Annotated in this window: 101 protein-coding genes, 1 rRNA gene and 1 riboswitch (1 of these 103 running past the window's edge); of the genes, 73 read left to right on the forward strand and 29 right to left on the reverse strand. The window is 48.0% G+C overall.

Going from position 1 to position 115,343, the window contains the following annotated elements; genetic code table 11:
• A 5S ribosomal RNA gene (gene rrf / locus BW952_RS15915) occupies positions 1-99 on the forward strand; the annotation flags it as partial.
• 65 nt (positions 100-164) lie between these two features.
• Here the strand turns inward: rrf and BW952_RS15920 are convergent.
• Positions 165-1,499 (reverse strand): 5'-deoxyadenosine deaminase, encoded by a 1,335-nt coding sequence (locus BW952_RS15920; RefSeq protein ID WP_045852099.1) that lies wholly within the window; start codon positions 1,497-1,499, stop codon positions 165-167.
• Between the two features lie 43 nt (positions 1,500-1,542).
• Positions 1,543-1,641: riboswitch (purine riboswitch) on the reverse strand.
• Positions 1,642-1,753: 112 nt separating this feature from the next.
• Between BW952_RS15920 and BW952_RS15925 the strand changes: the two genes are divergently transcribed.
• Entirely contained in the window at positions 1,754-2,164 is a 411-nt protein-coding gene (locus tag BW952_RS15925) for a hypothetical protein (protein WP_045852098.1), read from the forward strand.
• A gap of 31 nt (positions 2,165-2,195) precedes the next feature.
• On the opposite strand, the gene BW952_RS15930 is transcribed toward BW952_RS15925, so the two are convergent.
• Positions 2,196-3,812: a PucR family transcriptional regulator gene (locus BW952_RS15930; RefSeq protein WP_045852097.1), complete on the reverse strand. Its 1,617-nt coding sequence runs from the start codon at positions 3,810-3,812 to the stop codon at positions 2,196-2,198.
• A 184-nt stretch (positions 3,813-3,996) separates the two neighbouring features.
• Here BW952_RS15930 and uraD point away from each other — a divergent pair, with 184 nt between their 5' ends.
• From uraD to BW952_RS16000, 14 genes are all read left to right on the forward strand, one after another.
• On the forward strand, positions 3,997-4,533 hold the full coding sequence (gene uraD / locus BW952_RS15935) for a 2-oxo-4-hydroxy-4-carboxy-5-ureidoimidazoline decarboxylase (RefSeq protein WP_045852096.1): 537 nt from the start codon (positions 3,997-3,999) through the stop codon (positions 4,531-4,533).
• Positions 4,506-4,862 (forward strand): hydroxyisourate hydrolase, encoded by a 357-nt coding sequence (gene uraH, locus BW952_RS15940; RefSeq protein ID WP_045852095.1) that lies wholly within the window; start codon positions 4,506-4,508, stop codon positions 4,860-4,862. The genes uraD and uraH overlap by 28 nt, the downstream gene beginning before the upstream one ends.
• A gap of 72 nt (positions 4,863-4,934) precedes the next feature.
• Positions 4,935-5,939: an XdhC family protein gene (locus BW952_RS15945; RefSeq protein ID WP_045852094.1), complete on the forward strand. Its 1,005-nt coding sequence runs from the start codon at positions 4,935-4,937 to the stop codon at positions 5,937-5,939.
• The gene (locus tag BW952_RS15950; protein WP_045852093.1) at positions 5,936-6,601 is read left to right on the forward strand and encodes a nucleotidyltransferase family protein; all 666 of its coding nucleotides are present in this window, start codon (positions 5,936-5,938) and stop codon (positions 6,599-6,601) included. The genes BW952_RS15945 and BW952_RS15950 overlap by 4 nt, the downstream gene beginning before the upstream one ends.
• Positions 6,549-7,403: an FAD binding domain-containing protein gene (locus BW952_RS15955; RefSeq protein ID WP_045852092.1), complete on the forward strand. Its 855-nt coding sequence runs from the start codon at positions 6,549-6,551 to the stop codon at positions 7,401-7,403. The genes BW952_RS15950 and BW952_RS15955 overlap by 53 nt, the downstream gene beginning before the upstream one ends.
• Before the next feature lie 18 nt (positions 7,404-7,421).
• Positions 7,422-9,671 carry a xanthine dehydrogenase subunit D gene (gene pucD / locus BW952_RS15960; protein ID WP_045852091.1) on the forward strand — a complete coding sequence of 750 codons (2,250 nt, stop codon included), beginning with the start codon at positions 7,422-7,424 and terminating at the stop codon, positions 9,669-9,671.
• Positions 9,637-10,146, forward strand: a complete 510-nt coding sequence (locus BW952_RS15965) for a (2Fe-2S)-binding protein (protein ID WP_045852090.1) — start codon at positions 9,637-9,639, stop codon at positions 10,144-10,146. Before pucD ends, BW952_RS15965 begins: the two co-directional genes overlap by 35 nt.
• Before the next feature lie 182 nt (positions 10,147-10,328).
• A complete protein-coding gene (locus BW952_RS15970; protein WP_052698527.1) occupies positions 10,329-11,120 on the forward strand; it encodes an ABC transporter ATP-binding protein in 792 nt (263 codons plus the stop codon).
• Complete coding sequence (locus BW952_RS15975) at positions 11,121-11,981, forward strand: ABC transporter permease (protein ID WP_076496344.1); 861 nt, start codon at positions 11,121-11,123, stop codon at positions 11,979-11,981.
• 24 nt (positions 11,982-12,005) lie between these two features.
• A complete protein-coding gene (locus BW952_RS15980) occupies positions 12,006-13,025 on the forward strand; it encodes an ABC transporter substrate-binding protein (RefSeq protein WP_045852089.1) in 1,020 nt (339 codons plus the stop codon).
• Positions 13,026-13,121: 96 nt separating this feature from the next.
• Positions 13,122-14,366: a Zn-dependent hydrolase gene (locus BW952_RS15985; RefSeq protein ID WP_076496345.1), complete on the forward strand. Its 1,245-nt coding sequence runs from the start codon at positions 13,122-13,124 to the stop codon at positions 14,364-14,366.
• A 13-nt stretch (positions 14,367-14,379) separates the two neighbouring features.
• On the forward strand, positions 14,380-15,630 hold the full coding sequence (locus tag BW952_RS15990; protein WP_045852088.1) for a pyridoxal-phosphate-dependent aminotransferase family protein: 1,251 nt from the start codon (positions 14,380-14,382) through the stop codon (positions 15,628-15,630).
• Positions 15,631-15,799: 169 nt separating this feature from the next.
• Complete coding sequence (locus BW952_RS15995; RefSeq protein WP_231581485.1) at positions 15,800-17,386, forward strand: ATP-binding protein; 1,587 nt, start codon at positions 15,800-15,802, stop codon at positions 17,384-17,386.
• An 18-nt stretch (positions 17,387-17,404) separates the two neighbouring features.
• A complete protein-coding gene (locus BW952_RS16000; RefSeq protein WP_045852087.1) occupies positions 17,405-18,097 on the forward strand; it encodes a response regulator in 693 nt (230 codons plus the stop codon).
• A gap of 321 nt (positions 18,098-18,418) precedes the next feature.
• Here the strand turns inward: BW952_RS16000 and BW952_RS16005 are convergent, their stop codons facing one another.
• Together BW952_RS16005 and BW952_RS16010 are read right to left on the reverse strand one after the other, a co-directional pair.
• Entirely contained in the window at positions 18,419-19,198 is a 780-nt protein-coding gene (locus tag BW952_RS16005) for a class I SAM-dependent methyltransferase (protein ID WP_045852086.1), read from the reverse strand.
• Between the two features lie 10 nt (positions 19,199-19,208).
• The gene (locus BW952_RS16010) at positions 19,209-20,249 is read right to left on the reverse strand and encodes a tripartite tricarboxylate transporter substrate binding protein (protein WP_045852085.1); all 1,041 of its coding nucleotides are present in this window, start codon (positions 20,247-20,249) and stop codon (positions 19,209-19,211) included.
• Between the two features lie 259 nt (positions 20,250-20,508).
• Between BW952_RS16010 and BW952_RS16015 the strand changes: the two genes are divergently transcribed.
• From BW952_RS16015 to BW952_RS16025, 3 genes are read left to right on the forward strand one after another with little or no spacing between them, the layout of a single operon-like run.
• A complete protein-coding gene (locus BW952_RS16015) occupies positions 20,509-20,955 on the forward strand; it encodes a tripartite tricarboxylate transporter TctB family protein (RefSeq protein WP_045852084.1) in 447 nt (148 codons plus the stop codon).
• Positions 20,956-20,974: 19 nt separating this feature from the next.
• Positions 20,975-22,501: a tripartite tricarboxylate transporter permease gene (locus BW952_RS16020; protein WP_045852083.1), complete on the forward strand. Its 1,527-nt coding sequence runs from the start codon at positions 20,975-20,977 to the stop codon at positions 22,499-22,501.
• Between the two features lie 12 nt (positions 22,502-22,513).
• Entirely contained in the window at positions 22,514-22,762 is a 249-nt protein-coding gene (locus tag BW952_RS16025) for an HPr family phosphocarrier protein (RefSeq protein ID WP_045852082.1), read from the forward strand.
• 42 nt (positions 22,763-22,804) lie between these two features.
• Here BW952_RS16025 and BW952_RS16030 read toward each other — a convergent pair whose 3' ends face one another.
• Positions 22,805-23,947, reverse strand: a complete 1,143-nt coding sequence (locus BW952_RS16030) for a zinc-dependent alcohol dehydrogenase (protein ID WP_045852081.1) — start codon at positions 23,945-23,947, stop codon at positions 22,805-22,807.
• A 432-nt stretch (positions 23,948-24,379) separates the two neighbouring features.
• Here BW952_RS16030 and BW952_RS16035 point away from each other — a divergent pair, with 432 nt between their 5' ends.
• Positions 24,380-25,066 (forward strand): YqcI/YcgG family protein, encoded by a 687-nt coding sequence (locus BW952_RS16035; RefSeq protein ID WP_414735830.1) that lies wholly within the window; start codon positions 24,380-24,382, stop codon positions 25,064-25,066.
• Between the two features lie 38 nt (positions 25,067-25,104).
• Here BW952_RS16035 and hxlB read toward each other — a convergent pair whose 3' ends face one another.
• The 3 genes from hxlB to BW952_RS16050 form a co-directional block, all read right to left on the reverse strand.
• Entirely contained in the window at positions 25,105-25,653 is a 549-nt protein-coding gene (gene hxlB / locus BW952_RS16040; RefSeq protein ID WP_175607595.1) for a 6-phospho-3-hexuloisomerase, read from the reverse strand.
• Positions 25,650-26,291, reverse strand: coding sequence for a 3-hexulose-6-phosphate synthase (gene hxlA / locus BW952_RS16045; RefSeq protein WP_045852078.1), 642 nt, complete (start codon positions 26,289-26,291; stop codon positions 25,650-25,652). The genes hxlB and hxlA overlap by 4 nt, the downstream gene beginning before the upstream one ends.
• A 126-nt stretch (positions 26,292-26,417) precedes the next feature.
• A complete protein-coding gene (locus BW952_RS16050) occupies positions 26,418-26,792 on the reverse strand; it encodes a winged helix-turn-helix transcriptional regulator (protein ID WP_045852077.1) in 375 nt (124 codons plus the stop codon).
• 152 nt (positions 26,793-26,944) lie between these two features.
• On the opposite strand from BW952_RS16050, the gene BW952_RS16055 reads away from it, so the two are divergent.
• Positions 26,945-27,919 (forward strand): Gfo/Idh/MocA family protein, encoded by a 975-nt coding sequence (locus BW952_RS16055; protein ID WP_045852076.1) that lies wholly within the window; start codon positions 26,945-26,947, stop codon positions 27,917-27,919.
• Positions 27,920-27,970: 51 nt separating this feature from the next.
• Here BW952_RS16055 and BW952_RS16060 read toward each other — a convergent pair whose 3' ends face one another.
• Positions 27,971-28,426 carry a hypothetical protein gene (locus BW952_RS16060; protein WP_052698526.1) on the reverse strand — a complete coding sequence of 152 codons (456 nt, stop codon included), beginning with the start codon at positions 28,424-28,426 and terminating at the stop codon, positions 27,971-27,973.
• 118 nt (positions 28,427-28,544) lie between these two features.
• Between BW952_RS16060 and BW952_RS16065 the strand changes: the two genes are divergently transcribed.
• Positions 28,545-28,991: a DUF4385 domain-containing protein gene (locus tag BW952_RS16065; RefSeq protein ID WP_045852075.1), complete on the forward strand. Its 447-nt coding sequence runs from the start codon at positions 28,545-28,547 to the stop codon at positions 28,989-28,991.
• Here the strand turns inward: BW952_RS16065 and corA are convergent.
• Positions 28,988-29,938 (reverse strand): magnesium/cobalt transporter CorA, encoded by a 951-nt coding sequence (gene corA, locus BW952_RS16070; RefSeq protein WP_082084664.1) that lies wholly within the window; start codon positions 29,936-29,938, stop codon positions 28,988-28,990. The two genes, BW952_RS16065 and corA, sit on opposite strands and share 4 nt — an antisense overlap.
• A gap of 121 nt (positions 29,939-30,059) precedes the next feature.
• Between corA and BW952_RS16075 the strand changes: the two genes are divergently transcribed.
• From BW952_RS16075 to BW952_RS16140, 13 genes are all read left to right on the forward strand, one after another.
• Positions 30,060-30,860 (forward strand): alpha/beta fold hydrolase, encoded by an 801-nt coding sequence (locus BW952_RS16075; RefSeq protein WP_045852073.1) that lies wholly within the window; start codon positions 30,060-30,062, stop codon positions 30,858-30,860.
• Positions 30,861-31,580: 720 nt separating this feature from the next.
• A complete protein-coding gene (gene nikA, locus BW952_RS16085; RefSeq protein ID WP_331428871.1) occupies positions 31,581-33,110 on the forward strand; it encodes a nickel ABC transporter substrate-binding protein in 1,530 nt (509 codons plus the stop codon).
• Positions 33,110-34,057: a nickel ABC transporter permease gene (gene nikB / locus BW952_RS16090; RefSeq protein WP_045852071.1), complete on the forward strand. Its 948-nt coding sequence runs from the start codon at positions 33,110-33,112 to the stop codon at positions 34,055-34,057. The genes nikA and nikB overlap by 1 nt, the downstream gene beginning before the upstream one ends.
• The gene (nikC, locus tag BW952_RS16095; protein ID WP_052698525.1) at positions 34,054-34,896 is read left to right on the forward strand and encodes a nickel transporter permease; all 843 of its coding nucleotides are present in this window, start codon (positions 34,054-34,056) and stop codon (positions 34,894-34,896) included. Before nikB ends, nikC begins: the two co-directional genes overlap by 4 nt.
• Positions 34,893-35,708 (forward strand): ABC transporter ATP-binding protein, encoded by an 816-nt coding sequence (locus BW952_RS16100; RefSeq protein WP_045852070.1) that lies wholly within the window; start codon positions 34,893-34,895, stop codon positions 35,706-35,708. Before nikC ends, BW952_RS16100 begins: the two co-directional genes overlap by 4 nt.
• Positions 35,705-36,487, forward strand: a complete 783-nt coding sequence (locus tag BW952_RS16105) for an ABC transporter ATP-binding protein (RefSeq protein WP_045852069.1) — start codon at positions 35,705-35,707, stop codon at positions 36,485-36,487. Before BW952_RS16100 ends, BW952_RS16105 begins: the two co-directional genes overlap by 4 nt.
• A gap of 10 nt (positions 36,488-36,497) precedes the next feature.
• Positions 36,498-37,823 carry an MATE family efflux transporter gene (locus BW952_RS16110; protein WP_045852068.1) on the forward strand — a complete coding sequence of 442 codons (1,326 nt, stop codon included), beginning with the start codon at positions 36,498-36,500 and terminating at the stop codon, positions 37,821-37,823.
• Between the two features lie 391 nt (positions 37,824-38,214).
• Positions 38,215-39,117 carry a catalase family peroxidase gene (locus tag BW952_RS16115; RefSeq protein WP_045850181.1) on the forward strand — a complete coding sequence of 301 codons (903 nt, stop codon included), beginning with the start codon at positions 38,215-38,217 and terminating at the stop codon, positions 39,115-39,117.
• 101 nt (positions 39,118-39,218) lie between these two features.
• Positions 39,219-40,601: an N-acetylmuramoyl-L-alanine amidase gene (locus tag BW952_RS16120; RefSeq protein WP_045850182.1), complete on the forward strand. Its 1,383-nt coding sequence runs from the start codon at positions 39,219-39,221 to the stop codon at positions 40,599-40,601.
• Between the two features lie 145 nt (positions 40,602-40,746).
• Positions 40,747-41,373, forward strand: coding sequence for an IS607 family transposase (locus tag BW952_RS16125; protein WP_045850183.1), 627 nt, complete (start codon positions 40,747-40,749; stop codon positions 41,371-41,373).
• The gene (locus BW952_RS16130) at positions 41,351-42,472 is read left to right on the forward strand and encodes an RNA-guided endonuclease InsQ/TnpB family protein (RefSeq protein ID WP_045850184.1); all 1,122 of its coding nucleotides are present in this window, start codon (positions 41,351-41,353) and stop codon (positions 42,470-42,472) included. The genes BW952_RS16125 and BW952_RS16130 overlap by 23 nt, the downstream gene beginning before the upstream one ends.
• A 161-nt stretch (positions 42,473-42,633) precedes the next feature.
• Positions 42,634-43,359, forward strand: a complete 726-nt coding sequence (locus BW952_RS16135) for an MBL fold metallo-hydrolase (RefSeq protein WP_045850185.1) — start codon at positions 42,634-42,636, stop codon at positions 43,357-43,359.
• A gap of 86 nt (positions 43,360-43,445) precedes the next feature.
• Complete coding sequence (locus BW952_RS16140; RefSeq protein ID WP_045850186.1) at positions 43,446-45,578, forward strand: type IA DNA topoisomerase; 2,133 nt, start codon at positions 43,446-43,448, stop codon at positions 45,576-45,578.
• Between the two features lie 684 nt (positions 45,579-46,262).
• Here BW952_RS16140 and BW952_RS16145 read toward each other — a convergent pair.
• On the reverse strand, positions 46,263-47,555 hold the full coding sequence (locus BW952_RS16145; protein WP_082084569.1) for a purine/pyrimidine permease: 1,293 nt from the start codon (positions 47,553-47,555) through the stop codon (positions 46,263-46,265).
• Between the two features lie 111 nt (positions 47,556-47,666).
• Here BW952_RS16145 and BW952_RS16150 point away from each other — a divergent pair, with 111 nt between their 5' ends.
• From BW952_RS16150 to BW952_RS16195, 10 genes are all read left to right on the forward strand, one after another.
• Positions 47,667-48,863, forward strand: coding sequence for a class I SAM-dependent rRNA methyltransferase (locus BW952_RS16150; protein ID WP_045850187.1), 1,197 nt, complete (start codon positions 47,667-47,669; stop codon positions 48,861-48,863).
• A 169-nt stretch (positions 48,864-49,032) separates the two neighbouring features.
• A complete protein-coding gene (locus BW952_RS16155; protein ID WP_052698392.1) occupies positions 49,033-50,175 on the forward strand; it encodes an AraC family transcriptional regulator in 1,143 nt (380 codons plus the stop codon).
• Positions 50,176-50,577: an ABC transporter substrate-binding protein gene (locus BW952_RS16160; RefSeq protein WP_052698393.1), complete on the forward strand. Its 402-nt coding sequence runs from the start codon at positions 50,176-50,178 to the stop codon at positions 50,575-50,577.
• 160 nt (positions 50,578-50,737) lie between these two features.
• Positions 50,738-52,504 (forward strand): IucA/IucC family protein, encoded by a 1,767-nt coding sequence (locus tag BW952_RS16165; RefSeq protein ID WP_045850188.1) that lies wholly within the window; start codon positions 50,738-50,740, stop codon positions 52,502-52,504.
• On the forward strand, positions 52,485-54,152 hold the full coding sequence (locus tag BW952_RS16170) for an IucA/IucC family protein (RefSeq protein ID WP_045850189.1): 1,668 nt from the start codon (positions 52,485-52,487) through the stop codon (positions 54,150-54,152). The genes BW952_RS16165 and BW952_RS16170 overlap by 20 nt, the downstream gene beginning before the upstream one ends.
• The gene (locus tag BW952_RS16175) at positions 54,139-55,362 is read left to right on the forward strand and encodes an AMP-binding protein (protein ID WP_045850190.1); all 1,224 of its coding nucleotides are present in this window, start codon (positions 54,139-54,141) and stop codon (positions 55,360-55,362) included. The genes BW952_RS16170 and BW952_RS16175 overlap by 14 nt, the downstream gene beginning before the upstream one ends.
• On the forward strand, positions 55,359-55,616 hold the full coding sequence (gene asbD / locus BW952_RS16180; protein WP_045850191.1) for a petrobactin biosynthesis protein AsbD: 258 nt from the start codon (positions 55,359-55,361) through the stop codon (positions 55,614-55,616). The genes BW952_RS16175 and asbD overlap by 4 nt, the downstream gene beginning before the upstream one ends.
• Positions 55,613-56,581 carry a DUF6005 family protein gene (locus BW952_RS16185; RefSeq protein ID WP_045850192.1) on the forward strand — a complete coding sequence of 323 codons (969 nt, stop codon included), beginning with the start codon at positions 55,613-55,615 and terminating at the stop codon, positions 56,579-56,581. Before asbD ends, BW952_RS16185 begins: the two co-directional genes overlap by 4 nt.
• Positions 56,581-57,393 (forward strand): sugar phosphate isomerase/epimerase family protein, encoded by an 813-nt coding sequence (locus tag BW952_RS16190; protein WP_045850193.1) that lies wholly within the window; start codon positions 56,581-56,583, stop codon positions 57,391-57,393. Before BW952_RS16185 ends, BW952_RS16190 begins: the two co-directional genes overlap by 1 nt.
• Positions 57,394-57,459: 66 nt before the next feature.
• Entirely contained in the window at positions 57,460-58,197 is a 738-nt protein-coding gene (locus tag BW952_RS16195; protein ID WP_045850194.1) for a glycerophosphodiester phosphodiesterase, read from the forward strand.
• 193 nt (positions 58,198-58,390) lie between these two features.
• Here the strand turns inward: BW952_RS16195 and katA are convergent, their stop codons facing one another.
• The 4 genes from katA to rocF all read right to left on the reverse strand — a co-directional run bounded on the left by katA (position 58,391) and on the right by rocF (position 62,711).
• Positions 58,391-59,848 carry a catalase KatA gene (gene katA, locus BW952_RS16200; RefSeq protein WP_045850195.1) on the reverse strand — a complete coding sequence of 486 codons (1,458 nt, stop codon included), beginning with the start codon at positions 59,846-59,848 and terminating at the stop codon, positions 58,391-58,393.
• A 232-nt stretch (positions 59,849-60,080) separates the two neighbouring features.
• Positions 60,081-61,265, reverse strand: a complete 1,185-nt coding sequence (locus tag BW952_RS16205; RefSeq protein WP_082084570.1) for a chromate transporter — start codon at positions 61,263-61,265, stop codon at positions 60,081-60,083.
• A 10-nt stretch (positions 61,266-61,275) separates the two neighbouring features.
• Positions 61,276-61,584 (reverse strand): PadR family transcriptional regulator, encoded by a 309-nt coding sequence (locus BW952_RS16210; protein ID WP_045850197.1) that lies wholly within the window; start codon positions 61,582-61,584, stop codon positions 61,276-61,278.
• Between the two features lie 221 nt (positions 61,585-61,805).
• A complete protein-coding gene (gene rocF / locus BW952_RS16215) occupies positions 61,806-62,711 on the reverse strand; it encodes an arginase (RefSeq protein ID WP_045850198.1) in 906 nt (301 codons plus the stop codon).
• Positions 62,712-62,866: 155 nt separating this feature from the next.
• Here rocF and BW952_RS16220 point away from each other — a divergent pair, with 155 nt between their 5' ends.
• The 5 genes from BW952_RS16220 to BW952_RS16240 all read left to right on the forward strand — a co-directional run bounded on the left by BW952_RS16220 (position 62,867) and on the right by BW952_RS16240 (position 68,829).
• The gene (locus BW952_RS16220) at positions 62,867-64,063 is read left to right on the forward strand and encodes an ornithine--oxo-acid transaminase (protein ID WP_045850199.1); all 1,197 of its coding nucleotides are present in this window, start codon (positions 62,867-62,869) and stop codon (positions 64,061-64,063) included.
• Between the two features lie 105 nt (positions 64,064-64,168).
• The gene (locus tag BW952_RS16225; protein ID WP_045850200.1) at positions 64,169-64,846 is read left to right on the forward strand and encodes a hypothetical protein; all 678 of its coding nucleotides are present in this window, start codon (positions 64,169-64,171) and stop codon (positions 64,844-64,846) included.
• Between the two features lie 71 nt (positions 64,847-64,917).
• Positions 64,918-66,522, forward strand: a complete 1,605-nt coding sequence (locus tag BW952_RS16230) for a M20/M25/M40 family metallo-hydrolase (RefSeq protein WP_045850206.1) — start codon at positions 64,918-64,920, stop codon at positions 66,520-66,522.
• A gap of 106 nt (positions 66,523-66,628) precedes the next feature.
• A complete protein-coding gene (locus BW952_RS16235) occupies positions 66,629-68,347 on the forward strand; it encodes an ABC transporter ATP-binding protein (protein WP_045850207.1) in 1,719 nt (572 codons plus the stop codon).
• 125 nt (positions 68,348-68,472) lie between these two features.
• Entirely contained in the window at positions 68,473-68,829 is a 357-nt protein-coding gene (locus tag BW952_RS16240) for a hypothetical protein (protein ID WP_045850201.1), read from the forward strand.
• A gap of 77 nt (positions 68,830-68,906) precedes the next feature.
• On the opposite strand, the gene BW952_RS16245 is transcribed toward BW952_RS16240, so the two are convergent.
• Positions 68,907-69,779, reverse strand: coding sequence for a LysR family transcriptional regulator (locus BW952_RS16245; protein WP_045850202.1), 873 nt, complete (start codon positions 69,777-69,779; stop codon positions 68,907-68,909).
• 130 nt (positions 69,780-69,909) lie between these two features.
• On the opposite strand from BW952_RS16245, the gene BW952_RS16250 reads away from it, so the two are divergent.
• From BW952_RS16250 to BW952_RS16275, 6 genes are all read left to right on the forward strand, one after another.
• Entirely contained in the window at positions 69,910-70,596 is a 687-nt protein-coding gene (locus BW952_RS16250; RefSeq protein ID WP_045850208.1) for a CoA transferase subunit A, read from the forward strand.
• A 16-nt stretch (positions 70,597-70,612) separates the two neighbouring features.
• Positions 70,613-71,266 (forward strand): 3-oxoacid CoA-transferase subunit B, encoded by a 654-nt coding sequence (locus BW952_RS16255; protein WP_045850203.1) that lies wholly within the window; start codon positions 70,613-70,615, stop codon positions 71,264-71,266.
• Positions 71,267-72,451 carry an acetyl-CoA C-acetyltransferase gene (locus tag BW952_RS16260; RefSeq protein WP_045850204.1) on the forward strand — a complete coding sequence of 395 codons (1,185 nt, stop codon included), beginning with the start codon at positions 71,267-71,269 and terminating at the stop codon, positions 72,449-72,451. It begins immediately after the preceding gene.
• 468 nt (positions 72,452-72,919) lie between these two features.
• On the forward strand, positions 72,920-73,342 hold the full coding sequence (locus BW952_RS16265; RefSeq protein ID WP_045850311.1) for an Rrf2 family transcriptional regulator: 423 nt from the start codon (positions 72,920-72,922) through the stop codon (positions 73,340-73,342).
• 101 nt (positions 73,343-73,443) lie between these two features.
• Complete coding sequence (locus BW952_RS16270) at positions 73,444-74,895, forward strand: aldehyde dehydrogenase family protein (protein WP_045850288.1); 1,452 nt, start codon at positions 73,444-73,446, stop codon at positions 74,893-74,895.
• 123 nt (positions 74,896-75,018) lie between these two features.
• Positions 75,019-75,522 carry a flavin reductase family protein gene (locus BW952_RS16275; protein WP_045850289.1) on the forward strand — a complete coding sequence of 168 codons (504 nt, stop codon included), beginning with the start codon at positions 75,019-75,021 and terminating at the stop codon, positions 75,520-75,522.
• Positions 75,523-75,592: 70 nt separating this feature from the next.
• Here BW952_RS16275 and BW952_RS16280 read toward each other — a convergent pair whose 3' ends face one another.
• Genes BW952_RS16280 through BW952_RS16290 form a run of 3 tightly spaced genes read right to left on the reverse strand, consistent with a single transcriptional unit; the run spans position 75,593 to position 79,948 of the window.
• Positions 75,593-77,803, reverse strand: a complete 2,211-nt coding sequence (locus BW952_RS16280) for a DUF4129 domain-containing transglutaminase family protein (protein WP_045850290.1) — start codon at positions 77,801-77,803, stop codon at positions 75,593-75,595.
• A complete protein-coding gene (locus BW952_RS16285) occupies positions 77,800-78,996 on the reverse strand; it encodes a DUF58 domain-containing protein (protein ID WP_045850291.1) in 1,197 nt (398 codons plus the stop codon). Before BW952_RS16285 ends, BW952_RS16280 begins: the two co-directional genes overlap by 4 nt.
• Positions 78,989-79,948 (reverse strand): AAA family ATPase, encoded by a 960-nt coding sequence (locus tag BW952_RS16290; protein WP_045850292.1) that lies wholly within the window; start codon positions 79,946-79,948, stop codon positions 78,989-78,991. Before BW952_RS16290 ends, BW952_RS16285 begins: the two co-directional genes overlap by 8 nt.
• Positions 79,949-80,187: 239 nt before the next feature.
• On the opposite strand from BW952_RS16290, the gene BW952_RS16295 reads away from it, so the two are divergent.
• The 4 genes from BW952_RS16295 (at position 80,188) to BW952_RS16310 (ending at position 84,844) form a co-directional block, all read left to right on the forward strand.
• Entirely contained in the window at positions 80,188-81,597 is a 1,410-nt protein-coding gene (locus BW952_RS16295) for a glycoside hydrolase family 1 protein (RefSeq protein WP_045850293.1), read from the forward strand.
• A gap of 78 nt (positions 81,598-81,675) precedes the next feature.
• On the forward strand, positions 81,676-82,383 hold the full coding sequence (locus tag BW952_RS16300; protein WP_045850294.1) for a GntR family transcriptional regulator: 708 nt from the start codon (positions 81,676-81,678) through the stop codon (positions 82,381-82,383).
• Between the two features lie 145 nt (positions 82,384-82,528).
• The gene (locus tag BW952_RS16305) at positions 82,529-82,906 is read left to right on the forward strand and encodes a hypothetical protein (RefSeq protein WP_139325455.1); all 378 of its coding nucleotides are present in this window, start codon (positions 82,529-82,531) and stop codon (positions 82,904-82,906) included.
• Positions 82,907-83,116: 210 nt separating this feature from the next.
• Positions 83,117-84,844, forward strand: coding sequence for a methyl-accepting chemotaxis protein (locus BW952_RS16310; RefSeq protein WP_045850296.1), 1,728 nt, complete (start codon positions 83,117-83,119; stop codon positions 84,842-84,844).
• Between the two features lie 84 nt (positions 84,845-84,928).
• On the opposite strand, the gene BW952_RS16315 is transcribed toward BW952_RS16310, so the two are convergent.
• The 5 genes from BW952_RS16315 to murB form a co-directional block, all read right to left on the reverse strand.
• On the reverse strand, positions 84,929-86,383 hold the full coding sequence (locus BW952_RS16315; protein WP_045850297.1) for a glycoside hydrolase family 1 protein: 1,455 nt from the start codon (positions 86,381-86,383) through the stop codon (positions 84,929-84,931).
• 14 nt (positions 86,384-86,397) lie between these two features.
• Positions 86,398-87,837, reverse strand: coding sequence for a 6-phospho-beta-glucosidase (locus tag BW952_RS16320; protein ID WP_045850298.1), 1,440 nt, complete (start codon positions 87,835-87,837; stop codon positions 86,398-86,400).
• A gap of 56 nt (positions 87,838-87,893) precedes the next feature.
• Entirely contained in the window at positions 87,894-89,801 is a 1,908-nt protein-coding gene (locus BW952_RS16325; protein ID WP_045850299.1) for a beta-glucoside-specific PTS transporter subunit IIABC, read from the reverse strand.
• Positions 89,802-90,278: 477 nt separating this feature from the next.
• Positions 90,279-91,010: a MurR/RpiR family transcriptional regulator gene (locus tag BW952_RS16330; protein ID WP_045850300.1), complete on the reverse strand. Its 732-nt coding sequence runs from the start codon at positions 91,008-91,010 to the stop codon at positions 90,279-90,281.
• Positions 91,011-91,336: 326 nt separating this feature from the next.
• Positions 91,337-92,215: a UDP-N-acetylmuramate dehydrogenase gene (gene murB / locus BW952_RS16335; RefSeq protein WP_045850301.1), complete on the reverse strand. Its 879-nt coding sequence runs from the start codon at positions 92,213-92,215 to the stop codon at positions 91,337-91,339.
• A gap of 201 nt (positions 92,216-92,416) precedes the next feature.
• Between murB and BW952_RS16340 the strand changes: the two genes are divergently transcribed.
• The 4 genes from BW952_RS16340 to BW952_RS16355 all read left to right on the forward strand — a co-directional run bounded on the left by BW952_RS16340 (position 92,417) and on the right by BW952_RS16355 (position 96,944).
• Positions 92,417-92,779: a YidH family protein gene (locus BW952_RS16340; RefSeq protein WP_045850302.1), complete on the forward strand. Its 363-nt coding sequence runs from the start codon at positions 92,417-92,419 to the stop codon at positions 92,777-92,779.
• 101 nt (positions 92,780-92,880) lie between these two features.
• Positions 92,881-94,284 (forward strand): MBL fold metallo-hydrolase, encoded by a 1,404-nt coding sequence (locus BW952_RS16345; RefSeq protein ID WP_045850303.1) that lies wholly within the window; start codon positions 92,881-92,883, stop codon positions 94,282-94,284.
• Positions 94,285-94,467: 183 nt separating this feature from the next.
• Positions 94,468-95,496, forward strand: a complete 1,029-nt coding sequence (locus BW952_RS16350; RefSeq protein WP_052698398.1) for a C40 family peptidase — start codon at positions 94,468-94,470, stop codon at positions 95,494-95,496.
• Positions 95,497-95,600: 104 nt separating this feature from the next.
• Complete coding sequence (locus tag BW952_RS16355) at positions 95,601-96,944, forward strand: DUF2254 domain-containing protein (RefSeq protein WP_045850304.1); 1,344 nt, start codon at positions 95,601-95,603, stop codon at positions 96,942-96,944.
• A 317-nt stretch (positions 96,945-97,261) separates the two neighbouring features.
• On the opposite strand, the gene BW952_RS16360 is transcribed toward BW952_RS16355, so the two are convergent.
• The 4 genes from BW952_RS16360 to BW952_RS16375 all read right to left on the reverse strand — a co-directional run bounded on the left by BW952_RS16360 (position 97,262) and on the right by BW952_RS16375 (position 102,437).
• Positions 97,262-98,230 (reverse strand): carbohydrate kinase family protein, encoded by a 969-nt coding sequence (locus tag BW952_RS16360; protein ID WP_045850305.1) that lies wholly within the window; start codon positions 98,228-98,230, stop codon positions 97,262-97,264.
• A gap of 2 nt (positions 98,231-98,232) precedes the next feature.
• On the reverse strand, positions 98,233-99,705 hold the full coding sequence (locus BW952_RS16365; protein WP_045850306.1) for a glycoside hydrolase family 32 protein: 1,473 nt from the start codon (positions 99,703-99,705) through the stop codon (positions 98,233-98,235).
• 154 nt (positions 99,706-99,859) lie between these two features.
• Complete coding sequence (locus tag BW952_RS16370) at positions 99,860-101,299, reverse strand: sucrose-specific PTS transporter subunit IIBC (protein ID WP_045850307.1); 1,440 nt, start codon at positions 101,297-101,299, stop codon at positions 99,860-99,862.
• A gap of 139 nt (positions 101,300-101,438) precedes the next feature.
• Positions 101,439-102,437, reverse strand: a complete 999-nt coding sequence (locus BW952_RS16375) for a LacI family DNA-binding transcriptional regulator (protein WP_045850308.1) — start codon at positions 102,435-102,437, stop codon at positions 101,439-101,441.
• Between the two features lie 174 nt (positions 102,438-102,611).
• Between BW952_RS16375 and BW952_RS16380 the strand changes: the two genes are divergently transcribed.
• The 9 genes from BW952_RS16380 (at position 102,612) to BW952_RS16425 (ending at position 115,049) form a co-directional block, all read left to right on the forward strand.
• Positions 102,612-104,804 (forward strand): alpha-galactosidase, encoded by a 2,193-nt coding sequence (locus BW952_RS16380; protein ID WP_045850309.1) that lies wholly within the window; start codon positions 102,612-102,614, stop codon positions 104,802-104,804.
• A gap of 3 nt (positions 104,805-104,807) precedes the next feature.
• Positions 104,808-106,265: a glycoside hydrolase family 32 protein gene (locus BW952_RS16385; protein ID WP_045850310.1), complete on the forward strand. Its 1,458-nt coding sequence runs from the start codon at positions 104,808-104,810 to the stop codon at positions 106,263-106,265.
• A gap of 717 nt (positions 106,266-106,982) precedes the next feature.
• Complete coding sequence (locus tag BW952_RS16395) at positions 106,983-108,170, forward strand: GTP-binding protein (RefSeq protein ID WP_045852048.1); 1,188 nt, start codon at positions 106,983-106,985, stop codon at positions 108,168-108,170.
• 150 nt (positions 108,171-108,320) lie between these two features.
• Positions 108,321-109,127: an ABC transporter permease gene (locus BW952_RS16400; protein ID WP_045852049.1), complete on the forward strand. Its 807-nt coding sequence runs from the start codon at positions 108,321-108,323 to the stop codon at positions 109,125-109,127.
• Between the two features lie 4 nt (positions 109,128-109,131).
• Positions 109,132-109,911 carry an ABC transporter ATP-binding protein gene (locus tag BW952_RS16405; protein ID WP_045852050.1) on the forward strand — a complete coding sequence of 260 codons (780 nt, stop codon included), beginning with the start codon at positions 109,132-109,134 and terminating at the stop codon, positions 109,909-109,911.
• A gap of 15 nt (positions 109,912-109,926) precedes the next feature.
• A complete protein-coding gene (locus tag BW952_RS16410) occupies positions 109,927-110,994 on the forward strand; it encodes an ABC transporter substrate-binding protein (protein ID WP_045852051.1) in 1,068 nt (355 codons plus the stop codon).
• Positions 110,995-111,180: 186 nt separating this feature from the next.
• A complete protein-coding gene (locus tag BW952_RS16415) occupies positions 111,181-113,367 on the forward strand; it encodes a methyl-accepting chemotaxis protein (protein ID WP_231581480.1) in 2,187 nt (728 codons plus the stop codon).
• 151 nt (positions 113,368-113,518) lie between these two features.
• Complete coding sequence (locus tag BW952_RS16420; protein ID WP_045852052.1) at positions 113,519-114,538, forward strand: ThiF family adenylyltransferase; 1,020 nt, start codon at positions 113,519-113,521, stop codon at positions 114,536-114,538.
• A 13-nt stretch (positions 114,539-114,551) separates the two neighbouring features.
• Positions 114,552-115,049 carry a MogA/MoaB family molybdenum cofactor biosynthesis protein gene (locus BW952_RS16425; RefSeq protein WP_045852053.1) on the forward strand — a complete coding sequence of 166 codons (498 nt, stop codon included), beginning with the start codon at positions 114,552-114,554 and terminating at the stop codon, positions 115,047-115,049.
• 3 nt (positions 115,050-115,052) lie between these two features.
• Here BW952_RS16425 and moaC read toward each other — a convergent pair whose 3' ends face one another.
• On the reverse strand, positions 115,053-115,343 hold the 3' portion of the coding sequence (gene moaC / locus BW952_RS16430) for a cyclic pyranopterin monophosphate synthase MoaC (protein WP_045852054.1). 198 nt of this gene lie beyond the right edge of the window; the window shows 291 of its 489 coding nt (coding positions 199-489); its start codon lies off the right edge, out of view — the gene reads right to left on this strand; it ends in the stop codon at positions 115,053-115,055.

A 115,343-nucleotide genomic window follows, 5' to 3' on the forward strand; every position in this document is an offset into this window, starting at 1 on the left:
AGAGGTCACACCCGTTCCCATCCCGAACACGGCAGTTAAGCTCTTCAGCGCCGATGGTAGTTGGGGGTCTCCCCCTGTGAGAGCAGGACGCCGCCAGGCAAATTTAAAAGAACAGCGGATGCTGTTCTTTTTTTTGTGTTTAACATAATATTGAATCATTATGATCAGCTTAAAATAGCTGTCCGGCTGAGAAGGCGTCTAATGGATGCATCCGCCTCTTTTAATACGTTTTCTTTGTCCACCGTCTTCATTAGACCGTTTTCCATGACCACTTTCCCGTTCACGATAGTCGTCTCTACATCGGCACGTGTAGCAGAATAAACAATGCGGGAAATTGGATCAACGTCATAAGATGGGAATGTATGAAAATGATTTAAGTTTAAAATGGCGATGTCGGCTTTTTTGCCGTCTTCAATGCTTCCGATTTCCTGATCCATTCCCACTGCCCGGGCGCCGCCAATTGTGGCCATTCTGAAGACAGTCCTGGCATTCATGCTGGTCGGACCATGCAGCGGCTTTTGGATTAAAGCGGCCAGTCGCATCTCATTGAACATATCCAAATTGTTATTGCATGGAGCGCCGTCTGCACCGAGGCTGACGGATGAGCCGTTTTCAAGCAAATCTGGAATATCGGCAATGCCTGAGGCAAGCTTTAAATTAGAGCCCGGGCAGTGACTGACGTGGACGCCTCGTTCCTTAATAATTTGTTTTTCCTGCTCATCCAGCCAGATGCAATGAGCAAGAATCAATCGTTCGTTTGCGAGCCCGAGATGATCAAGGTAGACGACATTCCGCATCCCCGTTTCTTTTTCGACAATCGCAATTTCCCCCAGATTTTCAGAAGCATGCGTGTGAACCATTACATTATAATGTGTAGACAGCTTCTGCACTTCTCTCAATAGTTCCTCTGTGCACGAAACGACAAATCTCGGTGAAAATGCATATTGAATGCGCCCGCTGTCATACATATGCCATTTTTCCAGCAAATCAACACTTTCTTGAATGGATTGTGCGGTTTTTTCCTGCAGCCCGACCGGTACTTCGTTTCCTTTGTCCATCATCACCTTACCGGACAGGGCGCGAATTCCACTTTCTGCAATCGCGCGAAAGGCGAAATCCGTGTGGCTGACCGTCTCCATGTCGACAATTGTCGTTGTACCGCTTTGCAGCAATTCCCCGATGCCGAGCAGCGCAGAATAATAAATGGATTCTTCGTCATGGGACGCTTCAAGCGGCCAGATCCGCTTTTTCAGCCAGTCCATTAATTCGAGGTCGTCTCCCTTGCCTCGAAACAGTGTTTGGCACAGGTGGATGTGTGTCTGGACAAAGCCCGGAATAATCGTTTTTCCTGTTGCATCAATGACGCGATCGGCCAGGGCTTCGTTAAGAGACGGTCCAACAGATACAATTCGGTCATCATGAATAAGAAGGTCCCCTTTGATGATTTCTTCCTTTTTGTTCATCGTGACGATTTGGGCATTTTTAATAAGCAATTTCATTTCCATTCCTCCTGTCAATTGAAAAAAGCCACGAAAAAATTAGCGCGAGCGCCAATTTTTTCGTAGCCTGGAATTTACGGTTCCGGTAGAAACCCTTAACCCGTATCGTTAAGGATATACGAAAAGTATAGGTTTATCATATGGGGATTTGGAGTAGGAATCAACTTATCTGTTAGGAAACCTGCCATGATTTCAGCCAAATAAACACATTCATGATTAAATGGAGCCAACGACGATCAAAAGGAGGCTGCAATATGAATGTACAGTTTTTAAATGAACAGCATAAGAGCCGTTTTGAACTGGCGCGGTCTTCGATGCCTGCGATGCAGCGCGCGGATCGGTCAAAGCTTGCGTTTATTTTCTTGATAACGGGAGACAGAAGCCTTCGGAAAAAAGTAAGTCCGTATATTCACTTGAAGGACGGCCGGTTTTTATGGCCGGATACGATCGTGGACCGGGCTTTCTCGGATCACCGTGACGCGCTGCTCACATTGGCTATGCAATTTTTAAGCAATGTAAAAGCGACAGCGCCGATTCATTTGATGGATGACCTCAGTGACGATCAGCTTAAGCTGGCGTTAAATGCGATTATTGTCCGCCGAACGGGAATTGCAGAGGAGCAGCTTTACGATAAAACAGACGAACGATACTTTTATTATATGTAAAAAAGCCCGGAGGTTTAGTCTCCGGGTTTTTTCACGTATTCATTAAATGCTTGATGCGCAGTGCAAGACGAATTTGAAGAGAAAATTCCGGGTCTTTTAATGAGGTGCCAAGAAGCTCTTCGCATTTTTCCAGACGGTAAACGACGGTATTCCGGTGAACAAAAAGACGCTTGGCTGTTTCGGAAATATGGCAGTGGCTTTCCATATACACAAATAACGTATCGAGAAGTGATTTTTCTTCTTCTAAGTTGCTGAGCTTGAGCTGTTGCACGGTATGCTTGTAAAACTGTGTTAAGTCCTTGACAGGAAGAAGCCGCAGCAGCTCGCTGACATCTTTCGTGCGATGGAAGTGAACGGATGAAGGGCCACTGGAGAGCCGGTTTGTTTTCCAGGCATCTCTTGCTTCTTTGTAGCCTTGCCGGACAAACAGGAGAGACGAGCAAAGGTGGCTGATACCAAACGACATCGTTGCACCGTGCTCCCTGCTTAACCGACTTTGCAATGTTTGTAAAAAAGAAGCGGTGAACGAATGTGTATCCTTTATATGCTCGGGTACTTTCAAGAGAAGAATAAGCGTTTCCCCTTTTGTGAATAAGTGACAGGGCACCTCCATTGTGTGCAGCTCTTTTTCAAAAAAGTAATAAATGGCATCCAGTTCTTTTTGGTTCGTGTAATACGACCATTCTTCTTCAGGTGCATCGATGCGTCCGGCAGCACAAATGTACTTTTGTTTAAGCGGCAGGTCGAATTCCTTCGCCCGGCTGACAGCTTCTTCTTCACTGGAGAACGCATCATCTAAAAAATTAGAGAAAAATTCATTTCGAATCCGGCGGGTGAATTGTTTTACAGCGTCTTCTTTAAGCAGCTCAAAGGATATGACGTTCACAGCTTGCTCGATCGTCAAAAGCTTCACATGCTCAGTCGGATAAATGGGTCCTTCCAAAAGAAGAAGAGCGGCTTTTTTCTCGTGCGTATAAACCGGGAACAGTGTGTAATCTTCTTTTTGGGCCATCGTACTAAAAGCGGTGAAAGCAGAGCCGGGTGATAAAAAGGAGCCATGCTCTGATGACCATTTTTTAAAGGGGGACAGCACGTCAGCGAGCGCCCGGTCTCCGGCGATTGGAGAAAAATACGCTGTGCATAAAAAGGCCCGGTGGCCGGTCAAGTCCGTTAAGTTGGCAAGCAGTGCGTTTAAGCCCTTTCCACTCATAATGTGGCTTGAAAATAATTTGTGTGTATCAATGGCACCCCGTAATTCGCTTGTTCGTTTATCGAGTATGACACTCAGCATTTGGTTGACTGTTTCACCTAATGACCAGTTTTCGGGAATTTCGACGATGGGAAAGTGAAGGCTATTGGCGAGCTGCAGAGAATCGGCAGGGATCTCCCCGAAAAAACGCTTTGTTTTAATGAATAAGGCGGCGCAGCTTTTCCTGGCCATTTGTTCAATCAGTTGAATGAGTGCTGTGGGGTCATCTTTTACGTGATAGCCAGTTGTCACTAGCAGGTCGTTTGGTTTTAAATACGGAAGAATATCGGGTGCATCCATCATTGTCACGTTCGTGATATCGTTGGCTAAGCCTTTTTCGCCAGCAATCAGCTTCATCTGGTGAAAAGGCTCCTGTGCGAGCAGTGTTTTTAATTTCACAAAAATCCCTCCGGAAAATTATCTTATGTTATATTATATAACATAATATGAGTCGTTTTTGTGAAAAAAGCAGAAAATAATTCATTTATTAGTGATTTTGACTAATGACAGAGTATGTCAACCCCTGTAAAATATCATTATGTTATATATTATAACGTAAAAAAGGAATAAAAGAGGTGTGGGAATGCTGACGATACAATCTGTTAATGAAATGAAAAAAGTTGCGTTCATTCAGCACTTTGGCGGAGTGTTCGAGCATTCGCTCTGGGTGGCAGAGCAAGCTGTGCATAACCGGCCGTTTTCTTCGAGAGCATCGTTGCATGAGCAAATGGTGCTGATCGTGCGGGAGTCATCAAATTCTGATCAGCTGGCACTGCTGCGCAACCACCCGAACCTTGGCGCCAAAATTAAAATGACCGATGCATCAGTGAAGGAACAAACTGGCGCTGGCTTGACATCGCTGACGAAAACAGAATTCAACGCGTTTTCTTCATTGAACGAAGCGTATATCAAAAAGTTCGATTTTCCTTTTATTATGGCCGTGCGAGGCAAAACGAAGGAAGAAATTTATGGTCAGCTGAAAGCGCGTTTGGAAAATGACCGGGCAACAGAATTTGAAAGGGCGTTGAATGAAGTGTTTGCCATTGCTTATTTGCGCCTTTCCGATCTTGTCCGAGAAACGGAGGCGGATGAATGCCTTCAGTCACAACGCATATTTTAGATTTAGTTCATGGACGTCCGGCGGCGGAGGTTTCTGTCTGTGTTTATTTTATCCAGTCGGAAACAAAAAAGGAAAAGCTCAATGAATTGAAAACAAACCAGGACGGACGGGTTGATGAACCGCTCGTCCGTGGAGCGGACTTTAAACAAGGAGAATACGAGCTTTTATACAATGTGGGCGAATATTTTGGACAGAAGGGAGTTCAGGCTGGAGAGCCGCCTTTTTTAACAAAAGTATCGGTTCGTGTAGCTCTGTCAGCAGCTGAGGCGCACTACCACATTCCGCTGCTCATTTCGCCATGGGGGTATCAAGTATACAGAGGAAGCTGATCTGGGAGGGCAATGATTTCGTTAAATCAATGCCCTTTTTTCGCACAATCAATTCGAATGGAGGGATCGTCAATGGAGGATATTCATGATGTGCTGGATGCCATCGATTCGACTTCCTCGGGAGGCGTGCTGGCAACGGTTGTGCAAGTCACCGGCTCTGCTTACAAAAAAGAAGGGGCGTCTATGCTGTTTCAGCCAGATGGAACGCAAATTGGTCTGCTGAGTGCGGGCTGTCTGGAGGAGGATTTAGCTGAACGGTTAAAAGGGAGCGAGGCTCGTTATGAAGAGGTAGTGTACGATATGCGTGGCGAGGATGAATTGTCGTGGGGGGAAGGATCTGGATGCAATGGAGTCATCTCTGTTTGGACGGAAAAGCTGGATGATGCTTATATACAGCATTTGCTGAAGCTGAAGGGCGTGCTGCAAACAGGGCAATCGGTTGTGATGATGAAAAAAAGAGGAGAGGCGCCGGGTTATTTGTTTATCCCCGAGGAAGGTGAACCGTTTGGCTCCTGGGCAGGCGGTGTTCCAGACGATTGTAAGGTCATCGAGCGGGGAATGTTTTACAGCCGGGCCCTTGGTGGGGAAGTGTATGTTCAGCGGATTCGTCCGAAGCGCCGTTTGATCGTATTTGGAGCAGGACCGGATGCCCGTCCGCTCGTTTCCTTTGCTGCGGGCGCTGGTTTTTCTGTCACGGTATGCGACTGGCGTCCGGCTCTTTGCCATAACACCTGCTTCCCGGCTGCCGAAAGACGGATCATCGGGTTCCCGAACGAACTGCTCACACAAATAGAGGTGAAGCCGGATGATTGTGTTGTGATTATGACGCATAATTTCAAGCGTGATCAAGAATTGCTTCAAGTTCTTAAAGGAAAAGAGATGCGGTACCTCGGCGTACTCGGTTCTAAAAAAAGAACCGCTCGTCTCCTCGGTTCCGATTCCATTCCAGCACACATTACGTCACCAGCCGGACTGGCCATTCAAGCGGAAGGCGCCGAAGAAATTGCAGTCAGCATCGTGGCCCAGCTGATTCAAGTGAGTCATGCTGTCAAGCTGAAGGAAGCGGTTTGTTTATGAGTGAGTATATTGTTGGCATCATACTTGCGGCCGGACAAAGCCGGCGGATGGGCAGGAACAAGCTGGCCCTCCCGTTCGGCGATACAACGATCGGGGGTGCGTCACTTGCAGCAATGCTTTCGTCAAGCGTTGATCATGTGATTGTCGTCAAGAACCCGGCAGATCAAGAGGAATGGCTTCAGCCGGCTGCTGAATGTGACGCGAAATGGTCATGTGTAGTCTGTGAACAGGCACACCTTGGACAGTCGTTCTCTTTAAAGGCCGGATTGAAGGCGGCGGAGGGAAAAGGGGCCACAGCGGCTGTGATTCTGTTGGCAGACACACCCTTTATTCAAACTGAATTCATTCAATGTCTGCTTCATACGTATAAAGAATCAAAAGCTGGGTTTGTGGCATCTTGTGTTGGAGGTTCACCTCAGCCGCCGGTTTTGTTCGCGGAAAAGATGTTCGGAAAACTGAAAAAGCTCGGTGGAGACCGCGGAGCAGGAGCACTGATCAGAGACCCTTCTTTTGCAAAAGAAGGTGTTTTCCTTTCTATTAAAGATGAAACAATGCTGTTGGATATTGATACAAAGAAGCAGTATGAGAAAGCGGTAAGGAGGCGTGAAAATGGATGTGTCGATGCCGGTACAGACGGTAGTGTGGCGGCCTGGAACGCTTGAAGAGGCCAGGTCGTTAAAACGAGAATATAACGAAGAAGCCCGTTTTATTGCGGGTGGCACATTGATGCAAATGCAGCGAGAGCAGGGCATACCCTTTCCGCCGTACTTGATCAGTCTGGAGAAAATGCGGGAGCTATCGGACATTGAAGAAACAGTGGACGGTGCTGTCAGGATCGGTGCGTTAACGGACCTTGAAACGTGCAGAACTCATCCGCTTCTAAAGAAGAGGTGCCCTGCCCTGCAGGAAGCTATCGGAACCATTTCATCGCCGGCGGTAAGGAACAGAGGAACCATAGGCGGAAATATTTTGTATGGAGTCGGCGATGTGATTCCGATACTTCTGGCGATGAATGCCCGTCTTTCCTGGTTTTCTGAAGATGGCATCCGTTCAGAGTCGCTGTCAGATTATGTAACGGACTCGGTTATGCCCCTCAGCGGTGCTATATTGACGGATGTAACGATTCCTTCACAATCGGAGGCTCATTGCTTTTTTCGGAAAATCGGACGAAGAGAAACGTTTATTGCGTCTGTGGTGACTGTGGCCATGCAGGCAATGGTGAGTGATCAAGGCTTCATACAGTCAATCCGTCTCGTTGCGGGAGGCGGTGTGAATACGCCAAGGCGTCTGGTGAAATGCGAAGAATGGCTGTCAGGAAAGCGGCTGTCAGATGTACAGCTGACTGAGCTTTCGGTCATGATCAAGGAAGAGTCCGCTTTGATCGGTGATGCTTTTGCATCGGCGGAATACCGAAGAACAGTAGCGGCTCATCTTCTAGTCGCGGAGCTGCAGTCGTTGCAATAAAAGAAAGGAGACGGACCGATGAAGAGAAACAGACGGCCGGATGGCAAAGAAAAAGTAACAGGCGCATTAAAGTACTTAACGGATCTATCATTTCCTAACATGCTGTATGGCAAAATTGCCAGAAGCCCGTTTCCTCACGCGCGCATCCTCTCCATTTCCACGGAAAAGGCCCGGCAGCTTCCGGGTGTGCAGGCGATTGTCACGCATGAAGATATTCCAGGGTTAAACGGATTCGGCATTGTCACGCCGGATCAGCCCGTTTTATGCAAGGACATCGTCCGGTATGTCGGAGATGCGGTTGCAGCCGTAGCAGCCGATTCGATCGACATTGCGAAGCGTGCCATTGAGCTGATTGATGTTCAGTACGAGCCCCTCCCAGTCCTCGACAGCACGGAAAAAGCGCTGGATCCATCGGCTCCCTTTCTTCATCCGGACGGCAATGTTCTGCACCGGGCCGGCTTTCAAAAAGGTGATATCGAAGAAGCATTTTCGAAATGCAGGGCGGTTATTGAAGAAACCTATCACGTTCCTCGCCAGCTTCATGCTTACATGGAAACGGAGGGAGGAGTGATTGTACCTGAAAAGAACGGGACATTAACCGTTTATGTCGGCACGCAGCATGGCTTTAAAGACCGCTTTCAGCTTGCCCGGATATTAGGAATGCCTGAGTCCGACATCCGGATCGTATCGAGTCCAATGGGCGGATCATTTGGCGGGAAGGATGAATTGAACATACAGCCGTATGGCGCACTGCTAGCCCTGGCAACAGGGCGGCCGGTGAAAATTCACCAGACGAGACAAGAATCGATGCGCTCAAGCATTAAGCGTCATCCGATGGCGATTACCATGAAAACAGGCGTAGATGAAGCGGGGAAGCTGATCGCACACCAAACGGTGATTGTGGCGGACACAGGTGCGTATTCAACGCTAGGCCCGGCGATTTTAGATTTTGCGGTGGAGCATGCAGCAGGACCGTATATCATTCCTGCAGTCCATACACAGGGAATATCTGTTTTCACGAATAACGGCGTCTCCGGCGAGTTCCGGGGCTTTGGCGGAAATCAAATTACGTTTGCGCTTGAAGGGCAGATCGACCGGTTAGCCGCCGCAATCGGGATGGATGGTCTGGAAATAAGGCGGCTGAATCTTCGCCGTGAGCAGGATGCCGGCCCGCTCGGCCAGCGCATTGCGGAGACGAATGGAGCACTTGACGTTTTTGAATCGGCAGCGGCGTTATACAGAGAGAAAAAAAGTGCCAGTCTTCAGGAGCGTCCGTGGAAAAAGATTGGAACGGGCATGGCTGTTACGATGCACGGCGGCGGTCTCGGCTTTGGCCGGATGGACCCTGCTGGCGGAAGGCTCACACTCAAGGGGAATGGGAAAATTGAAATTTCATTTGGGTTTGAAGAAGCGGGCCAGGGGATTTTGGCTGTCATTGAAACGATTACAACGGAACAGCTTGGCTGTGCAAAGGAAGATCTATCAATTGTCATTGGCGACACGGCAGTGGTGCCGTCCTCCGGCTCAACGACCGCCTCGCGTGGAACGAGCATGGTGTGGCATTCGCTTCAGCGGTTAAAGAAACCATTTATCGCTCAATTGCTAAAGCGGGCTTCGCTCTTAACAGGAAAAGAGCGCCTATCTTTAGGTGAAGGCGGCATTTGGTCTGATGGAGAATTTCTTTTAAGCTATAAGGATCTTGCATGCGGGCAGGCGGAGATCGTAGCAGAAACGGAGTTTGATTTTCCTGTGTCACCTGATCCGATCGATTCGGCTCATTTTCTTTATACGTACAGCGGTGTTGTTGTGCAAGTGGAGGCAGACTTGCTGACAGGAAAAATCAAAGTTACAGACCTGCACCAGACGGTTTCTGCGGGACCGATGGTGAACGAAATGGGGTTTGTCGGGCAAATTGAAGGGGGTGGTGTCATGGCGCTTGGCTACACGCTCCTTGAAGACGTTGTCATGAAAGACAGCCAGTATGTGACGGAAAACCTGGATACGTATTTGATTCCGGGAATCATGGACGTACCGTTTCAATTGAGTGTCGAGCCGATCGAAGCATTGCCTGAGCAGGATCATTTTGGCCCCCGTGGTGTGGGGGAAATCGGCACGGTCGCCGTAGCCCCTGCCATCGCAAGCGCTATTTACGATGCGTTAGGGCTGCAGGTCAATCAGCTTCCGGTCCACCCGGAAACGGTTTTGAAGTCAATAGAAGAAAGGGGCGTTTTTCATGGAGGTCAATCATCAAACAGCGGGGCGAGCTGAGGTTCTCTCCGTTTCATTTCACTTGAATGGAGAGCTGGTTCAAGTGAATACGTCTCCTGTTGCAAGAGTAGTGGACGTACTCCGGGATGAGCTGGACCAGACGGGAACGAAACTATCATGCGGGATTGGCCGCTGTGGCGCTTGCTCGATCTTAGTCAATGGCAAGCTGACGGTGTCCTGCCTTCTTTTGGCGTACCAGCTGGATGGCGCTTCGGTGACGACGATTGAAGGGCTTTCGGGTCAAGGAGAAATGGACCCTGTTCAAGAGGCGTTTCTTGAAGAAGGGGGATTTCAATGCGGCTACTGCACACCCGGCATGGTGATGGCCGTAAAGAGCCTGCTTGATTCAAATCATGAACCGGATCAACATGCGATACAAGGAGCTCTCGCGGGGAATCTGTGCCGCTGCACCGGATACGGGGGAATCATCCGCTCTGTACAATGTGCAGCGGCAAAACGAAATGCTGTTAGATAATATGACAAACTCAGCCTTGATTCTAAACGAATCAAGCTTTTTTTCTTTTATTTCTCTAAGAAGAGAAGTCAATTTTAGTTAAAATGCACATTGAGGTTCAACCTTCGCACACTTATGATGTTAGTAGATATAACATACTAAAAACATCACTCTTGAAAACACTATTGGAAGGAGCGAACGATGTGATTATAAAAAAAAATCATGCAGTTTATTTTCGGAATGTTAGCAAAATTTACAACACAGGGACAGTCGCTCTTAATCATTTTGACTTTCCGGTTGAAGAAGGAGAATTTATCAGCTTTCTTGGCCCTTCAGGCTGCGGGAAATCAACAGCGCTTCGAATGGTGGCGGGTCTTGGCACTCCGACATCCGGAGAAGTAACGGTGTATGGGGAGCCGCCGGAGGAGCTGATTAAGAACACAAATGACATTGCCTTCGTTTTTCAGGATGCGAACCTGCTCCCGTGGCGCAGTGTACTGGATAATGTTCTGCTTCCGCTGGAACTGCGGGGCGGCAACAAAAAGGAGAATAAACAAGCGGCGATTAGTGTTCTGGAAATGGTCGGCTTGAAGGATCACTTAACATCCTACCCGAGACAGCTGTCCGGGGGAATGAAAATGCGCGTATCCATCGCCCGGGCTCTTGCTGCCCGGCCGAAGCTGCTGCTGATGGATGAACCATTTGCAGCGCTGGATGAAATTACACGCCAGACCCTTCAGATGGAATTGCTCGACATATGGAAAAAAGAAAAAATGACGGTTTTGTTTGTCACCCATAATGTGTATGAAGCGGTTTTCTTGTCATCGAAAATTGCGGTGATGTCCGCACGTCCAGGGAGGCTGTCTTCTGTTATTGATGTCAATCTTCCGTACCCGCGGGAGCTTGGCATGAGAACACACCCGGCCTTTTCAGACTATGTGGATCGGGCATCAGCGAGTCTTGAGAATGATGAAAAGCGGAAGGAGACGGTGTAAATGGCGATGTCAGAAGTGGAAATGACCAAAAAGCAGCAAGCGCTTGTGGCCGCTGGAAAAAAACAAAAACCGTTTGCTTCGACTTTTAAAGAACTGTATTTAGGACCCATTATCGCGTTTATCTTATTTCTTTCTTTATGGCAGATGATTCCATCTGTACTCGGGCTGCCGCACTACATTTTGCCGAAGCCGACCGATGTGTGGGAAGCAACGGTATCCGATTGGAGCCTTCTGCAAGAAGCCATCCGCATCACCATTTTTGAATCGGTCATTGGCTTTTTCCTTAGCGCAGTAATCGGCATCGGCGTTTCAGTTCTGCTGGCCAGCTCGAAAATATTAGAGCGCAGCATTTACCCGTATGCGATTATTCTGCAGACCATACCGGTTGTAGCGGTTGCGCCAATTGTTGTTATCTGGTTTGGAGCCGGCTTTAATTCCATTGTCGTCATTTCTTTTTTAATCGGCTTTTTTCCGGTTATTTCAAATACACTGATGGGCTTAAACTCGGTCGATAAAAGCATGGATGAGCTTTTCACACTGTATAACGCATCTAAATGGCAGCGCATGTGGAAGCTGCGCATTCCAGCAGCGATGCCTTACATGATGGCGGGACTGAAAATTTCCTGTACATTATCGATTGTCGGTGCGATTGTCGGTGAATATGTAGCCGGTATTGGCGGCGGGAACGGCGGTCTGGGCTATGCGATTACCGTAGCAGCGATTCAAGTGAAAACCTCCTTTTTATTTTCGTGCGGCATTGCGGCGGCGATACTCGGCATCAGCTTTTACCTGCTTGTCAGCTTGTTTTCAAAAATGATGCTTGGCAGCTGGCATGAATCCGCGATGAAATCAGATAAGTAAGAGATACATAGAGGGGGAATTGAAATGGAGATCTTGAAATGGAAACGAAATGGATTGCTGGCATCTGCAATGGCGGCAAGCTTGCTGCTGGCAGCGTGCAGCGGAGAAAGCGCAACAGAAACCGAGAGTGAAGCCGCGGATTCGCCAGGCGGAACAGAAGAGGTCAAGCTTGTGTTAAATTGGTTTCCTAAATCGCAGCACGGCGGCGTATACAGCGCAATAGAAGAAGGAATCTTTGAAGAAAACGGCTTAAGTGTAGAAGCAGAACCGGGTGGTCCTCAAGTATCGCCAGTGCAGATTGTTGCAGCAGGCGATGCCCAGTTTGGTCTTGCACATGCGGACCAGATTTTGATTGCCCGCAACCAGGGGATTGAGCTTGTGGCACTTGCCGCAACGATGCAGGGAAGCCCTCAGGCGTTTATGTTTCACGAGGGAGAAGAGATACAGGATTTTGACGATTTAAATGGCCGGGAAGTGTTTGTTCAGCCAGGCATTACCTACTGGGATTTCTTGAAAAATCAATATGACCTGAGCGGTGTGACAGAACTCGGCTATAACGGTCAGCATGTGAATTTCATCGACAACAAAACATCTGTCACACAATCCTTCGTCACGTCAGAGCCTTATTTCATGGAGCTCGAGGACGTGCCGGTTGAAACGATGCTTGTGTCAGAATCCGGCTACGATCCGTACAATGTCGTTCTGTTCGCCACAAAAGACTATGTGGAAAGCAACGGGGAAACGGTCCAGAAGTTTGTTTCGTCTTATGTGGACGGCTGGGCGTCTTATGAAGAAAATGGACCGGCCATTAATGAAGTAATTGTAGGAGAAAATCCGAATATTGCACTTGAAGCGCTAAACTTTGAAACCGAAACGCAGCATGACTACATTTACGGGATGGATGCAGCGGAAAACGGCATCGGTTATATGACGGAAGAACGCTGGACTACATTAAAGGACCAGCTGCTTGAGATCGGCTTGCTTGAAGAAGACTTTGCTGTAACGGACATGTTTACAACTGAATTTTTGCCGGACGCTAATTAACGGCTATCACATACTAGAAAGGCTATCTCAAGCGTTTGAGACAGCCTTTTCTTTTCTAAAAAAAGACAGGCAGCACGTCAGTCAGGAGGGGAAAAGGTGAGTATTCCTGTACAAGAAGCAAATTATGACTTTAAAACAGCAGACGAAATGCTGGAATGGCTGGCGCTATTCGGAGGTACAGCTGCTGGCGGCGTGACGAGGCTTTTATATACTGATGCATGGAGTGAAGCGCAGCACGCCTTGAAACACGTGATGCAGCAAAAAGGGCTGGATGTCCGTTTTGATGCAGTCGGAAACTTATTCGGCCGGCGCACGGGGGTGGAAGAACCGGAATCGATTATTTTAACCGGTTCTCATATTGATACGGTTCAAGAAGGAGGGAAATTCGATGGTGCATATGGCATTGTCGCCAGCTTCATAGCGGTTCAGCGATTATATGATCAATATGGGGCACCGAAGCGCACCATTGACGTGGTTTCTTTGGCGGAAGAAGAGGGAAGCCGTTTTCCGCTGACATTCTGGGGATCGGGCTTTATGACAGGGCGGTACAGTTTGGATCAGGCAGCGTCTATTTACGATCAGGACGGCGTGTCACTCAAAGATGCAATGGAAAAAGCCGGATTTGGCGCTAAGCCGATGCCGGTGGGGCAGAACAAACCGAAAGCGTTCGTTGAAGTGCACGTGGAACAGGGCATTGTGCTGGAGCGGAAAAAGAAATCAATTGGCATCGTCAGCCATATTGTTGGACAAAGGCGTTACACAGTATGCTTTAAAGGAGAAAGCAATCATGCCGGTACGACCCCAATGTCGATGCGGAAAGATGCGGTGCGGCTGATGGCAGAATGGGTATTGTTTGTATCTGTGGAAGCAGAGCGGATGGATGAGGCACTCGTCGCGACAGTGGGAAAAGTATGTGCCTCACCGAATATGCCGAATGTTATTGCCGGTGAAGTGGAATGCAGCCTGGATGTGAGACATTACCATGAAGGCATGTTAAACCGATTCGAGGAAAAAATAAACGAATTTAAAGAGCGGGCTGCAAGCTCTGGCATGGGGATGACCATTCAGCGGTGGATGAAGATCCAGCCGGTAGCAATGGATGAAGGCATGATGGAAATGGCCGCCCGGCAAGCTGAACGGCTCGATTTTTCCTTTGAAACAGTCGTAAGTGGAGCAGGTCACGATGCGCAGGTGTTCGGTGAATACTGCCCGACCATGCTGCTGTTCGTACCGAGCCGAAACGGCATCAGCCACTCACCTGATGAGTGGACGGAGCCTGAGGAGCTTGAAAAAGGGATTCAATTGCTCATGTGCAAGCTTTACGCGCTTGCGTACGTTTAAGGAGGACAACTGAATGAACTACAAGGACTTAAATACACCGATCCGAACGATTATGACGCCTGGACCCGTTGAAGTAGATCCGCGTGTGCTCCGTGCTATGGCAACACCGGTTGTCGGCCAGTTTGATCCGGCCTTTACTCAGATCATGAACGAAGTAATGGACATGCTTCGTATTCTGTTTAAAACAAAAAACAAGTGGTGCTTTCCAGTGGACGGCACCTCGCGTTCTGGTATCGAAGCGATGCTGGCCAGCGTCATCCGTCCGGGGGACCGGGTGCTAGTGCCGGTATACGGACGATTCGGCCACTTGCTGATGGAGATTTGTGAGAGGTACGGAGCTGAGGTGGAAACGATTTACACAGAATGGGGAACGGTTTTTGACCCGGCTGAGATCGTGCAGAAAATGAGTGAAATGAAACCGGATATTGTCGCCCTCGTCCATGCGGAAACCTCAACCGGTTGCATGCAGCCACTGGAGGAAATTGGCCGTGCCTGCCGCAGTCAGGATGTGCTGTTTATCGTGGACGCAGTCGCATCGGTAGGCGGAGCGGATGTGCGTGTGGATGAATGGTGCATTGATGGATTAATTGCCGGGACGCAGAAGTGCTTGTCTGTTCCATCCGGAATGGCACCGTTAACATATAATGACCGGATCGAGGAGAGAATTGACAGCCGGAAAAAGGTGGAGCGCGGCATTGCCACAGAAGCAGAGCTTCAAAGCCAAAATCCGCTTTTTATCCGGAGCAACTATTTTGATCTCGGCATGCTCCAGGAGTACTGGGGACCGCGCCGGCTGAACCATCATACAGAGGCAACATCGATGCTGTATGCATTGCGGGAGGGCTTAAGGCTTGTGCTGGAAGAAGGGCTTGAAAATCGGTTTGCCCGCCACGTATTCCACGAAAAAGCGCTTGTCAGTGGGATTAAAGCAATGGGCCTGGATTTGTTTGGTGATCCGGACCGGAAGCTGCCAACCGTTACATGTATTCACGTTCCGGGCGGAATCGATGCGGATTCGGTTCGCGGTATGCTGCTGAGAGAATTCGGCATTGAAATTGCCAGCTCATTCGGTCCTCTTCACGGGAAAATCTGGCGCATTGGCACGATGGGATTTAGCTGCCGGCGGGAAAATATACTAGCTGTTCTCGGCGCGTTTGAAGCGGTGCTGATCCGCCACGGCGTTCATGTTAATCGAGGCGAAGCGCTTCAGGCAGCCTTGGATTACTATACTCAGCCGGTTTTGAAAGATCCGGTTGAAGCATAAAGCAGCAAGCTTTGTTCAGGTGGCCGTAAGCCCCGGGACAAAGCTTTTTTTATGAAGTGAAAATTAATTTTTATGAATAAAATGAACGTAATATTGACATTATCCCATCCGTGGCGAATTAATGGAAGAAAGATTAAAGGCGGTTAAAGCTAGAAAGAGGGGGAATGGAGTGCCAGCTTTTTTAAAACAGCCCAAGCTTCTCACTCAAATGATCGGCCTTATTTCCATCGTCATTTGCTTGATGGTCATTTTTGTAAGCGCTATCTTCCTGACGATGATTGATGACTTAACGGAGGAGTCTCTCGGAAGCCAGGCGATGACAGTGGCCAAAATGGCTGCTCAGAAGGAAGCGATCATCGATGCTTTTAGGGAGCAAGACCCGTCGATTCGCATACAGCCGATCGCAGAAGAAATAAGAAAGTCAACGGGCGCCGGATATGTTGTCATTGGGAACAAGGAAAATGTCCGGTTTTCACACCAAATCGAAGAAAACATCGGGAAAACGATGGGAACCAGCAGTCGTGCCTCCCTTGAAGAAGGCAAATCTGTTATTTACAAGGGCACAGGGATCTCAGGCGACGCTATTAAAGCAAAAACACCTATTTATAACGAAGAGGGGAGCATTATTGGGGTGGCTTCTGTTGGGTTTTTAACGACAGAGGCAGAAAGACGGATGGATGAATATCAAATGAAGCTGTTTATTTTCGCTCTGTTTATTAACCTGTTGGGCATTTCTGGGTCAGTAATGATTGCAAAGCGTGTGAAGAAACTCATCTTTAATCTTGAGCCGGAAGAGATTTCCTTTTTGTTTAAGGAAAAAGAAGCAACACTTGAATCGATTCGAGACGCGACAGTTGCTTTGAACACCGATTACCAGGTGACATCGATCAATAAAAGGGCGCGAAAACTGCTGCAGGATCAGGTTGCAGCAGATGGAAAAGTGACCAACAGCCGGCTTGTTGACATTGCATCGTCTATCATTCATCGAAGAGAAAGCCTTGTCCATCAGCGAATGGTATTTGGCCACCAGCTTTATGTGGCGGATGGCTCTCCGATCTGGCAAAACGGTCAAACAAAAGGGGTGGTGCTGACCATCCGCCCTGTCTCCGAAATTGAAAAAATCGAGGAAGAAATTTCAGCAGTGAAAAGCATTACCGATAACATCCGAGCGCAAAACCACGAGTATTTAAACAAGCTGAATACCATTTATGGCTTGATGGTGCTTGAGGAATATGACGAAGCACGGGCGTTTATTTCCGATGAAGTAAAGGAACGTCAGGATGTCGTTGTGTTCTTAACCTCATCGGTGAAGGATCCGTACATCGCGGCGTGTCTGCTTGGCAAAGTCCATCGGTCCAAGGAAATGAAGGTGCGGCTTCAAATAGATGAAGAAAGCAACATCTCGTCTGTGCCAGCTTCGTTAAATACAAAGCTGTTTGTCACTGTCCTTGGCAATATTATTGATAATGCGATGGAAGCGGCGAGCCAGTTGAGGGGTGAGGATGCATCCGTATATGTTTCATTCACAGACATCGGGAACGAAGTTGTTTTTGATATTGAGGATAACGGCCCGGGAATTTGCTTGGAATGGCAGGAGCAGATTTTTATAGAAGGTTTTACAACAAAGGATGGAGAAAATCATGGCATTGGGCTGGCGATTGTGAAAAACACGCTTGAGAAGTTAAATGGGCAGCTGTACATTTCAAATAAAGAAACCGGCGGTGCGCAATTTACGATCGTCATTCCAAAGGGATAAACGAAAGGGGTATAAAGAATGTCACATATACAGGTTATGATTATTGAAGACGATGAAACAACCATTAATATTTATAAAAAATTCATACAGAAAGTGGAAGGCTTTCAGATTGTCGCTTCAGCCTGCACAGGCAAACAGGCAATGGATTTGCTTCACGTATTTACGCCCGATTTGATTTTGCTTGATGTGCATTTGCCCGATATAAAGGGGACGGATCTGCTGTGGGACATTCGTCAAGAAGCCAGAGGGGTAGATGTGATCATGATTACAGCAGCGAACGATGTGTCTACGGTCAGCGAGTCAATTAGAGGGGGCGCCTTCAGCTATATGATGAAGCCGATCATGATTAATCAATTTTTATCGACACTGGAGCAATACAAAAAAACGAAGGAAAAGCTGTCTCATTCAGCGGTAATGGAACAGGACGATATTAACCGGTTTTTTGGGGTGAAAGGAGACAGCAGCAGGACAATTCGCGAGGAAGAAGAAGAGCTGCCCAAAGGCATTGATAAACATACGCTGAAAAAAGTACGTGCCCAAATAAGTGCAGCGGCAGGAAGCGTTAATGCAGAAGAGACGGCCCAGGCGATCGGCGCCAGCAACTCCACGGTAAGGCGGTATTTAGAATATCTCGTTTCACGGGAAGAAGCAGAGGTGGACATCATGTACGGGACGATCGGGCGGCCGGAAAGGCGGTATCGAAAAACATAACAAAAGATATTGGCCCTTGAATCCGAACGATCTAGTAGCTGAAAGCCTTGATTCTTCTTTTTTCTTAGAAAAGCACAATCAGGGGCTCCGGGCTGCCGGCTCCGCTTTTCTATGTGGCGAACGCTGAACCAGCCCAAAGTGCGCGGCTGTTTCAGCCTGAGCGCCCCTCCGAACGCGCAGTCCTGCAGAAGCCGCCCAAACTATATTCGTGCAAGCGCAGTCACTAACTGATCTACCATCATGAAGAGCCCGAAAGAAAGCCAAACGATCGCATCGTTCGGCTTTTTCTTCTATCCAGAACCTTTTGTCTTAAGCTACCCTTTATTTTTGGACCAGTACCATCCATTCATCGATTTCAAACGATTGGACTTCTCCGTTCTCCTTTTGAATGGAAAAGTAATCTGTGATGAAGGTGTCCGCACTTAAAAGGTGATCATCCACCTGCTGGATTTGCTCAGCAGAGGTGGTGGTCCGGCGTACCCATTCGCGGTAGCCAAGTGTTTTTTTTCGGCACTGCTCTTTTTCGATGCGAAGGCCGGCTTGGGCGAACCATTCCTGCCACTCTGAAATGGCGTAGCTTCGAACATGGCTGTGATCCCGGAGCGATTCAAGCTCGTTGACGAAAGCGTCCAGACTCGGGTCAGCCGGGGCAATATTGTCAATAAGCACAAAACGTCCACCTGGCTTCAGCACGCGGCAGACTTCTTTGACGAACGCCTGTGGATTGGGAAAATGGTGAGCCGCAATCCGGCAAGAACCGGCATCAAATGTATGGTCGAGAAACGGAAGAGCTTCTGCGTCCGCAGCTGCGTAAAAAATATTATTCGCGTGAGCATCCAAGTGCTGCTTTGCGGCCTCGAGCATTTCCACTGTTAAATCTGTAGCAAAAACAAACGCAGCTTGGCCGGCCATGGCTTTCGCGGCATGGCCGCCCCCTGTGGCAATATCCAATGCGACTGCTTCAGGGGTAAGCTGCAGCCATTCGGGAAGCAGTGCAAGGTCTGTTCCCGTTGAATGGGTGCTGCTTGTAACGTACTGACGGGCGGATCGGCCAAACTGCTTTTTCACTTTTTGCTTTGCTTCATTTACTGGTTCCTTCATAGTGGCCCCCTTATTTTTGCATATTCAAAGATTCCAGTATTTCTTGTACGAGCACTTCCTGTTCAGCGAGGAAGGCTGTAAACTCTTCTGAATTTTTGTAGCCGTCTTCCCAGCCATTTGTTTTCAGTACTTCCTGCCACTCTGGTGTAGCCGCCATTTCAGTCAATGTTTCGTTCCAATAGTTTACTGCGTAATCCGGCATGTCTTTCGGACCGAACAAGCCGCGCCAGATCGTAAAGTCAGCTTCAATTCCGGCTTCCTGGTAGGTTGGAATATCTGCATACGTTCCTTCCAGTCTCTCAGTAGAAGATACGCCAAGAACGCGAATTTTTCCTGCTTTTAAGTATTCGCCCGTGCCGGAAATGTCTGTAGCCAGCACATCCGCATTGCCGCCGATCAGAGCTGTCATGGCCTCACCGCCGCCATCATAGGAAACGTATTTAATTTTCTCTGCATCCACCCCGGCTTTTACAGCAGGAAGCATGGCGACAAGGTGATCCTGCGACCCTGGGGCGGATCCGCCTGCTAATGTCAAGCTGTCAGGCTTTGCTTTTAAGTCGGCAAACAACGATCCCAGGTCTTTATATTTTGAATCGGCCGGCACAACGATTGCGCCATAATCCTTTGTTAATTGAGCGATCGGCGTCAAGTCCTTATAAGAATGCGGGCTGTTCCCTTCTTTTTTCAGGTTGTTAATGATAAGAGGAACAGAGGGCAGGAACAGGCGATACGGATCTTCCGGGTCCTGGCTGATAAAGTCCGCTAAGCCGACGGCCTGGCCTCCGCCCGGTTTGTTTTCAACGGTCATAGACTGCTCGTTTAACCCGGTATCGCTTAACACTTTCGTTAATGCACGGGCCGTTGTATCAAGCCCGCCGCCGGCCCCGGAAGGCGCGTTAATGATGATTGGCTTTTCAGGATAAGACGCGCCTTCTTCATTCCCTGCGCCTGTTCCGGATGCGGCCTCATTGCCGCATGCTGCCAAACTAAGTGCCAGTGCACCGGCTGTTAAAACGCTTCCCCACTTTTTTACGTTAAATGGTGTTTTCATTTTGTTGCCCCCTTTGTTATTGGTAACGCTTTCATAACTGGATCGTATCATGGTCCTGCTGAGGAATATAGTTTACGTTCATTCCTCACATAAGAACGAATAAGAAACATTAACGTCATATTTTTCACGAGAAATGAATGCTCTGTGAAAAATATGATCGTTATTTAAAATATGGATGAAAGCTTTTATCCGCTCCGGTTTATGGTACGTTTTAGAAAGCGATTACATAAAAGAATATTAACTAAGGTGGGGTGGAGAAATGAACAAAACCTTCGATCGTTATGCAAGTATTGTTTTCTTATTAATTGGTGTTCTGTTTATTGTAGAAAGCCGAAAGATATCCGCCAGCTCATACGGAAGCAATGTCGGACCTGATATTTTTCCGATCGGACTTGGCATTTTACTGGTTTTATTGAGTATCAAGCTATTTATCGAAACAGCCAAAATGAAAAAGGAAGATACAAAAGGAGAAAAGCCGGATTACAAACGGTTTTTGATTATTTTTGGAGCGGCTGTTTTATATGTAGTCCTGCTGGAGCCCCTTGGGTATGTCATCACCACTTTTTTATTTTTAGCTGTCGGGTTCCAGGTGTTGGAAAAGGGCGGCTGGCTGAAAACGATCGCGATCGCGGCCGCTTTTTCATTCGGTGTTTATTACCTTTTTGTGATGGTGCTGCAAGGATCGCTGCCAGGGTTTCCGATTTAATGAAGGGATGTGCTGAAGGATGGACGCAATACAGTTTTTAATAAATGGATTCGGCATTGCGATGCAATGGCAAAATTTAGCGTTTGCTTTTTTTGGTGTCCTGATCGGCACAGCCGTAGGGGTTTTGCCGGGGATTGGCCCGATGAGCGGTGTCGCCCTTTTGATTCCAATTACCGCGACGCTGACATCAGGACTCGATCCGCAAAGTGCAGCCGCCAGCTCTATTATTCTGCTTGCCGGTGTGTATTACGGCGCGATGTACGGGGGATCAACAACTTCAATTTTATTAAATACGCCAGGAGAATCTTCGTCTGTTGTGACTGCGCTGGATGGCTATCAGATGGCCAGGCAGGGAAGAGCCGGGGCGGCGCTGTCCATCTCTGCCATCGGGTCGTTTGTGGCAGGAATCGTGTCTCTTATCGGTTTAACGCTGCTGGCAAAGCCGTTGTCAGAGCTTGCTCTTTCGTTTGGGCCGGCAGAATATTTTTCGTTAATGCTTCTCGGGCTTTGTGCAGTGAGCGGACTGGCTGGAAGCTCCATTACGAAAGCATTGATTATGACAGTGGCCGGTCTTTTGCTGGCAACCATTGGAATGGATAACGTCTCGGGTGTTTCCCGGTTCACGTATGAAAATGCGTATTTATATTCCGGTCTCGAGTTTTTAACCGTAGCGGTTGGGTTGTTTGCGCTCGGTGAAGTGTTCCGCACCATATTGGACCGGGATAAAGGAGATGGAAATATCGCAAAGGTCGGACGCATTTTGCCGACAAAACAGGATATGAAGGAAAGCTCGGCGCCGATTTTACGCGGCTCATTGCTTGGCTTCTTCATTGGTGTCCTTCCGGGTGCCGGTGCGACGTTAGCGTCTTTTTTCTCTTACATTGCAGAAAAGAAAATCAGCAAGCATCCTGAAAAGTTCGGCCACGGCGCCATTGCAGGCGTGGCGGCTCCGGAATCCGCGAACAACGGTGCATCAGGCGGAGCGATGATTCCACTTTTGACGATGGGCATTCCCGGTTCAGGGACAACCGCCATTCTAATGGGCGCACTGATCATGTACAACGTGCAGCCAGGCCCGCTTTTATTTGAAGACAATCCCGAAGTTGCATGGGGGCTGATTGCCAGTATGTTTATTGGGAATCTGATGCTGCTCGTACTGAACATGCCGCTCGTTAAGGTATTTGCCAAGGTCATTGAAACACCGGCCAAGTATCTGCTGCCGATTATTATTGCCATTTCCATCTTCGGTGTGTACGCTGTTCAGTTTAATACGTTTGATTTGGCTCTGCTGCTCATTTGCGGATTGCTCGGCTATTTTCTGACGAAAAATGATTACCCGGTGGCGCCGCTTGTGCTGGCACTTGTACTCGGGCCGATGATCGAAAACAATATGCGCCGTGCACTCACTTCTTCAAATGGCGATTTTGCAGTTTTTGTAACGAGCCCGGTTTCCCTGCTGTTTCTTGTCATTGGCGCGCTTTGGATCAGCATTCCGCTCATCATGAAAATGCGCGGTCGGTCGGTCATTATTAATGAGGAAGACTAGGAGGAATGAAAAATGGAAATCAGTCCAACATTTGCCCGGCTTGTTGTTGAGTTAAATAAAGCGGCACAGCCTTTTCAATCAAGCATCGTCTTGAAAACGGATCATCGGAGTATTGATGTGAAAAGCATCCTCGGCCTCACTCATTCTATTTTAACGTCCAAGAGCTTTCAGCTTGAAATACATGGACCGGATGAGGAAGAAGCTAAGAAAAAGATGGTTCAAGTATTTCACGACTTTCACGTTCCAGTACAAGTGAATTGATAATGGAAAGAGCCGCTCAATCAAATGAGCGGCTCTTTGCTTTTATGGCTTTAGGACAACTTTAATGCACTCGTCTGCGTGGTCGTTGAATGTTTGATACGCTTCAGCGGCTTGCTCGAGCGGCACTTTGTGGGTCACAATTTCGGTCGGGTCAAATTCGCCGGCGGTAATTTTCTTGAACAGCTCCGGCATGTAGTGAATAACCGGGGCCTGGCCCATCTTTACGGTGATGTTCCGTTCGAATAAATTGCCGAGCGGGAACATGTTATACATAGATCCATAAACGCCTGTCAGCTGAATGGTACCGAATTTGCGCACGGATTTAATCGCGATCTGAATGGCGCTTAACGTGCCGCCCTGCAGCTTCAGTTTTTGCTCAATCGCTTCAACGGGCGACTTTTTCCCGTCCATGCCGACACAGTCAATTACCACATCTGCTCCGCCATTTGTGATTTCTTTTAAATGGTCGCCCATGTTTTTATAGTCCGAGAAATTAAAGGTTTCGACGTTGTTCATTTGTTTTGCTTTGGCCAGCCGGTACGGGACGTGGTCAACGGCGATCACCCGCTTGGCGCCTTTCATCCAAGCGAATTTTTGTGTCATTAAACCGATGGGGCCGCAGCCAAGCACGATGACAGTATCCCCTGCTTTTACACCTGAATTTTCGACGCTCCAGTACGATGTAGGCAGTACGTCCGACATAAACAGAAGGGCTTCATCTTCAAGCTCACATGATTCAGGGATCACAAACGGCATAAAATTGCCGAATGGCACACGTAAAAACTCTGCCTGGCCGCCAGGGAAATTCCCGTATCGTTCAGTAAAGCCAAAGTAGCCGCCTGTATCAAGATGAGGGTTGGCGTTAGAATTATCACACTGGCTTTCCATCTCATTATCACAGTAAAAGCAGTGGCCGCATGAAACGTTAAATGGCAGCACAACCCGGTCGCCTTTTTTCACCTTGGTCACATCGGGCCCCACTTCTTCTACAATCCCCATTGGCTCATGGCCAATAACATAATCTTCTTCTGCCGGCGGAAGCGCACCCTGGTAAATATGTAAATCTGATCCGCAAATGGCTGTAGACGTAATTCGGACAATGATATCTTCCCGTTTTTGAATCGTAGGATCGGCTACATTTTTAACTTGCATGTTTTTAGCACCTTGATACGTAACTGCGCGCATGAAAGAAAACCTCCTGTTTTTTGGAATAGTCTACTTTTACCCCTATAAAAAATTATTATTCTGAAAAAGAGTCAGCCTTTTCGCTCATTTTTCAAAGGAAGTTTAATCAGGTTACTGAGTCGAGAATTAAAGAAAGCAGAGCCGAAGTTAATCAGGCTCTGCTTTCTTAGCGGCGATTTTTGAAGTTTTTCAATAGGGTATACGCAGCAAATACAATAATGACGCCAATAATAATAAACAGGAGCCCTCTCATTGGGACACATCCTTTCAAATAAAACAGATACACTTTCTTTATCCTTTATTAATTAAATTCAAACCTGGGAGCGTTTTAAAAAATTTGGAAGGGGTAAGGAAAGAGGGGAGATCTATTTTATTTTGACTGGAGGCGGCACATTGCTGAAAACCCAATCGGCTTTATTGACGAAAGAAGAGATGGAAACGCGCGAAGACCTGCCTAACTGGCTGAAGGAAGAATATGCAACGTTTCACCGAACCGTCATGGACCCGACATTTCCCTGCTATTTTGGCATGAACGGAGAACGAAAGGGAGAGCTTCGCTACGGGTATATTACGCAGGAAGACTGGTCGGCGCTGCCTGAAATAGTAGGCTCCTTTCTTCAGCTCTTTAATGAACCGCCATTTGTTCGGCACGGCTTATTTTTGTTTGTCGAGCCTTTTGAGCAGGAGGGGGATCTGGAGCAGTACCGGAAACAGTTTTGGTCCATCCTTCAATTTCTGCACGAGCAGGATCAACAGGAGTGGCCGTCAGAAGCGCCAAAAGACCCGGATCACTATTTGTGGGATTTTCATTTTCACGGGGAGCCGATTTTTGTGTTTGGCAATGCACCTGCCTATAAGCAGCGCAAAACGAGAGATTTGGGCAATGCGATGGTGCTCGGTTTTCAGCCGCGTAAAATTTTCAAAGGGCTGACGGGGACAGAGCCAGGCGGCATCATGTCGCGTGAAAAAGTGCGCGAGCGGGTGGAGAAGTGGGATGAGCTTCCGAAACATCCGGATATTAGCCACTTTGGCGACCCCAGCCACAACGAATGGAAGCAATTTTTTATCGGGGACGACGTAGAACCGATTACAGGAAAATGCCCGTTTCAACATAAATAAACAAGAGGACAGCCGAATGCCGGCCGTCCTCTTGTTGTTTATTCTAAATTGGCATGGCGGCCGTACATATTGTCGGCATCCATACCCCGCTTCTCCATGATGAGCAAAATAAGCGAATCATAAAAAAGGAGAAGACTTTGTTCAAACAGTGAACCCATTGGCTGAATGGATGAATGGGTTGTGTCGGCTTTCGTTTGCGCCGGAATCTCGATGATGATATCTGCCAGCCGGCCGATGGACGAATCGGGCACAATCGTTACTGCGGCAACGGCTGCACCAATGGACTTCGCTTTTTCTGCCATGGCGACAAGGCTTTTCGTTTCACCTGAACCGGAACCGACGATAAACAAATCGCCCTTTTCCAAATTCGGTGTGACAGTTTCACCAACGACATACGGCTCCAGGCCAACGTGCATCATGCGCATCGCAAACGATTTGGCCATAAAGCCGGAACGTCCTGCGCCGGCGACAAATACTTTTTTTGCGTCAAGAATGCCGTTCACAAGCTTTTCTGCATCTTCTGCACGAATAGAGGATACAGTCGTTTGAATCTCTTGTAAAATGCGTTCAAGCTGCGTGGTCATTATGCGTGAACCGCTTCTTTGATCAATTTCTGCATCTCTGCCGCTGCGGCTTTTTTATCGTCCTTGCTTGTGATGCCGCCGCCTACGATGACAAGATCCGGCTGTTCCTTGATCACTTCAGGAAGTGTTTCAAGCTTAATGCCGCCTGCGATCGCTGTTTTGGCGTTTTTCACAACACTTTTAATCGTATGCAGATCTTCAAATGAGTTTTGTCCTTCTGCCTGCAAGTCATAGCCAGTATGAACGCAAATGTAATCAACGCCAAGGGCATCAAGCTCTTGTGCGCGTGTTTTTATGTCTTTTACAGCAATCATATCCACAAGAATTTGCTTGCCTTGTTTTTTCGCTTCTTCCACAGCCCCTTTGATGGATGCATCTTCTGCTTGTCCAAGAATGGTGACGATGTCAGCGCCTGCCGCTGCTGCTTGTGATACTTCATAACCGGCTGCATCCATAATTTTAAGATCGGCCAGAACGGCTAAGTTCGGGAATGCGTCTTTCATCGCTTTTACGGCATGAAGACCTTCATTAATGACAACCGGTGTGCCGATTTCAACGACATCAATGTGCTCCTGTACTTCTTTTACAAGCTCAATGCCTTCTGGAATGTTGACTAAATCGAGTGCTAATTGTAATTTCATAATGTATTCTCCCCTTTTGATTAGTGTCTGCTCATTGTACAGCCATACTGAATAAAAAAGAAGTACGCACTTTGAAAACATATAGTGCTAAAAAGTATACCGTGAAGACAGATGACCAGCTGTTTCTTATTTTTCCTGCCCGATTGTGACGGCCGGATCATCTACATGCTCTTCGATAAATTTCTTGTAATTTTTGCCCCAGCTGTACATGGACTCTAAAATGGGCATCAGCGTCCGCCCCTGGTCTGTCAGTGAGTATTCCACCTTTGGCGGCACAACTGGATACACTTCGCGGTGAACGATAAAGTCTGATTCGAGCTCCCGAAGCTGATTGACAAGCATCCGCTGTGTAATGCCGGGCATGAGTGATTTCAGCTCATTAAACCTTTTTGTGCCTTCTTTGCCTAAATGCCAAAGAATGAGCATCTTCCATTTCCCGCCGATCACCGCGAGCGTTAGTTCTTTTTCGCAATTATATTCCTTTGCACAAACGTGTCCCATCTCATTTCCTCCTGCTTCATGATGGTTATCAGTATACAATCAATAGGTATAAACAAAAAGGGAACCGCTTCATCCCTGGTTGATCTTCAGAAGCTTTGTTGAGAAAATGAAAGAGACAGAAGCTGCTTATTTTTTAGAAAAGAGGGATACATATGAACATTGCAACGATTGGCACGAGCTCGATTACCGAGCGTTTTATTGACGCACTTGGCAAAACAGACGCACTTACATTTGCCGGCGCCTTTTCACGGTCAGCTGACAAAGCAAAGAAGCTGGGCGCACCGCGCATTTTTACGGATCTTGAGGAGTTAGCCCGCGATAAATCAATTGAGGTTGTTTACGTCGCATCGCCGAACTCCCTTCACTTTGAGCAGGCCATGTTCTTAATGGAGCATCAAAAGCACATTATTTGCGAAAAGCCGATGTTCTCAACGTCTGCCGAACTGACGGAAGCGTTCCAAAGGGCGGATGAATACGGCGTGTTTTTATTCGAAGCATTCCGCAATTTGTATACACCGAACCACCACAGGCTCAAGGCGGCTATCGAAAAAGTAGGACCTATCCGCCATTCGTTTTTACAGTACATGAAGTATTCCTCCCGTTACGATAACGTGCTGGCAGGGGAAGAGCCGAATATTTTCTCGCCGTCCTTTTCCGGTGGAGCCCTTGTGGATTTAGGGGTGTATCCGATCAGTCTGGCGGTTTCATTGTTCGGGAAGCCGGATGCTGTCTCCGCTCAGGTGGTCAAACTTTCAACGGGCGTCGATGGCAGCGGTTCTGTTCTTTTGGATTACGGTACGCACACATGCACGGCCATGTTTTCAAAAATCACCAATTCTTCCTTGCCGGGTGAAATCAGCGGGGAAAACGGCACGATTGTCCTCGATCACGTTGCGCCGATCTCAAGCATCGAATTCACTGACCGTCTTTCCGGAGAAAAAGAACAGCTGGCCGTTTCGGAAGAGGAAAATGACATGATGTACGAAGCCGAAGTCATTGCGGCAGCGATTCAGTCGAATGATCGCGCTGTATACGAGCAATACCGCAGCATTAGTGAAATCGTCATTCATATTACAGAAGAGGCGCGGAAACAAAATCAGATTGTTTACGCGGCCGAGAAAAAATAATGACATCCCGCCTGAGTTCTTTATGAATTCATGCGGGATTTTTTAGGTTTCTCAGCTATTTCCTTGATCAAGGTCTAACTCGACTTCATTTTCCTTTTTTTTCGGCTCGGATGCCTTTTCGAGCAGCACATTTAGTTTTTCGTTTGATTTTTGAATGAGCGGCGCCAGCTTTGCGGCGTCAGGGCTGTCTTTTTTTGCTTCGGCAATCAATGGGTATAGACTTTCCTCAATAGCAGCATAATCTTCCGGATACTGCTCCTCGATCTCGGCTTCGGCCAAATCCCAATGCTCCTCCAGGCTTTTTCCGGTTTGTTGAAGGTCTTCTTTGCCTTCAGCTGCCTTCAGGGCAACAAGCGTGTTTTGCACATTTTCGATTTTGGCGGGCAGGTCACGGGCATGTTCCTCGATCGTATCGGTTTCGGTATCCAGCACCGGCTGCTCGCTTTCGTCCGTTCCGCAGCCTGAAGCCAGCATCACGGCGAATACCATTGCGTAACGTTTTTTCATTTTTTTCTCCTCGCTTTCAGTCCTTAATATGAACCAATGGGCAGGATTTCATGAATAATCGTTCATCGTTTTGACTTTGCGTAAAGGGGTAAAAAAGAAGAAAAAGGAGTGGAATGCAATGCCGTTTGACTACACACTTGATTTCGACAAGATTGATTTTCGGAAGGAGCCGGAGAAATACAGAGTAGGACGGGGAGAGCAGGGTGTCTTAATGGTGGAGCCGTATAAAAGCGAAATTTTGCCGCACTGGCGGTTTAAAACACCGGAGATCGCTGCTGAATCGTCTGAAAAAATTTATGACATGTTCTTAACATATAAACAAAACGATGATTTTGTCGGCATGGATATGGCCCGGAAGTTTTTACAGATGGGGTATACGAGAGCTCGCCGCTACACAAATTACAAGGGAGGAAGGAAATACGATAAGGACGGAAATGTGAACGAGCGGGAAATCGATGAGGAAAAAGCAAAATCCGCGTCCATTTTCGAGAAGAAGTGGAAAATGGCACGCGAAGATGAGGAGTACTTGAAGCTGAAAAAAACCCATCAAAAAAAGTACGGCTAATCGTCCTGGCGGAACCAGCCTTTCTTCCAAAAGAATGCAAACATCGCAATGGAGATGCCCGCCATCAAGCCAAGAACCGCAAAATAGCCATATTGCCAGCGCAGCTCCGGCATATGGTCGAAGTTCATTCCGTAAATACCGGCAATAAAGGTGAGCGGCATAAAAATCGTCGTAATGACGGTCAGTGTCATCATAATGCTGTTCATCCGGTTGGAGTTGACGGATAAATAGCTGTCCCGCATATCCTTCGTCAGCTCACGGTTGGATTCAACGATTTCGGTCAGCATCAATAAGTGATCGTAAATATCCTTGAAATACACTTTGCTTTTTTTCGTCACTTGAATACGGTCGGAATTCAACACACGATACAGCAGCTCCCTCATTGGAAAAATAATCCGCCGCAGCTTTAAAAGCTCTTTTCGGATATCAAACAAGTCATCCGTTTTATATTGATCCGCATCCTCCGCCTCCAGTTGAATTAAGCTGTCTTCAATCTGGTAAACACTCGGGAAAAAATGATCGACCACTTTATCGACGAGGTGATACAAAATCTGGACGGGATTTAAATTTTTTATTTTTTTGGCGTCTAAAAGCCGTTCCCAGACGGTGTCCACTTCAACGGATTTCCGGTAATGGAAGGTGACGATAAATTTGCTTCCCCAGAAAATATCAATTTCCTCGGGATCAAGCGTCTTGCGGTTAACGGACTGAATGATCATAAAATTATGATTGTCATAGTAATCAAGCTTCGGGCGCTGAATAAATTGCAGGCAGTCCTCAATAGCCAGCGGGTGAAACGCGAAAAAATCATGCAAAATCGCTGTTTCTTCTTCTGTTGGCTGGTCAAGATCTACCCAGTACCAGAGAATATGCTCACCGCGCAACTCTTCAAGCGGCAAATCGCGCAAAACGGTTTGTTCTGTTGTAATAGCAGCTGTACGAATCAATGACATCACCTTCTTTTTGGATTAAGCCCTTAACAGTATACAGGAAAACAAAAGGTTTGTGAGCGAGGGCATGCGGGAACAGCTGTAAAAGAAAAGCAGTCAAAAAGGAGAGGTTTACGATATGTTGATTGAAACAGAAAAGCACGTTCAGCTTTTTGTACACGATATTGGCGAAGGAACACCGGTTGTTTTTTTACACGGCTGGCCTGCCAATAATGACATGTTTGAATATCAGCGCAACCTGCTTCCGGCTGAAGGCGTCCGCTATATCGGCGTTGATATGCGAGGCTACGGCAAATCAGATAAGCCGTGGGATGGCTATGACTACGATACGATGGCTGATGATGTAAAAGCCGTGATTGACAAGCTCGGTGTGTCCGATGCCGTCCTGCTTGGCTTTTCAATGGGTGGCGCGATCGCGATCCGCTACATGGCCCGTCATAATGGACACGGTATTTCCAAGCTTGTTCTTGCCGGCGCAGCGGCACCTATTTTCACGCAGCGCGATGACTATCCATACGGTTTGACGAAGGAAGAAGTAAACGACATTATCGCTAATACGTACAAGGACCGTCCGGCAATGATCGACGAGTTCGGCGGCATGTTTTTTAATAAAAAACATAGCGAGCCGTTCCAGCAATGGTTTGCCTCACTTGCCCTGCAGGCAGGCGGCCACTCCACGATTAAATCCGCTGTGGCGCTTCGAGACGAAGACCTGCGCGGCGACCTGGACAAGATTTCTGTGCCGACGGTCATTTTTCATGGCAAAAAAGATCAGATCTGCCCGTTTGAATTTGCCGGGGAGATGAACAAAGGGATTTCAAACTCCCGTATTGTGCCATTTGAAGAAAGCGGCCATGGCTCGTTTTACGATGAGCGCGAGAAATTTACCGAAGAGCTTCTGCAATTTGTGAAAAGCTAAGAGTATAGTGCTTAAAGAGAAAAGCCGAACGACCGCTTTATTTTGCGGTCGTTCGGCTTTTGTGCATTACTTTTTATTTGCTGATCGTTGTTCTATTTTGTCAAAGAGGGCAAAGATGCCAAATGCGGAAAGCAGCAGCGCTGGGAATCCAATAAAAAGATAAGCAGCACCTTTAGGAACGTACGCATTTAAAAAATAAAGAAAGAAAGCCGTCCACCCAAACAAAATAATCCACCCTAATGCTTTCATAGTCAGGCCCTTTCCCAATAGCTGAAGTTGTTGTCCAGTTATAGAAACAATTGTACACCTTTTCTGCTGGTCTGATTAAAGAAGTGATTCGCCTGGGGGAAATAAAAGCAAAATAGTGAGGCAGGGCAGGGTATATCCAGTTAGTTGTAAACTAGCAAGAGCTAACGCCGATAAGTTGAAAATACCGCTGATATCTAGCTGGCTAACGCCGGTATTTCCAGATACCGGCGTTAGCCTGCCTGATATCGGCGATAAATCAAAGATACCGGCGATAGCCTGCACATTATCAGCGATAAACAGGAACGGTGTTCACATATATCGAACCAAACAGCTAGCTGTACAGGATTGTCGGGCAATTATCTAGATAATTTTGCCACTTACTCTTTAAATCGTAATAATACCGATTTACACAAATACAAAGCTATGATACTATTTATTTCATCAATGAAGAGACAATGGAGGAAAATACTCGTGAAAAAAAGATATGTAAAGGCTGCGATTCTGGCGGCAGCTGTTTTTTTGCTGGCTGCCTGTTCAAACAGCGGCGGAGAAAGCGGGGCATCCGCTGCAAAAGAAGTGGCGCTTTTGTTTAATTTTTCAGCGGATTCGCTTGATCCGAATGTAGAATCAACGTATGTGCCCATTCGCGCTGGCATTACGGAAACGCTCGTTCACTTAAATGATGAAACGCTTGAAATTGAGCCGTGGCTGGCGGAGAGATGGGAAAGCACTGACGGCCAAAACTGGACAATCCAGCTTCGGGAGGACGTGACCTTCCAAAACGGCAATAAGCTGGATGGCGCGGCAGTAAAGGCATCGCTTGAACGGGCGATGGAGGCGAACCCGGCTGTTCAGACGGCGCTGAAAATTGAATCGATCGAAGCGGATGGGTATACACTTCAATTGAAAACGAGCATGCCGTTTGCTGAATTCCCATCTGAGCTCGTTCATCCGAACACATCAATTGTTGATGTAACGGAAACGGATTATGTTAATCATCCAGTCGGCACCGGACCCTTTCAAGTGTCTGCCTTTACACCGGGAGCAGAAGTGAAGCTGGAGCGCTACGACGGGTATTGGGACGGGGCGGCCAAACTGGATGGAGCTGTTTTCCGATTTAATGAAGATGCGAATGCCCGTGCGTTAGCTTTGCAGTCTGGAGAAGCAGATATTGTCTTTAAGCCGGAAGCGGAAAGCCTTGAGATGATCAAGTCTCTGCCGGGCGTGACAGTTGATTCAGAGGAAACGTTTCGTGTGCACCAGCTGACGATGAATATGGCATCCGGTCCGCTTTCTGATGTAAACGTGCGTAAAGCACTCGATGCGCTTTTGGAGCGGGAATCTATTGTAGAAAACGTGCTGATGGGCCTTGGCCAGCCAGCGTACGGACCTTTTCCTTCTACTTTCTCATTTGCACCGGACTACCCGGACAAAGAGCAGGGAATCGAAGCCGCAAAGGCGCATTTGCAAAAAGCAGGCTACACGGAAGAGGGTGGCGTCATGCAAAAGGATGGAGCCCCGCTTACGCTTAAGCTGATTACGTACAACGGCCGTCCGGAGCTGCCGCTCATTTCCCAGGTGTTCCAGTCAGAAGCGAAAAAAATCGGCATTGAGGTTGAGATTCAGCTTGTGGAAGCACCGGAAGATTACATGGCAGCAAACCGCGACTGGGACGTGTCCATGTACAGCAATTTAACCGCTCCGCGCGGCGATGCCGGCTATTATTTAAATGCAACGTATCATCCCGACGGTGCGCTGAACTTTAGCGGCATAGAGGATGCATCGCTTACTGGCATGATTGAAGCGTTAAATGGAACGGTTGGCCAGAAGGAGCGATCGGCCCTTTCAAAAGAGATTGCGGCTTACATCGACGAAAACATGTACCATTCATTTGTTGTGCATCCAAACTCGCTCGTTGCCTACAACTCTGATAAAGTCACGGATTGGGAAACGACAAAAAGTGAGTATTATATGCTGACAAATAAACTGGATGTGAAGTAATGCTTCAGATTATTGGAAAAAGGCTGACGGAAGTCGTTCTGTTTATGCTGGTGATTTCTTTTATCAGCTTTTTGTTTATCAGGCTGGCACCGGGCGATCCGGTTTTATCCATATTGCGCGTAGATGATGTGGCGGTCACACAGGCACAGGTCGAAGCGGCGCGTGAGGAACTTGGCTTTAATGATCCGCTGCTCGTCCAGTACGGGAGCTGGCTGCTGGATTTTGTCCGGATGGATTTCGGCACCTCTCATATGACAGGACAGCCGGTCATGGCGATGATCGGCTCCGCACTGCCGGCCACGCTTGAACTGACATTCGGCTCATTGCTTGTCATGCTGATAATTTCCCTTCCGCTCGGTTCATTGGCGGCTTTGTATAAAGACAGCTGGATTGATCATGTGAGCCGGGCAGCCGCTATGATTGGCGCGGCTGTTCCGAGCTTTTGGCTCGGGCTGATGCTGATCGATGTATTGGCAGTACGGATGGGCTGGTTTCCAACGATGGGGAGAAATGGATTACTTTCCGCCGTTCTTCCTTCTGTTACGTTAGGGCTGGCGATTTCCGGTGTATACGTGAGACTGCTCCGTTCAAGCCTGCTCGAAGCGATGAATCATGAATTTATTCGGGCGGGGCGGGCGAGAGGGCTGTCTGAATTTCATCTGTTTTTCCATTATGCACTCCGTCACAGCCTGCCGCCGGTTATAACCGTATTCGGTGTCAGCCTTGGCAGCTTAATTGGCGGTGTTGTCGTGATTGAAGTGATCTTTGCTTATCCGGGTATCGGCAAGATGGTGGTGGATTCGATTCGACAGCGTGATTATCCAGTCATTCAAGGATACATGCTTGTCATGGCGGCTGTTGTTTTTGTCGTCAACAGCTTAGTCGATATGTCCTACCGGCTGATTAACCCGGAACTGAGGATAAAAGAAAGGAACGAAGCGCAATGAATGCACTGGCTTTTGGTGAATATAAAAAGAAACGCTGGGCATGGATCGCGCTGGCTTTTTTTCTTTTTACAGCCCTATCGGTTCTTATATATGTTTTTTTCGTCCTGCAGCATGATCCGCTCCTTGTGAATTTAGAGGAGCGGCTGCTTCCGTCAAGTGCGCTTCATCCTCTTGGCACGGATCATTTAGGGCGTGATGTTTTGACACGCTTGCTGCTCGGTTCAGGCTACACGGTCGGCTATGGGCTGCTTGCGCTGCTTGCGGCAGTGGCCATCGGCTTGCCGTTCGGGCTTTTGTCCGGTTTAAAGGGCGGTGTGATTGATCGGCTGTTCATGAGAATTGCCGATGCATTCCTGGCGTTTCCTGATACGATTGTCGCCATTGTGTTAAGCGGGCTGCTCGGTGCGGGAATGGAAAACCTTCTGCTGGCGATTGTACTGGTGAAGTGGGTCAGCTATGCCCGGCTTGCCCGCAGCACCGTTTTAACGGAAAAGCGCAAGGACTATATGCTGGCCGCTTCAATAAACGGGCTTTCTACGTGGAAGGTCATGAGAAAACATCTTTTTCCCCACGTGGCCGGACATGTTCTTGTCTTAGCCAGTCTCGATCTAGGGAAAATCATCTTGCTGATTTCTGCGCTGTCGTATATTGGATTAGGCGCTCAGCCGCCCGTGCCGGAATGGGGCGCCATGCTGAACGATGCACGTCCGCACTTTCAGTCGACGCCATCGCTCATGCTGTATCCGGGGCTGGCAATTGTCTGTGTGGTGCTGATATCAAATGTGGCAGGCGATTTTTTTCGAGACCGATTTGATGTGAAAAAGGACGTGAGGAAATGAGTATTTTATCAATTGAAAACTTGTCCATTCATTCAGCTTCAAAGCGAATTGTCGAGGATTTGACATTCCGTGTGGAGAAAGGGGAATGGCTGGCAGTGGTCGGACAAAGCGGCAGCGGCAAAAGCATGACTGCGTCTGCCATCGGCCGCCTTCTTCCGCCGAATGTAAAAGCAGAAGGCGAAGTCGTGTACAACGGTCAAAACTTTCTTTCCCTGTCCGGCTCTGCCATGAGAAAGCTGCGCGGCACAAGCATTTCCTTCGTGTTTCAGGATTATGGCAGCTCCTTTAATCCATTTTTAACGATTGGCCGCCACTTTGACGAGTACCAGAAAACACACGAACGCAAATCGAAAAAGGAGCGGGTGCAGGAAGCAAAAAAAGCGCTGGCGTCTGTCGGGCTTCCCGAAGCTTTTTACAAGAGATACCCATCTCAATTAAGCGGGGGGCAGCTGCAGCGGGTGGCCATTGCGCTTGCTCTCCTGTTTAAACCGGACCTGGTCATTGCAGATGAACCGACAACGGCGCTTGACAGCGTGACAGCCGCTTCTGTCCTCGAGCTGCTGGCGGAACTAAAGGAAAAAACAGGCTGTACGGTCCTGTTTATTACACACGATTTGCGGCACGTTCGAAAGTATGCAGACCGGGTCATGGTCATGTACGAAGGGACGATTGTCGAAGAGGGAGAAAAAGAAGAGATTATGCAGAACCCCTCTCACCCGTACACAAAACGGCTTATTGCGGCAATTCCTTCTTTGCAAAAGCCGCGTCTGACGCTTGTGCAGGAGCGTCAAAAGGATGTGGCGGCGACATGAGTTTAGTGCCTGACATCCTTCAAATCAACCAATTAACAAAGCAGTATTCCTGTGGACATCGAGCGCTTGATGGTGTCTCCTTATCAATCAAGCGGGGCGAATGTGCGGGTCTTGTTGGAGAAAGCGGCAGCGGCAAAAGCACGCTTGCCAAATGCACACTCCTGCTTGAAGGGGTGGATGGAGGCGAGGTATGGCTGAACGGACAGCCACTTCATTCGCTGAACAAGAAAGAGCAGCGGGAAGCAAGAAAACAAATGCAGACGGTTTTTCAAAACCCGGCCGCTTCTTTTAACCCGAAGCTTAAAATGATTGATTCTCTGCTGGAGCCTTTAGAGGAGAAAAAGGGGCAGGTGCCGGTTTTTTTAGCGCACGCTTGCGAAAGCCGTGAACGGATGGCTTCGGCCTTGCTGGACATGGTCGGGCTTGATGCTGCACACCTATACGCATATCCCCATGAGTTGAGTGGCGGGCAAAAGCAGCGAGCCGCTATTGCGAGAGCGATCAGCACAGAGCCTTCACTCATTATTCTGGATGAACCGACAGCGAGCCTTGATGTGCTCGTACAGGCGGATATTTTGCAGCTTTTAAGAAGGCTTCAGCAGGAACTGGGGCTGTCGTATTTATTCATCTCGCATGATCTTGCGGCGGTGTATTCGATCAGTGACCGGATTTTCGTGATGAAAAACGGACAGATTGAAGACGTGTTTGAAAGCAAGGATTTATATGCCGAAGAACGGCATACGTATACGAAAACATTAGTGCATTTATTTGAACAGTAGGAAGTGAATAATGGTGGTTACTCACCGCATGTATTTAGCTCTTGCCCTGCCGCTTCTTTTATCGACAATCACAACACCGCTTTTGGGCGCGGTGGACACGGCCGTGGTGGGGTGGCTGCCTGACCCGGCGTATATCGGCGGCGTCGCGATCGGCACAATTATCTTTAATACGATGTACTGGCTGTTCGGGTTTCTGCGGGTCAGTACATCCGGTTTTACCGCTCAGGCAAACGGAGCCGGGAATGAGCTTGAAGAGACGATGGCTTTTTTGCGTCCATTCGGGCTGGCTGCATTCGTCGGGCTTTTTTTGTTTCTTCTTCAATGGCCGATTGAAGGGGTCTTTTTTGATATGATGAGTCCGGAACAGGATGTCCGTGCTCTTGCTTCTGATTATTTCGGCATTCGCATCTGGGGAACGCCGTTTGCTTTAATGAATTACGTTATCATCGGCTGGCTGATGGGCATGTCGAAAATTAAAGTGGTGTTTATGCTTCAAGTCTGGATGAATGCAACGAATATTGTGCTGGATCTTTTATTCGTTAAAGTGTTTTCGTTCGGCGTGTCCGGCGTAGCGGCCGCTACTGTAACAGCAGAGATCTCAGCCTGCCTGGCCGGGCTTTTGATTATCCGCAAGGTTTCCTCCATTCGTTTTGAACGGGAGCTGCTGAAGAAAATGATGGCCCTTGCTCCGATGGTGAAAATGATGGCAGTCAACCGGGATTTAATGATCCGGACCATCTGTCTTTTGGCGGTATTCAACCTCTTCACCGCAAAAGGAGCCGCGTTTGGAACCGACACGCTTGCGGCAAATGCAATTTTAATTCAGATTCACTATATTCTCGCTTATTTTTTCGATGGATTTGCGAACGCCTCGAGTATTTACACCGGACGAGCGGTTGGGTCCAAAAACGAAGCACTTTACAAAAAAACCGTTTCTTTATCCTTTCAATGGGCCGGCCTCATGTCGCTGCTGCTGACGGTGACGTATCTTTTGTTCAGCGGTCCTGTGATCGGCTTGTTTACGAACCTTCCTGAAGTGGCGTCTTTGGCCGATCAGTACAATAAGTGGATGCTTGTTTATCCGTTTTTCGCCGGAGCCGGGCTTGTCATTTACGGCGTTTTCACAGGCGCAGGGGAAGTAGCGCCGATCCGCAATTCGATGATTTTGGCTCTTCTCGTGTTTTTGGCCCTTCAATTTTTGGCACTGCCGGGACTGCACAATCACGGGCTCTGGCTCGCATTTATGGGCTTTACACTCGCCCGTACGGTCTTTTTAGTCATATATGTACCGAGACTTGGCAGAAAGCTTTTTAACACGGGGAAAAATAGCGGGTAATGCGTAAGAAAGAGCTTGGGACAGAAGGTTTTGAATAGAAGAGCAAGCCGAATGATGGCGTTCGGCTTGCTTTTTTGATCTTCATGATGGTGAACCGCGCTTGCGCCAACATAGAGAGGGCGGCTTCTGCAGGACTTCGCGTTCGGAGGGGCGGGCGGAGACTTCCATGTGACGAGCGGACAGGCTGAAACAGCCGCGTACTTTGGGCTGGTTCAGCGTTCGCCACATAGAAAAGCGGAGCCGGCAGCCCGGAGCCCCTGTGTGTGCTTTTTCAAGAAAAAAGGTGAAGCGAGGCTTTCAGCTAATAAATTGTTTGTATTTAATGGCTGCCCTCATTGTTATGTCTTAGCCTGTTTTTGGGTATGGATGAATACGAGAAGGAGGCGTGAAGATGAGAAAAATAAGTGATGAATTAGCCGAAACAGCAATGGATTCGATTGAAAGGATCGCTGGCAAGCACCCGGGCTGCCGGCGGGCACACGCAAAGGGCAGCTATTATGAAGCTGTTTTCACACCGAATGGACAGGCAGCGCTTTATACAACAGCGGCGCACTTGCAGCAGGAACCGGTCAAAGCCGTCGTACGGTTTTCAGACAGCTCGCCGAACCCGAATATGATTGACGGGCTATCGCCGGTAAAAGGCATGTCGGTTCAATTTCATTTGCCGGACGGCAGCACAACGTATTTGACCAGTGTGACGGTTCCTGTCTTTTTAACAAAAACACCGGAAGCCTTTATTGAAATGATCCGTCTGGCGGCTGACAAGCCCGGTCCGCGAGATCTCGTGAAAATGTTTTTGAAATACCCGGAAAGCAAAGCTGCATTTCGCATAATCAAGCATACAAAGCCGTTTATCAGCTACTCCACAAGCCGGTATTATCCGATTCACGCTTTTTATTTTGTAAACGAAAAAGGAGAGAAGCAGCCTGTTAAATATGAATGGACACCTGATGACACATTTCAATTAAAAGCAAAACAAGAAGCGGCCATGCACGCGGCAGATTATTTGGAAGCCGAGCTGGATGAACAGCTGCCGATTGGGTTTGACCTGACGATTACGCTCGGGGAGGAGGGGGATGCTGTTGATGATTCAACGGCCTCCTGGCCACCAGAACGAAAAACCATATCGATCGGACATCTTGACATTGGAGCGAAAATTCAGCAGCCAAATGATCATATTGTATTTGATCCGACCATTGTCCCAGAGGGGATCGAGTGCCCGAATGATCCTGTCCTTCATGCCCGCCATGATTTATATGCCGCCTCATTTAAACGCAGATCTCAAGATATGTAACACAAATGAAACACAAATGTCTTGAAAAAAACGTTAAAATGATACCAATGAAACCGATGTAATGGATAGAAGCGGTATATCTTTCGAATGGAGGAAGCAAAGTGAAAAAGTGGATGACGTTTGTCTTAGCCCTATGTATAGTCTTGTCTCTTTTTGGTTATCAGTCTCCTGTACAGGCTGCAGGATTTACCGATGTTCCCTCGCGTGCTAGTAAAGAAGTCAATTATTTAGCAGAGGGAAAGGTCATTTATGGTGTAACGTCCACATCGTTCTCTCCCAATGAAACGTTAACGAGAGCACAGGTGGCGGTTTTTGTCGGGCGTACGCTGCAGGTGAACGGAGAGCAAAGAGAAACGAGATTTTCAGATTTAGGCAAAGGGAATTCTGCTTCCGGCTTTGTGGAATCACTCGTTGCGAAAGGCATTATGAGCGGAACTGGAGAGAAAACATTTTCTCCTTCAAAAGCTGTTACACGTGGTGAAATGGCTGTGATTTTATCGAAAGCATTTAATTATTCAGGCAATGCAGAGCAGGCGCTTTTAAGCCTTGGCATTGCGAGCGGTATGGAAGATGGCACATTTGGCACGAACAAAACGATTACACGTGCGGACTTCGCTGTTTTTCTTGCGCGTGCAGTGAATCCATCGTACCGTTTAAAGCAGTCCGCGTCCTTTAACACAAAGCTCGTTTCAACAACGAACAACTTGAATATTCGGACAGGCCCGTCTACTTCTTATACGTCAGTCGGGAAAATTTCGGCCAATACAGCGGTAACCGGCGCACATACAATTGCCGGATGGACCTATGTAAAAGCAGGAACAACAACTGGCTTTATTTACAATTCCTATTTGAAGTCATCAACGGGCGCCGTCCCTTCACCGCCTGCTGAAAGTGCCGATTCTTCGCTGTCTGGACAAACCATTATTCTTGATCCCGGACATGGCGGCACAGATCCAGGTGCGGTCGGCAATGGCTTGAAAGAAAAAGATGTGGTCTTGAAAATGGGCCTTCAAGTAAATAATCTATTAAAAAAAACGCCATTTAATGTAAAAATGACACGGTCCACTGATGTGTTTATTAAATTGGGAGACCGATCGACATTTGCTAAAAATCAAGGCGGCGATATTTTCGTCAGCATTCATGCTAATGCTGCTTCTGCATCTGCGACAGGAACTGAAACATATTACTACTCGGCGGCAAATCCTCATGTGGCCGACAGCAAGCTGCTCGGAGAAAAAATTCAAGCACGTATGCTTGATGCATGGGATCTTCGCGACCGTGGGACAAAGTCAGGTAATTTTTCCGTACTCCGCGAAAATACGATGCCGGCGGCTTTGTTAGAACTGGGCTTTATTTCAAATGCGGGTGATGCGGCGAAAATGGCTTCAGATGCTCAGATGAATAAAATGTCCATTGCCATCTACAATGGCATACTCGATTATTACAAAGCAAAAGGATATAATGTAAATCAATATTATAAATAATTCAGCAGCCTCCATGCATTATGGAGGCTATTTTAATAATCAGGGAGGAAGTTAGTAGTTTAACAATATCTATAAAAATCTATAAAATACTATTGATATTTACTGTATATTTCTTCGCCATATAATATATGGAGGTGTCAATAGTATGAAACATTACAGTATTGGTCAATTTGCAAAAGAAATTGGAGTAACGGTTCAAACATTAAGAAATTGGGATAAGACAGGTAAATTGAAACCCGCCAGCACTTCCTCTTCTGGCCATCGTCACTATTCTCAGCAACAGCTTGACTATTTTCTTGGATTGCACAAACCTGACAGCGCACAACGAATAACAATTGGCTATTGCAGAGTTTCTTCCAACAAGCGAAAGGATGACCTAGATAGGCAGATTGAAAAGATGAAAGAGTATCTTGCCCGTCAAGGAAAGCCCTTTGAGATCATAAAGGACATAGGAAGCGGCATTAATTACAACAAAAAAGGCTTGAATAAAATGATTGACATGGTGTTGAACTATAACGTCGATTCAATTGTCGTTCTACATAAAGATAGGCTTTTGAGATTCGGATATGAATTATTGGAGAGCATATTTTTAAAATATGGAACAAAAATTGAAATCATCGACAATACACCAAAATCAGAAGATCAAGAACTTGTTGAAGATTTAATCCAAATTGTTACTGTGTTTAGCTGTAACCTTCAAGATAAACGGGCAAACAAAGCGAAGAAAATGATTAAGGAGCTGAAAGATAGTGATAACGGCGAAGAAGGTTAGGTTGAAACCTACTCCAGAACAGGAAGTGTTGCTTTGGAAATCCGCCGGAACAGCAAGGTTCATTTACAATTGGACACTGAATAGGCAAGAAGAACAGTTCAAGTCTGGCGGCAAATTCATTTCAGACAACGATTTAAGAAAAGAAGTAACTGTGATGAAGAAGACGGAGGATTTGAAGTGGATTGGCGATGTGTCAAACAACGTAGCAAAACAAGCTGTAAAAGATGCCTATGATGCTTATAAGAAGTTCTTTAAAGGGCTTGCCGAGAAACCGCGATTTAAGAGCCGCAGGAAATCAAAGGCATCTTTCTACAATGACAGCATAAAGCTGAAAATCAAAGATCATTCAGCGCTTATCGAAAAGGTGGGCTGGATTAAAACAGCCGAACAATTACCGATAGGTGTTAACTATTCAAACCCTCGCATCAGTCACGATGGAAAGTATTGGTACTTATCTGTTGGCATTGAGCAGGAGTTTAAAGAAGAATCATTGTCCGGTGAAGTAATCGGCATTGACCTAGGGATTAAAGATTTAGCCATCTGTTCAGATGGGCAGGTATTCAAAAACATCAACAAGACAAAAGAAGTGCGCAAGATCGATAAAAGGCTTCGGCGGTTGCAGAGAAGTGTTTCTCGTAAATACGAAATGAACAAGGAGGGAAGCCGTTTCGTCAAAACAAGCAACACCATAAAAGTCGAAAAGCAAATACGGCACTTACACAGACGATTGGCCAACATTCGCAATAATCATCTCCATCAATCAACCCATAGCATTGTGAAAACCAAGCCTTGCAAAGTGGTAATGGAGGATTTGAACGTAACGGGAATGATGAAAAATCGTCACCTGGCAAAAGCGATTCAAAAACAGAAGCTGTATGAATTCACGCGCCAAATGAAGTACAAATGTGAAAAATACGGCATTGAATTCATGCAGGTTGACCGTTTCTTCCCATCGTCTAAAACATGTTCTTCATGCGGAACGATCAAGAAAGACTTAAAACTTTCAGATCGCACCTTTACTTGCACATGCGGATTAAAAATAGACCGTGACAGAAACGCTTCTTTGAATTTAGCGAAAGCAGGGCAATTAACAGTTTAGTCACCAACAAGACGCTGTTAATGTGTAGGATTCGTTGTATCCGAATTTACGCCTGTGGAGTGTCATACCAAATGCAAGTAGCTTCGGCAAAAGCAGGCACAAGGAAGCAGGAAATAAACAAGGGCTTATAGATTTTTATAGGTTTTTGGCAACGGATTGACATGGTTCGAATTCAAAAAGCAGGACCGCTACACCAGCTGTCGTTTTTGCCATCCTTTTTTCCGGTTAACTGCTACATCGTCGAAGAAGAAACATCTTTGACGCTTATAGATGCGGCACTCCCCTTTAGTGTTAAGGATATTATGGGCATGGTGAAAAAGCTTGAAAAACCCATTGAGCACATCGTCCTGACGCACGCGCATGAAGATCACGTTGGAGCTTTGGATGCGCTGAAGGCGATGTTACCCGATGTGCCGGTTTATTTATCCGAGCGGGACACAAGACTTCTTAATGGAGACTTGTCCGTTGATCCGGAAGAACCGCAAAAGCCGATAAAAGGCGGGTTGCCGAAGCGAATGAACACACGTCCGGATGTTCAGTTAAACGATGGAGACCGGATTGGCTCTTTAGAGGCGATTTTCACCCCCGGACATACACCGGGGTCCATGTCTTTTTACGACCACCGAAACGGCCAAATCATAGCGGGTGATGCCCTTCAAACAAGAGGCGGAATAGCCGTGAGCGGAACGGTAAAGCCGCTGTTTCCTTTTCCTGCGCTGGCAACATGGGATAAGGAAACTGCAATCGAAAGTGCCAAGCGCATTCAGTCATTGAACCCTTCCTTGCTTGCTGTCGGGCATGGCCAGATGATGACAGAACCGGAGTATGCCATCCAGCGGGCGATTGGCGAGGCAGAGAGAAAGCAGGAGCGTAAACGAAGCAGATGATGCTTCGTTTTTTTAATTGCTAAAAAGAGATCGTCGCCTTATAATGGGGGTTGAGAACACTTGTTTCATGAAGCGGAGGAGAGGTTATGCAGGCAATTATTGCGGAAAAAGCATCACAGGCGCAGGCGCTGGCGGATCCGTTTCGTCATGTGAAAAAGGGCAGCCATATCGAAATTGCACCGTGTGAAACGTTTCGAGATGGTGCACTTTTAGCCTGGTGCAGCGGCCATTTATTTGAAATTGTGCCTCCGCATGAAATGGACCCGAAATTAAAGCGATGGCAGTTGGAAACCTTGCCGATGATTCCGGAAACGTTTAAATATAAAGTTATTCCATCTAAAACAAGCCGTTTTAAAGCGGTGAAAGAAATCATAAAAAATCCGGCTGTCACTGAAATTATTGCGGCGGGCGATCCAGCCCGTGAAGGTGAATTGATTGTTCAGCTTGTCGTGCGCATGTCAGGCATTAATAAGCCGATGCGCCGTTTATGGGTGAGCAGCTTAACGCCAAAAGCGGTTGAGCAAGCTTTTTTAAATTTGCGGCCCATTGAAGACACGATGCCTCTTTACCACGAAGCGATGGCGAGAAGCTATGCAGACTGGCTGATCGGGATGAACGCAAGCCGGGCCTACACGCTGTTGATTCAGTCGAAAACAAAAGGAGCCGGCCGGGATGTGTATGCTGTGGGGCGTGTGCAGACGCCAACACTGGCACTCGTTGTCAAAAGAGAAAAAGAAATTCTTGAGTTCGTGCAAAAGCCTTATTATGAAGTTGTGGCCACATTTCAGCTGGACGGCGCTACGTATGACGGCAAATATACGAAAGAAAAAGAAACGCGGTTTTTTGAAAAAGAAAAAGCAGAAGCACTTCGGGAGGAATGCCAGGGAAAAGAAGCGGAAGTTGTTAAAGTGAAAACAGAAAACAAGCAGGTGCCCCCGCCCTCTTTCCACAGTCTTTCAACGCTGCAGGCCTTCGCGAATAAACGGTTTCATTTTTCGCCGAAAAAAACGCTTGAAATCACACAGGCACTTTACGAAAAATCGTATGTGACCTATCCGCGTACCGACAGCAATCACGTGAACCCGGAGGAAGCCGCCGCATTTCCGGAAATCCTCGCAAAGCTGTCCCGTCTTGCTCCATACGAAAAATGGGCGGCTGAAACAACCCGCTCCGTAATGACTGACAAGCGATATGTCGACTCGAAAAAAGTAAGCGATCATTATGCCATCATTCCAACCGAAAAAATGCCTTCGCTTCACTCCTTGAGCGGCGATGAACAAAAAATATACGACGTTATTGCGAGATCGCTGATTGCCGCCCATTACGGACCGGCCGTGTTTGCGCATTCAAGCATTCAAACGGATATCGGCCCTCATCCTTTTCTAACAACAGGAAAACGGCTGCTGCAGCCGGGGTGGCGGCCCGTTTTATTTGAAAGCGAAAAAGAAGATGTTCTTCTGCCGAATGTGACAGAAGGGCGAGTAGGGACGGCTGAAGAGGTGAAATTGGTCGAAGGAAAAACGGTTCCGCCCAGCCGCTATACAGAAGGCGAGCTCATTACCGCGATGAAAAACGTCGGGTACGGGATGGAAGATAAGGAGCTCGGACAAGTTCTCAAGTCCGTTTCGGGTCTCGGAGAAGAAAGCACGCGCTCGAATATCCTTGAGCGGCTCAAGCAGCTGGATTATATGACGATCGAGCAGAAGCGGGTGGCACCAACAGCAAAAGCCTTTATTTTAATAGATGCGGTGGAAAACACACTGCTCGCTTCACCGGAGCTGACCGGCCGCTGGGAGCAGCGTTTGAAGGAAATCGGCAGGGGAGAAGCGCCGGCGAATGTGTTTATTGAACAGTCAAAACGGCTTGCGGAAAAAATTGTGCAGGATGCGGTGCAGCATTCAGAGAGATGGTCTTTTACGGTTCCTGTGAAGAAACAGGCCGCACAGGACAGCCAGCCGATCGGACCCTGCCCAAAGTGCGGGAATCCGGTGGTGGACAAAGGGAAATTTTACGGCTGCTCCGCTTACCAATCTTCCAAATGTGATTTTACATTAACGAAAAAAATGCTCGGAAAACCGATCAGTGCGACCAATGCTAAAAAGCTTCTGTCTCAAGGGAAAACCAACATAATCAAAGGGTTTAAAGGGAAAAAACCGTTTGATGCCCGCCTTGTCTGGAAGAATCAAAAGGACGGCACGGTTCAATTTGAATTTAAGTAACGGTTGACCGTATTACAGTAAAGGAAGAGCTTGAGACAAAAGGTTTTGAATAGAAGAGAACGCCGAATGATCGTGCAAATATCGCATGCGTTCGGCTTTCTTTTTTGATCTTTAAGACGATGAGCCTTTTTGCGACTGTGCTTGCGCGAACATAGTTGGGGCGGCTTCTGCAGGACTTCGCGTTCGGAGGGGCGGGCGGTGAGCTAACTTTTGTCGCTCCGCTCCAAAAGTGGATCTCACCTTCCCCGCTGATCCCTCCCGAGTCTTCGCCCTGCGCCAGCCGCCCTAGTGGGGAGGAAAAGCAGTTGATAAAACCCAAACAAGAGTGTCATGAACGGGGAAAAACAAGTTGTTCTGTCCTTCCATTTCATGAGAAAAAAGATAAGCTTCTGCTCATACAGCTAATCGTTAACCGCTGAAAGCAAGCCGTTTTCAGCACCTGTGTTTTCCTTGTCTTATTAGAACCACCACGGGCGCAGGGAGGCCGGCGAAGACTCCCACTGGACGAGCGGACAGGGTGAAACAGCCACGCTTTTTGGGCTGGTTCAGCGTTCGCCCAGTAGGAAAGCGAAGCCGGCAGCCCGGAGCCCCTGCTTGTGCTTTTCTAGAAAAAAAATCAAGACTTTCAGCTACCGGATTGTTCAGATTCACCGGTTGTCCTCACTGTCATATCCCAAACTCTTTTTACGCATGCTGGCGAGACTTTCTGATCAGCAGCTGTTCATAAATGAGCGCGATGACGGTTCCGGTGACAAGGCCATTTGATAAGGTGGCAGCGATTGCCGCCGGCAGGTCCGAGACACTGTCAGGCGGCAAAAACATAAAGCCGACGCCGCTCATTAGCCCGATTGCAGCAACCTTCAATGAGCGTTCTAAATCGTTCGTGCTGCTCAGCTCGTGAAAGGCCATGCGCACCATTCCGGTGAAAATGGCAAATGTCACGGCGTAAGCAACCGGAGCAGGCAGCGAAGACAGCAGCAGCATGGCGGCAGGGAAAAACGTAACGAGAACGATTAATGCGCAGCCAATGATAAAGGGCAGGACTGATCTCATTTTTGTCGCAGAAACAAATCCGGCGGCACCGGAGATCGGCACGGGTCCGACAGCTGAAAATAAACCGGCGATAAAATGATTGATTCCGGCGAAAAAGCCGGCCTGCCGAATCCGGTTGGGAACAGCTTCTTTAAATTCTCGCTGAAGGGTGCCTTCCATTACACGAATCGACGCCATCATGTTGGCGATTAAAAGCAGTGTAATAAAAAACGACGTGATCATCATGCCGCCATCAAAAACAGGAGGTCCGAAGGCAAACACATCTGGGAGAGCAACGACGGCATTGCCGGCAGACTCATCCAAATGTCCTTTGCCAAGCAAAACGAAAATGATCCAGCCGAGGCCGATTGAAAGGAGAACAGAATAGCGGCGGAGTAAAGAGCTCTTATGACCGCTCATCCAAAATGTAACGCCAAGTGTCAGCAGACTGCCTAAAATGACCAGGCCGTCGACGCGTCCTGATTCGTTCGGCAAACCCATCATGCCCTTTACAAACGTTCCGCTCAGCTGCAGGACAAGCAGAAGCAAATACACAAATGTGATGGTCGGCGTAAACAATCCCTTCATCCGATCCATCAGTCCGATGGCGGCAAAAAAAACAAACAAGACACCCGCATACAGCATACCGCTTTGCAGCACTTGAAGAGTCGATTGTGCGTCTGTATATAAAATGCCGGCGAACCCTGCATAAATCGTGAACACACCCCACCATAAACCGGCAGGTCCTTCATTAATCGGCAATTTGTGTCCGAATATACTTTGTAAAATACCGGCAATGCCGAGGACGAGCATTGTCCGCTGAATAAAATCTGCGGTGTCAGCACCGTCTAAATGAAACAGTGCCGCGATCGCAACAGGTGCTGCAATGGAGGAAGCGATCAAAAACACTGCCCATTGCAATGAACCCGCTATCATTTTCATCATGACGCAAAAATCCCTTCATCAGCCATTTTTCTTCATTGTACCACACGCACTAATAATACCGTTCGGCCGTTCTTTTTGGTAAGATAAAGAAAAAACCTGCTGGGGGTCAGAATGAAGACCATGATAAACATAAAAGTGAATAAAAAGGCGGCCGAAAAGCTTCGGGGCGGGTACCCGCTAATTGAACGCGACGCAGTTCAAAACCCAAAAGCCCTAAAAGAAGAAGGCACGATCCTTCGTTTATTGGACGATAAAAAAAATTACATTGGAACAGGCTACTACGGTGTTCAAAATAAAGGGGTTGGCTGGATCATTTCGCAGGAGCCGGAGGAATACATTGATACGGCTTTTTTTGCGAAAAAAATAGAAGCAGCCGCTCAAAAAAGAAAAGAATTGATGGCGGACCCGGACACAACAGCCTTCCGTTTTTTTAACGGTGAAGGAGATGGCCTGGGCGGACTGATTATTGACTATTACGATGGTTTTTACGTTATTCACTGGTATAGCGAAGGCATTTATTCCTTTCAAAAAGAAATTCTTGCCGCCATGCGGGACACGCTTTCTTTTAAAGGCATTTACGAAAAAAAGCGCTTTGACCAAAAAGGGCAATACATCGAGGATGATGACTTTGTAGAGGGAGAACGCGGCGATTTTCCGATGCTCGTGAAGGAAAACGGCGTGAACTTTGCGGTGGATTTGAATGACGGGGCCATGACGGGTGTGTTCCTTGATCAGCGTGAGGTGCGAAAAGCCATTCGGGAGCGGTACTCGCGCAATGCCGAAATGCTGAATATGTTTTCGTATACCGGTGCATTTTCCGTTTGTGCCGCGCTTGGAGGGGCTCTTAAAACGACCAGCGTGGACGTCGCTAACCGGAGCAAGCCGAAAACCATTCAGCAGTTTGAAGCAAACGGGCTTGACCCCTCTGCTCATGAAATGATCGTAGAGGATGTTTTTCATTATTTCAAATACGCGGCGCGGAAAGAACGGACCTTTGACCTTGTAGTAGTGGATCCGCCAAGCTTCGCAAAAACGAAAAAGCGAACGTTCAGCGCAGCAAAGGATTATACAAAGCTGTTAAAAGAAACGATTGATTTGACGAAAAACGGCGGTGTCATCGTTGCTTCAACAAACAGCAGCGCCGTCAGCGTGAAATCCTTCAAGCAGTTCATTAAAACAGCCTGCAAGGAAAAAGGGGTCGGGTACGACATTTTGGAGCATTATTCACTCCCCGAGGACTTCCGGACGCTCGAGGCTTTTCCGGAAGGCAACTACCTGAAGGTGTTTTTCGTGAAAATTATGAAGTAAATCGTTTTTATGCGGTTAAGACCGGTCTGATTCCTTCCAATCAGACCGGTCTTTTTTCGTATGAAAGAAAGAGGAAGGCAGAATCTTTTTTTTTGTGATACCATTTAAATGATACTGATAATCGTTATCAATTATATAATGGTTCTTTCATGAAGAAAGGTGTTGCGCTATGAATATCCAGCAATTACATATTTCGAAAATCATTGTTCAAAAAGGAGAAAAGATACCGGCTGACGGAAAAAAGGAAGAAAAACAGCTTTTTTATGCAGCATCGGGCCGCGGCTTTTATCAGCAAGAAAACCGCATTCGCTCCTTTACAGCCGGTGACACTGTAGTAGCGGAGACGGTCACTGAGGTGATGAGTGATGTAAGAGAAGGGCTTGTGTATTATCAAATCGGCTGGTGTGGGGAAGTGCCTCTGCGGGCTGTCCACTCCGCTGCTCCTTCTATAGTCGTCCCTCTTTTAGAAGAATGGCTCTCGAGGCACCAAACAAAGAATTCGGTTGAATCGTTGCTCACAGGCTATGCGCTTTTTTTTCGTTTTTTGGCAGCCGTTTCGGTCGAGACTGCTCCATGCACGATGGAGGAAAGCGCAGTCCTCATCAACGACCATTTAGCCGAACCCATTTCAGTATCGGAACTGGCGGCGCGGGTCAATATGACGCCACCTGCCTTTACGAGAGCTTTCCGGAAAAAGTTCGGCTGCTCTCCGACACAATTTATGCAATCAGAACGAATGCGTAGGGCAAAGGAGTGCCTCGTGCAGCAGCACCCGGTTACGTTAAAAGAGGTCGGTATGAAAATCGGCATTGAGGATGAGTTTTACTTCAGCCGGTTATTCAAAAAAATCGAAGGAATCGCACCGACTGTTTTTCTAAAGAAAACGAAGCCGAGAGTGGCAGTTGTCAGCGGGCTTTTGCTTCAGGATCATCTGCTTTCGCTCGGGGTGCAGCCAATTGCGGCTCCTTGCTATCCATCTATGTTTCCGAATACAAAAGGGATTCCTTCTTATTTGCGCAAGGAGTTGGAAGGTACAAGGCTTTTGAATGCAGAGAAATCAATGCAGGTTGAGGAAATCTTTCGCCTTAAACCGGATCTTATTTTGAAGACGGCTTGTCCGTCCGATGCCGAACAGCCATTTTGGCATCATCATTCCCCGGTAGAGTTTCTTCCGGTACATCAAGAATGGGACGAATATTTGGAGAGCATTGCATCACGGATTGGAAAGGAAAAGCAGGCAGAGCAAGTGAAAGCGGAAGTTCACCAGCTGGAAGAGGCAGCGAAAAAGAAGCTGCGTATAAGCGGCGAATAGGTGATCCTGCACATTCACGCTTCAGAAATCAGGCTGTACGGACGAACGGGGGATGCATACAGCAGCCTTTTCTTTCAACGTCTCGGGTTTACTCCGCATCCAGAGCTGCCTGAGCATGGATATCAAATGGTGACGGTGCAGGCCCTTGCCGCAATGCAGCCGGAGCAGCTGCTGATTTTACGAAGCAAGCCGCGTGATGTGGAAAGAGTCACGAAAGACGAAGCATGGAAAACGTTAAAAGCGGTACAGACAGATTCTGTTTATATGCCGGATAGTATGGAGTGGGATGCATGGGGACCAAGTGGCCGATCTTTTATGATCGAAGGCCTCGTCCGTTATTTCTCCAGCCGGTTGCATTTGTGCAAGGGATCGGATAAAAATGTGCATGGTTCTTTTAATTGATAATGAGTATCATTGAGAATGGATTCAAAGATCAGCAGGGAAAAATGGAACAGCAGAAAAATACTCTCAAAAATCGGGATACAAGTTCCGGTTTTTTCTTTCAACAACAATGAGAATGATTATCAATTAATGGGTCTTTTGACCTTACGAGGTGAATCTATTGAAAACGAGAGCAAGAGAACGGGCAGAGGAAGCTGCGTTTCAGTGCTTTTTGAACAGCTATTTACGCGAAATAGATCAAGGAAGGGCGCTTTCCGCTGACCGGTACCCGGCTGTCATACACGATGCTGCTCAGGAGGTGCGGGAGCTTATTCTTCATTGCCGTTCCTTTTCCTGCTTAGTAGAGGTGGCCTACCGTTCACAGTCTGGCAGGCACACGCTCGGGGCTGTTTGGAGAAAAGAAGAGACGGGCTGGCAGCGGGTCGAAAAAATCACACTATTAATTGCGTTGATTGAAGAGCTGCATTGCCGCAATAAAGATTGCTCCCATTATGAGCAGCTGTTAAGCCGTGTTCTTGAAAGCACAGATGCGATCGAAAGGTATGTGGGCTTTCATGAGGAAAACAGCAAGAGCATGACTACTTTTATCGACAGTGAACAGTCGCTTGTCTTTGGACACTGGATGCACCCGACCCCTAAAAGCCGTTACGGGATGGCCCACTGGCAGCATGATTTGTTTGCACCGGAGCTGAAGGGGCGGTTTCAGCTGCATCTCTTTTACGCAAATCCCTCCTGGGTCCGGTCGAATGCGGCAGAAGGACTGTCCGCTGAAGGAATGGTCAACGATCTTTTTCTGAAACGAAACGGTTATTGCACGGTACCGATGCATCCGCTTCAAGCGAAGTGGCTTCTTCAGCAGCCTTGGGTAGCGGAAGCGATTCAAAACGGAGATCTTTTATACGAAGGAGCATCAGGTCCCCTATTCACCGCTACATCGTCTGTGAGAACGGTTTACAGTGAAGACTGCCGCTGGATGTTTAAATTTTCGTTGCCTGTCCACATTACGAATTCATTGCGTGTGAATAAACATCATGAGCTTGAATGCGGTATTGTGATGGGAAGCTTAATGGGAAATCTGGCTGTAGCTGAACAATATCCTTCCTTTCGCTTAATTGAGGACCCCGCTTATGTAACCGTCGACCCGCCTGGCCTGGGTCAGAAGGAAAGCGGATTTGAAGTCATTATCCGTGAAAATCCGTTTATGAGAAGCCGTGCTGACAATCTTTTTTCGGTAGCTGCGCTTGTTCAAGAGCATCCGGCGGGAGAAGATGCCGTGCTGACAGCAGAAGTAAAGCGCCTGGCAGAGGAATCCGGATTGGATGTTGAGGAAGCAGCGATCCGCTGGTTTCGCCGTTACTGGGAAACGGCGATTAATCCGCTGCTGACCATTTACGACCGCTACGGCATTGCACTTGAAGCTCATCAGCAAAACAGTGTTTTGCAGCTGGAAAATGGCTGGCCAAGCCAGTATTATTACCGCGATAATCAGGGGTTTTATTTATGTGAATCGTACAGATTGCAGCTGCAAGGAGCTGAGCCTGCCCTTTGCGAGCACGGCGCCCTCTTTTACAAAGAACCGCTGATCCGCGACCGCTTTTTTTATTACGTGTTTTTCAATCAGCTGTTTTCCATTACTCATCGCATGGGGGCGGACGGACTGGTAGAAGAAAAGCAGCTGCTGCGCTGGATGGTTCTCGAGCTGTCTGACATGGAGAAATCGATGACAGGAGCCGGACGCACTTTTATCCGGCAGATTTTAACGCAGAAAACGATTGCCTGTAAAGCCAACTTAATGACGCGCTTTCAAGATGTAGATGAGCTGGAAGAGAAGCTGGAGCAGGCCGTTTATACGGACGTGCCAAATCCACTGACAGACAGCAGTCTGTTGCAGCAAGGTGAGGGACAATATGAACCCGTTTTTTTATGATTCATCTGCCCGTGTGATGAAGCAGCTGGTAGAGGCGATGGTGTTTGAAAAGCTTGTGCCGGCCGCAGAGCAGGAACAGGATGTGTGGGTATGGCAGGGGAAATCCCGTTTGTTTAAATGCTTTGGCCGCAAAAGCGCGTTCGGGCGGTTCAGGCTCCGATCCCTGCCTGTTTTTGTGAAAAACGAAGACGGCTGGAGAGACGCCTGCCTGCTTGACCTCGTCGATGAACTTCCTGTGGATCATCCGTTTAAGCAGCAGCTCGTACACGAATTTGTCCGCACGATTATGCTGTGTGAGTGGAACGAGGAACACGTAAAGCTGCCTGAATGGAGGGCATCGCTGCCGTACGAAGAAGCAGAAAGACTGCTCATCGAAGGACACCCGTATCATCCTTGCTTCAAGTCAAGAGTGGGGTTTTCATTAAGCGATCATGCAGCGTACGGTCCTGAAGGAGGGGCTGCTTTTCCCATTCAGTGGGTAGCGGTTCCGCATGAGGAGTTATCAGGGAACGAACCACCATGGAAAAGCATTCTTGGAGAGCCGCTGCATCATCAGCTGCTCAGTGAAATGGAGGCGAAAGGAGTATCACCCTGGACACATTCTTTTTTTCCTGTTCATCCGTGGCAGTGGAAAAACAGCTGGTCCGAATGGAAGACACTTGTGCCGCTCCTTGAAGCCGGGTCGTACCGTGCTACACAGTCGGTCCGGACACTCTGGAATGAGGAAAACCCGTCCATGCCGCACGTGAAGCTATCGATGAACATGCGGCAGACGTCTTCTGTCCGTACGCTTCATACGCCTTCTTTATGTGCCGCACCGGTTATTTCGGACTGGCTGCTGCACATCCAGCAAACGGATCCGGTGCTTGAAGATATCGTGATGTTAAGCGAGTTTGCCGGTCTTGCTGTGGAAGGAGCCAAAGGCAAGCTCGGTGTTTTGTGGAGGGAAAGCATTCGGGCACATTTACGAAGCGGCGAGGAAGCCATTCCCTTTAACGCGCTGTCCATGAGTGAAAAAAACGGCCGGCTGCTCATTTCTCCGTGGATTGAGCAATACGGTGCGGCAGCCTGGGTGGAGCAATTGATCAAGATCAGCGTGATTCCGGTCTGGCACTTGCTTTGTGTCCATGGGATCGCGCTTGAAGCCCACGCACAAAACATGATTCTGATACACGAAAACGGCTGGCCAGTGAGGGTCGCCCTCCGTGATTTTCATGAAAGCATGGAATATGTGCCTTCTTTCCTGCCTGACTCGTCCCGTGTACCGGATTTTAACGCAGCACATGAGCAGTTTCAGACATACAAGCCGGATGAATCGTACTGGATGTCTTCTATTGAAGCGTTGCGGGAGCTAGTAATGGATACGTTATTTGTTTTTCATTTAAGCGACGTTTCCTTTCAGCTTGAAGAACACGGTGTTTATACAGAACTGGATTTTTGGACGTGTGTGCATCAGCTCGTGACCGCTCACGTGTCTCAGCAGCCGGATTGGCAGAAAAGGCATGGGCTTTTGAAATGGGATCAGCCGATGATTCGCACGGAATCACTTTTTTCAACTAAATGGTCGGCGGCAGGGAATGAAAAGAGCCATCTCATTCCGAATATACTGCATGCGATCAAACAGGAGGAACAACATGCTATCTATTAATGACGTGCATTATACGAACAAAGACCTGGAGGAAGCTTTTCAGCGGTATGAGCAGCTCCCCTTTTTAAAGGACGCGGGGAAATGGAGGGTTGCGGCTTGTCTCGCTGATTCGTTCGACTGGCTTTCTCTCTTTTTTTACATATGGAAAAAGGGCGGGTCAGTTGTGCCTGTGCATGCGGCTTCTCCAAGGGAAGCGGCAATCCGCACGGCAAAAAGGGCCAAAAGCAACGTGCTGTTTTACGGAACAGTAGCGGAACCGATTGTTTTTCATGAAGAGCCAGACGCAGACAGTGTGCTGATTCAGATGACATCCGGCACGACAGGAGAGCCGAAGTGCATAGCCCGGACATGGGCGTCTATTGAAGAAGAGCTGGAAAGCTACAATGAAGCGCTGCCGGTTAAAAACGAAGTGCCGATTGTTGCTTGTCCGGTCACCCATTCATACGGCTTATTATGCGGTGTAGCTGCTTCGGTCAAACGGGGCGTTGAACCGGTTGTGGCGTCCAGCCCGAATCCGAAATACATCCTGAAGCTGTTAAAAAACTATCCGGCGCACATTTTCTATGGCGCACCTTCCCTGATTCATACGATTGGGCAGCTGACAGGGGAAGAGAAAATCTTTCACAAAGTGATGACATCCGGCACACTGCTGCCTGCTGCCTGGCTAGAGCGGCTTCTTCCAAAAGCGGAAGAGGTTTTGCAGCAGTATGGCTGCTCAGAAGCCGGCTGTATTTCGATTCATTCGTCGATTAGCAAGCCGGATGAAATGGGTAAGCCGCTTTCACACGTTACCGTCAAAGCAGGAACAGTGGAGAAGCCGGATGAAATCGTTGTGCACAAAAAGGGAGAAGTGATCCATACAAAGGATGTCGGCTTCGTCTCGGACATCGGTCAGCTTCATTTTTTAGCCCGGCTGGATGATACGATCAACGTCGCAGGGCTGAATGTTTATCCTCATGAAGTAGAAAGTGTGCTGCTTGCTATGCCGGGCGTGGACGAAGCGGTTGTCTTCAAAAAAACAGATCCATTCTCGGGCGAACGGGTTTGCGTGAAGTATGTTTCATCTTCCGGTGTAGATGAAAAGCAGGTTCGGACGTGGTGCAGGGAGCGGCTGGCACCTTATCAAATGCCTGTGGATGTGATCGTTTCGTCCAGCATCCCGACCCTTCCAAATGGGAAAATGAATCGAAAGCAGCTGAGCCGTATATGAATAAAAACGAGATGATTCAAGCTATTTATTTAATTTTGAAGCAAAAAATGCAGCTGCCTGCTTTGGAGGAGTTTCATGAAAAAGCGCGGCTGAATGAAGATTTATATATGGATTCGGTGATGATGCTTCAATTGATTATTCATCTGGAGCTGGATTACGGACTGGATATTCCGGATGAAGCCATTGTGCCGAAGCATTTTCAAACGGTCGGCACACTGGCGGACTTTTTGCTGGAGCAGGAGGTGGTTCGGTGATCAAGGTCCACTGCTTTGTCAGCTGTGTGTGCGAGCTTTTGAAAAAAACACCTGGTGTCGATCATCGCCCGTATTATTTCGGTGTGTGGGATTCCGACTTTACTGTAACGGACCAGTACGAGCTCGCCTACCATTCCGATCAAATGGATCATGATTTTTTCGTGGAGTGGTACGAGCAGCTGTACGGCATTTCCATTGTCAGTTGGTACGACAAAACGAAAAAGAAGGAAGAGAATATGGAGACGATGATCCGCTTGATTACTGGCAAAAGCTCTTCCCGGCATGTAATGGTCATGCTGGATTTATCGATGCTTCCGGAGCGGGAAAACAAGTTTCACCAAAAGCCGTTTCCTCATTATGTCATGCTGGAGCAAACAGAGCGGGAAGAAGAGTGGCTAATGCTTGATCCGGACTTTCGGTGGGAGGGCGTTTTTCCAAAGTCAGACATTTTGGCGGCCATTGGAGAACCGTCTGTAGAAGGCGGGTATTATTTTGATGCCGAGTCAATCCGCCCGCCTGCAGCAGAAGCTGTCCATGCTTATTTCCACACGTGTTTAAAGAAAGAAGTGAACCCGTTTACCGCGGCCATTCGCTTGATTGTCCGGCATCATTGCGACGGCGGGACTTATGAAAAGCTGGCGCCGGCCTTAAAGCAAATACCGGTGCTGGCGATTCGGAAATATGCGTATGAGCACGCGTTTGCTTTTTTACTGGAGCCGATTGAGGAAAATGAAGAGCTGTTTGAACAATGGTGCGGTGAAATCGAGCAGCTGGTGCAGGGGTATACGGCCATTCAGTACCGTGTGATGAAGCTGTCAATGACAGGCTCCGTGGGTCATGTCCATACTGTACTTGGGCTGTTAGACCGTCAGGACCAGCGAGAATACAAAGTGAAGCAAATGCTCCTTGAGTTATTTCAAAAATGGGAAGCCCGTCAAACGGTTCAGGCAGGAGGAATGGGTTAATGAATATTCATGTATGTACGATCTCGTTTCGACATACGCTGCAGTCGCTTGAGGATATCGCGAGGTGGGCAGCCGAGCAGCAATTCCAAGGAGTAGAGCTGTGGGGTGTTCACGCGGCGGCGCTTGAATCGGAAAAGCTGCCGCTTGTCGATCTGCTCGGTGAACTTGGATTGACCGTCCCGATGATCAGTGGCTATATTCCGCTTGATCAGACAGCAGACACGCAGCAGGCATGCAGTCAGCTGTCTCAATTGGCAGGTGCGTGGCAGGCGGAAAAAGTGAGAACCTTCGCTGGAGCGAAAAGCAGTCAGGATCTGCAGCCAGATGAAAGAGCGTATCTGACAAAGCAGCTCCGTTATATGTGCGGCTTTTTTGAGCAGGAAGGACAAAAGCTTCTCATCGAAACCCACCCGGGCACGCTGGCCGATTCATTGCCGTCCACGCTGCAGCTGCTCCAAGAGGTGGATCACCCGAATCTCTGGATTAATTTTGATGCTTTGCACGTATGGGAATCAGGGGCGGACCCAGTCCACGCCTTTCAGCAATTGCGGAATCATACGGCTCATTTTCATTTGAAAAATATCAGCTCCCAAAAGCAGCTTTCTGTTTTTCAGCCGTCCAATGTGTATTCACCAGCAGGCTGCCGTGACGGAATGGTGCCTTTGTTTGACGGTGCGCTGAAGTATGAACACTTTTTGCCGCACATTCCAAACGGAGCGGATGTATCACTGGAATGGTTCGGCGCCGATGTGAAAGGGACGCTGGCGATGGATAGCCAGAAGATAAAAGCATTTCAGCACGCCTATGCCTAAAAGTGGCGTTTCTTTGCTTCTCTGACATAAGATAGAAGGAACGATGTTAGAAAAGGAGAGATTCAAATGAATCAGCAGCCGTTCATTTTTGCCCATCGCGGTGCGAGCGGAACCCATCCTGAAAACACGATGGCGGCTTTTCGGGCAGCCGCTGATAAAGGCGCTCAAGGAATCGAACTGGATGTACAGATGACAAGGGACGGAGAACTGGTCGTGATTCATGACGAGACAGTGAACAGGACGACAAACGGCAGCGGTGCAATTGAGCGGATGACCGCAGCGGAAGTGGCTGCACTTGATGCGGGCAGCTGGTTCAGCCCATCATTCGCCGGTGATCCTGTCCCGACACTTGAGGATGTTTTTACATGGGCAGCGGGAAATGACCTGCAGATCAATGTGGAATTAAAAACAAATAAAGTGCCCTATCACGGCATTGAAAAAAAGGTGCTGGACGTGATTGAGCACTTCGATATGAGAGGACGAGTCGTTCTTTCTTCTTTTAATTTCGACAGCATCAAACGAGTGATTGAACTGGACCCGTATATTGCGGTCGCTGGACTCATATGGAAGATTCGGCGTGATGCCCTGTTAAAAGCAAAAGACCTGGGCTTAACGGCGCTTCATGTTCAGACATCGTTTGCGCTTAGTGACTATGGGAAAGAAGCGGTAGACAGCGGGATGCTGCTGCGTTTGTATACAATCAATGACATGAGGGAATGGCAGCGTGTGACAGCAAGCGGCTTGCCGGTCGAGGCGATTATTACCGATTATCCGGAACGGTTCGTTACCGTTTCGTCCGATTAATCGTTGTCAGCTTAATGCCGCAGCCGCATAATGTGCTGTGCTTTAGTTTCTTCATCGCAGTCTGGCAGTTTGAACAAATTTGGACTGTTTTCAACATGGTTCACTCCTTATCGTAAATGGGAAAGAGGTATCCGCTTTTGTGCGGCATACCTCTTTTTTCTATATGAATCCATTGTGCATTGCTTTGATCGTTTTAGTTTACTGGAACTGCAAGGTCAAGTCCTTCTGCCACGCGCGCTCCGTATTCAGGATCGGCTTTATGGAAGTGGCTGATCTGGCGGAGCTTAATGTCCTCGCGTTCAACCGGCTTCATGGCGCCAACGATGTTTTCAACAAGGCGTGTCCGCTCATCCTCGGTAAGAAGGCGGTACAAATCGCCTGCCTGTGTGAAGTGGTCATCGTGACTGTAGCTGTGTTCGGCTGCCATTCCCTCTACCTCAAACGGTGTAACCTTCGCTTCCGGAGATTCTGTCGGGCCGCCAAAGCTGTTTGGCTCGTAATACACCGTATTGCCCCCGTTTCCGTCAAAGCGCATTTGGCCGTCACGCTGATAGTTATGGAACGGGCATTTCGGCGCGTTGATCGGCAGTGCATTATGGTTTGCACCAACGCGGTAGCGATGTGCATCGGCATAGGAGAACAACCGGCCTTGAAGCATTTTATCGGGTGATGCCTCGATCCCAGGAATAAGCGTCCCTGGTGAGAAGGTTGCCTGCTCGACTTCGGCGAAATAGTTTTCTGGATTGCGGTCAAGCGTCATTTTGCCCACTTCAATGAGCGGATAATCCTTTTGTGACCACACCTTCGTAACATCAAACGGGTCCCATTTATACGTGTTGGCATCTTCAATCGGCATGATTTGAACGTAAAGCGTCCATGATGGAAGATCGCCCGCTTCAATCGCATTAAATAAATCCTCTGTATGGTAATCCGGGTTTTCCCCCGCCAGCTTGGCTGCCAGGTCGACATCAAGGTTTTTCACGCCCTGGTTTGTTTTAAAGTGGTATTTCACCCAGACGGCTTGTCCTTGCGCATTTACCCATTTAAACGTATGGCTTCCAAATCCATGCATGTGGCGAAGGGTTGCCGGAATGCCGCGGTCAGACATTAAGATCGTCACCTGATGAAGCGATTCAGGCGATAATGACCAGAAATCCCAAACGGCTGTTGGGTTTTTCAAGTGAGTCTGCGGATGGCGTTTTTGTGTATGAATGAAGTCGGGGAATTTAATCGCGTCGCGAATAAAAAACACAGGTGTGTTGTTTCCGACCAAGTCATAGTTGCCTTCCTCTGTGTAAAACTTCACCGCAAAGCCGCGCGGGTCACGAACGGTGTCCGCTGAACCAAGCTCGCCTGCGACGGTTGAGAAACGAATAAACATCGGGGTCGTTTTGCCTTCTTCCGATAAAAAGTCCGCTTTTGTGTATTTTGAGATTTCATTATTTGTGACCACAAATGTGCCGTGTGCGCCGGCTCCTTTTGCATGAACGACACGCTCAGGTACACGTTCACGGTTGAAATGCGCTAGTTTCTCAAGTAAATGCACATCTTGAATTAATGTAGGACCGCGTTGTCCTGCTGTTTGTGAATTCTGATTGTCGCCAACCGGGGCACCCCAGCTGGTCGTTAAACGATTGCTTTTTTCGATCATCCAAATCACCTCATCAATTACTTTCTTGCTTATATTGTAATGATAACACTTCTCAAACGAAAGTCAATATCTATTTATAATAATTATTAATAAGTATTTGTTTTAGAGAGATGGTAAGGATAAAAAGCTGAATTTCATTGAAGCAGCTCCTATTGATAAGAAGGGGAAAGGAATGCTGAATGAGAAAATGAAAAGAAGCCGCTGATTCGCTCAGGCGGCTTCTTTTTCATTTTTAAACGAGGGTGCTGAGTAGGGCACCGCCTATTGCTCCAGTGAGTACAACAACCCACGGTGGGAGCTTCCAGTAAACGAGCATGCTGAATAAAATCGCCGCAAACACAAAGTCGATGGCTTCTACGATAGAGCTCGTCCAAATGGGCGTGTAAAACGCAGCGATTAAAATCCCGACAACAGCCGCATTCACACCCATCAAGGCGCCTTGAATATTCGGATTGCGGCGAAGTGTATCCCAAAAAGGAAGAGCGCCGAGAATAAGTAGGAAGGCCGGAAGAAAAATCGCGAACGTAGCGAACAATCCGCCCTGCCAGCCGTTGATCACCGCGCCGATATAAGCAGCGAAGGTAAAGAGTGGTCCCGGTACAGCCTGTGCCGCCCCGTAGCCCGCAAGAAACTCTTCTGCTGTCAGCCAGCCTGTCGGCACAAATTCACGCTCCAACAGCGGAAGGACAACATGGCCGCCGCCGAAGACGAGTGCGCCGCTTCGATAAAAGCTGTCAAACAACGCGATCCAGTTCATTGATGTCGCTTCACGCAAAATCGGCAGCAGCACAAGCAAGCCAAAAAACAATGCAAGGCAGGCTGCACCAAACTTCCGTGAAAGCGGAAAAGTGAAGGCAGGCGCTTTTTCGACGTTATGCTCTTTATATAAAAGGTAGCCAATGATTCCGGCTACAACGATGACGCCGACCTGAGTAAAGACCGTTTGCCATAAAAGGACGACCGCCAATGCCGCGAGCACAATGGCTTTTCGTTTCAAATCGGGTGCCAGCTTCCCAGCCATACCAAGAATAGCGTGAGCCACAACAGCGACAGCGACAATTTTCAAGCCGTGAATCCAGCCGGCATCAGCCACATTAAATTCAAGCAGCACCAGTGCAAACACAATCAGCGCGATAACAGAAGGCATTGTAAAGCCAAGAAAGGCAACCAGGCCGCCGATCACACCGCCGCGCATGACCCCGATCCCGATTCCGACCTGGCTGCTCGCCGGTCCAGGGAGGAATTGGCAAAGCGCCACTAGGTCGGCGTAGCTTTTTTCATCCATCCATTTGCGCCTGCGGACGTATTCTTCATGGAAGTACCCTAAATGCGCAACAGGTCCACCAAAGGAAGTAAATCCAAGTCTCGTTGAAACAAGAAAGATTTCTACTAATGATTGAAAGCTGATTTTTTTCATCGTCATCTCCTTAGTCTTTAATTTCTTTAAACAGCTCGAACGCTTTTTTACGTGCCTCGACTAAAATGTCATTGCCTTTTTCGGTAGTCGTGTAGTATTTGCGGATTTTCCCATCCACATTTTGGTCTTCCCGTGTTAAAAGACCATCCTCCTCCATCGTGTGAAGAATCGGATAGAGCGTGCCGGGGCTGATGGTATACCCGTGCTCCCGAAGCTCCTCCAGCATCCACGCCCCAAACACCGGGTGCTCTTTGGCGTGATGCAAAATGTGAATGTGAATAAAGCCGAGGAATAATTTACGCAGCACTTTATCTTCCAATGAATCAGCTCCTTTCAATTACGAAAATCAATATCGGTTTTCGTAATTGATGATATCATGATGCGATAAAAGGAGGCAAGCAAGGAAAGCAATCTTTACAAAACTTTCACAAACCCGGATGAAATGGGGATTACGGCGCAATAAGCTGCTGTATGGCGCAAAAAAGAGGTAATTGCGCGTTAATGGCAGGAATTGCGCCGTAATATGGCTAGTTCAAACGGTTAAAGCAGTTTTTCCCCAAGCAGAGAGGCAATCAGCGCAACGGCTGCAGCGCCTGTTTTGTTTTTCTCATCGAGGATTGGATTGACCTCGACAAATTCTGCTGATGTAATAATCCCGGATTCCTCCAGCATTTCCATCGCTAAATGACTTTCCCGGTAACTGAGGCCGCCGGCAACCGGCGTGCCGACACCGGGTGCTTCAGTTGGGTCCAGTCCGTCCAGATCCAGCGAGAGATGAACGTATTCCGTCCGCTCACGCAAATACTCAATTGTTTCCTTCATAACGGTCGTCATGCCCAACCGGTCAATTTCGTGCATTGTAAATACCTTTATGCCGGTTTCTTTAATCAGTTTTCGCTCGCCGTCATCCAGATCGCGGGCGCCGATAATGACGACGTTTTCAGGCTTTATCTTCGGCGAAAAACCGCCGATATTGGTCAGTGCCGGGTCACCGAATCCGAGGCTTGCGGCAAGCGGCATGCCGTGAATATTTCCAGATGGAGAGGTATCTGCTGTGTTTAAATCACCGTGTGCATCATACCAGATGACGCCGAGATTTTTCTGCTTTTTAGCGACGCCGGCAAGTGTGCCTAGTGCAATGCTGTGATCACCGCCTAACACGAGTGGAAAGGAGTCATCTGCAATCGTTTCGTCTGTTTTTTGAGCAAGTAATTCGCTTGCTGTGACGACAGAAGACAGATTTTTCAGGTTGCCCGCAGTGGATGATTCTGCATTTTCACGCATATCAACAAGAATGTCTCCATGATCCTGCACGGTCCAGCCAAGGTTCGTCAGCCGCTCTTGCAAGCCACCGTACCGAATCGCACTCGGTCCCATGTCAACGCCGCGGCGCATCTGTCCTAAATCCATTGGTACACCAATGATGGATACGTGTTTTCTCTTCATATAAAAAGCCCCCCTGTCGTCTCTTCTTTAATTAAAGACAGAAAGAAGGAAATGGTTCAACCGGTCATAAAATTGAATATTTATGCAGGTGTATTCGATCTTTTGTAAAGTGGGTCGTGTTCGCTCATAATATAAGGGGAAAGGGGGAGAACATCATGGCAGAAAGCACATCTGAACAAATTATTAAACAAACGGAACAATTCGGGGCGCCTAACTATCATCCGCTTCCGATCGTCATATCAGAAGCAGAAGGCATCTGGGTAAAGGACCCGGAAGGAAATCGGTATATGGATATGCTCAGCGCCTATTCAGCCGTCAACCAGGGGCACCGGCATCCGAAAATTATTCAAGCGTTGAAGGATCAGGCGGACCGCGTCACGTTAACATCGCGCGCGTTTCATAATGATCAGCTCGGACCGTGGTATGAAAAGATATGTGAATGGACCGGGAAGGAAATGGCCCTTCCGATGAACACCGGTGCGGAAGCGGTTGAGACAGCTGTGAAAGCGGCGCGCCGCTGGGCATATGACGTCAAAGGGGTGGCGGAAAACCAGGCAGAAATCATTGCCTGTACGGGCAACTTCCACGGACGGACGATGACAGCCGTTTCGCTGTCATCAGAACCGGAATACAAGCGCGGTTTTGGGCCGATGCTTCCGGGTATCAAGCTTATTCCATATGGGGATATAGAGGCGCTTAAAGCCGCGATCACACCGAACACAGCTGCTTTTCTTTTTGAGCCGATTCAAGGCGAGGCGGGCATCGTCATTCCGCCGGAGGGCTTTCTTCAAGCGGCATCAGCGCTTTGCCAGGAGCATAATGTGCTGTTTATTGCCGATGAAATCCAGACAGGGCTTGCCCGAACGGGGAAGCGTTTTGCCTGTGAATGGGAAGGCGTGAATCCGGATATGCTCATTCTTGGAAAAGCACTTGGCGGCGGAGTCTTCCCGATTTCGTGTGTTGTAGCGGATAAAGCCGTTTTAGGCGTGTTTAATCCAGGCTCACACGGCTCTACATTTGGCGGCAATCCACTGGCATGCGCTGTCTCCCTCGCATCATTGAACGTCATTGAAGAAGAAAAGCTCGTCGAAAAGTCTCTAGAACTCGGCAGCTACTTTAAAGAACGGCTTTTAAAGGTCCAGCACCCATCGATCAAAGAAGTGCGCGGCCGTGGTTTATTTATCGGTGTCGAGCTGACTGAACCGGCGCGTCCGTACTGTGAAAAGCTCAAGCAGGAAGGACTTCTTTGCAAGGAAACGCATGAAACCGTCATCCGGTTCGCACCGCCGCTGATCATTTCAAAGGAGGAATTGGACTGGGCCATCGAAAAGATTGAAAAGGTTTTCTTTTAAGCGCTGAATTTGATTGATTCCACCTGCCGAATGCCCGATAATGGAAGAAGATGCAGCACAGGAGTTTTTATAAAAACAGAAGCTGCAATGGAGTGAGGTGCCGGGATGAAAAAGCCAGAGCAGACATTAACATACGAAACATTATCTGTTGCACAGCTCGAGTCCATTCTATCCTTGCAGAAAACGGTGATTGAAGCGCTGCCTGATCAGCGGGTGCTGCAGCCGCTTAGCGAAGAAGAATTTTTGTTTATTTTAAATGGAAGCGGCTTGATGATTGGCTTGTTTGATCAAGGAGAGCTCATTGCTTTTCGGGCCCTTCTTGCTCCGCCGGTGGATGCAGACGATCATTTAGGGAAAGATTTCGGATTAAGCGGTAAGGAATTAGCGAACGTGATTTACCAGGAAATATCGGTTGTGCATCCGGACTATCGGGGGCAGAATCTGCAAAAGAAAATGGCGTCGTTTATTATGAAGGAGCTTGAGACCGCTGAACACCCATACCGCTACGTCTGCTGTACGGTTGCTCCGTTCAACATTCCAAGCTTAAAGGATAAATTCGCCCAGGGAATGAAAATTGTCAGCATGAAAGCAAAGTACGGAGGGCATCTTCGGTATACGTTTATGAAAGAAATTGGTCAGCCGGCTACACGGTATTCTCATGCCATCTCCGTTCCAATGGCAGATACTGAACGGCAGCAGGAGCTCCTCAGGCAGGGAATGTATGGAGTTGGCATGGCTTTAGAGAAAAAGGAATGGGTCCTATTCTTTGTGGATGAAAATTGAATTTTCCGAAAGAATGTCTCAAAATGGAGAGACATTCTTTTTTATTTTATAAACGGAAGGAAATGACCGCTATGTCTACATTATTATGGGATTCACCTGAGAAGCTTCGCGCACTGCTGGGTGAGCTCGTCAGTTGGAAAAGCATGACGCTGACAGAAGATGAGCGGCAGTTTCCGATGAAACTTCAGTCCAAGCTGCAGCAGCTGACTTATTTTCAGCACAACCCGAATCATTTGGCGCTTCATGCGGCGGATTTGCGCCGGAAATTTATGACGGCTCTGTACAAGCACCCGGAGGCAGTAAGAACGATTTGCTTAATCAGTCATTTTGATACGGTCAGCACGGAAGAATATGGGGAGCTGGAGCCGCTTGCGACACAGCCGGAGGAGCTGACTGCGTATTGGATGGAACGGCCGAATGATTTGCCGGAAGACGTCGTAGCCGATTTGCAGTCGGGAGAGTACTTATTTGGGCGCGGAACGATGGATATGAAAATGGGGTTGGCGCTTCACATGCAGCTGCTTGAAAAAGCTAGCACGGAGAAGTGGCCGATTAATCTGCTGCTGCTCACGGTGCCGGATGAAGAGGTTAACTCAGCCGGCATGCGTGCAGCCGTGCCAAAGCTGCTTGAGCTGCAAACAGAATTCGGGCTGACGTATTCTATGTTTCTGAACAGTGAGCCGGTTTTTACATTAAAACCAGGCGATGATACGCGGAAGATGTATTCGGGCACGATTGGCAAGATGATGCCGGGCGCGCTTTTTTACGGAAGAGAAACACATGCAGGCGAGCCGTTTAATGGCTTAACCTCTCCTTATATTGCGTCTTTTTTAACGAGGAAAATGGAATGGAATCCGCTGTTTCAAGAAACTGTTCTCGGCGAAACGACGCCGCTGCCGGTGACGCTGCAGCAAAAGGATCTCCGCCTGGAATATTCCACCCAGACGCCGTACCGCTCCTCTGCGCTTTACAATGTATTCACAATGGAGCAGACGCCGGAGGATATTATGGAGACGTTTGAACAAACCGCTAAAATCGCAGCAGAGGAATGCAACAAGGCGTATCAGGCGGTTTGCCGGGCGAACCGGGTGAGGGCGGTCGGAAAAGTGCGGGTGCTGCGCTACGAAGAGCTGCTGCGCCACTCCGTTCAAAAGTTCGGGGAATCATTTATTGAAGAAGTTAAGGCAGAGGTATATGCCAATGAAGAATGGGATGACCGGGAAAAGTCATTCCGTCTGGCGGATAAGTTCATTATTCAGTCACAGGAGCTGGCCCCGGCGATTATTTTGCTGTTCGCCCCTCCTTTTTATCCGGCAGTTAATTCGTCAGGACATGAGGCGGTTGAGCAGGCTGTCCGCTTTTTCCAGCATACCGCTGAGCAGGAGTACGGGATGGCCATGGAGCGGGTTCATTATTTTAATGGGATCTGTGACTTAAGCTATGTGAATGGCAGCGGCAAAGGCGAAGGCTGGCAGGCATTTGAGCGCAATACACCTGTTTGGAAGGATGTCTACACCGTCCCTTTTGCGGAAATGGCCAGGCTCCAGGCCCCTGTTTTAAACATCGGTCCCTTCGGAAAAGACGCCCATAAGCGCACCGAGCGGCTGCATATCAAGCACGCATTTGAACAGCTTCCAGCCATGCTTGAAAAGTGGCTGAAGGAGATGAAGCCTTGACCAGTCGTCAAGGCTTTTTTTGCTCTACACCTAGACAGGGTCTATCAATATATGATACCTTTTAATTGAAAGTGATTATCAATTGCAAATTAAAGCAGGTGAACAGGTGATTAAGCAATTTTTTTCATATTACCGTCCATATAAGAAGCTTTTCTTTTTGGACTTTTTTTGTGCGGTGCTGGCCGGGCTGTTGGAGCTCGCTTTCCCGCTTGTCGTGAACTATTTTATCGATAAACTTCTTCCAGAAGGAAACTGGAACTTGATTTTAGCCGCCAGCATTGGGCTTTTGCTCGTGTATGTCGTGAATGCCGGCTTGCAGTATGTGGTGACCTACTGGGGGCATATGCTCGGGATTAATATTGAAAGCGATATGCGCAGCAAATTGTTCGCCCATGTTCAAAAGCTCTCCTTCCGCTTTTTTGACAACACCAAAACGGGTCACCTTATTTCGCGGATGACGAGTGATTTGATGGAAATCGGCGAAATGGCGCACCACGGGCCGGAGGATTTGTTTATTGCCCTCATGACACTGACCGGCGCATTCGGCATTATGCTGACGATTAACTGGCAGCTGGCGGTTTTGACCTTTATTATCGTGCCGGGCATTTTATGGCTGGCTGTGTTCTTTAATAAAAAAATGACCGGAGCCTTTCACCGTTTGTTCGGGGATATTGCGGATTTTAATGCCCGGATCGAAGACAGCATGGGCGGTATCCGCGTAGTGCAGGCATTCGCTAATGAAACGCATGAAAAGAAGCAGTTTGAAGACAATAACAGCCGTTTTCGCTTAACAAAGCTTTTTTCCTACAAGATTATGGCGCAAAATATGTCCATCAGCTACATGCTCATGAGGGTTGTCACGCTTTTTGTACTCGTTTGCGGCACGTATTTCGTCATGCAGGGTGAACTGACGTACGGTGAATTTGTCGGCTTTATTTTGCTGTCGAACATTTTCTTCCGCCCGATTGAAAAAATTAATGCCATCATTGAAAGCTATCCGAAGGGAATCGCCGGGTTCAAGCGCTACATTGAACTGCTTCAAACGGCACCTGATGTGGCCGACCGCCCGGATGCGGTTGACATTGAAGCCGTGAAGGGTCATATTCGCTATCATGATGTCACATTCGGCTATGAAGGCAAAAAGCCGGTGCTTCAAAACATCAGCTTATCCATTCTGCCCGGTGAAACGGTGGCCTTTGTCGGTCCGTCCGGTGCTGGAAAAACAACGATGTGCAGCTTGCTGCCGCGGTTTTACGATGCACAAGAAGGGTATATTTCCATTGACGGCATCGATACGAAAGACATGACCCTTGCTTCGCTCAGACGCCAAATTGGCATCGTGCAGCAGGATGTTTTTCTCTTCTCGGGCTCCATTCGGGAAAACATTTTATACGGCGATCTCGGGGCGTCGGACGAAGCCATTATGGAGGCGGTCCGGCGTGCGCGTCTGGAGGAGTTCGTCGCTTCGCTTCCAGAAGGGCTTGAGACGGTGATCGGCGAACGCGGGGTGAAATTGTCCGGCGGCCAAAAGCAACGTCTTGCCATCGCGCGGATTTTCTTGAAAAACCCGCCGATTTTAATATTAGATGAGGCAACATCGGCCCTTGATACAGAAACGGAGCTTGCCATTCAGCAGGCCTTGTCAGAGCTTGCAATCGGACGGACAACGCTTGTAATTGCTCACCGTTTGGCCACGATAAAGCATGCAGACCGGATTATTGTGGTGACGCCTTCAGGCATTGAAGAGCAGGGCAGCCATCACGAGCTGCTTGAGCAAAACGGCCACTACCGCCGTCTTCATGAAGCACAATTCGGCCATTTTTAATTAAATCAAAAGCCGTTCTTTCTTTCAGGAAGAACGGCTCTTTTTTCGCTCATCAGGCAAAAAAAAAAGGACGAAATGAATGTGTTTCCTTATACTGAATACATAAGAAGAAAGGAGGAGTGTGTATGCTTTCAGCCAGCGGCATTCAGCCAATTGTCGAAAATGAAGCGATTGAAACGGCGCTTGAACAAGGACGCCACAACAGCACCTACCGGATTACGATCAGCTTTAAGGATCGCGAGCAGGAGCACGTCGGAGATCTGGATGTTTATTTTATCGCCCGCGGCTTCCGGGAAGGGAATGGAAATGAAGAAATTGATGTGCATTTTACGGTTCCCTTTTTCAGCGTATACGGACCGGATGGCGAACGATTCATGGAAGAAGCGGAAGCGATGCAGTTTATTTTCATCAACTTCGCCAGTGAGGTGCAGGAAGTCGTGGATGCTGTTCTCGACGAACTGTACGATCAGTTAGAAGACTAGGCAATGGTGCGGGGAAATACCGATTTTGTATAGAAGAATAGGCCGGGCGATCATGCGAAACAATGCAGTCGTCCGGCTTAATTTTTGATCATAGCGAGAAATTTCTTTAAGGCGTAGGACTGATACGCACCTTTTTTGGCAATAACCCCGAGCTTCCAGGGGATCGGGGGCGACTGAAGGGGGATCATGCGGACGGATGAATTCAGCCGTTTCTCGAAAATGGATTTCGGCAGGAGTGTAACACCGAGGCGGGAAGCAACCAGCTCGAAAATCAAGTCCCATTGAGAGCTTTCGTAGGAAACGTCGGGGGTAAACCCTGCCGCTCTGCAAGCGTTTAATACATAGTCGTGCAGCGTGAAATTTTTAGAGAAAACGATTAATTTCTCCTCCGCCAGATCTGTTAGAAAAACGTGCTCGCGCTCAGCAAGCGGATGCCCGTCATGAACATACAGCACAAATTCATCTGTCATAAAGGGATATATGTCGTACAGGGCTGGATCAGCCGGCAGAACGACAATGCCGACGTCAATGCTGCTGTCTGCGACCAGCTGCTCAATCACCTTTGCGCCATCCTCGATCAGCTCAAGCGATACGTGTGGGTACTGATCACGGAACGTGCGGGCGATGGATGGAAAAAACAGCGTGCCGATCAGCGGTGGAACACCAATCTGAATCGAGCCGGCGGCAACTGCCTGTAATTCGTCAATCAAATCGGGCAATTCACGCAATGGGATCATCGCTTTTTTCGCCTGTGCGTAGACAATGCTGCCGGCATCGGTCAAGTGAAGACGTCGGGTCGAACGGTCAAATAGCTCGACCCCTAGCTCCTCCTCGAGTTTTTTCACCGCTTTGCTTAAAGAGGGCTGAGACAAGTAAGAATGCTCTGCTGCTTTCGTAAAGCTTTGATGATCCGCCACGTCGATAAAGCTTTGCAGGTCGCGAAGCTCCATGTTCATCACTCCTTTATTTATTCATGAATCGAATATAATTCATTCTTTTTATGTATTTTACTTATAGATATTCAGGATGTAAACTCTTACATAAGAAAAAGAACGAGGGGGACGCGATGTGAGTAAAGTAATGACGTCATTTTCAGAAGCGGTTTCAGATATTCGGGACGGCGCGACAATTGCCGTTGGCGGGTTTGGACTTTGCGGGATTCCGGAGAAAGCAATTGAAGCGCTTCGCAGCCAGGGGACTAGTGAGCTGACGATCTACAGCAACAATTGCGGTGTGGATGATTGGGGGCTCGGGCTGCTGCTTGCGAACAAACAAATTAAAAAGATGGTGTCCTCCTATGTCGGAGAAAATAAAATATTCGAGCAGCAGTTTTTAACCGGCCAGCTGGAAGTGGAATTGACGCCACAAGGCACACTGGCAGAGCGAATGAGAGCAGGAGGGGCTGGCATCCCGGGCTTTTATACAGCCACGGGTGTCGGCACGCCGATTGCAGAAGGAAAAGAAACAAAGGAATTCAATGGGAAAACGTACTTGCTTGAAGAAGGGATCACGGCAGACTTTGCGCTTGTTAAGGCGTGGAAGGCAGATACACTTGGCAATCTCGTTTTCCGGCAGACGTCACGCAATTTTAATCCATTGGCAGCGATGGCCGGACGGGTGACCATTGCAGAAGTGGAAGAAATTGTAGAGCCGGGTGAACTGAACCCGGATGAAATTCATACGCCGGGCATTTTCGTACAGCGCCTGTTAAAAGGAACCGATTATCAAAAACGAATCGAGCGCCGGACCGTCGCCGCAGCTCGTTAAAGGGAGTGGACATAGCATGAAGGATACACGAATAACCATTGTGAAGCGGGCCGTAAAGGAAATTGAAGATGGCATGAACGTTAATCTTGGCATCGGAATGCCAACACTTGTCGCCAATGAAATTCCGTCTGACTTTAACGTGCTGCTGCAGTCAGAAAATGGACTGCTTGGCATCGGTCCTTACCCGGCTGAAGGGCAGGAGGATCCGGATTTAATTAATGCAGGAAAAGAAACGATTACGACGATGCCCGGTTCTTCCTTTTTTGATAGTGCGGAGTCCTTTGCGATGATTCGCGGCGGCCACATTGATTTGGCCATTTTAGGCGGAATGGAAGTGTCGGAAGAGGGAGATCTCGCCAACTGGATGATTCCGGGCAAGATGGTTAAAGGCATGGGCGGCGCGATGGATCTAGTAAATGGCGCCAAACGGGTCATTGTCATCATGGAGCATGTGAACAAGCACGGTGAAGCGAAAATTAAAAAAAAATGCGCACTGCCGCTGACCGGTCAGGGAGTTGTACACCGACTGATTACAGATCTCGCAGTGTTTGATTTCACAGAGGACGGAATGCGGCTGGTGGAGACGATGGACGGTGCGACTATAGATGAGGTAAAAGCAAAAACAGAGGCGTCGTTTACCGTCGCACCGGAACTGGCGGAGGTGAAATAAATGGTGAAATCAGTCATCATTGAAGGCGCTCGTACACCAGTCGGGAAATATGGAGGCGCTCTCGCCGCATTAACAGCACCGCAGCTCGGCGGAATCGCTATGAAAGAAGCTTTGAAGCGTGCAGGTGTAAAACCGGAGGAACTGGACGAAGTCATTTTCGGAAACGTTCTTCAAGCGGGACAGGGGCAGATTCCTTCACGCCAGGCAGCCCGCGAAGCCGGTATCCCCTGGGAAATTAAAACGGAAACGATTAATAAAGTCTGTGCATCCGGTCTCCGCAGTATTACGCTTGCTGACCAGATTATCCGTACAGGGGATGAAGACGTCATTTTAGCAGGTGGTATGGAATCGATGTCCAATGTGCCGTATGCGGTGTTCAAAGCCAGGTGGGGGGCGCGTATGGGTGATGTGCCGATGGTTGACCTAATGATTCATGACGGATTATCATGCAGCTTCACGGGTGTTCACATGGGCACATACGGCAACACAACCGCCGAAGAGCTGGAGCTGTCCCGTGCTGAACAGGATAAATGGGCGGTTCGCAGTCATGAACGTGCCGTGTCAGCGATTGAAAACGGTACATTAGCGGAAGAAATTGTACCGGTGGAGGTGCCGCAGCGAAAAGGGGCGCCGGTCATCGTGAATTTGGACGAGGCCCCTCGAAAAGACACAACAGCAGAGGTGCTCGCTAAATTGCGCCCGGCTTTTGGCAAAGAAGGCACGATTACGGCCGGAAATGCGCCGGGTGTGAATGACGGAGCCGCGGCCCTTGTGCTGATGAGCAGTGAACGGGCTGGAAAAGAAGGAAAGACCGTTTTGGCTACGATCGTTGGCCACGCAGAGGTGGCGGTTGAAGCGGAAAAATTCCCTCAAACACCAGGTCTTGTCATTAATGAGCTTTTAAAGAAAACAGGCAAGTCTGCAGATGACATTGATCTGTTTGAAATTAACGAAGCCTTTGCGGCGGTTGCACTGGCCAGCACCCAAATTGCCGGTATCAATCCGGAAAAAGTCAACGTCAATGGCGGCGCCGTCGCCATTGGTCATCCGATTGGAGCAAGCGGAGCCCGTATTGTGTTGACACTCGCTTATGAACTCCGCCGCCGCGGCGGAGGAGTCGGAATTGCGGCCATCTGCTCAGGCAGCGGGCAGGGTGATGCAGTGATGATCGAAGTAAAAGGTTAATGGAAAGAGCTTGGGACAAAAGGTTCTGGATAGAAAAAAGCGAACGATCTCATTCGGCTTTCTTTTAATCGCTTCATGATGGTAAATCGGTTAGTGACTGTGCTTGCACGAACATAGTTTAGGCGGCTTCTGCAGGACTTCGCGTTCGGAGGGGCGGGCGGTGAGCTAACTTTTGTCGCTACGCTCCAAAAGTGGATCTCACCTGGCCCGCTGATCCCTCCCGAGTCTCCGCCCTGCGCCAGCCGCCCTTAGTGGGGAGGACAAGCAGCTGGTAAAACCTAAAAGGAAGCGTTTTGAATGAGTAACAACAAACCACGCTCAATTATTCGTTTGAAAAGAATCAAGGCTTTCAGCTACGAGATCGTTCGGATTGAAGCGTCAATCTCATTGTTAGGTCACAACCTCTCTTTGATCGTTGACAGTTTTTTTGATTGTCACTAAAATGGTGACAAATGGTGGTGAGATATGATGATAAACAGTCGTCTCGCAGTAGCGATTCATATTATGGTGCTGCTGGCATCCAATCCCCGCGAAACGGTTTCGTCTGAATGGATGGCAGGAAGCGTCAATACAAATCCGGTGGTGATTCGTCGGATCATGGGCATGCTTCGTAAAGCCGGCCTCTTAACCTCGAGTGCAGGCAAAACGGGAGCCGAGCTGACTAAAGATCCATCTGACATTACACTGCTGGACATTTTTAAAGCGGTGGAGCCAAAGGATGAATTATTTTCCATTCACGAAAAGCCAAATCCGGCATGTCCTGTCGGCCGAAACATTCAGTCTGCGCTTGATCTAACCTTTACACGTGTTCAAACGGCCATGGAGGAAGAGTTAAGAAGTCAGTCGCTTCAAGATGTAATGAACATGCTTTCGCCCAAATCAATTCAATAGGAGCTCAGTCCGTGTCTTTAAAAACCGGACTGGGCTTCTTTGTTTTAAGAAATCTTCAAAAAGGGAAAGGCTTTTAAGAAGCATAAAATGAAGGAGGCATCATGATGGAGCAATTTACGAAGCAATTTATAAATGGACAATGGAAAAAAGGCTCAAGTGATAAAAGCATAGAAAATAAAAATCCCTATAATGACGAACTGTTATTCACGATCCCGTCGGCGAATGCCGATGATTTAGATGACGCCTACCAGGCCGCTAAAAACGTGCAGGAAGACTGGGAGAATACCGCATTAGCTGAAAAGCAGGCGATGTTTGACCGGCTCCTGCAAAATATGCAAAAGGAAAAAGAAGAAATTATCGACTGGCTCATTAAAGAGTCCGGCAGTACGAGAGTCAAAGCCAATGTGGAATTTGCGGCAGCTGTTGCGATTGTAAGAGAGTCGGCTTCCTTTTTAACAAGAACGGCGGGTGCTATTCTGCCTTCTCGGACACCGGGCAAAGAAAACAGAGTATACCGCACCGCCAAAGGCGTGATCGGGATTATCGGTCCATGGAACTTCCCGTTTCACTTGACGCTTCGCTCGCTGGCGCCTGCGCTGGCGACGGGAAATACAGCTGTCATTAAGCCGGCATCGGACACACCTGTTACGGCGGGTTTACTGATCGGAAAGCTATTCCAGGATGCGGGATTCCCGGATGGAACGGTGAATGTCGTAGTCGGACGAGGCTCGGAGGTCGGCGATGAATTCGTTAAGCATCCGATTCCAAAGCTCATTTCGTTTACAGGCTCAACGGAAGTAGGACGGCAAATTGGTGAGCTGGCTGGGAAAAACCTGAAGGAAGTAGCACTTGAGCTCGGCGGCAATAATGTGATGCTCGTGCTGAAGGATGCGAACATTGAACAAGCAGCCAAAGCGGCAGCATTCGGGAAATTCCTTCATCAAGGCCAAATCTGTATGGCCTTGAACCGGATTATTGTGGATGCGGCTGTTCACGATCAGTTTGTGGATGCGTTTGTCGCAAACGTGAAAAAATTAAAAGCCGGTGACCCGTCTGAACAAGAAACATTTGTCGGTCCGCTCATTAACCGGGAGCAGGCAGAGCGCATTCAAAAGGATCTGGAAGAAAGTGTGCGTCAAGGGGCGAAGATTGTCTTGGACGGAAAAGCAGAAGGAACGCTTATGCAGCCGGTTGTTTTAACGCAGGTGACGAAAGAGATGCCAATTGCGGAAAACGAGATTTTTGGCCCGGTGGCGCCGATCTTAAAAGCCGCAAATGAAGAAGAAGCCATTGACATGGCCAATTCGTCCATTTACGGGCTGAGCGGTTCGGTCTTTACAGAAGACCGGTACCGGGGCGTACAGGTGGCGAAGAAAATTGAAACGGGCATGATTCATATTAATGACCAGTCCGTAAACGACGAAGCGCACGTACCGTTCGGCGGCGAAAAAGCTTCTGGACTTGGCCGTTTTAATGGAGAGTGGGCCATCGAGAAATTCACGACGATCAAATGGATCAGCGTCCAGGACGGATATCGCGACTACCCAATTTAATGTCGCCCGGGCAAAGAACAGTGCAATCGCATCAATGCCTAATGAAAAGGTGCATTGATAGTGGTAAAGAGGCAGAAGGCGCGATACGATAGAAGAGATCAAACATTCAAAGGGGGAAGTAAAATGGCTGATGAGCAAAAACAGCAGTTGTTTAAAGAAGCAATGGGTAATTATCCAACCGGGGTAACCGTGGTGACGGCAACCGCTCAAAACGGTGAACCAGTCGGCTTAACGGTGAATTCCTTTGCGTCCGTTTCGCTTGATCCGCTCCTGATCTTGTGGTCGATTGATCACAAAGTATCAACGATCAACGAATTTACAGGCGGCGGCCATTTTGCGGTGCACATTCTGGCCGGTAACCAGCAAGATGTCTGCATGACCTTCGCGACCAAAGGTGTAGACCGTTTCAGCACGTGCGATTGGTCTTTTTCACCGGAGCATAACCTCCCTGTGATCAAAGGGGCATTTGCGGTTCTTCAATGCCGCACCTTTAAAACGGTTGAAGCCGGTGACCATACGATCGTTATTGGTGAGGTGGCTGATATCCAAATTGACACAGAAAAAGACCCGATGCTGTACCACCGTCGCCATTTTGCTTCTATCCCTGCAGAATTTTACACGAAATAAAACGGAAAAGCCGAACGAATGCGATTTAAAAATCGTGTTGTTCGGCTTTTCTTATGCGTGCATTTTACGGTTATTTCATCGTGCGTGTTTTGTGCATAAGCTGTTCCCAGTCTGCATGAACGCGGCTCCATGTCCCGGGCTCTAGCCGGTTTCGATACACGTATTGCTCATAATGGGCGGTAAGCGTGCTCATGGAAGTGCCGGAAAAAAGTGCATCGATTTCCTTTGCATATTCGCCGAGCGTCTGCCCTTTTTCCCGCTTTAGTCCGGAGCGCTCCAGCTGCGTCAGCAAAACCAAATAGGCTTCTGGGAAGTGACGATCCTCTTTCTTCTGTTTAAACTGAAAAACAGAATAAAAAGGCAGCCATTTTCGGCGGAACTTAAAGACCAGTACGGAAAGAATCAGTACAGCTGCAGCGATCAAGGCTATTCGTTTCCCGTTTCTTTGCAGGAACGATTCATCATTTACCGCCGCAGCCTCACCGCCATCTTCAATAAGCTCTTCCTCAACCGGTGTCGGCTCTTCCGTCACGGGCTGTTCCGGGGTGTCAGCGGGTGTTTCGGCATCCTCAGGTGTTTCCTCATTCACAGGTGCCTGCGTCGGATCTTCCACCTCGGGCACCGCTTCGTTTGTAAATCCCTGAGTCGGCTCAAATGGAACCCAGCCGATGCCTGGAAAATAAACCTCGACCCACGAATGCGCATTTTCGCTCGTCACCTGGTACAGCTGATTGCCGGACTCCAGCGTTTCCAAATACGTTCCTTCTGTATAGCCCTTCACCCAGCGGGACGGGATGTCGAGTGTCCGCAGCATAACTGCCATAGAGGTGGAGAAGTTGTCGCAGTAGCCCTGCTTTGTGTCGAATAAAAACTGGGCGACATAATCTTCATCCTCAGCCGGAACCGGGACATCCTCCTGCTCATACGTAAAGCCGCTCGCGCTGAAATACGATTCAATTGCTTTTACTTTATCAAATGTGGTGTCATGCCCGGCGGTGATCTCAAGCGCCAGCTGACGAACCTCTTCAGGCAGGCTGTCAGGAAGCTGCGTATATTGATTTTGAATAGAACGAAAAGCAACTCCCTCATCTTCGGGTGTACTTACTTGAAGATCTCTTGCTTGAAAAGAAGGGTGCTGATACTGGACAGCGTAAGAGTCCGGAGCATCCGGTTCCTCTCCATTAAACGGCGTGATTTTGCTCGTTCCTGTATTTAATGAGTAGCGGAAGGAGGAAGCTGCACTGATTCTTTCAAGGCCATGCGGGTACTGAATATGACCGTAATCCTCCTCGTTGTACACAATGCTCGTCCGGCTCTCAGCTGGAACGGCTTCAGTAAAGGAAAAAAGGGAGTCCGGCACTCGCCGCCTGAATGTTCGGGCCTCTTCATCAGGGTTTGAAGCAACCCAGCCCTTCCCTGTATACGCATCTCTCGTATCAACCTTCCAGTAATGCTCTTCCTCCACCTCAGCTGTAAAAACGACAACATTTGCCGGTCTGAACGGCCCACCGAGTGAAGAGTCATCGGAACGGAAGCCGCTTTGTCCGGACTCATTCGTCGACAGCCCGCTTGACCCGCCGATTGACTTAATAAAGGGAACGGGATTCGGCCAGATGGGGTCCGCTTTTGGCGCAGTGAATGCAATGGCGGCACTGGCAGCGACCAAAACAGCCAGCGACGTCAGCCATTTCCATTGAGCCGTTCCAGGTTTAGACAGGTTTTCCGTGCTCGACAGACGCTGAAATGCTAAAATGCCCATCATGAAAAAACCGATCACAACAGCGCGGACGATCGCTGATTGTGCTGAATAAGGCGTAAACGTATCCAGCACCGTGATAAATACAATCGTCGCCAGGAAAAAAAACAAAATCGTCTGGCGCAGCATGAGCCAGTAATGAATTAAATAAACAGTGATCCATAAAAGGACGAAAAACAGCAATGTCCGAAACGCGTTAGATAAGTCTGTGAACTGGCCCTTGATCATCATTTCCATGTTGGCCAGAACAGACGCCGGAAACGACTGCAGCATGTCTGTGAAGCTGCTGTAGTGAAAGAATTGAATACAAACGGCAATGTATATTCCTTTCAGCAGGGCAGACAATGCGCGGGGCGCTCCCAAAAATGCCAGCAGCAGTGACCCTGCAACAAAGCCGAGAAAAAAGACAACCCAGTTTGTCCCGGTTAACTGTTCGACCGGGCGCAGCCACTCCCACAGGAGAAAAAAGCTCAAAACATGCAGGAACAAGGAATTAACAGTCCGCATTGTCCGTTGTGAATTCATGTACGGCTCACCTCCGCAAAGGCTCTGGCAAACTGCCCTTTTTGCACGACACACACGTTAATGCCGTATTGCTGGTGGGTCTGTTCAGTTGCTGGAGCCGTTTCCCCTGCCACAACAAAAACGGCAACAGACTGGCCCTGTCCCGAATAGAAACGGACTCGCTCGGCTGCTTCTTTTGTTAATTGAGTAGTGACAAGCAGCAGTGTGCTGCTTTGCTGAAGGATGGCGGCTTCCTTCTCGAGCACTGCCGCAAAAGAAGCCGTGCCGGACTCTTGTATCGTCGCAAGGTGATGAAACAGCTGCTGCTCATGCCCCGCACTGCTGTCCGTTTGAAAATAGCGGCGTTTGTCGCTGACAGTCAGCAGCCCTACCTGTGCGCCAGAACGAATAATGCCTTTTACAGCAGAGGCCGTAAAGGAAACGGCTTCTTCAAACTGAGGCGAAGGTGTGCAGTCCATAACCATCATGACATCATGAGACTGGTGCTGCTCGAATTCCTTTGTCATTAAGCTGCTTCGTTTGGCGGTGGCCTTCCAGTTGATTAACGACAGCCGATCGCCCGGCTGATAGCTGCGTATGCCAACCGCCATCGATGAATCACGGTGCTGATAGGAGCTGGCAGTTGTCATTGCAGCTCCATGATCACCGGAGCTGGCAGGAGGCCGGTATTGAATATCTTCAAGTGGAGGATACACTACGATTTTATTTTCAACCGGAATCTGCTGTTCTTTTTCAATCAGACCGAATAAATCCCCGGTTTTCAAGCGAATGCCTGTAAAGTGATGTTCCCCGCGCGGCATCTGGTCAATCTCGTACGTGAATGTCAGCTTTTTTTTAAAGCCGGGGGAAAGAACGGTTTTGGTTTGTGGATCAGAAAGCAGCGATGAATGCTGGAGCTGTTCTGCCGCAATTAAGTAAAAAAGCGGAAAGCGAGATTCCCTGTAAAGGGTGATGTGCATGCGTACCGGTTCGTGAAAAAGAAATGTATCCTTCGAAAACGTTCGTTCACCATGATAGGAAAAAGAATACAGAAATAAGCTGATTGCATAAAGAGCGGGCGGGAGAAAGCTGAAAAATAAAAACCAGCTGACAAAGCCTCCTTGAAACATCGCATAGGAAAAAGTGAGCAATGCAAGCCCGATTAGCAGCAGAAACCGCAGGAGCTCTTTTGTTTTTACTTGAACTTTACTCATAATCCGCCACGTGCTTTTGAACAGGCACTGACACCTGGCTGATCACTTGATCGATGACCTGATCAATAAAGGCTCCTTCAAAGCGGGCTTCCGGCTTTAACCGGATTCGGTGGGCGAAAACGAACGGAACGAGATGCTTCACATCATCAGGCAGCACATAGTCTCTGTTGTGCACAAATGCCCACGCCTGCGCAGCCTTCATGAGAGCGATGGACCCCCGTGGACTGACGCCTAAATACACGTGCTCGTGGAAGCGGGTAGCAGAGGAAAGCTCTGCGATATATTTTCTGATCGAGTCATCCACATACACCGTTTTGGCCTCAAGCTGAAGCTGACGCAGCTCTTGAAGGCTGACAACAGGCTGAAGCTCATCGATTGGCGGAACGTTTTGAGCACGCTTTAAAACGTCCATTTCCTCTTCTAAAGAAGGATAGCCCATTTTCATTTTCAATAAAAAACGATCCAGCTGTGCTTCAGGAAGGGGATACGTTCCTTCGTACTCTATCGGGTTTTGTGTCGCCATGACGAAAAACGGCTTTTCGAGCACATGCGTTACACCATCAACCGTTACACTTTGCTCTTCCATTCCTTCTAACAGAGCAGACTGTGTTTTCGGTGATGTCCGGTTGATTTCATCAGCGAGGATAATATTGCCCATGATCGGTCCCGGATAAAATTGAAAATCCATGTCCCGTGGATTGTAAATCGTCACACCAATTACATCAGACGGCAGTAAATCGGGTGTGAACTGGATTCTTCGCAGCTCCGCGTGAATCGACTTTGCCAGCGCCCGGACCATCATCGTTTTCCCAACTCCGGGCACATCCTCAAGCAGGACATGTCCCTGGGCGAGAAGTGCTACTATTGTCAATGTTGCGACTTCTTTCTTGCCGGTTATGACTTTTTCCATATTTGTAAGGATTCTATTAATCTCAGGATGCATCTGGCTCATTCAACTGGTCCCTCCTGGGTGTAAACGATTCTCATTTCTACTTATTAGTGTACCGTATCCGTACATTAAAAAGCCAAAAATTGAGCTCTGCTTATCCCTGTCGGTGATGGAATAACGATTTTAAAAAGCGGGTTGAGAAAAGGCAGACGGTGCACCTATTGACAAACGATTACTCATTATTTTATATTTGTACCTATAAATTAAATTCATAATAATAAATTTTGAATGAGGGGGATAAAATGAAATTTTCACATGATTTTTTATTTGGTGCCGCATCTGCTTCTTATCAAATAGAAGGAGCCTGGAATGAAGACGGGAAGGGCGAAACGAACTGGGACGCCTTTTCAAAAATTCCCGGCAAAACATTTGAAGGAACAAACGGTGATGTAGCCATTGACCATTATCACCGCTATAAAGAAGACATTCAATTAATGGCCGAGATGGGCCTTGAATCGTACCGTTTTTCCGTTTCGTGGGCACGGATTTTGCCGACGGGTGACGGTGAGATAAATAAGAAAGGGCTGGAATTTTACAACAATGTGATCAATGAATGTTTAAAGCACAGCATTGTTCCTTTTGTGACGCTGTATCATTGGGATCTGCCCCTCACACTTGAGAAGGACGGCGGCTGGACGAATAAACGAACGGCTGAAGCGTTCGTCAAATACGCTGAGGTTTGCTTCCGGGCATTCGGAGACCGTGTGAAGCATTGGATTACCTTTAACGAGACCGTTATGTTTTGCGGGCTGGGTTATTTAAAGGGCGCACATCCGCCAGGCATTCAAAATGATGAGAAAAAGTATTTCCAGGCAACGCATTACGTATTTTATGCTCATGCGAAAGCAGTGGAGGTGTACAAGAACCTGAAGCAGTATGGGGAAATCGGCATTACACACGTGTTTCTGCCAGCTTACAGCGTCGATGGTCAAGAGAAGAATATTCTCGCCGCCCGGCATGCGAATGAATATGAAACCTTCTGGTATTATGATCCGATTTTAAAAGGGGAATACCCGCGCTATGTGGTAGACCAGCTGAAGGAAAAGGGCTGGACGCCTGATTGGACCGAGGAAGAGTTAAAAACGTTAAAACAAAATGCCGGCGGAAATGATTTCATCGGTCTTAATTATTACCAGCCCATTCGCGTTGAAAAAATGGAGGAAGCACTATTAGAGCAGGAGCATTCCAGAGAATCCTCCACGTTAGCTCCAGGCAATCCATCTTTTGACGGTGTTTATCGAACGGTGAAAATGGCGGACAAGACCTATACGAAATGGGGATGGGAAATCTCGCCTCAAGGCTTTTTAGACGGGCTGCATATGTTAAAGGGACGCTACGGTGATATTAAAATGTATGTGACGGAAAACGGGCTTGGCGATGAGGATCCAATCATCGAAGGGGAAATTGTCGATGTCCCACGTATTAAATACATTGAAGCACATTTAAAGGTCATCAAGCAGGCGATTGCAGAAGGAATTCATTTAAAAGGCTATTACGCCTGGTCTGTTATTGATCTGTTAAGCTGGCTGAATGGATTTAAAAAACAATACGGGTTCATTTACGTCGATCACCAGGATCAGCTGAACCGCAAGAAAAAGCTTTCGTTTCACTGGTACCAGCACATTATTGAAACGAGAGGCGAAGAGCTGTGAGAAACCCCCTTGATGAAAATCAAGGGGGTTTCTGTATAATAGAGGCAATACATCACGAAAGAGAGATAGGGAGATCACATGGCGGTAAAATATAAAGAAATTGCGGAGCGGCTCGAACATGACATCCGCTCCGGTACATTTAATCAAGTAAAAAAGCTGCCGACCGAGGAAGAGCTGATGAAGCAGTTTAATGTGAGCCGTAATACGATCCGCAAGGCAGTCAGTCAGCTCGTCCACCGCGGCTACGTGTATCAGGTACAGGGAAGCGGCTTGTTTTTGCGGGAAGAATCGAGCGCCGATTACATTAATTTAGGCAGCCTGCGGGGATTGACACAAGATTTATCCGCTAAAAGCATTGAAACGAACATAATGGATTTGTGTGTTCTGGAGGCAGATGAGGGACTGGCTGCTCAATTGCGCTGTGCGCCGGGAACGAAGCTTTACTACTTGAAGCGGCTTCGCATTGTCGACAAGGAACCTTTTTCGATCGAAATCAGCTACTTTAAAAAAGAGATCGTTCCTTATTTAAATGAAGAGATTGCGTCAAACTCTGTGTACGAGTACTTAATCGAGGACCTGCAGCTGCATATTGGATTTGCGGATAAAGTCATCAGCTGCGAGAAAGTGGATGCTTCAAGTGCGGAGCTGCTGCACATCGAGCCGGATAACCCGGCCTTAATCATCGAAAACACCGTATGCTTAGCGAATGGAACGATTTTTGAATGGTCTAAATCGATCTTTCATTTTCGAAAAGCCAAAATTTTAAATCGTATCAACTTTAAGTGACGTAACATGTGCTGCTATATCATTCTATTCGCTTATATTAATAGAATAATACGCATAAAGATGAAAGAACATGAATATAAAACAGTACAGGGAGTTACGGGGAAAGGGGTCTCTTAACTTTATAATGAAAAGGGGCGTACAGCGGGTGAAAATCAATTTACCAACAGAAAAAATGGGGGAGATTGTGAAGTCGTTAGAAGTGAAGAACCAAGCCAGTACACAGTTCCGTGGTCAGGATTTTCATTTTAGGAAAGAGAGATTCTCCCTTGAATCAGGTATACCTTCGAATCTGTCAGCTATATTAGCATCACTCGACAAAAAAGTGGAAAAAATCATTCAGCGTGAAGCCGAGTCTGATCATTTCAGCTTTGCGACGATTGGCCGTGTTCGAGAGCAGAAGGAAAATTTAGATTCGGGAAAAGTAGTGTATATTTACTTTTTCTCAAACGATCCGTTCGATACCGTATTCCCTGAAGAGCTCGTCACTCCGTATCAGCTGCATACATGGACAAAGGCCGTTTGAACGTGTGTCCTTTTCCACCCGAAAAGGAGCCCCTCTCCATATCAAAGGGGCTCCTTTTTGATTTGCCTATTTACCAGTCCCTTTGAATCTTCGCCATCATATGTGATGCAATTTCCGACATATATTTATGAAATTTATGAACAATACTATTTTTCATGTCAAACCTTTTGTACTATATAGATAGAGAAAGAACGAGGAGGGAACTGGCTGATGAAAAAAGAAAGCGTTTTCTTTAAATTGATGCTGCTCATCACAATCATGATTCTGCTGACAGCAGGTGTGATTGGCGGAATGAGCTATTATTTGTCAAAGCAGGAATTAACGGAGGCAGGAAAAGCGGATATGAAGCACCTGGTCGACACTTCTCTTGTAACTCTTGGTCTGCTGAACGAACAGGTTGAATCGGGTGAATTAACGATGGAGGAAGCAAAGGAGCGGGCAAGGGTTCTGCTAGTTGGGCCGAAAAACGGTGATGTATATGATCATACACAATCAAGCTTTTTGTACAAGCAGGATGGGTATCTCGTTGCGTATGGGCAGGACTTCTCGTCCGAGCTTCATCCGAAGAATCCCGTCGGCGACATTCCGGATGACACAACAAACCGCGAAAACATGGTTAATGCGTCGAAAGAGCCGGACGTAGAAAGCCGCTATGTGTATTTTCCGGATACACTTGATGACGGAACACCGGTCACAAAAACAGCTTATATGTCGTATTTTGAACCGTGGGAATGGACCGTTGGCATGATTGTGCTGGATGACCAGTTTTATCAGGAGCTGTCGCAGTTAAAATGGCTAATCGTGGCTGTTGCAGGTGGAATGACAGCTGCCAGCATTCTTTTGTTTTTCCTGGCTTCCCGCAAAAAGCTTCGTCTTTTAAATGAGATCTCATCAGCTTTTGCGGCTATTTCAGATAAGCGGCTTGAGGAAAAGGCGCTGCCCGAGTCGAAGGATGAAATTGGGCAGCTTGGCTTGTCCTTTAACCATATGTCGCGCCAGTTAAGAGGGCTGATTGAGCGGCTGCAGGAAACGAGCAGCAAAGTAATGGACTCTTCCACTTCGCTGTCAGCCGTGTCAGAAGAAACAGCGGCGGGCAGCGAGGAAGTGGGGAGGGCGATTTCAGATATTGCCGCCGGCACAGTCATGCAAGCAGCTGATCTTGACGAAACGACGAGAAGTTTGGATCGGTTAAATGACTCTATTCAATCGATGAACAGCCAGAACGAACGGATCAAAGATGTAACTCATCGTTCTGAAGCAGCGGCTTCACAAGGAACGGAGATCGTCAGCCGTTTAAAGCAGTCGAATGAAGAATCTCTTTTTTCATCCAATGAGGTCAGCAAAAACATTTCAAATCTTTACCTGAAAATCAAAGAAATCTCCCGCATTACGGATACAATCGAAAGCATTTCCGCTGAAACGAATTTGCTGGCTTTAAATGCGAGCATCGAAGCGGCACGGGCAGGCGAACATGGGAAAGGTTTTGCCGTTGTCGCCAGTGAAGTCCGAAAGCTGGCGGAGCAGTCCAATCAGTCAACGAAGCAAATTCAAGGAATGATTACGGGCATCGAAGCCGAAACGGAAAAAACTGTTTTGGCTGTGTCGGAAACAATTGACCGCTCACAGCAGTTAAATGGGGCAGTAAATGAAACCGAGGAGCAGTTTATCCTTATTTCCCGGGCAATAGGAGATACCGTGGATGGCATTTTGATGTTAACGAACGAGCTTGAGCAAATTACGGAACAAAGCGGCGGAATCTCCACAGCAATCCGCAACGCATCTAGTGTATCGGAGCAAACAGCCGCGTCGGTTGAAGAAATGACGGCATCCATCGATGAGCAGGCCCAGGCCATTGCCCAGCTGGCGAATTCAGCTGAATTATTAACCGACTTAAGCAGAGAACTCAACGGCATGATTGATCAATATTCGCTGCAATAAGAAGCTTGACCAAAAAAGAAAGCCGGGCGACTGCGATTTCGCATGATCGTCCGGATTTTGCTTCTTTTTGGAACTTTTTACTTGTTAATCAATAATGTCATTGGAGGCAATGACCTGTTTGTACCAGTCAAACGATTTTTTCTTGCTGCGGGCAAGCGTGCCGTTTCCATAGTCGTCTTGATCGACGTAAACGAAGCCATATCGCTTCGACATTTCAGAAGTGGAGGCGCTAATTAAGTCGATGCAGCCCCAGCTCGTATAGCCCATCAGCTCGACGCCGTCTTGAATGGCTTCGCCCATCTGGTCAATATGCGCGCGCAAGTAGTCGATGCGGTAATCGTCCTGAATGGAGCCGTCTTCTTCTACGGTGTCATAAGCACCGAGTCCGTTTTCAACAATGAACAATGGAACCTGGTAGCGGTCGTACATTTTCTTCAAGGAAATGCGCAAACCTTTCGGATCGATCTGCCAGCCCCAGTCGGATGATTCCAGGTACGGGTTTGTGATGCCGCTGAAGAAGTTGCCTTTTTCCTTGGCTTTATCAGGCGATCCGCTGGCGACCATCGTCATGTAATAGCTGAAGGAAAGAAAATCGACAGTGTGCTGAAGCAGGATTTCTTCGTCACCCGGCAGCATCTCGATCTGAATATTATTTTTCTTGAAATACTGCAGCATAAAGCTAGGATAGTAGCCGCGCACCTGTACGTCGGTGAAAAACAAATTCTTCTGATCTTCCTCCAAAGCAGCCAGCACGTCATCCGGATTGCACGTTTCCGGATACACTTCCATCCGGGCGAGCATACAGCCGATCTGGCCATCCGGAATAATCTCATGGCACGCTTTGACAGCCCGCGCGCTTGCGACAAACTGGTGATGAAGTGCTTGATACACCGCTTGCTCCACATGATCGACCCGGTCTACAAGAATGCCGCTGCCGATATAAGGAGAAATCGTCGATACGTTAATTTCATTAAATGTCAGCCAGTATTTCACTTTATCCTTGTAGCGGTCAAACACCGTTTCTGCGTAATGCACGAAGAAGTCTACAAGGCGGCGATCGGTCCAGCCATTATATTCCTTGACGAGATGAAGCGGCATTTCATAATGCGACAGTGTGACAAGCGGCTCGATGCCATGCTTTAACAGCTCGTCAAACACCTGATCATAAAAGGCAAGTCCTTCTTCGTTCGGCTCCTGTTCATCGCCATTTGGAAAAATACGCGGCCAGGAAATCGACAGACGAAACGTTTTAAAGCCCATTTCAGCAAACAGGGCAATATCCTCTTTGTAGCGGTGATAAAAATCAATGCCGCGCCGCTTTGGAAAATTGTCCCCTTCTTTTCCGGCAAGCAAATCATTCAATTCCTGTTCGCTCCGAACATCCATTTCGATTCCGCTCGTGCGTTCTTCTTTTGGAATGAACGACACCATGTCGAAAATGGATAATCCTTTGCCGCCTTCATTGTATGCACCTTCTAGCTGATTAGCGGCTGTTGCACCGCCCCATAAAAACCCTTCTGGAAAACGTCCTGTGCTCATTAAATGACACTCCTTTAAACTAGTTTATGTGTACCGTATATTCCGTTTGCAGCAATTACATCTTTATACCAGTAAAAGCTTTTCTTTCTCGTCCGCTTTAATGATCCGTGTCCTTCGTTGTCCTTGTCGACGTAAATAAAGCCGTAGCGCTTTTTCATTTCGCCAGTGGAGGCGCTGACGATATCAATTGGTCCCCAGCTTGTGTAACCGATGATCTCGACGCCGTCCTGAATGGCTTCGCCCATTTGTTCAATATGCTTTGCCAGGTAATCAATGCGGTAATGATCTTCTATTTCGCCCTGTTCGTTAACGGTATCAATCGCGCCAAGCCCGTTTTCTACAACGAATAACGGCTTCTGGTAGCGGTCGTACAGCTGGTTCGCTGTAATGCGGAAGCCTTTCGGGTCAATCGTCCAGCCCCAGTCAGATTTTTGTAAATACGGATTTTCAATCGAACCGAATACATTTCCCGCTGTTGTACTGTTTACTTCCGGATCAGTACTGGTCGCCCGGCTGGCATAATAGCTGAAGCCGATGTAATCAACGGTGTTGTTTTTAAGAAGCGCTTCATCCTGGTCGTTCATTTCAATCGAAAGGCCGTGGTCACGGAAGAATCGTTTCGCATAGCCAGGGTATTCGCCACGCGACTGGACATCAATGAAGAAAAACGATTCGCGGTCTTTTTCCATTGCGTCGAATATATCATCCGGATTGCACGTGTATGGATATGTAGCACCGGCTGCCAGCATACAGCCAATCTTGGCGTCTGGACTGATCTCATGGCATGCTTTTACAGCAAGCGCACTGGCGACAAGCTGATGATGGGCGGCTTGATACTGAATCTGCTTTTTGTTGTCTCCTTCTTTGAACACGAGACCCGCACCGACAAAGGGAAGGTGCAGCAGCATATTGATTTCGTTGAAGGTCATCCAGTATTTCACCTTGTCCTTGTAGCGTGTGAACAGCGTTTTTGCGTATGTTTCAAAAAAACCAACGAGCTCCCGGCTTCTCCAGCTGCCATATTGCTCGATTAAATGAACAGGAACGTCAAAGTGGGCCATCGTCACAACCGGTTCAATGCTGTGCTTGCGCAGCTCATCAAACAAGTCATCGTAAAACTGCAGGCCGTCTTCGTTTGGTGTTTCATCGTTGCCATTCGGGAAAATACGCGCCCAGGCGATGGAAACACGAAGTGACTTAAAGCCCATTTCTGCAAACAGCGCGATATCTTCTTTGTAGTGATGGTAAAAATCAATCGCCTCGTGCGAAGGATAAAATTCATTCGGGTCCGGAACAAGTGAGTCCACCTGGCCGAGCATAATCGGAAAACGCTTTTTGCCCGTTGGCAGCAGGTCAACGCTCGTTAAGCCTTTGCCGCCTTCTAAATACGCGCCGTCAGCCTGGTTGGCCGCGATGGCCCCGCCCCATAAAAAATTCTCTGGAAAAACAGACATAAATAAAACTCCTTTCATTTAGAAAGAAAAGGGACGTGCTGTCCCTTTTCCCTTTTTCATACGCCGAGCGTTATTAACGGATCGCCCCATTTAATTTGCTTGTCATCCGTTGTTGAAATCGCCGGATACAATTCAGAATTCGTAATGATAACAGGTGTTTCGGTTGAATAGCCTTCTTTTTGAATTTGCTCTAAATCAAATTCAATGAGCAGCTGTCCTTTTACAACGCGGTCGCCCTGTGCGATATGGGACGTGAAATATTTGCCGCCCAGCTGCACGGTGTCCATGCCGATATGAATTAAAATGGCTGCGCCGTTGTCGGTTGTGATGCCGATCGCATGATTCGTTGGAAACAGGGCAGAGACGGTGCCGGAAACAGGTGAATATAACTTTCCTTCAGCGGGCTCAATTGCAAGGCCACGGCCCAGTGCCCCGGAGGCGAAGGCATCGTCATGAATATCAGATAATGCTTTTACGATTCCTTGAAGCGGGCTTGAAATCACTTCCTGCCTTGGTACGTCCTGCTTCGGTGCAGCCGGTGCTTTTGTTGTTTCATCAGCCTGCTCGTTTTGCTTTGGAATACCGAACAGAAGGGTGAGAACAAAGCCGATCGCGAAAGCAACCGCTGTTCCGATCAATGCGCCCCAGAAGCCGAATGTTAAACCGTTTGCCGGATCGATAAAGGACGGATAGCCGAATATACCAAGCCCACCGATCATAAAAAATTGAGAGTTGGAGAATCCGAGAATCGCGCCGCCAATCGCCCCACCGATACAGCTGATAATAAATGGCTTTTTCAGCGGCAATGAAATCCCGTAAATCGCCGGCTCCGTTACACCGAAGATGCCGGAAATAAACGCTGGAATACTTAATGTTTTTAACTTTTGATTTTTAATTTTCATCCAAATGGCTAAGATGACGCCGATTTGTGCAAAGGAAGCCGCAAAAGACATCGCAAGAACCGGGTCTGCGCCGTTAACTGTCAAGTTGTTGATCGCAATCGGCACAAGGCCCCAGTGAAGGCCGAAAATAACGAATACTTGCCAGAAGCCACCGATAAACAAGCCGGCAATGATCGGGCTCAGGTTATAAATGCCGAGTGTCGCCTGGCCGAGAAGCTGGCCGGCCCATGTCGCAACTGGACCAATGACGATAAACGTAAGCGGTACGACGACAAGCAATGTAGCAAATGGAACAACGAATGTTTTGACAACATCTGGAACGATTTTCTTAAAGCCTTTTTCTACTTTGGCAGCGAAGAAAGACGCCAGGATAATCGGTATAACGGATGACGCATAGCTCATCAAAATAACCGGAATACCAAGGAATGTAATGAAGACAGGTGATTCAAACATCGTGCCCCCGAATAGTGTATACAGCGGCTCACCGGCTGTCAGGCCAGTTAATGCCGGATAAACGAGTGCTCCGCCGATCGCCATCCCGATAAACGGACTGCCGCCGAACTTTTTCATTGCGGTATAGCCAAGGAAAATCGGGAAGAAGTTAAACAGTGCGTCACCGGTTGCGTTTAAAATCTGGTAGGTGCCGGCTGTATTGTCGTATAAGCCGAGAGCAACAAACAAAGCATTAAAGCCTTTGATCATCCCGGTTGCAGCAAGTACACCGAGAATAGGGGTGAAAATGCTGGAAATAATATCGATAAACTTGTTAAACAGATTCGTGTCTGATGAATCCTCTTCTACGGGAGTGCCTGCTGCAAAGCCGCCTTCCTCCACAACCGCCTTGTACACATCCGGTACGTGGTTGCCGATGACGACTTGGTACTGTCCGCCGCTTTTTAAGACGGTCACGACATCATCCATGTTTTTTAACACGTCCGTATTCGCTTTGCTTTCGTCTTTCAGCTTAAAGCGGAGCCGGGTGATACAATGAACGACACTGTTGACGTTTTCACGGCCGCCCACGTTGGCAATAATGTCTTTTGCTAACTGTTGATACTTCATTAAAAACACCTCCAATAATAGTGAAAATCTGTTTTGGGAAACAAAAAAACCTAAATCATACAACGACAGAGAGCGACCTCTGATCCGTTCTATGATTTAGGTTTTGCCTGCTTCACCAGTAACAATCCTAAAGGGACTGATATGAAGTTGATACGTTTACTATACAACGCATATTTTACATTGTCAACGCTTACATTCAAATAATTTCATTTTTTGTACGGTGTTAGGATCGCTGTCAGAAACGCCTTTCAAAATGAATTTCATTGGCTGTAAACGAGAAAAACCTAAATCAGCCAACGACAGAGAAAACTCTGGTTCGTTCGATGATTTAGGTTTTGCCTGCTTGACCAGTCACAATCCTAAAAGGAAAGAATATTTGGTTGATATCCAAAGAATAGCACGGATAAATAGCTGTGTCAACGCTTTCATTTAATGAGCATGACGATAGCTGCCAGATACCTGTTTTACTAGCAGCCATCAGTTGTTGCTAGAAAGTACATGCATTTCTCTCGCCAGTGATTCCAAAATGTACACGACCGGCACCTGCGTTGTAATATTTGATCCATCCAATTCTTCCGCAGTGACATAATAGGAAAGGTTAACATCCGCCATTTTGGCAATGGTGCAATGTTTATTGTTTGTAATGCTAATCATCGTGCTGCCCGCTTCCCGCATTTGATGGGCGTGACGGACGGTAAAATCATTTTCACCTGAAACAGACAGAACAATGGTGGCGCTGTTTTGCAGAAGCTCTGTGTGAATCGGATAAAGCGGGTCTTTAATATACAACGAAAGCTTGCCCATGCTGGAAAAATAGCGTGCCCCGTATTCTGCCATGATACCGGAGCTGCCGATACCGGTAAAAATGATACTGTCAGCGGAGGAAACAATTTGGGCCGCTCGTTCAATTTGCTTCTCAATGGGCCCATTTAATGTTCGTTCGAAAAATTCTGCCACGGAATGGTGCATGCTTTTTAAACGCGGCTGCTTTTTTTCGGCTAAATGAAGCTTGAGCCGTACTTTGAATTCAGCAAACCCATCACAGCCCGATTTCCGGCAAAAGCGCAATATCGTGGCTGTCGACACGTGCGTTGCATCGGCCAGCTCCCGAATACGCATGTAGCTAACCGTCTGTTCGTTTTTTGATATGTATTGATAAACCGCTGTCTCAAGCTCATTAAAAGAAGCAATCATTTCGTTTGTGAACATGGAAATCACCTGCCTTTATAGAAAAGTTTGTTTTTCAAAAGCGCTTGGGACGAAAAATTCTGGATAGATGAAAAAGCCGAACGAGACGATCGTTCGGCTTTCTCTCGAGCTCTTCATGATGGTAAATTGTTTAGTGACTGTTCTTGCGCGAACATAGTTTGGGTGGAACCGAACGGGAATTCGCGTTCGTAGGGGCGGGCGGAGCCGGCAGCCCGGAGCCCCTGATTGTGCTTTTCCAAGAAAAAAGAAGAATCAAGGCTTTCAGCTACTAGATCATTCGGATTCAAGCACGAATCACATTGTTATGTCCCAGCCTCTTTTTCTCGTTATTCTTCTCCAATAATTTTCACTTCTGTTTCTAGCTGCACGCCGAATTTTTCAAGAACGGTTTGCTGGGCATGGCGGATCAGCTGCAGATAATCGCTTGAAGACGCCCCGTCCACGTTGACGATAAAGCCGGCATGCTTCGTTGAGATTTCTGCCCCGCCGATGCGTGTTCCCTGCAGGCCGCTGTCTTGAATCAGCTTACCGGCAAAGTAGCCGGTTGGGCGCTTAAACACACTGCCGCAGGAAGGATATTCAAGAGGCTGCTTTGATTCGCGCAGCGCTGTGAATGTATCCATTGATTCCTTGATCTCCTCGTAACTGCCCGGCTTCAGTTCAAAAACGGCTTCTAAAATAATATAGTCTTTTTCAGTAAATACACTTTTACGGTAGCCGAAATGAAAGTCGTCCTCGCCGAGTGTAATCAGCTCACCTTCATGAGATAAAACCGTCGCTTTTTTCAAAACGGTAGAGGTTTCACCGCCGTATGCGCCTGCATTCATCACAAGAGCACCGCCGACAGAGCCTGGAATGCCGCAAGCAAATTCAAGCCCGGTTAAGTGATACTCAAGCGCTGTACGGGAAACATCAATGATTTTGGCGCCGCTTCCCGCTGTAATGGAGGCACCGTCCACATGAATTTGATCAAAATATTCAAGTGCGACCACAATGCCGCGAAGGCCTTTATCCCGGACGAGCACGTTCGACCCATTTCCAAGAATCGTCAGCGGAATCTGATGGTTTTTTGCATAGTGAACAATCGTTTGCAGGTCGTCTATATGTTTAGGCTTTACAAACACATCGGCTGTACCGCCTGTTTTCGTATACGTATGCTGTTCAAGGGGAAACATTGAATGCACGATTTGTTCATCCACATTCATCTTTAAGTCGTTTGCAATTTGCAGCGCATCGATAGCTGCTCACCTTCCTTTTCTCAATATCTTTCTTATTATATAGGATATGTGCTGATTCGTTAAACATCTTTCTATTTTAAGAAAAAATTTTCGGGGTATCGTATCTAATATAGGCAAAAACATACACGGAATATACCTATTTAGGTATATTGAGATAGAGGTGAGGAGATGGAAAAAACAAAAAGCTCGAAATTTATTCAGCAGCATCTAGCCAATGAAAGGACATATCTAGCGTGGGTAAGAACAGCGATTGCGATTATTGGAATCGGGTTCCTCGTCATCAACCTCCATTTTAATTTTTTGCCGCAGCATTCGGCAAAAGCGGATTTTATGGCAAACGTCATTGGCATTGTCGCAGTGGTTTCCGGCCTGTTCGTTATAGGATTTTCAACATACAGCTACTTCGCCAAAATCAAAACGATTGATGATGAAGAATTTAAGCCGGAAAAAAATAGTGTCCTGGCGCTGACAGGCATTATTGTGGCGACAATGATCCTGTTTGGCTTATACGTCACATTTATTTTTTCTTAAAAAAAGAAAACAAAAGGGTTGCAAACGAAATATACCCATGCTAGTATTAAGATACCTTGAGGGGTATAAAAACTCCAAAAAACGAAAGGGGAACTATACACATGTTATTTCGTTCATTCTTTGATGAAAAGTTAGCTCAATACGCGTACTTAGTTGGATGTCAGCGTACAGGAGAAGCGATCATTATTGATCCGCCGCGCTACGTTGATCCTATTATTGAAGAAGCCAAAAAAGAAGGCATGACGATTACGTCGGCTACTGAAACACATATCCATGCAGATTTCGTATCAGGTGCACGCCAGCTGGCGGTGCAGCACGGCGCAAAGCTGTACTTGTCAGACGAGGGTGATGAAAACTGGAAATATCAATATATAGACGGCATTGATGCACAGCTTGTGAAAGAAGGCGACGTGATCAAAGTCGGCAACATTGAATTAAAGGTGATGCATACACCGGGACATACACCAGAGAGTATCTCATTTGTCTTAACCGACATTGGCGGCGGCGCAACGAAGCCAATGGGCATTTTCACCGGCGACTTTGTTTTTGTCGGGGACATCGGCCGTCCGGATCTTCTTGAAAAAGCCGCCGGCATTGAAGGAACAGCCGACAGCGGTGCAAAGCAAATGTTCAAATCCGTTCAGCGCTTCAAGGAGCTGCCGGACTACATGATGGTATGGCCGGCACACGGAGCAGGAAGTGCATGCGGGAAATCACTTGGCGCGGTTCCATCATCAACCGTCGGCTATGAAAAGCAGTTTAACTGGGCAATGAAAATCGATGACGAAGCGGCGTTTGTGGAAGAATTGCTGAAGGATCAGCCGGAAGCACCGGTTTACTTTGCGGAAATGAAGCGTGTGAACAAGGTCGGCCCAGCCGTGCTGGAAGGGGAAATGCCTGAATGGGCAAGCAGCGCAGAAGAAGTCGCTGCATTTGAACAAAGCGATAAGCATGTTGTTCTTGATACACGTCCTGCCGCCGAGTTTGAAAAAGGGTTTGTTAAAGGTGCCATTAACATTCCGTTCGGCAAAATGCTCACAAACTGGGCAGGCTGGCTGATTGGATACGATGAGCAAATTGCACTGATTGTCGAAAAGGACCGAGCAGAAGAAGCCTTAATTGCCCTTCAGTCGATTCATTTAGACAGCGTCACAAAGCTTGTTGAGCCTGAAACAGTCGCAGCTGTGGCAACAGAAACCTATAAAACAGTCGATATTGAGCAGTTTGAGAAAGAAAAAGAGCAGGCACAGGTCATTGATGTACGTAATGACAGCGAGTGGAAAGCGGGTCACATGGAGGAAGCTGATCATAAGATGCTTGGCCGTCTTCGCAAACAGGGCAAAGACCTCGATCAAGAGCAGCCGGTTCTCATCCATTGTCAGTCAGGCGCCCGCTCGGCGATTGCCGCGAGCGTCATGAAGCACCTCGGCTTTGACGATGTAAAACATTTAAAAGGCGGCTTCAGTGCCTGGAGCCAGTCAAACGCAGATAAAGTCGTACAATAAGTTGAAAAGGAGCCCATTTGGCTCCTTTTTTGTGTTGTATTTGGGAATTTACGTTTCAATTGTTACAAAAATAATCGAATTTGTAATTTTAACGTAAAACAAAGTAATGTTTAATTTTGCTAGAATGAGATTTATGAGGAAGATATAGAGGAAAATAGAACGAGAGAATCCGGGAGGTACAGGGTGAACAGTTGCAAAAAAGCATTTCTTTCATTTTTAGCGGTCATTTTGTTTCTAAGCATGTCCCCGCTGGCGTCTACTAAGACGGAAGCAGCATCTGTAGGCGAATCGATTGTCGAATATGGGAAAAAGTTCATGGGTGTACCATATGTCTTTGGCGGCACAACGCCAAACGGATTTGATTGCTCGGGCTTTATCCAATACATTTTCCGCAATGCAGCGGACATGTCGCTGCCGCGTACGACAGGTGAGCAATATAATCTGGGCACGCCGGTAGCAAAAAGTGACTTGCAGGTTGGCGATTTGGTCTTTTACGCGAATACATACAAAAAGGGCATTTCTCACGTAGGCGTCTATGCGGGAAATAACCAGGTATTGAACGCGACATCGAGCAAAGGAATTGCCCTTGTGTCAATGAATGATTCGTACTGGGGAGCGCATTACGCAGGATCAAAGCGCGTGCTGGCAGCAGCGTCAGCTGAGCAGGAAAAAGCGCCTGAGTGGTTCACAGATGTAGCAGCATCCGCTTCTACGTATAATGCAATTAAATCATTAACAGATCAAGAGATTATCAATGGATTTGAAGATTATACATTCCGTCCGGAAGAAAAAGTAACGCGCGGACAGGCAGCAGCTATTTTAAACCGCGTACTTGGACTGAAGCCGGAAATCATGAGCCACTTCACAGACGTACCAAAAACAAACCGCTTTGCAGCAGACATTGCTGCGATTCGTGAGGCGGGCATCATCAACGGATTTGAAGATAAAACATTCCGTCCGGATGCTGAAATGACACGCAATGAAATGGCATCGATTATCCAGCGTGCCTTTGATTTGAAAGTTTCTCAGACCGCTGCAGCAAGTGTGGGCTACACAGACATCAGCGCAGGGCACTGGGCCTATGAAGGTATCGTGACAATGGCATCAATTGATCAAACGGGCTTCTTTAAAGGCGAGAAGTTTTACGGCACACACAACGCCACTCGTGAAGCCTTTACTGTAGCAATTTACAATGCAATGAAGGCAAAATAAAAAAGCAGCGCCGCGATGGTGCTGTTTTTTTGTGCGTTACAGCACTAAACGTATGTCCTTTTTCCTGTATACTGAATCAGTAGAAACAAATGGGGAGTGAGTAAATGAAACGGTTTATTTTAACGCTGCGCGAACGGTTATGGATTACGCCGACTTTGTACAGTGCCGGGGCGATTTTGCTTTCGCTGGCTATGTTTTACGTCGATATTCAATTTGTCGGCGAAATGACGGACTATCTTCCGGACATTTTGTTTACAAGTGTTGATCTGGCAAAAACAATTATGGGCGGCCTGTCGTCTGCTCTTTTGACGATGACGACCTTTACATTTTCGACGATTATGGTAGTGCTGACAACGTACTCCTCTCAGTTCTCTCCACGGACATTAAAGAACTTTGTTCAGGATCAAATGACGTGGCGTGTGCTGGGTGTGTTTATGGGCGGTTTTCTTTACAATACGCTGTCGCTTTTATTTATGCGGGACAGTTTATATAACCATATGGTGCTGTCTGCTACAGTCGGTATTTTCATTGCCCTCATTTGCCTGACGTTTTTTGCGATTTTTATCCACCATATTGCGACCAGCATTCAAGTGAGCACATTAGTGGAAGAGCTGACAGAAGACGCTGAGCGAGTCATATCGGACTATACAGAAATGGGTGAGCAGTATGGACGAAAGGAAGCGATGATCGCTCAGGCTGCAGCGGAGTGGGCCTTTCACGCTGAAGTGGATGGGTACGTTCAATGGATTGATTTTAAAGGCCTGGCTTCATTTGCGCAGCAAAACAAGGCGACAATCGAGGTTCTTGTTCAAATTGGTGATTTCATTCATCACGATCAGCCGGCTGTCCGTTTGTTTGCTGCCGAAAAACCGGCGCTTTCGATCAATGAATACATAGTGGCAGGCAAAGACCGTGACACGAGACAGGACCCGGAGTTTGCTCTTCAAAAGCTGGTGGAGGTTTCCCTTCGCGCGATTTCACCGGGGATTAACGATCCAAATACGGCGATTCACAATATCCGGAACCTGGGCCGCCTGATGGGCCAGTTAAGCCATATATCCGGCGACTATTTTGTGTTTGCAGATGATGACGGGACCGACCGGCTTTGTTATTCTCTAAGGCCATTTCACAAAGTGCTGTATCAGACCTTTTTCCAGCTGCGGCATTACGGGAAAGAGGATGTCTCCGTTCTGGCATCTATTACGGAATCCCTGATTATTGCTGCTCAATTATCATCCGAAAGAGTACAGTCAGATCTGTGGAAAATGCAACTTTATATCATTGAAGGAATGGATCAAAATGAACTCCTATCACTTGATCGTGCGTTTTACCAGGAAAAAATCGACAAGCTTGCACGTACAACGGGAGAAGAAACGGTACAGCTTCCGGTTGGCCGTTCAGCACGGGGAAATGAACCTGAGAATGAGCTTGAAGCAAAGCAAGAGTAGCTTGGGGCAAAGGATTTCGAATCGAAGAAAAAGCCCATCGACAGGCGAAACATCGCCTGCGTTGGGCTTTTTTGATAATCTGTATCTCTGTTACGACTCGACTGTCCTTACTGCCGGCGATGAAAAAGCGATCGCCGATAAAGTGCGAAGACCGCTGATATGTACCTGTCTATCGCTGGTAAAATCAAAAAACCGCTGATATTCCTCTGTTTATCGCTGATATCTTCCACATATCAGCGATCGATCCTTTATATCAGCGATAACGAACAAATACCGGCGATACGATCGCAGTATTTCCTCCTTTAACGGGTCTTTGGCTATCCTTTTATCATCTGATGAATCTGTTCTAAAGAAGGCAGAGACGAGATGGCGCCTTTTCCTGTCGTTGTGACCGCACCTGATGCATTGGCAAACCGCAGGATGTCTTCACCATTCTTCTCCAGCACATTGCGGCTGTTAGCAGGTGTGATGCCGGCTTCAAGCGCCTTGAATAAAAAGCCGCCAATGAAGGCATCACCAGCGCCAGTTGTATCCTGCACCTCTACAGAAAAGCCGTCTGCCTGAATGGCAATCCCATTGACAAACAGCGTGGCACCGTCTGCGCCGCGTGTGTACACAACGGCTTGAACGCGGCCGGTAAACAATGAATCGATAGCTGCTTGTTCATCTGAAATGCCTGTAATAAATTCCAGCTCTTCATCTGATATTTTGACCAGATTTGCGGTCGGGATAAAAGATAAAATCGTTTCACGGCATGCCTCCGGGCTCTCCCATAACGGCAGCCGGACATTCGGATCAAAGCTGATAAACGAGCCATTTTTCGCTGCGGATTCGATGGCTTTTACGTGCGCCTGCTTCATTGGGCTTTCCACCAGGTCAACAGAACAAAAATGAAGGATATCGCCGGAAGCAAAAAGAGATTCATCCACTTCATCCGCTGTCATTAGTAAATCAGCACACGGCTTCCGGTAAAACGAGAAGTCCCGCTCGCCATCCTCACGCAAGGATACAAAAGCAAGCGCTGTATTCGCTTCATTCGTCCGGATAATGTGTGCGGTTTCCACACCTGCTTCGTCGAGCTTTTCAATTAAAAAATCACCGAACGCATCGGCGCCGAGCTTGGTCAGCATCACGGATGTGCCGCCAAGCTTCGCTACTGCGGCTGCTACATTGGCAGGGGCTCCTCCGGGTGCGCGTTCGAACGACACCACATCTTTTAAGGCTTGTCCCTTTTGCATCGGAATAAAGTCGATCAATACTTCACCAATTGAAAATAATGTTCCCATGTTTACCCTCCTATTGTCCACTTCTCCGCCCGGCAGGCTGCCCGGCCGCCCTTTGCAAAAAAGCGGATTCCCGTACAGTCATCGCTTGGAAAAATGCGGCTTGTAAATACGTCTAATCCGTCGTTCACAAACAGCTCAAGGGAAGAAGAATCCACAAACAAGTGAAAGGTAATCTGTGATCCTTCTGCCCGGCAGCTGCGCACAGACCCGTAGGCTGTATCCGCTAAAGCACCGGAATGCGATCGATCCACGTGCACTTTTTGCCCGGCAGCGTCATAGGTGACGATGGTTTTTTCGCAATCATTCACACGGATTTCGATGCCGCATGAATCCGCGTCTTCCAGATCGAATGTGCAGATCAATTCAAACGAGGTACCGCTGAAGCTGTCGAACGTTTTCGTTTCATCCTCAAGCAGAGCGGACGCTTCCATTTTGATGCCACGCAGGTTTTGAAGCTCCCGAACCGGCCGCTGTATGAGGCGCCCATTTTCAACCGTCAGCTCACGCGGAATTGTCAGGCAGTGTGCCCAGCCATGGTCATCTGTCGGATAGGCCATTTCAGGAAGCCCCATCCAGCCAACCAAAATGCGCCGTCCGTCTGGTGCTTCCATTGTCTGCGGAGCGTAAAAGTCAAACCCCCGGTCCAATTCATGGAAATCGCCATGCTGCAGCTGCTGCGTGTGAACGTTCAGATTCCCGAGTACGTAACCCGATTGATAAATATTATGATAGTGATCGCCGTCCGGCGCAATGCCCTGCGGTGAAAAAATAAAAATACCTTGTCCGTTTATGTCAAAGTAGTCCGGACATTCCCACATGTAGCCGAATTCGGGAAGCGCTGTTTGAACTTCGCCGGCAAAGGTCCATGTTTCCATATCAGGTGAGTGGTACAGCACGACGCAGCCTGTCAGGTCGGTCCGTTGAGCCCCAATAATGGCGTAAAACGTATCGTTTTCCTTCCACACTTTCGGGTCGCGGAAATGATCGGTATAGCCGTCAGGCACATGATCAATAACAGGTGTCTTCCGTTTTTGAATGGAACCGTGTTGATCCATTACGGCGATATTCTGTTTTGGATGGCGTATCCAATTTTCGTCACGCGTATTTCCGGTGTACATTAAATACAGCTGGCCGTTATGCTCGATGCCGCTGCCGGAATATGCACCGTGGCTGTCGATATCATCGTTCGGACGGATGGCGATGCCGGCATTTTCCCAGTGCACGAGATCCTTGGACTTTGTGTGATACCAATATTTAATGCCGTGGACGGGACCAAGGGGAAACCACTGGTAAAACAAATGGTATTCGCCGTTAAAGAAAGAAAAGCCGTTCGGATCATTTAATAAGCCCATTTCCGGCTGAATGTGGTACGTCTGACGCCACGGAGAACGATCAACCTTTTGTTTTAAAGCAGTCAGCTCTTGTTCCGTTATATCTTCAATTCGTGTGTAACGCTGTTCTGTCGTCCATTGCATATATGTCACCTCTGATTTTTGGTAGTAAAGATGTCAACAGCTGGATCAAAATCAATAACGGCTGGTTAGCACCTAATAAAAGGGTAATCCAGCCGTCAACAAATCAAATCCGGCCGTTAACAAGAAAAATCCAGCCATTTTCTATGGATCAAGGTTAAGCGGCTTGCTGGACCGCTTGTTTTTTCTCGTCACGCTTTCCAAGTACGATGGTAGCGACGAACGAGATGGCAATGGCAATCACCATGCCAATGACGTATTGCACAAGACCTTCGTGCTGAATGGAAATAATGCCAGGAAGGCCGGCTGCGCCAAGTGCAATAGCTTTCACCTTAAAGAATGTAACAAATGCTGTCGCAACGGCTGAACCAATAAGTGCGCCGATAAACGGGTAGCGAAGCTTTAAATTAACACCGAACATTGCAGGTTCTGTAATGCCGAGCAGAGAAGAGATGCCGGCAGCTGAAGCCGTGCCTTTCAGCTTTTTGTTTTTTGTCATCGTGAATACAGCCAGTGTCGCGCCGCCTTGTGCAACGTTGGACATCGTAGCGACGACAAATATAAAGGAACCGCCTGTTTTTGCGATATCTGCGAGCAGCTGTGTTTCAACAGCGATGAAGCTGTGATGCATACCGGTGATCACAATCGGTGCGTATAATAAGCCGAACAGAGCGCCTCCGACAAAGCCTGTTGTATCGTAAAGCCAGATCATGCCGTCAGAAAGCAGGTTGCCGGCAGAGCGTGTAAGCGGACCGACGAGCGTAAATGTTAAAATGCCCGTAACAAAAATCGTGAGAAGCGGTGTTAATAAGTTATCGAGTGCAGAAGGAACGACCTTGCGAAGGGACAATTCCACTTTTGCTAAAATGAAGGAAGCGGCGAGTACAGGAAGAACCGTTCCTTGATAGCCGATTTTTTCAATTTCAAAGCCGAAGATCGACCAGACAGGAATTTCGCCGCTGACCAGCGCGCCGCCGTAGCCCCAGCCATTCAATAAATCCGGATGAACCATAATCATCCCGAGCGCAGCACCAAGGTACGGATTGCCGCCAAACCGCTGCGTGGCGGAGAAGCCGATCAAGATAGGCAGGAAGACGAATGCCGCGTTGGCGAATGTATTAATGAGCGCTGCGAGATCAGCCATGTTCGGATAAGCTTCCACGAGAGACTGTCCATCAATAAACAAGCCTTGTGCGGTAAGAAGGTTGTTAATCCCCATAAGCAAACCGCCGGCAACGATCGCGGGAATGATTGGAACAAAAATATCAGACAGCATTTTCACAAACTGCTGAAGCGGATTCATGTTTTTCGCACCTGCGCTTTTCACATCTGCTGTTGACATCCCGTCTGTCCCTGTCAGCTTGGAAAATTCTGCGTATACATTATTAACGGTACCGGAACCGAAAATGATCTGATATTGTCCGCCGGTGGAGAACGTTCCTTTCACACTGTCCATTGCATCCAGCTTTTCCTGATCAACGAGAGATTCATCGTGCAGGGCAAGACGAAGGCGGGTGGCGCAATGGGCCGCAGCCGCAACGTTTTCTTTGCCGCCAATGGCTTGAAGAGTTTCACGGGCGATTTCGTTGTAATTCATCATACTTCCTCCTTTTTATACAAAACATATTTATTGTGATTGGAACCGGTTCCTAAGGAAAGGAAATAAAAAAGAAAGGAACCGGTTCCAAACGAGACCAAAAAATTGAAAGCGGTTATCGGAACCGGTTTCAACTAGATTATAAAAGATGACTCGTCCGAATGTCAACACTTTCTCGTAAAATTAATTCAAAGCGGGAGTAGGAAAGCCTGGGCACTTCTTTTCCTTTCACAAGATTCACGATATGATCGGCTGCCGTATGCCCGGCTTCTGTGAATTGAATGCCCACAGTCGTCAGCGAAGGATTTAGCATAGCGGTCACTTCATATCCGCCAAAGCCGGTAATCGACACATCCTGCGGTACGCGAAGCTTCTTCTGGTAGGCAGCTTTTAATACGCCGATGGCAAGGTTATCTGTCGCACACACGACGGCAGAAGGAGAAAACTCGTCAAAAAGCTGTCCAGCCCGTGCAGCGGCATCGCTCATGCTGAAGGTCGTCTCAAAAAAGCGGGCTTCAACGTCGTCAGCATGCTCACTGACCGCCTGGGCAAAGCCATTTTTTCGCTTTACACCAACCGCCACGTCAAAATCACCGACACCGAGAAACGCAATTTTTTTGTGACCGCGCTGGGCGATATATTTCCCGATCGCATACCCTGCCGTTTCATCATCGTGAACGAGGCTGTACACGTCCTCGTGCTGCTGGCCGACAAGAAGAACGGGAATATCAATATCCTGAAAAGCTTTTAAATGAGCTTCTGTTACTTCCGTCGCCAGTAGAATAATCCCGGCAACCTTTTGCTTGGCCAGTGTATAGATGTTTTCAATTTCCCGCTTTAAATCCTGGTTTGTATTGGAAACAAGCATATGGTAATTCAAGTCGCGCAGCCGTTCATCGATACCCATTAGTGTGCGGGAGGTGGCGTATGAATCAAGACGCGGAATAATTGTGCCGATAATGTTTGTTTTTTTCGCTTTTAAGCTTTGGGCAAACGCGTTTGGTGCATAGCCGGTTTCTTCAATCACAATTTCTATTTTCTTTTTTGTTTCTTCACTGACGGAACCGCCATTTAAATACCGGGACACCGTACTTTTGGCTACGCCGGCAAGCTGGGCGATATCTGCGATGGTTTTCAAAGGTGCTCACTCCGTTTCTTCTCTGCTTCTACTATACAATAAGAATAGAAAATGAGGAAAAACAAAATATTTTACTAAAAATAACTAATAAAATCCCTTCTTTTTTAGTTAATAGTTTATTATGATAGTTGAAAGCGTTATCTATTAACTGAAATAACTGAAGGAGGAACATACATGACAATTTATTTTGATGAGGCAGTCAAGGCATTTCACTTGCAGGCAGGCGATTCAAGCTATGTGATGCAGGTTGTTGATAAAGGGTTTTTAATGCAGGCTTACTGGGGGAAAAAGATTCAGGACTATCAGTTTGCGAATCGGTTTCAGTTTACAGACCGTTCTTTTTCGGCTAATCCACAGCCTGCCAAAGACCGGACTTTTTCACTTGATACGCTCCCGCAGGAATTTCCCGTTTATGGAACATCAGACTACCGGACGCCCGTTGTCCAGGTGCAGCTGGAGAATGGCACGACGATTACGGATTTTCGTTATCAGTCTTACCGGATTGTCAAAGGCAAGCCGGCGCTAGAAGGGCTTCCAGCTACGTACATAGAGCATGAGGAAGAAGCGGAAACATTGGAGATCGTGATGGACGACAAGCTCTCAGGCATTCAAGCGATTTTATCGTACACGGTTTATCACGGACGTTCTGTGATTACGAGGTCCATCCGTCTCGAAAACAGAGGGGAGCAATCACTCCGGCTGCTGCGTGCTTTAAGTGCAAACGTTGATTTTCGCGACCATGACTTTGACATGATCCATTTGTCGGGCGCCTGGGGGAGAGAACGCGATCTTGAACGCCACCCGCTTCGTCTTGGGGTTCAGTCAGTCGAAAGTCGACGCGGTGCGAGCAGCCATCAGCAAAATCCGTTTCTGGCCTTAGCTAGAAAACGGGCAGATGAACAGCACGGAGAGGTGTACGGCTTCAGCTTTGTCTACAGCGGCAGCTTTTTAGCGCAGGCAGAGGTCGATCAATTTCATACGACGCGTGTTCAAATGGGCATTAACCCGTTTGATTTCAGCTGGAAGCTTGATGCGGGCGAGTCATTCCAGTGTCCGGAAGTCGTCATGGTGTACTCGGATGAAGGGCTTGGCGGTATGTCGAGAACGTACCATGACTTGTACCGCTCACGGCTTGCGCGCGGCACGTTCCGTGATCAGGAGCGGCCGATTTTAATTAATAACTGGGAAGCGACCTACTTTGATTTTGACGCGGATAAAATTGAATCGATCGCAAGGTCCGGCAGTGAGCTTGGCATTGAGCTGTTTGTGCTGGATGATGGCTGGTTCGGAAAGCGCGACAATGATAAAACCTCACTCGGTGACTGGTTTGTGGACCAGCGCAAGCTGCCAAACGGGCTGGAGGATTTAGCAGACCGTGTCCGGAATATGGGGATGGAGTTCGGTCTCTGGTTTGAGCCGGAGATGATTTCAGCTGACAGTGATCTGTACCGCAAGCATCCGGACTGGTGTCTGCATGTTCCTGGTGCGAGCCGGTCGGAAAGCCGCAATCAGCTCGTGCTTGACTTCTCACGGACAGACGTGTGTGAAGCGGTCGAAAAAATGGTGAAGGATATTTTAGCGAGCGCGCCGATTACGTATGTGAAATGGGATATGAACCGTCACATGACGGAGATCGGTTCTGCGCTCCTGCCGGCAGACCGCCAGCGTGAAACCGCACACCGGTATATGCTCGGGCTGTATCGTATGCTTGAAAATATCACCTCCGCTTTCCCGCATATTTTATTTGAAAGCTGTTCAGGAGGCGGCGGCCGTTTTGATCCGGGTATGCTGTATTACATGCCGCAAACGTGGACGAGTGACAATACAGACGCCGTTTCCCGATTGAAAATTCAGTACGGCACGAGCCTTGTGTACCCGATCAGCTCGATGGGCGCCCACGTGTCTGATGTGCCGAACCATCAAGTAAACCGGATCACCTCTTTGAAAATGCGCGGGGATGTGGCGGCGGCAGGGAATCTTGGCTATGAACTCGATTTGACGAAGCTGTCAGATGAGGAAAAAGCAGAGGTGAAGCAGCAGGTGGCGAATTACAAGCAGATGCGCCGGCTTGTGCAGTTTGGTGAATTATACCGTCTGCTTAGTCCGTTTGACGGAAATGAAACCGCCTGGATCATCGTGAATAAAGAAAAAACAGAAGCGGTTCTTTCCTATTATCGTGTGCTCGATGCGCCGAATGCCCCGTTCCGTTCTGTGAAAGCAGCCGGGCTTGATCCGTCTAAAAAATACCGCTTTCAAGAAACAGGTGATATAGTAGGAGGAGATGAACTGATGTATGCCGGTGTGGCGATTCCGGCAAGCTTAAGTGGTGATTTCGAAAGTGTTGTCTGGCACTTGAAGGAGGCATAACGGATGAATAAAGCAATTGAAAAAGCGCACAAAGCCGTGCAGCAATCGGTGAAGCAGGCGGCAGGGGGCTCTTACCGCCTCGGCTATCACATTATGGCGCCAGCCCGCTGGATCAACGACCCGAACGGGCTGATTTACTGGAAGGGCGAGTATCACGTGTTTTATCAGCATCACCCGTATGATGTAAAAACCGGGTCCATTCACTGGGGACATATGAAAAGCAAGGATCTTGTGCATTGGGAGCATCTGCCGATTGCGATCGCCCCTGATCAAGACTATGACAAAAGCGGCTGTTTTTCCGGCAGTGCAGTGGACCATGATGGTGTACTGACATTGATTTACACCGGTCATGTGGAAGAAGACGGCGTGGTAACGGAAGCACAATGTTTGACAACGAGCACAGACGGTATTCATTTTGACAAGCATCCGCAAAATCCGGTTATTCAAGAGCCGCCGGCAGGAGCATCGGCTGATTTCCGTGATCCGAAAGTATGGAAGCATGAAGACATATGGTATATGGTCATCGGCAGCCAGAAGGACAAGCTTGGCAATGTTCATTTATACGAATCAGCGGACTTGCTTTCCTGGAAAGACCGGGGGGCCATCGTTAAAAGTGACGGCAAGCTCGGCTTTATGCTAGAATGTCCGGACTTTTTTGAGCTTGATGGAAAGCATGTGCTTGTTTTTTCGCCGCAGGGCGTTGAAGCAAACGGCGATGACTATCAAAACCTGTATCAAACGGGGACGCTTGTCGGTGATTTTGATTATAAAACGGCCGCCTTTACGTACGGCGATTTTCAGGAGCTGGATAAAGGGTTTGATTTTTATGCAGCCCAGACGTTCCGTGATGATGAGGGGCGCCGCATTTTGTTTGCCTGGATGAACATGTGGGAGGCGGATATGCCGGAGCAGAAGGAAGGCTGGGCAGGCGCACTGACGATTCCACGCGAGCTGTTATTCAACGAAAATGGACAGGTCATGATGCGTCCGGTAAAGGAATTGGAGAAGCTGCGCGGTGAGCAGTCCATTGCCGGCTCCATGCCGGTAAAGGGCGTGCAAAGACTTCATGCAGCCGGTGAGCGCCTGGAGATCATTGCTTTATTTGAAGCACGGGAAGCCGCTTCGTTTGGCATAAACATCCGCTGTTCAAAAGACGGAGCGGAAAAAACAGTGATCCGCTATGAAACGGCTGATCATAAAATTGTCTTCGACCGCAGCCAGTCAGGCATCGGAGAAGGCGGAGTCCGTAAAGCAAAGATAGAGAAATCTGCTGTGGTCAAGCTGCACATGTTTATTGACCACTCGTCGGTTGAGCTGTTTGTGAATGATGGAGAAGTCTCCATGACCGGCCGCATATATCCGAGGGAGCATAGTACACATATTGAGCTGTTCGCTGAAGGCGGCGATGCAAGACTTGTATCATTTGAGTCATGGAAGCTGAAGGATATTTGGCGCGGCTGATGAATTGGAAGGGAAGCTGATACATAACAATGAGATTGGTCTCCTAAATCCGAAAGATCTCATAGCTAAAAGCCTTGATTCTTCTTTTTTCTTGGAAAAGCATAATCAGGGGCTCCGGGCTGCCGGCTCCGCTTTTCTATGTGGCGAACGCTGAACCAGCCCAAAGTGCGCGGCTGTTTCAGCCTGTCCGCTCGTCACATGGAAGTCTCCGCCGGCCTCCCTGCGCCCGTTGTGGTCCTAATGAAACAATGAGAATAAAAACGGCTTGTATTCAATGACGAACAAGAGGGTGTATAAGAAGTAGCACGTGTATGATTCCCTGTTGAGTCTGCTGCTTTCTAGGTTTTGGCAAATGCTTGTCCTCCCCACCCAAGGCGGCTGGCGCAGGACGAAGACTCTGGAGGGATCAGCGGGTCAGGTGAGATCCACTTTTGGAGCGAAGCGACAAAAGTTAGCTCACCGCCCGCCCCTCCGAACGCGAAGTCCTGCAGAAGCCGCCCAAACTATGTTCGCGCAAGCACAGTCACTAAACGATTTACCGTTAAAAAGAGGTCAAAAGAAAGCCGAACGATGCGATCGTTCGGCTTTTTCTTTTACCCAGAACCTTTTGTCCCAAGTTCTTGTTGACGTTGGTCGGAAACTACGATAGAGTTTAAATCGTAATGATTTCGTTTTAACTATTAAATCGTAATGATTTCGATATGAAGGAGAGAGAAAATGAATCAAATTCCAGTAACGGTGCTAAGCGGCTATTTAGGAGCCGGCAAAACCACGCTGCTCAATCACATTTTAAAAAATGAGCAAAACAAGCGAATTGCAGTCATCGTAAATGATATGAGCGAGCTGAACATTGACGCAGCTCTTGTGAAAAAAGGCGGCTTTTCGAAAACGGAGGAAAAGCTCGTTGAAATGCAGAATGGCTGCATTTGCTGCACGCTCCGTGAGGACTTGATGATCGAAGTGAAGCGGCTTGCTCTTGAAGGCAACATAGACTACATTGTCATTGAATCCACAGGTATTGCTGAACCGATTCCTGTGGCGCAAACCTTTACTTATATAGATGAAGAACTGGGAATCAATTTATCCGAATTTTGCCGTTTGGATACGATGGTCACGGTCGTAGATGGCAATCGTTTTTGGCATGACTTCGCTTCTGGTGAAACACTGCTCGATCGAAAGGAAGCAACTGATGAAACGGATACGCGCGAGGTGGTCGATCTGCTGATTGACCAGATTGAATTCGCCAACGTACTGCTGCTGAATAAAACGGATTTACTGGAAGAAGGTGACGTGAAGGAGCTTCATGCGGTTCTGCAAAAGCTCAATCCAGATGCACGGATTATTCGGACGTCCTTTAGCAGCATTCCGTTAGATGAAGTGCTGAATACGCAGCTGTTCGATTTTGACAAAGCAAGTGAAGGGGCTGGCTGGATCAAAGAGCTGAACGAAGAGCATGTGCCGGAAACAGATGAATACGGCATCTCATCCTTTGTGTATCGCCGCAGCCGTCCGTTTCATGCTGAGCGGTGGATGAACTGGCTGGAAAACTGGCCGGTAGATGTCGTCCGTGCAAAAGGTTTTTTCTGGCTGTCCACTCGGAATGACATGACCGGAATGCTTTCTCAGGCAGGCCCATCCATTATGATTCAGGGCGCGGGGGAGTGGATCGCCGCGTACCCGGAACAAGAGCGTGAACAAACATTGAAGGAAGAGCCGGAGCTTTTAGCCAGATGGGATAAAACATACGGAGACCGGATCACTGAAATGGTGATGATCGGGCTGGATATGGACCGTGAAGCTATTGAGCAATCGCTGGATGCCTGTTTGCTGACAGAGGAAGAAATGAACATGGACTGGGCAACATTCAAAGACCCGCTGCCGCCATTCCAAATTGCTTCTGTCTGAGAACATGTGAGGCCAAGTAATAAATAGACGATCTGCTCATATTCTGAGCAGGTCGTCTTTTTTGCGTGTCCAAAAAAAGAAGGGTGAGCATCTGGGGCAGGCACACATGTTGAAAAACCGGCATATTATTTTGAAGAAGAGGTGGTGAAGATGAAGGATCTGAAAAATCCAGTTGAAACGGAAAAACAAGAGTGGCGAAAGCAGAAAAATCAGCAAAGGCTGAAGACCGGCCTCACCGTTTTTTCTCCTCTTTTTCTCTTGCTGATCTGGCAGTTTTTATCGCAAAGCGGGCTGATTGATGCGCGTTTTTTTCCACCGCCAACGGCCATTGTTTCGACGTTCGCCCAGCTGCTGGCCAGCGGTGAATTGTTTTACCACATAAATAGTTCATTATTTCGTATCGTTGCGGGCTTTTTGCTTGGGGTGATCCCCGGCATTCTCATCGGCTTATGCATGGGTCTGTACGCGCCGGTCAGGCACTTTCTTTCTCCTTTGATTATGGCCTTAATGCCGATTCCGACGCTGGCTCTATTGCCGATTATCTTAATTATTTTCGGCATCGGCGAGGGGTCGAAGGTGGTGACGATCGCCGGAAGTGTGTTTTTCCCTGTCGTGATTAATACGGTAGCCGGGGTTGTATCCATCGATTCTATTTATTTAGATGTGGCAAAAAACTACGGAGCCAGCAAAAAGGATTTCTTCCTGAAAATTGCTTTTCCTGGGTCGTTGCCGGTGATGCTTGAAGGCATTCAAATGGGGCAGGCCATTGCGCTGCTGACCATTGTGGCTGCTGAGATGATGGGCGCGCGTTCAGGGATCGGTTATATGATCTGGACATCGTACAGTGCTTTTTTATTAAAAGAAATGTTTGTCGGGCTGATCCTTATTTCGTTTTTTGGCTATCTGTTTTCCTTGTTATTAAGAGGTCTTCAGCGAAAGTTATTGCCATGGAGGTGAGGGGATGAGCCGGAATACTAAAATTGTGATTCGAGATTTAACGAAAGTTTTTTACAAAAAGGAGCAAAGTATAACCGCAATCCGAAATATTTCCCTGGACATAAAAGAAGGAGAGTTTGTGTGCATTGTCGGACCGAGCGGCTGCGGAAAAACAACGCTGCTTCGGATTTTAGCCGGATTGGAAAAACAAAGCTCGGGTGGTTTCCGGATTGAAAAAAGCAGTATGCATCGTCCGAACCAGTCGATGGTTTTTCAGGAGCGCGGCGTTTTGCCGTGGCTGACTGTCAGAGAAAATGTGGCGTTCGGCCTGCGTATGCGCCACCTGCCGAAAGAACAGATACAAGAAAGAACGAACTTTTTTTTATCCAAGGTGGGTCTTACGAAGTTTGCCCATATGTACCCGAAGGAGCTGTCCGGCGGAATGAAGCAGCGGGTCAGCATTGCGAGAGCCTTCGCGAACGACCCGGAAATTCTATTGATGGATGAGCCGTTCGGCGCACTGGATGAGCAGAACCGGCATATTTTGCAGGAAGAACTGCTGTCGATTTGGTCTGAGACAAAGAAAACAGTTCTATTTATCACGCACAGCATTGATGAAGCGCTCTACTTGAGTGATCGTGTCCTGCTGATGAGTGCGCAGCCAGGACAAATTGTGCAGGAGCTTCAAATCGATTTGCCCCGGCCAAGAACGCTAAAGGACATTCGGGCGAATCCGGATATGGCCGAACAGTTTTTAGCGATTTGGCAGCATCTCCAAACGGAAGTGCAGCAATCCAGATCATAATAAGGAGGAGATAGGATGAAAAAGTGGCTGGCTATGGCAGGTGTGCTGCTCATGCTGTCAGGGTGTGCGGAGGAGGAGACAGTAAAGACGAATGATGACGTAAGCAAAAGCCATCCATCCGGTGACCTGTCTCCGTTAAGCAGGGAAACAAAAGTAGTGATCGCAGAAGACGGCTCGGCGTCGGGGGCGGGGTTTTATATTGCCAATGAAAAAGGCTATTTTGATGACTATAATATTGAGGTGGAGTTTGCAACCTTCGCGAATAGCGATGACATGCTGCCGGCCCTTGCATCCGGTGAGGTGGATATTGCAGGCGGCATCTCTTCCGCGTCTTTTTTTAACGCAATTGCCCAGGGAATTGATGTGAAAATGATTGCCGATAAAGGACACAATGAAAAAGGGAAATCGTATTTTACCTTTGTGGTCGGTGCGGATCAAGAAGATGAAATAAAAGAGTACAGTGATTTAAAAGGAAAAAAGGTTGCTGTTTCCACTGAGCACGCGGTAGATGACTACATTTTTCAGCAGATGCTCACTCATGCAGGCTTAACAAAAGCAGACGTAGAGTTCGTCCTGATGCCGGACTTTGGCAATATGCTTGCAGCGATTGAAAACGGATCGATTGACGCAGCGCTTCAAATTGAGCCGCTTATTACGCAAGGTGTCGCAGAAGGCATTCATGTCCGCTTCGGTGACGCAACGGATTTTGCGCCGGAAGCCCAAATTGCCATGGTGCTTGGCTCACCGCAATTTGTGGCGGAGGAGCGGGATGTGTCGCTGCGCTTTATGGCCGCGTATTTAAAAGGGGTACGTGATTACAATGACGCTTTCAAAAAAGGTGAGGGGAAAAGGGACATAATTGATATTATGACGCAATACACCGCTTTAAAAAATGCCGCTGTATGGGAAGACGTTTTTGTGACAGGGCTTGATCCGGACGGGGAAATGTTTGTTGAAGATATTCATCAGCAATACGATATGTACAAGGAGAATGGAGCCATTCGCGGGGAAATTGATTTTGACGAAGCGATTGAGACCGATTTAGCCAAAAAAGCGGTCGAGATCATCGGTGAATATAAATAATAAAGCCGATGTAACGAAAAAATTTAATCTATTCCATAAGGTCTGGTAAAAACGGCTATATGGATGTATAAAAACGGATGATTTAGTGATTTTTTGCTAAATTGTCCGTTTTTTTAGGAAATAAGTATTGAATTTGATAAACATTCAGAATATAATAACTTTCATAACTAAACGGTGTAACAATATATGACATTACAGAAAGTGGTGAGAGGAATGGGGATGTTTGGCTGGCTGGATGTGAAAGAAGGACTTCCTCTCTGGTGGTCTTATCGGCTAAATCGAAGCGCGAAAGCATCTGTAGAAGAAGTATTTGAAGGAATTGCCCGTACACGCATGACTCTGTTGAGGGAATGGGCTGAAGAACAATGGGTCTTTCTCGAAAAAATGGGTCAAGAATGGCCGCATATTTCGCCAGGCGAAAAGAATACATATTTATTGAAAAAATGGCATAAAAATCGCTTCATAACAGAGCTGTTTGCGATCGATGAGAAAGGAACGGCAAGCTGTTCAACGTTCTCGGGAAGAGAGGGGGCTTTGGCTCATTCTGATGTACAAGGAGCAGTGGCCGAAGTATTCCGTACGCAAAAGCCATTTTTGTTCGGTCCTTACACAGATCCGGATACGGGGAAAATCGGGCCGAAGTCATCCCGTTTTCATGATGATGTGACGCTGCTTTTTCTGCAGCCTATTCTAGATGACGGACGTGTGACGGAGGTGGTTGCTGCACGCATCCCCAATGATGTACTGGGTGATTTGATTCAGCGTGAAGCAGGCCACATTTATCCCGACTCCGGAGATAACTATTTGTTTATGGCGAAATCCCATTTTAATCCGTCCATCTCGCCGGGCATGGCCTTGTCGCGAAGCCGTTTTGAAGACCGGACATTTACGCACGGGGAGAACTTAAAAGACGGCATCCACACGAAGCATTGGGGAACTGTGCGCATTCAGCATCACACGGAGTTTGAGATTCGGTTTACCGATCCGGCTACGAATGAACTTCATCCTGGCGTTGCGAATACGATACGGAATGGCAGCAATCTATTCGTTGAGTTCCCGGGCTATTCAGACTATCGGCACATTCCGGTAATCGGCAAAGGCGTTACCTTCCAAATGCCGGGATCTCCGGACGTATGGGGCATGATGTGCGAAGGCGATCTGGAGGAAGTGTATCGCACCCGGTCCATTGGCTGGCGGCTCATTAAACAATTTATGATCTTTTTATTTATCGGCATTATGCTGCAGCAGTCTTTAACGATGATTCCAGCGATGCCTGTATGGCTCGATGTTTTGATTGGCCTCGCGTACGGGGCGGGGGCATCGGCTGTTTTTTATAAAAAAAGCTTAAAGCCGATCATTGAACGCCTTCGTAAAATGACGGATATTACCCGGGAAATTGCAGAAGGCGGCGGGGATTTAACGAGCCGTCTTGATTCCGCACTGCTGTTTCATGATGAAACAGGTGCGCTTGGCCGCTGGGTCAACAATTTGATTGACAGCCAGGATGAATTGATGGGCAAGGTGAAATCGGCTGCGCTCGATGTGGAAGAAACAAACCTGTCGCTCCGTGAAAAAGCGGCATACGCAGAAAGTGACTCGATCCTCGTCATTGAACAAATGAGTGAAATGCTCGAAGCCATTCAGCAGCAGGTCAAAGATGTCCAGCAGGCGATGGGGCAGGTCGACCAAGTCAGTGTGACATTGACCGGTCTTGAACAGCAGTCGCAGGATCAGCTGGAGCATGCCCAGGCGGAAGTGTCGGGTATTAACAATAAAATGGATGTGATCGTCGGCAAGGTGACGGAAGCAATGACGATGACCGATCAGTTTAAAGAGCTGTCAAGCAGCATCAGCAGTGTGGTGGGAAGCATAAATGAAATTGCGTACCAAACCAATTTGCTGGCGCTAAATGCATCGATTGAAGCGGCACGTGCAGGTGAGCATGGAAGAGGCTTTGGGGTTGTGGCGCTTGAAATTCGTAAGCTTGCCGACCAGACCACACGAGCGACGAAAGAAATCAGCCATACACTGGATCAAATTGAACACAGCTCCGCTCAAGTGCGCTCAGCGATTGGCGTCAGCAGTGAAGAAGTGGCGAGCGGCGTTGATGTCGTCCATAACGTTCAAAATGTGCTTGTTTCGATGGCAAAAGCGTCGGATTCCCAGCCGGACGTAACCGATCAAATGAAGGAGATCATCGGCAACATTGCCGTCATTAATGAACAAAACGCCCGCACCGTAGAACAGGTCGATCAGTCGACAGGGAAAATGGCTGAGCTGATTAAAGAGGTCCGCTTTGATTCAGAGCAAAGCTCACTCGTCGTTGAAGCGCTGCGGCGGACAATTGATAAATTCACCCTTTCTAAAGCATAACAGCAGAGGGCGCCTCTCCACCTGGAGGCGGCCTTTTGATGTTCGCCGGAAAACACGTAACTTACCAGAATGTGATAAAATAAAAAAAGATGGATTTTTTAGAAAATAAAACAGTGAACGATAGATTGTTGAACAAATTAGAGGTGAGATAATGGAAACCCGCTTTGCCAAGCAGCAAAAATTTTACCCGATCGGTGCAGCGGGACAAGAAAAGCTCGCAACGTCGACTGTAGCAATTATTGGCTGCGGGGCGCTCGGTTCTGCGGCGGCGGATACGCTGGCGCGTGCTGGTGTCGGCCGGCTGCTGCTCGTTGACCGGGATTATGTGGAATGGTCGAATCTGCATCGGCAGCCTCTTTACACAGAACACGATGCGCAGGAGATGATGCCGAAAGTCGAAGCGGCGAAACGGCGGCTATCACGTGTGAACAGCGCCGTGCAGGTTGACACATGGATGGATCATGCCGATGCCGCGTTAATCGAAGAGCTGGCTCGTAAAAGTGACCTGTTATTAGATGGAACCGACAATTTTGAAACGCGGCTAATCCTCAATGAAGCAAGCCTGAAGCACCACATCCCGTGGGTGTACGGTGCGTGCGTCGGCGCAACGAGTGTTGTGATGCCGTTTGTTCCTGAAGCCGGTCCGTGCTTTCGCTGCCTGCTGCCGGTTCTGCCTTCCTCGGCTGACACGTGCGATACCGCGGGTGTGATTGCGCCAGCTGTTCATATTACGGCCGCCTTTCAGTGTGCAGAAGCAATCAAGTGGCTGACAGGGAACAGGCAGGCGATGCGGACCGAGCTGCTGCGAATCGATTCATGGACAAATGAGCAGCATTCATTCGGCCTGTCAAAGATGAAGCGCCGTGATTGTCCTGCCTGTTCGGATACCCGCGTATATCCTGCGCTAAAACAGTCGGATGAAACAAAAGCCGCTGTTCTTTGCGGCCGTGACACGGTGCAGCTCACACCTGGTGCAGGACGGACGCTGACAGTGGCGGACGGGGAAGCAGCAGCGAAGAGGCATGGCCTTCCTGCCAAACGCACGCCCTATTTCCTGCAGGTGCAAATGCCGGAAAGCCGTGTGGTTCTGTTTGAAAACGGCCGGTTGTTTTTTCACGGCGTTTCGGACAACAAGCAGGCAATGAAGCTGTACAACCAGTTGTTTAGTTAAAGGAGGATGAGGAATGTCAGTTGAATTTAACAAGGATGCTTCTCTCCGGGCAGCAGTGCTGACGGTAAGTGATACACGGACAGAAGAAACGGATAAAAGCGGCCGGCACATTCGCCAGCTGCTGCGGGAAAATGGGCACGAACCGGTCCGGTACGCTATTGTAAAGGATGAGCAGGAAAGGATTTCTGCGGCAGTTGCGGGATGGCTTGAGGAGGACGAAATTGATGTGATCCTCATTACCGGCGGGACAGGCATTGCACGTCGGGATATCACGATTGAAGCAGTGGAGCTGTTTTTTACGAAGAACATTCCGGGGTTTGGCGAGTTGTTTCGGTATTTGAGCTTCGCGGAGGATATCGGGTCAAAAGCGATGCTGTCCCGTGCGACTGCCGGCATTGCGTCAGACAAGCTGATTTTTGCTATGCCGGGCTCCAGAGGCGCAGTAGACTTGGCGATGCGCCGGCTCATTTTGCCGGAGCTCGCTCATTTGCTTTTTGAGATTCGGAAGTAGCCGTCACGACCGGTCGTAATCACCGTTTTTCCCGCCGGATTTATGCTGTAAATACGTCGGGCCGATCACCATATCCTTGCCGGCAGCCTTGCACATATCGTAAATGGTGAGCGCAGCAGCGGATGCGGCCGTGAGTGCTTCCATTTCCACACCGGTCACGCCTTTTGTTTTCGCTTCTGCTTCGATGCGGACGACGTAGCGGCCGGCGCTTTCATCAATGTCCCACTGAAAAGAAATGTTGACGCCGGTCAGCGGAATCGGATGGCACATCGGAATAATGGAAGACGTTTGTTT

This window comes from Domibacillus enclensis (assembly GCF_900156125.1).
Taxonomy (GTDB): domain Bacteria; phylum Bacillota; class Bacilli; order Bacillales; family Domibacillaceae; genus Domibacillus; species Domibacillus enclensis.

What these genes read in the sequence shown, in the direction of transcription:
- BW952_RS15920 (WP_045852099.1), bottom strand. Translation starts at nt 1,499, where the DNA reads ATGAAATTGCTTATTAAAAATGCCCAAATCGTCACGATGAACAAAAAG.
- BW952_RS15925 (WP_045852098.1), top strand. Translation starts at nt 1,754, where the DNA reads ATGAATGTACAGTTTTTAAATGAACAGCATAAGAGCCGTTTTGAACTG.
- uraD (WP_045852096.1), top strand. Translation starts at nt 3,997, where the DNA reads ATGCTGACGATACAATCTGTTAATGAAATGAAAAAAGTTGCGTTCATT.
- uraH (WP_045852095.1), top strand. Translation starts at nt 4,506, where the DNA reads ATGCCTTCAGTCACAACGCATATTTTAGATTTAGTTCATGGACGTCCG.
- BW952_RS15945 (WP_045852094.1), top strand. Translation starts at nt 4,935, where the DNA reads ATGGAGGATATTCATGATGTGCTGGATGCCATCGATTCGACTTCCTCG.
- BW952_RS15950 (WP_045852093.1), top strand. Translation starts at nt 5,936, where the DNA reads ATGAGTGAGTATATTGTTGGCATCATACTTGCGGCCGGACAAAGCCGG.
- BW952_RS15955 (WP_045852092.1), top strand. Translation starts at nt 6,549, where the DNA reads ATGGATGTGTCGATGCCGGTACAGACGGTAGTGTGGCGGCCTGGAACG.
- pucD (WP_045852091.1), top strand. Translation starts at nt 7,422, where the DNA reads ATGAAGAGAAACAGACGGCCGGATGGCAAAGAAAAAGTAACAGGCGCA.
- BW952_RS15965 (WP_045852090.1), top strand. Translation starts at nt 9,637, where the DNA reads ATGGAGGTCAATCATCAAACAGCGGGGCGAGCTGAGGTTCTCTCCGTT.
- BW952_RS15975 (WP_076496344.1), top strand. Translation starts at nt 11,121, where the DNA reads ATGGCGATGTCAGAAGTGGAAATGACCAAAAAGCAGCAAGCGCTTGTG.
- BW952_RS15980 (WP_045852089.1), top strand. Translation starts at nt 12,006, where the DNA reads ATGGAGATCTTGAAATGGAAACGAAATGGATTGCTGGCATCTGCAATG.
- BW952_RS15990 (WP_045852088.1), top strand. Translation starts at nt 14,380, where the DNA reads ATGAACTACAAGGACTTAAATACACCGATCCGAACGATTATGACGCCT.
- BW952_RS16000 (WP_045852087.1), top strand. Translation starts at nt 17,405, where the DNA reads ATGTCACATATACAGGTTATGATTATTGAAGACGATGAAACAACCATT.
- BW952_RS16005 (WP_045852086.1), bottom strand. Translation starts at nt 19,198, where the DNA reads ATGAAGGAACCAGTAAATGAAGCAAAGCAAAAAGTGAAAAAGCAGTTT.
- BW952_RS16010 (WP_045852085.1), bottom strand. Translation starts at nt 20,249, where the DNA reads ATGAAAACACCATTTAACGTAAAAAAGTGGGGAAGCGTTTTAACAGCC.
- BW952_RS16015 (WP_045852084.1), top strand. Translation starts at nt 20,509, where the DNA reads ATGAACAAAACCTTCGATCGTTATGCAAGTATTGTTTTCTTATTAATT.
- BW952_RS16020 (WP_045852083.1), top strand. Translation starts at nt 20,975, where the DNA reads ATGGACGCAATACAGTTTTTAATAAATGGATTCGGCATTGCGATGCAA.
- BW952_RS16025 (WP_045852082.1), top strand. Translation starts at nt 22,514, where the DNA reads ATGGAAATCAGTCCAACATTTGCCCGGCTTGTTGTTGAGTTAAATAAA.
- BW952_RS16030 (WP_045852081.1), bottom strand. Translation starts at nt 23,947, where the DNA reads ATGCGCGCAGTTACGTATCAAGGTGCTAAAAACATGCAAGTTAAAAAT.
- BW952_RS16035 (WP_414735830.1), top strand. Translation starts at nt 24,380, where the DNA reads ATGGAAACGCGCGAAGACCTGCCTAACTGGCTGAAGGAAGAATATGCA.
- hxlA (WP_045852078.1), bottom strand. Translation starts at nt 26,291, where the DNA reads ATGAAATTACAATTAGCACTCGATTTAGTCAACATTCCAGAAGGCATT.
- BW952_RS16050 (WP_045852077.1), bottom strand. Translation starts at nt 26,792, where the DNA reads ATGGGACACGTTTGTGCAAAGGAATATAATTGCGAAAAAGAACTAACG.
- BW952_RS16055 (WP_045852076.1), top strand. Translation starts at nt 26,945, where the DNA reads ATGAACATTGCAACGATTGGCACGAGCTCGATTACCGAGCGTTTTATT.
- BW952_RS16060 (WP_052698526.1), bottom strand. Translation starts at nt 28,426, where the DNA reads ATGAAAAAACGTTACGCAATGGTATTCGCCGTGATGCTGGCTTCAGGC.
- BW952_RS16065 (WP_045852075.1), top strand. Translation starts at nt 28,545, where the DNA reads ATGCCGTTTGACTACACACTTGATTTCGACAAGATTGATTTTCGGAAG.
- BW952_RS16075 (WP_045852073.1), top strand. Translation starts at nt 30,060, where the DNA reads ATGTTGATTGAAACAGAAAAGCACGTTCAGCTTTTTGTACACGATATT.
- nikB (WP_045852071.1), top strand. Translation starts at nt 33,110, where the DNA reads ATGCTTCAGATTATTGGAAAAAGGCTGACGGAAGTCGTTCTGTTTATG.
- nikC (WP_052698525.1), top strand. Translation starts at nt 34,054, where the DNA reads ATGAATGCACTGGCTTTTGGTGAATATAAAAAGAAACGCTGGGCATGG.
- BW952_RS16100 (WP_045852070.1), top strand. Translation starts at nt 34,893, where the DNA reads ATGAGTATTTTATCAATTGAAAACTTGTCCATTCATTCAGCTTCAAAG.
- BW952_RS16105 (WP_045852069.1), top strand. Translation starts at nt 35,705, where the DNA reads ATGAGTTTAGTGCCTGACATCCTTCAAATCAACCAATTAACAAAGCAG.
- BW952_RS16110 (WP_045852068.1), top strand. Translation starts at nt 36,498, where the DNA reads ATGGTGGTTACTCACCGCATGTATTTAGCTCTTGCCCTGCCGCTTCTT.
- BW952_RS16115 (WP_045850181.1), top strand. Translation starts at nt 38,215, where the DNA reads ATGAGAAAAATAAGTGATGAATTAGCCGAAACAGCAATGGATTCGATT.
- BW952_RS16125 (WP_045850183.1), top strand. Translation starts at nt 40,747, where the DNA reads ATGAAACATTACAGTATTGGTCAATTTGCAAAAGAAATTGGAGTAACG.
- BW952_RS16135 (WP_045850185.1), top strand. Translation starts at nt 42,634, where the DNA reads ATGGTTCGAATTCAAAAAGCAGGACCGCTACACCAGCTGTCGTTTTTG.
- BW952_RS16140 (WP_045850186.1), top strand. Translation starts at nt 43,446, where the DNA reads ATGCAGGCAATTATTGCGGAAAAAGCATCACAGGCGCAGGCGCTGGCG.
- BW952_RS16145 (WP_082084569.1), bottom strand. Translation starts at nt 47,555, where the DNA reads ATGATGAAAATGATAGCGGGTTCATTGCAATGGGCAGTGTTTTTGATC.
- BW952_RS16150 (WP_045850187.1), top strand. Translation starts at nt 47,667, where the DNA reads ATGAAGACCATGATAAACATAAAAGTGAATAAAAAGGCGGCCGAAAAG.
- BW952_RS16155 (WP_052698392.1), top strand. Translation starts at nt 49,033, where the DNA reads ATGAATATCCAGCAATTACATATTTCGAAAATCATTGTTCAAAAAGGA.
- BW952_RS16170 (WP_045850189.1), top strand. Translation starts at nt 52,485, where the DNA reads ATGAACCCGTTTTTTTATGATTCATCTGCCCGTGTGATGAAGCAGCTG.
- BW952_RS16175 (WP_045850190.1), top strand. Translation starts at nt 54,139, where the DNA reads ATGCTATCTATTAATGACGTGCATTATACGAACAAAGACCTGGAGGAA.
- asbD (WP_045850191.1), top strand. Translation starts at nt 55,359, where the DNA reads ATGAATAAAAACGAGATGATTCAAGCTATTTATTTAATTTTGAAGCAA.
- BW952_RS16190 (WP_045850193.1), top strand. Translation starts at nt 56,581, where the DNA reads ATGAATATTCATGTATGTACGATCTCGTTTCGACATACGCTGCAGTCG.
- BW952_RS16195 (WP_045850194.1), top strand. Translation starts at nt 57,460, where the DNA reads ATGAATCAGCAGCCGTTCATTTTTGCCCATCGCGGTGCGAGCGGAACC.
- katA (WP_045850195.1), bottom strand. Translation starts at nt 59,848, where the DNA reads ATGATCGAAAAAAGCAATCGTTTAACGACCAGCTGGGGTGCCCCGGTT.
- BW952_RS16205 (WP_082084570.1), bottom strand. Translation starts at nt 61,265, where the DNA reads ATGAAAAAAATCAGCTTTCAATCATTAGTAGAAATCTTTCTTGTTTCA.
- rocF (WP_045850198.1), bottom strand. Translation starts at nt 62,711, where the DNA reads ATGAAGAGAAAACACGTATCCATCATTGGTGTACCAATGGATTTAGGA.
- BW952_RS16220 (WP_045850199.1), top strand. Translation starts at nt 62,867, where the DNA reads ATGGCAGAAAGCACATCTGAACAAATTATTAAACAAACGGAACAATTC.
- BW952_RS16225 (WP_045850200.1), top strand. Translation starts at nt 64,169, where the DNA reads ATGAAAAAGCCAGAGCAGACATTAACATACGAAACATTATCTGTTGCA.
- BW952_RS16230 (WP_045850206.1), top strand. Translation starts at nt 64,918, where the DNA reads ATGTCTACATTATTATGGGATTCACCTGAGAAGCTTCGCGCACTGCTG.
- BW952_RS16240 (WP_045850201.1), top strand. Translation starts at nt 68,473, where the DNA reads ATGCTTTCAGCCAGCGGCATTCAGCCAATTGTCGAAAATGAAGCGATT.
- BW952_RS16245 (WP_045850202.1), bottom strand. Translation starts at nt 69,779, where the DNA reads ATGGAGCTTCGCGACCTGCAAAGCTTTATCGACGTGGCGGATCATCAA.
- BW952_RS16250 (WP_045850208.1), top strand. Translation starts at nt 69,910, where the DNA reads ATGACGTCATTTTCAGAAGCGGTTTCAGATATTCGGGACGGCGCGACA.
- BW952_RS16255 (WP_045850203.1), top strand. Translation starts at nt 70,613, where the DNA reads ATGAAGGATACACGAATAACCATTGTGAAGCGGGCCGTAAAGGAAATT.
- BW952_RS16260 (WP_045850204.1), top strand. Translation starts at nt 71,267, where the DNA reads ATGGTGAAATCAGTCATCATTGAAGGCGCTCGTACACCAGTCGGGAAA.
- BW952_RS16265 (WP_045850311.1), top strand. Translation starts at nt 72,920, where the DNA reads ATGATAAACAGTCGTCTCGCAGTAGCGATTCATATTATGGTGCTGCTG.
- BW952_RS16270 (WP_045850288.1), top strand. Translation starts at nt 73,444, where the DNA reads ATGATGGAGCAATTTACGAAGCAATTTATAAATGGACAATGGAAAAAA.
- BW952_RS16275 (WP_045850289.1), top strand. Translation starts at nt 75,019, where the DNA reads ATGGCTGATGAGCAAAAACAGCAGTTGTTTAAAGAAGCAATGGGTAAT.
- BW952_RS16280 (WP_045850290.1), bottom strand. Translation starts at nt 77,803, where the DNA reads ATGAATTCACAACGGACAATGCGGACTGTTAATTCCTTGTTCCTGCAT.
- BW952_RS16285 (WP_045850291.1), bottom strand. Translation starts at nt 78,996, where the DNA reads ATGAGTAAAGTTCAAGTAAAAACAAAAGAGCTCCTGCGGTTTCTGCTG.
- BW952_RS16290 (WP_045850292.1), bottom strand. Translation starts at nt 79,948, where the DNA reads ATGAGCCAGATGCATCCTGAGATTAATAGAATCCTTACAAATATGGAA.
- BW952_RS16295 (WP_045850293.1), top strand. Translation starts at nt 80,188, where the DNA reads ATGAAATTTTCACATGATTTTTTATTTGGTGCCGCATCTGCTTCTTAT.
- BW952_RS16300 (WP_045850294.1), top strand. Translation starts at nt 81,676, where the DNA reads ATGGCGGTAAAATATAAAGAAATTGCGGAGCGGCTCGAACATGACATC.
- BW952_RS16310 (WP_045850296.1), top strand. Translation starts at nt 83,117, where the DNA reads ATGAAAAAAGAAAGCGTTTTCTTTAAATTGATGCTGCTCATCACAATC.
- BW952_RS16315 (WP_045850297.1), bottom strand. Translation starts at nt 86,383, where the DNA reads ATGAGCACAGGACGTTTTCCAGAAGGGTTTTTATGGGGCGGTGCAACA.
- BW952_RS16320 (WP_045850298.1), bottom strand. Translation starts at nt 87,837, where the DNA reads ATGTCTGTTTTTCCAGAGAATTTTTTATGGGGCGGGGCCATCGCGGCC.
- BW952_RS16325 (WP_045850299.1), bottom strand. Translation starts at nt 89,801, where the DNA reads ATGAAGTATCAACAGTTAGCAAAAGACATTATTGCCAACGTGGGCGGC.
- BW952_RS16330 (WP_045850300.1), bottom strand. Translation starts at nt 91,010, where the DNA reads ATGTTCACAAACGAAATGATTGCTTCTTTTAATGAGCTTGAGACAGCG.
- murB (WP_045850301.1), bottom strand. Translation starts at nt 92,215, where the DNA reads ATGAATGTGGATGAACAAATCGTGCATTCAATGTTTCCCCTTGAACAG.
- BW952_RS16340 (WP_045850302.1), top strand. Translation starts at nt 92,417, where the DNA reads ATGGAAAAAACAAAAAGCTCGAAATTTATTCAGCAGCATCTAGCCAAT.
- BW952_RS16345 (WP_045850303.1), top strand. Translation starts at nt 92,881, where the DNA reads ATGTTATTTCGTTCATTCTTTGATGAAAAGTTAGCTCAATACGCGTAC.
- BW952_RS16355 (WP_045850304.1), top strand. Translation starts at nt 95,601, where the DNA reads ATGAAACGGTTTATTTTAACGCTGCGCGAACGGTTATGGATTACGCCG.
- BW952_RS16360 (WP_045850305.1), bottom strand. Translation starts at nt 98,230, where the DNA reads ATGGGAACATTATTTTCAATTGGTGAAGTATTGATCGACTTTATTCCG.
- BW952_RS16365 (WP_045850306.1), bottom strand. Translation starts at nt 99,705, where the DNA reads ATGCAATGGACGACAGAACAGCGTTACACACGAATTGAAGATATAACG.
- BW952_RS16370 (WP_045850307.1), bottom strand. Translation starts at nt 101,299, where the DNA reads ATGAATTACAACGAAATCGCCCGTGAAACTCTTCAAGCCATTGGCGGC.
- BW952_RS16380 (WP_045850309.1), top strand. Translation starts at nt 102,612, where the DNA reads ATGACAATTTATTTTGATGAGGCAGTCAAGGCATTTCACTTGCAGGCA.
- BW952_RS16385 (WP_045850310.1), top strand. Translation starts at nt 104,808, where the DNA reads ATGAATAAAGCAATTGAAAAAGCGCACAAAGCCGTGCAGCAATCGGTG.
- BW952_RS16395 (WP_045852048.1), top strand. Translation starts at nt 106,983, where the DNA reads ATGAATCAAATTCCAGTAACGGTGCTAAGCGGCTATTTAGGAGCCGGC.
- BW952_RS16400 (WP_045852049.1), top strand. Translation starts at nt 108,321, where the DNA reads ATGAAGGATCTGAAAAATCCAGTTGAAACGGAAAAACAAGAGTGGCGA.
- BW952_RS16405 (WP_045852050.1), top strand. Translation starts at nt 109,132, where the DNA reads ATGAGCCGGAATACTAAAATTGTGATTCGAGATTTAACGAAAGTTTTT.
- BW952_RS16410 (WP_045852051.1), top strand. Translation starts at nt 109,927, where the DNA reads ATGAAAAAGTGGCTGGCTATGGCAGGTGTGCTGCTCATGCTGTCAGGG.
- BW952_RS16415 (WP_231581480.1), top strand. Translation starts at nt 111,181, where the DNA reads ATGACATTACAGAAAGTGGTGAGAGGAATGGGGATGTTTGGCTGGCTG.
- BW952_RS16420 (WP_045852052.1), top strand. Translation starts at nt 113,519, where the DNA reads ATGGAAACCCGCTTTGCCAAGCAGCAAAAATTTTACCCGATCGGTGCA.
- BW952_RS16425 (WP_045852053.1), top strand. Translation starts at nt 114,552, where the DNA reads ATGTCAGTTGAATTTAACAAGGATGCTTCTCTCCGGGCAGCAGTGCTG.